Origin of the sequence: Streptomyces griseochromogenes (genome assembly GCF_001542625.1) — a bacterium.
Taxonomy (GTDB): domain Bacteria; phylum Actinomycetota; class Actinomycetes; order Streptomycetales; family Streptomycetaceae; genus Streptomyces; species Streptomyces griseochromogenes.
Window position 1 is genome coordinate 8900052 of the sequence record NZ_CP016279.1, and the last position, 112429, is coordinate 9012480.

At 70.9% G+C, this 112429-nt stretch carries 107 protein-coding genes, 1 tRNA gene, 4 pseudogenes and 1 riboswitch (2 of these 113 only partly in view); of the genes and pseudogenes, 57 read left to right on the forward strand and 55 right to left on the reverse strand.

Going from position 1 to position 112429, the window contains the following annotated elements; all coding sequences use genetic code 11:
* The 5 genes from AVL59_RS38690 to AVL59_RS38710 form a co-directional block, all read right to left on the reverse strand.
* Positions 1 to 1444, reverse strand: the 5' portion of a protein-coding gene (locus AVL59_RS38690) for an FAD-dependent monooxygenase family protein (RefSeq protein ID WP_067313928.1). 41 nt of this gene lie to the left of the window's left edge; 1444 of the gene's 1485 nt are visible here — the first part of the coding sequence; it begins with the start codon at positions 1442 to 1444; the stop codon falls past the left edge of the window.
* Between the two features lie 16 nt (positions 1445 to 1460).
* Positions 1461 to 2642 carry an MAB_1171c family putative transporter gene (locus AVL59_RS38695; RefSeq protein ID WP_067313930.1) on the reverse strand — a complete coding sequence of 394 codons (1182 nt, stop codon included), beginning with the start codon at positions 2640 to 2642 and terminating at the stop codon, positions 1461 to 1463.
* A gap of 55 nt (positions 2643 to 2697) precedes the next feature.
* Positions 2698 to 3876, reverse strand: coding sequence for an MAB_1171c family putative transporter (locus tag AVL59_RS38700; protein ID WP_159400189.1), 1179 nt, complete (start codon positions 3874 to 3876; stop codon positions 2698 to 2700).
* Positions 3873 to 4406 carry a toxin gene (locus AVL59_RS38705; protein WP_237281790.1) on the reverse strand — a complete coding sequence of 178 codons (534 nt, stop codon included), beginning with the start codon at positions 4404 to 4406 and terminating at the stop codon, positions 3873 to 3875. Before AVL59_RS38705 ends, AVL59_RS38700 begins: the two co-directional genes overlap by 4 nt.
* A 279-nt stretch (positions 4407 to 4685) precedes the next feature.
* Positions 4686 to 5288, reverse strand: a complete 603-nt coding sequence (locus AVL59_RS38710; protein WP_067313934.1) for a helix-turn-helix transcriptional regulator — start codon at positions 5286 to 5288, stop codon at positions 4686 to 4688.
* 359 nt (positions 5289 to 5647) lie between these two features.
* Between AVL59_RS38710 and AVL59_RS38715 the strand changes: the two genes are divergently transcribed.
* Positions 5648 to 6679, forward strand: a complete 1032-nt coding sequence (locus AVL59_RS38715) for an ornithine cyclodeaminase family protein (RefSeq protein WP_067313935.1) — start codon at positions 5648 to 5650, stop codon at positions 6677 to 6679.
* 51 nt (positions 6680 to 6730) lie between these two features.
* Here AVL59_RS38715 and AVL59_RS38720 read toward each other — a convergent pair whose 3' ends face one another.
* Positions 6731 to 7342 carry a helix-turn-helix domain-containing protein gene (locus AVL59_RS38720; RefSeq protein ID WP_067313937.1) on the reverse strand — a complete coding sequence of 204 codons (612 nt, stop codon included), beginning with the start codon at positions 7340 to 7342 and terminating at the stop codon, positions 6731 to 6733.
* A gap of 250 nt (positions 7343 to 7592) precedes the next feature.
* Here AVL59_RS38720 and AVL59_RS51050 point away from each other — a divergent pair, with 250 nt between their 5' ends.
* Positions 7593 to 8636 carry an ATP-grasp domain-containing protein gene (locus AVL59_RS51050; RefSeq protein WP_067313939.1) on the forward strand — a complete coding sequence of 348 codons (1044 nt, stop codon included), beginning with the start codon at positions 7593 to 7595 and terminating at the stop codon, positions 8634 to 8636.
* Between the two features lies 1 nt (position 8637).
* On the opposite strand, the gene AVL59_RS38730 is transcribed toward AVL59_RS51050, so the two are convergent.
* A complete protein-coding gene (locus AVL59_RS38730) occupies positions 8638 to 9309 on the reverse strand; it encodes a phosphotransferase (protein WP_067313940.1) in 672 nt (223 codons plus the stop codon).
* Between the two features lie 52 nt (positions 9310 to 9361).
* A riboswitch (cobalamin riboswitch) is annotated at positions 9362 to 9497 on the forward strand.
* 113 nt (positions 9498 to 9610) lie between these two features.
* Between AVL59_RS38730 and AVL59_RS38735 the strand changes: the two genes are divergently transcribed.
* From AVL59_RS38735 to AVL59_RS38760, 6 genes are all read left to right on the forward strand, one after another.
* Positions 9611 to 10834, forward strand: coding sequence for a prenyltransferase/squalene oxidase repeat-containing protein (locus AVL59_RS38735; protein WP_067313942.1), 1224 nt, complete (start codon positions 9611 to 9613; stop codon positions 10832 to 10834).
* The gene (locus AVL59_RS38740) at positions 10831 to 11466 is read left to right on the forward strand and encodes an SCO2322 family protein (RefSeq protein ID WP_067313951.1); all 636 of its coding nucleotides are present in this window, start codon (positions 10831 to 10833) and stop codon (positions 11464 to 11466) included. Before AVL59_RS38735 ends, AVL59_RS38740 begins: the two co-directional genes overlap by 4 nt.
* A 157-nt stretch (positions 11467 to 11623) precedes the next feature.
* Entirely contained in the window at positions 11624 to 12736 is a 1113-nt protein-coding gene (locus tag AVL59_RS38745; RefSeq protein WP_067313953.1) for an energy-coupling factor transporter transmembrane component T, read from the forward strand.
* On the forward strand, positions 12733 to 14433 hold the full coding sequence (locus tag AVL59_RS38750) for an ABC transporter ATP-binding protein (protein WP_067313955.1): 1701 nt from the start codon (positions 12733 to 12735) through the stop codon (positions 14431 to 14433). The genes AVL59_RS38745 and AVL59_RS38750 overlap by 4 nt, the downstream gene beginning before the upstream one ends.
* A complete protein-coding gene (locus tag AVL59_RS38755; RefSeq protein WP_067313957.1) occupies positions 14430 to 15257 on the forward strand; it encodes an ECF transporter S component in 828 nt (275 codons plus the stop codon). Before AVL59_RS38750 ends, AVL59_RS38755 begins: the two co-directional genes overlap by 4 nt.
* A 336-nt stretch (positions 15258 to 15593) precedes the next feature.
* Positions 15594 to 16007 carry an aggregation-promoting factor C-terminal-like domain-containing protein gene (locus AVL59_RS38760; RefSeq protein ID WP_067318261.1) on the forward strand — a complete coding sequence of 138 codons (414 nt, stop codon included), beginning with the start codon at positions 15594 to 15596 and terminating at the stop codon, positions 16005 to 16007.
* Here the strand turns inward: AVL59_RS38760 and AVL59_RS38765 are convergent.
* Positions 16004 to 17266, reverse strand: coding sequence for an alpha/beta hydrolase family protein (locus AVL59_RS38765; protein WP_067313959.1), 1263 nt, complete (start codon positions 17264 to 17266; stop codon positions 16004 to 16006). The genes AVL59_RS38760 and AVL59_RS38765 overlap by 4 nt on opposite strands.
* A 115-nt stretch (positions 17267 to 17381) precedes the next feature.
* Here AVL59_RS38765 and AVL59_RS38770 point away from each other — a divergent pair, with 115 nt between their 5' ends.
* Positions 17382 to 18059, forward strand: coding sequence for a YoaK family protein (locus AVL59_RS38770; RefSeq protein WP_067313961.1), 678 nt, complete (start codon positions 17382 to 17384; stop codon positions 18057 to 18059).
* Between the two features lie 108 nt (positions 18060 to 18167).
* Here AVL59_RS38770 and AVL59_RS38775 read toward each other — a convergent pair whose 3' ends face one another.
* A complete protein-coding gene (locus AVL59_RS38775) occupies positions 18168 to 19403 on the reverse strand; it encodes a cytochrome P450 (protein WP_067313962.1) in 1236 nt (411 codons plus the stop codon).
* A gap of 230 nt (positions 19404 to 19633) precedes the next feature.
* On the opposite strand from AVL59_RS38775, the gene AVL59_RS38780 reads away from it, so the two are divergent.
* Complete coding sequence (locus AVL59_RS38780; RefSeq protein ID WP_067313964.1) at positions 19634 to 20803, forward strand: steroid 3-ketoacyl-CoA thiolase; 1170 nt, start codon at positions 19634 to 19636, stop codon at positions 20801 to 20803.
* Here AVL59_RS38780 and AVL59_RS49905 read toward each other — a convergent pair.
* Positions 20787 to 20912 carry a DUF397 domain-containing protein gene (locus tag AVL59_RS49905; RefSeq protein WP_079147491.1) on the reverse strand — a complete coding sequence of 42 codons (126 nt, stop codon included), beginning with the start codon at positions 20910 to 20912 and terminating at the stop codon, positions 20787 to 20789. The genes AVL59_RS38780 and AVL59_RS49905 overlap by 17 nt on opposite strands.
* A 135-nt stretch (positions 20913 to 21047) precedes the next feature.
* Here AVL59_RS49905 and AVL59_RS38785 point away from each other — a divergent pair, with 135 nt between their 5' ends.
* The gene (locus AVL59_RS38785) at positions 21048 to 21626 is read left to right on the forward strand and encodes a DUF4352 domain-containing protein (protein WP_079147204.1); all 579 of its coding nucleotides are present in this window, start codon (positions 21048 to 21050) and stop codon (positions 21624 to 21626) included.
* A gap of 130 nt (positions 21627 to 21756) precedes the next feature.
* Here the strand turns inward: AVL59_RS38785 and AVL59_RS38790 are convergent, their stop codons facing one another.
* Positions 21757 to 22338, reverse strand: coding sequence for an HD domain-containing protein (locus AVL59_RS38790; RefSeq protein ID WP_067313966.1), 582 nt, complete (start codon positions 22336 to 22338; stop codon positions 21757 to 21759).
* A gap of 12 nt (positions 22339 to 22350) precedes the next feature.
* Positions 22351 to 22713 (reverse strand): hypothetical protein, encoded by a 363-nt coding sequence (locus AVL59_RS38795; protein WP_237281791.1) that lies wholly within the window; start codon positions 22711 to 22713, stop codon positions 22351 to 22353.
* Positions 22714 to 22732: 19 nt separating this feature from the next.
* On the opposite strand from AVL59_RS38795, the gene AVL59_RS49910 reads away from it, so the two are divergent.
* Positions 22733 to 23263, forward strand: a complete 531-nt coding sequence (locus tag AVL59_RS49910) for a hypothetical protein (RefSeq protein WP_162494768.1) — start codon at positions 22733 to 22735, stop codon at positions 23261 to 23263.
* Here the strand turns inward: AVL59_RS49910 and AVL59_RS38805 are convergent, their stop codons facing one another.
* On the reverse strand, positions 23264 to 25300 hold the full coding sequence (locus AVL59_RS38805; protein WP_067313972.1) for a bifunctional glycosyltransferase 87/phosphatase PAP2 family protein: 2037 nt from the start codon (positions 25298 to 25300) through the stop codon (positions 23264 to 23266). It lies immediately after the preceding gene.
* A gap of 370 nt (positions 25301 to 25670) precedes the next feature.
* Here AVL59_RS38805 and AVL59_RS38810 point away from each other — a divergent pair, with 370 nt between their 5' ends.
* The 3 genes from AVL59_RS38810 (at position 25671) to AVL59_RS38820 (ending at position 29043) form a co-directional block, all read left to right on the forward strand.
* The gene (locus tag AVL59_RS38810; RefSeq protein WP_067313974.1) at positions 25671 to 27047 is read left to right on the forward strand and encodes an MFS transporter; all 1377 of its coding nucleotides are present in this window, start codon (positions 25671 to 25673) and stop codon (positions 27045 to 27047) included.
* A gap of 132 nt (positions 27048 to 27179) precedes the next feature.
* Positions 27180 to 28298: a DUF2330 domain-containing protein gene (locus AVL59_RS38815; protein WP_237281792.1), complete on the forward strand. Its 1119-nt coding sequence runs from the start codon at positions 27180 to 27182 to the stop codon at positions 28296 to 28298.
* A 73-nt stretch (positions 28299 to 28371) separates the two neighbouring features.
* The gene (locus AVL59_RS38820; protein WP_067313976.1) at positions 28372 to 29043 is read left to right on the forward strand and encodes an O-methyltransferase; all 672 of its coding nucleotides are present in this window, start codon (positions 28372 to 28374) and stop codon (positions 29041 to 29043) included.
* 18 nt (positions 29044 to 29061) lie between these two features.
* Here AVL59_RS38820 and AVL59_RS38825 read toward each other — a convergent pair whose 3' ends face one another.
* Positions 29062 to 29454, reverse strand: a complete 393-nt coding sequence (locus AVL59_RS38825; RefSeq protein WP_067313981.1) for a hypothetical protein — start codon at positions 29452 to 29454, stop codon at positions 29062 to 29064.
* A 134-nt stretch (positions 29455 to 29588) separates the two neighbouring features.
* Here AVL59_RS38825 and AVL59_RS38830 point away from each other — a divergent pair, with 134 nt between their 5' ends.
* The gene (locus AVL59_RS38830; RefSeq protein ID WP_067313982.1) at positions 29589 to 30020 is read left to right on the forward strand and encodes a DnaJ family domain-containing protein; all 432 of its coding nucleotides are present in this window, start codon (positions 29589 to 29591) and stop codon (positions 30018 to 30020) included.
* Here AVL59_RS38830 and AVL59_RS56205 read toward each other — a convergent pair.
* The 3 genes from AVL59_RS56205 to AVL59_RS38845 all read right to left on the reverse strand — a co-directional run bounded on the left by AVL59_RS56205 (position 30009) and on the right by AVL59_RS38845 (position 31773).
* Positions 30009 to 30461 (reverse strand): hypothetical protein, encoded by a 453-nt coding sequence (locus tag AVL59_RS56205; RefSeq protein WP_308281806.1) that lies wholly within the window; start codon positions 30459 to 30461, stop codon positions 30009 to 30011. The two genes, AVL59_RS38830 and AVL59_RS56205, sit on opposite strands and share 12 nt — an antisense overlap.
* A gap of 72 nt (positions 30462 to 30533) precedes the next feature.
* Positions 30534 to 30944: a nuclear transport factor 2 family protein gene (locus tag AVL59_RS38840; protein WP_067313983.1), complete on the reverse strand. Its 411-nt coding sequence runs from the start codon at positions 30942 to 30944 to the stop codon at positions 30534 to 30536.
* 109 nt (positions 30945 to 31053) lie between these two features.
* Positions 31054 to 31773, reverse strand: a complete 720-nt coding sequence (locus tag AVL59_RS38845) for a helix-turn-helix transcriptional regulator (protein WP_067313984.1) — start codon at positions 31771 to 31773, stop codon at positions 31054 to 31056.
* Between the two features lie 96 nt (positions 31774 to 31869).
* Here AVL59_RS38845 and AVL59_RS38850 point away from each other — a divergent pair, with 96 nt between their 5' ends.
* Positions 31870 to 32382, forward strand: a complete 513-nt coding sequence (locus AVL59_RS38850; RefSeq protein ID WP_208870523.1) for a GNAT family N-acetyltransferase — start codon at positions 31870 to 31872, stop codon at positions 32380 to 32382.
* On the opposite strand, the gene AVL59_RS38855 is transcribed toward AVL59_RS38850, so the two are convergent.
* Positions 32366 to 34405, reverse strand: a complete 2040-nt coding sequence (locus AVL59_RS38855; RefSeq protein ID WP_067313986.1) for an MFS transporter — start codon at positions 34403 to 34405, stop codon at positions 32366 to 32368. The two genes, AVL59_RS38850 and AVL59_RS38855, sit on opposite strands and share 17 nt — an antisense overlap.
* 161 nt (positions 34406 to 34566) lie before the next feature.
* Here AVL59_RS38855 and AVL59_RS38860 point away from each other — a divergent pair, with 161 nt between their 5' ends.
* Positions 34567 to 35532, forward strand: a complete 966-nt coding sequence (locus AVL59_RS38860; RefSeq protein ID WP_067313988.1) for a peptidoglycan-binding domain-containing protein — start codon at positions 34567 to 34569, stop codon at positions 35530 to 35532.
* 45 nt (positions 35533 to 35577) lie between these two features.
* On the opposite strand, the gene AVL59_RS38865 is transcribed toward AVL59_RS38860, so the two are convergent.
* Together AVL59_RS38865 and AVL59_RS38870 are read right to left on the reverse strand one after the other, a co-directional pair.
* Positions 35578 to 36234 carry an HAD family hydrolase gene (locus AVL59_RS38865; protein ID WP_067313990.1) on the reverse strand — a complete coding sequence of 219 codons (657 nt, stop codon included), beginning with the start codon at positions 36232 to 36234 and terminating at the stop codon, positions 35578 to 35580.
* 146 nt (positions 36235 to 36380) lie between these two features.
* Positions 36381 to 36962, reverse strand: a complete 582-nt coding sequence (locus tag AVL59_RS38870; RefSeq protein ID WP_067313992.1) for a TMEM165/GDT1 family protein — start codon at positions 36960 to 36962, stop codon at positions 36381 to 36383.
* Between the two features lie 374 nt (positions 36963 to 37336).
* On the opposite strand from AVL59_RS38870, the gene AVL59_RS38875 reads away from it, so the two are divergent.
* Positions 37337 to 37981 carry an HNH endonuclease family protein gene (locus AVL59_RS38875; protein WP_067313993.1) on the forward strand — a complete coding sequence of 215 codons (645 nt, stop codon included), beginning with the start codon at positions 37337 to 37339 and terminating at the stop codon, positions 37979 to 37981.
* A gap of 638 nt (positions 37982 to 38619) precedes the next feature.
* Here AVL59_RS38875 and AVL59_RS38880 read toward each other — a convergent pair.
* The 4 genes and pseudogenes from AVL59_RS38880 to AVL59_RS38895 form a co-directional block, all read right to left on the reverse strand.
* Positions 38620 to 39231, reverse strand: a complete 612-nt coding sequence (locus tag AVL59_RS38880) for a DedA family protein (protein ID WP_067313995.1) — start codon at positions 39229 to 39231, stop codon at positions 38620 to 38622.
* Between the two features lie 219 nt (positions 39232 to 39450).
* Complete coding sequence (locus AVL59_RS38885) at positions 39451 to 39906, reverse strand: DoxX family protein (RefSeq protein ID WP_067313997.1); 456 nt, start codon at positions 39904 to 39906, stop codon at positions 39451 to 39453.
* A 119-nt stretch (positions 39907 to 40025) separates the two neighbouring features.
* Positions 40026 to 40516 (reverse strand): annotated as a pseudogene (locus AVL59_RS49915) (FAD/NAD(P)-binding protein); the annotation flags it as partial.
* A gap of 190 nt (positions 40517 to 40706) precedes the next feature.
* Positions 40707 to 40946, reverse strand: coding sequence for a DUF2277 domain-containing protein (locus AVL59_RS38895; protein ID WP_067318269.1), 240 nt, complete (start codon positions 40944 to 40946; stop codon positions 40707 to 40709).
* Between the two features lie 93 nt (positions 40947 to 41039).
* Here AVL59_RS38895 and AVL59_RS38900 point away from each other — a divergent pair, with 93 nt between their 5' ends.
* Positions 41040 to 41939, forward strand: coding sequence for a ketopantoate reductase family protein (locus AVL59_RS38900; RefSeq protein WP_067314000.1), 900 nt, complete (start codon positions 41040 to 41042; stop codon positions 41937 to 41939).
* 13 nt (positions 41940 to 41952) lie between these two features.
* On the opposite strand, the gene AVL59_RS38905 is transcribed toward AVL59_RS38900, so the two are convergent.
* Positions 41953 to 42324 carry a hypothetical protein gene (locus tag AVL59_RS38905; RefSeq protein ID WP_159400190.1) on the reverse strand — a complete coding sequence of 124 codons (372 nt, stop codon included), beginning with the start codon at positions 42322 to 42324 and terminating at the stop codon, positions 41953 to 41955.
* A gap of 86 nt (positions 42325 to 42410) precedes the next feature.
* Between AVL59_RS38905 and AVL59_RS38910 the strand changes: the two genes are divergently transcribed.
* Both AVL59_RS38910 and AVL59_RS38915 read left to right on the forward strand, forming a co-directional pair.
* Positions 42411 to 42863 (forward strand): MarR family winged helix-turn-helix transcriptional regulator, encoded by a 453-nt coding sequence (locus AVL59_RS38910; RefSeq protein WP_067314004.1) that lies wholly within the window; start codon positions 42411 to 42413, stop codon positions 42861 to 42863.
* A gap of 115 nt (positions 42864 to 42978) precedes the next feature.
* Complete coding sequence (locus AVL59_RS38915; RefSeq protein ID WP_067314005.1) at positions 42979 to 43323, forward strand: hypothetical protein; 345 nt, start codon at positions 42979 to 42981, stop codon at positions 43321 to 43323.
* Between the two features lie 44 nt (positions 43324 to 43367).
* On the opposite strand, the gene AVL59_RS38920 is transcribed toward AVL59_RS38915, so the two are convergent.
* Positions 43368 to 43442 (reverse strand) — tRNA-Val (locus AVL59_RS38920).
* 192 nt (positions 43443 to 43634) lie between these two features.
* On the opposite strand from AVL59_RS38920, the gene AVL59_RS38925 reads away from it, so the two are divergent.
* From AVL59_RS38925 to AVL59_RS38935, 3 genes and pseudogenes are all read left to right on the forward strand, one after another.
* Entirely contained in the window at positions 43635 to 44405 is a 771-nt protein-coding gene (locus tag AVL59_RS38925) for a DUF4097 family beta strand repeat-containing protein (RefSeq protein ID WP_067314007.1), read from the forward strand.
* A 128-nt stretch (positions 44406 to 44533) separates the two neighbouring features.
* The gene (locus AVL59_RS38930; RefSeq protein ID WP_237281950.1) at positions 44534 to 45826 is read left to right on the forward strand and encodes a coiled-coil domain-containing protein; all 1293 of its coding nucleotides are present in this window, start codon (positions 44534 to 44536) and stop codon (positions 45824 to 45826) included.
* Positions 45827 to 45904: 78 nt separating this feature from the next.
* A pseudogene (locus AVL59_RS38935) lies at positions 45905 to 46408 on the forward strand (DUF4383 domain-containing protein); the annotation flags it as partial.
* Positions 46409 to 46431: 23 nt separating this feature from the next.
* Here the strand turns inward: AVL59_RS38935 and AVL59_RS38940 are convergent.
* The 3 genes from AVL59_RS38940 to AVL59_RS38950 form a co-directional block, all read right to left on the reverse strand.
* Positions 46432 to 47556, reverse strand: a complete 1125-nt coding sequence (locus AVL59_RS38940) for an amidase domain-containing protein (protein ID WP_067314015.1) — start codon at positions 47554 to 47556, stop codon at positions 46432 to 46434.
* A 159-nt stretch (positions 47557 to 47715) separates the two neighbouring features.
* Positions 47716 to 49002, reverse strand: coding sequence for a polysaccharide deacetylase family protein (locus AVL59_RS38945; RefSeq protein ID WP_067314017.1), 1287 nt, complete (start codon positions 49000 to 49002; stop codon positions 47716 to 47718).
* A gap of 57 nt (positions 49003 to 49059) precedes the next feature.
* On the reverse strand, positions 49060 to 51288 hold the full coding sequence (locus AVL59_RS38950) for a transglycosylase domain-containing protein (protein ID WP_418361211.1): 2229 nt from the start codon (positions 51286 to 51288) through the stop codon (positions 49060 to 49062).
* Positions 51289 to 51526: 238 nt separating this feature from the next.
* On the opposite strand from AVL59_RS38950, the gene AVL59_RS49920 reads away from it, so the two are divergent.
* The gene (locus AVL59_RS49920) at positions 51527 to 51733 is read left to right on the forward strand and encodes an FmdB family zinc ribbon protein (protein ID WP_079147208.1); all 207 of its coding nucleotides are present in this window, start codon (positions 51527 to 51529) and stop codon (positions 51731 to 51733) included.
* A gap of 14 nt (positions 51734 to 51747) precedes the next feature.
* Here AVL59_RS49920 and AVL59_RS38955 read toward each other — a convergent pair whose 3' ends face one another.
* Genes AVL59_RS38955 through AVL59_RS38965 form a run of 3 tightly spaced genes read right to left on the reverse strand, consistent with a single transcriptional unit; the run spans position 51748 to position 56277 of the window.
* Complete coding sequence (locus AVL59_RS38955; RefSeq protein ID WP_067314019.1) at positions 51748 to 52560, reverse strand: HAD family hydrolase; 813 nt, start codon at positions 52558 to 52560, stop codon at positions 51748 to 51750.
* A complete protein-coding gene (locus tag AVL59_RS38960) occupies positions 52560 to 55088 on the reverse strand; it encodes a phosphoribosyltransferase (protein ID WP_067314021.1) in 2529 nt (842 codons plus the stop codon). The genes AVL59_RS38955 and AVL59_RS38960 overlap by 1 nt, the downstream gene beginning before the upstream one ends.
* Positions 55089 to 55110: 22 nt before the next feature.
* On the reverse strand, positions 55111 to 56277 hold the full coding sequence (locus AVL59_RS38965; protein WP_067314023.1) for an HpcH/HpaI aldolase/citrate lyase family protein: 1167 nt from the start codon (positions 56275 to 56277) through the stop codon (positions 55111 to 55113).
* Between the two features lie 174 nt (positions 56278 to 56451).
* Between AVL59_RS38965 and AVL59_RS38970 the strand changes: the two genes are divergently transcribed.
* Positions 56452 to 57261, forward strand: a complete 810-nt coding sequence (locus AVL59_RS38970; protein ID WP_067314025.1) for a TerD family protein — start codon at positions 56452 to 56454, stop codon at positions 57259 to 57261.
* A 117-nt stretch (positions 57262 to 57378) separates the two neighbouring features.
* Here AVL59_RS38970 and AVL59_RS38975 read toward each other — a convergent pair whose 3' ends face one another.
* The 6 genes from AVL59_RS38975 to AVL59_RS39000 all read right to left on the reverse strand — a co-directional run bounded on the left by AVL59_RS38975 (position 57379) and on the right by AVL59_RS39000 (position 62013).
* Positions 57379 to 58113, reverse strand: a complete 735-nt coding sequence (locus tag AVL59_RS38975) for a TerD family protein (RefSeq protein WP_067314027.1) — start codon at positions 58111 to 58113, stop codon at positions 57379 to 57381.
* Positions 58114 to 58257: 144 nt separating this feature from the next.
* On the reverse strand, positions 58258 to 59403 hold the full coding sequence (locus AVL59_RS38980; protein ID WP_067314029.1) for a DUF475 domain-containing protein: 1146 nt from the start codon (positions 59401 to 59403) through the stop codon (positions 58258 to 58260).
* A 161-nt stretch (positions 59404 to 59564) separates the two neighbouring features.
* Complete coding sequence (locus tag AVL59_RS38985) at positions 59565 to 60143, reverse strand: TerD family protein (protein ID WP_067314030.1); 579 nt, start codon at positions 60141 to 60143, stop codon at positions 59565 to 59567.
* 99 nt (positions 60144 to 60242) lie between these two features.
* Positions 60243 to 60818 carry a calcium homeostasis/redox stress adaptation protein gene (locus AVL59_RS38990; RefSeq protein WP_067314032.1) on the reverse strand — a complete coding sequence of 192 codons (576 nt, stop codon included), beginning with the start codon at positions 60816 to 60818 and terminating at the stop codon, positions 60243 to 60245.
* A 139-nt stretch (positions 60819 to 60957) separates the two neighbouring features.
* Entirely contained in the window at positions 60958 to 61416 is a 459-nt protein-coding gene (locus tag AVL59_RS38995; protein ID WP_067314034.1) for a peroxiredoxin, read from the reverse strand.
* A gap of 156 nt (positions 61417 to 61572) precedes the next feature.
* Entirely contained in the window at positions 61573 to 62013 is a 441-nt protein-coding gene (locus AVL59_RS39000) for a DUF3052 domain-containing protein (RefSeq protein ID WP_067314036.1), read from the reverse strand.
* A gap of 415 nt (positions 62014 to 62428) precedes the next feature.
* Between AVL59_RS39000 and aceE the strand changes: the two genes are divergently transcribed.
* The 5 genes from aceE (at position 62429) to AVL59_RS39025 (ending at position 68766) form a co-directional block, all read left to right on the forward strand.
* The gene (gene aceE, locus AVL59_RS39005) at positions 62429 to 65176 is read left to right on the forward strand and encodes a pyruvate dehydrogenase (acetyl-transferring), homodimeric type (RefSeq protein WP_067314038.1); all 2748 of its coding nucleotides are present in this window, start codon (positions 62429 to 62431) and stop codon (positions 65174 to 65176) included.
* Between the two features lie 74 nt (positions 65177 to 65250).
* Positions 65251 to 66003, forward strand: a complete 753-nt coding sequence (locus AVL59_RS39010) for a potassium channel family protein (RefSeq protein ID WP_372450348.1) — start codon at positions 65251 to 65253, stop codon at positions 66001 to 66003.
* Positions 66004 to 66334: 331 nt separating this feature from the next.
* A complete protein-coding gene (locus AVL59_RS39015) occupies positions 66335 to 66535 on the forward strand; it encodes a hypothetical protein (protein WP_067314042.1) in 201 nt (66 codons plus the stop codon).
* 92 nt (positions 66536 to 66627) lie between these two features.
* Positions 66628 to 67845: an alpha/beta hydrolase gene (locus AVL59_RS39020; RefSeq protein WP_067314044.1), complete on the forward strand. Its 1218-nt coding sequence runs from the start codon at positions 66628 to 66630 to the stop codon at positions 67843 to 67845.
* Between the two features lie 66 nt (positions 67846 to 67911).
* On the forward strand, positions 67912 to 68766 hold the full coding sequence (locus tag AVL59_RS39025; protein WP_067314046.1) for a DUF4429 domain-containing protein: 855 nt from the start codon (positions 67912 to 67914) through the stop codon (positions 68764 to 68766).
* Positions 68767 to 68782: 16 nt separating this feature from the next.
* Here the strand turns inward: AVL59_RS39025 and AVL59_RS39030 are convergent, their stop codons facing one another.
* Entirely contained in the window at positions 68783 to 69238 is a 456-nt protein-coding gene (locus AVL59_RS39030) for a MerR family transcriptional regulator (protein WP_067314048.1), read from the reverse strand.
* A gap of 97 nt (positions 69239 to 69335) precedes the next feature.
* On the opposite strand from AVL59_RS39030, the gene AVL59_RS39035 reads away from it, so the two are divergent.
* Together AVL59_RS39035 and AVL59_RS39040 are read left to right on the forward strand one after the other, a co-directional pair.
* Complete coding sequence (locus tag AVL59_RS39035; protein WP_067314050.1) at positions 69336 to 69812, forward strand: GNAT family N-acetyltransferase; 477 nt, start codon at positions 69336 to 69338, stop codon at positions 69810 to 69812.
* Between the two features lie 19 nt (positions 69813 to 69831).
* Positions 69832 to 70653, forward strand: coding sequence for a serine hydrolase domain-containing protein (locus AVL59_RS39040; protein ID WP_067314051.1), 822 nt, complete (start codon positions 69832 to 69834; stop codon positions 70651 to 70653).
* A 46-nt stretch (positions 70654 to 70699) separates the two neighbouring features.
* Here the strand turns inward: AVL59_RS39040 and AVL59_RS39045 are convergent, their stop codons facing one another.
* Positions 70700 to 71353 (reverse strand): pirin family protein, encoded by a 654-nt coding sequence (locus AVL59_RS39045; RefSeq protein WP_067318273.1) that lies wholly within the window; start codon positions 71351 to 71353, stop codon positions 70700 to 70702.
* Between the two features lie 74 nt (positions 71354 to 71427).
* On the opposite strand from AVL59_RS39045, the gene fasR reads away from it, so the two are divergent.
* From fasR to fabF, 5 genes are all read left to right on the forward strand, one after another.
* Positions 71428 to 72633, forward strand: coding sequence for a fatty acid biosynthesis transcriptional regulator FasR (fasR, locus tag AVL59_RS39050; RefSeq protein WP_067314053.1), 1206 nt, complete (start codon positions 71428 to 71430; stop codon positions 72631 to 72633).
* A gap of 89 nt (positions 72634 to 72722) precedes the next feature.
* Positions 72723 to 73694 (forward strand): ACP S-malonyltransferase, encoded by a 972-nt coding sequence (locus AVL59_RS39055; RefSeq protein ID WP_067314054.1) that lies wholly within the window; start codon positions 72723 to 72725, stop codon positions 73692 to 73694.
* A 17-nt stretch (positions 73695 to 73711) separates the two neighbouring features.
* Positions 73712 to 74743 (forward strand): ketoacyl-ACP synthase III, encoded by a 1032-nt coding sequence (locus tag AVL59_RS39060; RefSeq protein ID WP_067314056.1) that lies wholly within the window; start codon positions 73712 to 73714, stop codon positions 74741 to 74743.
* 104 nt (positions 74744 to 74847) lie between these two features.
* Complete coding sequence (locus tag AVL59_RS39065) at positions 74848 to 75096, forward strand: acyl carrier protein (protein WP_067314058.1); 249 nt, start codon at positions 74848 to 74850, stop codon at positions 75094 to 75096.
* Between the two features lie 86 nt (positions 75097 to 75182).
* On the forward strand, positions 75183 to 76445 hold the full coding sequence (gene fabF, locus AVL59_RS39070) for a beta-ketoacyl-ACP synthase II (protein ID WP_067314059.1): 1263 nt from the start codon (positions 75183 to 75185) through the stop codon (positions 76443 to 76445).
* 173 nt (positions 76446 to 76618) lie between these two features.
* Here fabF and AVL59_RS39075 read toward each other — a convergent pair whose 3' ends face one another.
* The gene (locus tag AVL59_RS39075) at positions 76619 to 77113 is read right to left on the reverse strand and encodes a DUF3145 domain-containing protein (protein ID WP_067314061.1); all 495 of its coding nucleotides are present in this window, start codon (positions 77111 to 77113) and stop codon (positions 76619 to 76621) included.
* 256 nt (positions 77114 to 77369) lie between these two features.
* Here AVL59_RS39075 and AVL59_RS39080 point away from each other — a divergent pair, with 256 nt between their 5' ends.
* Both AVL59_RS39080 and AVL59_RS39085 read left to right on the forward strand, forming a co-directional pair.
* Positions 77370 to 78269, forward strand: coding sequence for an SGNH/GDSL hydrolase family protein (locus tag AVL59_RS39080; protein WP_067314063.1), 900 nt, complete (start codon positions 77370 to 77372; stop codon positions 78267 to 78269).
* Between the two features lie 15 nt (positions 78270 to 78284).
* Positions 78285 to 79256, forward strand: a complete 972-nt coding sequence (locus AVL59_RS39085) for an aldose epimerase family protein (RefSeq protein WP_067314065.1) — start codon at positions 78285 to 78287, stop codon at positions 79254 to 79256.
* 100 nt (positions 79257 to 79356) lie between these two features.
* Here the strand turns inward: AVL59_RS39085 and AVL59_RS52825 are convergent, their stop codons facing one another.
* Both AVL59_RS52825 and AVL59_RS39095 read right to left on the reverse strand, forming a co-directional pair.
* On the reverse strand, positions 79357 to 80280 hold the full coding sequence (locus AVL59_RS52825; protein WP_067314067.1) for a hypothetical protein: 924 nt from the start codon (positions 80278 to 80280) through the stop codon (positions 79357 to 79359).
* Positions 80281 to 80413: 133 nt separating this feature from the next.
* Positions 80414 to 82903 (reverse strand): glycoside hydrolase family 3 protein, encoded by a 2490-nt coding sequence (locus AVL59_RS39095; RefSeq protein WP_079147209.1) that lies wholly within the window; start codon positions 82901 to 82903, stop codon positions 80414 to 80416.
* 57 nt (positions 82904 to 82960) lie between these two features.
* On the opposite strand from AVL59_RS39095, the gene AVL59_RS39100 reads away from it, so the two are divergent.
* Entirely contained in the window at positions 82961 to 83542 is a 582-nt protein-coding gene (locus tag AVL59_RS39100; RefSeq protein ID WP_067314069.1) for a TetR/AcrR family transcriptional regulator, read from the forward strand.
* Positions 83543 to 83545: 3 nt separating this feature from the next.
* Here AVL59_RS39100 and AVL59_RS39105 read toward each other — a convergent pair whose 3' ends face one another.
* On the reverse strand, positions 83546 to 83878 hold the full coding sequence (locus AVL59_RS39105) for a YrdB family protein (RefSeq protein ID WP_237281794.1): 333 nt from the start codon (positions 83876 to 83878) through the stop codon (positions 83546 to 83548).
* Between the two features lie 11 nt (positions 83879 to 83889).
* Entirely contained in the window at positions 83890 to 84069 is a 180-nt protein-coding gene (locus AVL59_RS39110; protein WP_067314073.1) for a RidA family protein, read from the reverse strand.
* Here AVL59_RS39110 and AVL59_RS55280 point away from each other — a divergent pair.
* From AVL59_RS55280 to AVL59_RS39115, 3 genes and pseudogenes are all read left to right on the forward strand, one after another.
* Positions 84038 to 84142: pseudogene (locus AVL59_RS55280) on the forward strand (helix-turn-helix domain-containing protein); the annotation flags it as partial. The gene AVL59_RS39110 and the pseudogene AVL59_RS55280 overlap by 32 nt on opposite strands.
* A 136-nt stretch (positions 84143 to 84278) precedes the next feature.
* A pseudogene (locus AVL59_RS55285) lies at positions 84279 to 84788 on the forward strand (LysR substrate-binding domain-containing protein); the annotation flags it as partial.
* Between the two features lie 202 nt (positions 84789 to 84990).
* Positions 84991 to 86295, forward strand: a complete 1305-nt coding sequence (locus AVL59_RS39115; RefSeq protein ID WP_208870524.1) for a pyroglutamyl-peptidase I — start codon at positions 84991 to 84993, stop codon at positions 86293 to 86295.
* Here the strand turns inward: AVL59_RS39115 and AVL59_RS39120 are convergent.
* The gene (locus AVL59_RS39120; RefSeq protein ID WP_067314077.1) at positions 86285 to 87076 is read right to left on the reverse strand and encodes an EI24 domain-containing protein; all 792 of its coding nucleotides are present in this window, start codon (positions 87074 to 87076) and stop codon (positions 86285 to 86287) included. The two genes, AVL59_RS39115 and AVL59_RS39120, sit on opposite strands and share 11 nt — an antisense overlap.
* 28 nt (positions 87077 to 87104) lie before the next feature.
* Positions 87105 to 87542, reverse strand: a complete 438-nt coding sequence (locus tag AVL59_RS39125) for a MarR family winged helix-turn-helix transcriptional regulator (protein WP_067314079.1) — start codon at positions 87540 to 87542, stop codon at positions 87105 to 87107.
* A 91-nt stretch (positions 87543 to 87633) separates the two neighbouring features.
* On the opposite strand from AVL59_RS39125, the gene AVL59_RS39130 reads away from it, so the two are divergent.
* Together AVL59_RS39130 and AVL59_RS39135 are read left to right on the forward strand one after the other, a co-directional pair.
* Positions 87634 to 88662, forward strand: coding sequence for an NADP-dependent oxidoreductase (locus AVL59_RS39130; RefSeq protein ID WP_067314081.1), 1029 nt, complete (start codon positions 87634 to 87636; stop codon positions 88660 to 88662).
* 106 nt (positions 88663 to 88768) lie between these two features.
* Positions 88769 to 89188, forward strand: a complete 420-nt coding sequence (locus AVL59_RS39135) for an organic hydroperoxide resistance protein (RefSeq protein WP_067314083.1) — start codon at positions 88769 to 88771, stop codon at positions 89186 to 89188.
* 182 nt (positions 89189 to 89370) lie between these two features.
* On the opposite strand, the gene AVL59_RS39140 is transcribed toward AVL59_RS39135, so the two are convergent.
* Both AVL59_RS39140 and AVL59_RS39145 read right to left on the reverse strand, forming a co-directional pair.
* Entirely contained in the window at positions 89371 to 90531 is a 1161-nt protein-coding gene (locus AVL59_RS39140) for a serine hydrolase domain-containing protein (RefSeq protein ID WP_067314085.1), read from the reverse strand.
* A 260-nt stretch (positions 90532 to 90791) separates the two neighbouring features.
* Positions 90792 to 91802, reverse strand: coding sequence for an SCO2400 family protein (locus tag AVL59_RS39145; protein WP_067314087.1), 1011 nt, complete (start codon positions 91800 to 91802; stop codon positions 90792 to 90794).
* A 201-nt stretch (positions 91803 to 92003) separates the two neighbouring features.
* Between AVL59_RS39145 and AVL59_RS39150 the strand changes: the two genes are divergently transcribed.
* From AVL59_RS39150 to AVL59_RS39185, 8 genes are all read left to right on the forward strand, one after another.
* Positions 92004 to 93161, forward strand: a complete 1158-nt coding sequence (locus AVL59_RS39150) for a mandelate racemase/muconate lactonizing enzyme family protein (protein ID WP_067314089.1) — start codon at positions 92004 to 92006, stop codon at positions 93159 to 93161.
* Positions 93158 to 94162, forward strand: a complete 1005-nt coding sequence (locus AVL59_RS39155; RefSeq protein ID WP_067314091.1) for a zinc-dependent alcohol dehydrogenase — start codon at positions 93158 to 93160, stop codon at positions 94160 to 94162. The genes AVL59_RS39150 and AVL59_RS39155 overlap by 4 nt, the downstream gene beginning before the upstream one ends.
* A gap of 137 nt (positions 94163 to 94299) precedes the next feature.
* Complete coding sequence (locus tag AVL59_RS39160; protein ID WP_067314093.1) at positions 94300 to 95265, forward strand: hypothetical protein; 966 nt, start codon at positions 94300 to 94302, stop codon at positions 95263 to 95265.
* 42 nt (positions 95266 to 95307) lie between these two features.
* A complete protein-coding gene (chvE, locus tag AVL59_RS39165) occupies positions 95308 to 96417 on the forward strand; it encodes a multiple monosaccharide ABC transporter substrate-binding protein (protein WP_067314094.1) in 1110 nt (369 codons plus the stop codon).
* A 50-nt stretch (positions 96418 to 96467) separates the two neighbouring features.
* A complete protein-coding gene (gene mmsA, locus AVL59_RS39170; RefSeq protein WP_067314096.1) occupies positions 96468 to 98030 on the forward strand; it encodes a multiple monosaccharide ABC transporter ATP-binding protein in 1563 nt (520 codons plus the stop codon).
* Positions 98027 to 99271, forward strand: coding sequence for a multiple monosaccharide ABC transporter permease (mmsB, locus tag AVL59_RS39175; protein ID WP_067314098.1), 1245 nt, complete (start codon positions 98027 to 98029; stop codon positions 99269 to 99271). Before mmsA ends, mmsB begins: the two co-directional genes overlap by 4 nt.
* A 58-nt stretch (positions 99272 to 99329) precedes the next feature.
* On the forward strand, positions 99330 to 100490 hold the full coding sequence (locus AVL59_RS39180) for an aldose epimerase family protein (RefSeq protein WP_067314099.1): 1161 nt from the start codon (positions 99330 to 99332) through the stop codon (positions 100488 to 100490).
* Between the two features lie 120 nt (positions 100491 to 100610).
* Positions 100611 to 102335 (forward strand): pyridoxal phosphate-dependent aminotransferase, encoded by a 1725-nt coding sequence (locus AVL59_RS39185; protein ID WP_099053199.1) that lies wholly within the window; start codon positions 100611 to 100613, stop codon positions 102333 to 102335.
* Between the two features lie 3 nt (positions 102336 to 102338).
* Here the strand turns inward: AVL59_RS39185 and AVL59_RS39190 are convergent, their stop codons facing one another.
* The 6 genes from AVL59_RS39190 to AVL59_RS39215 form a co-directional block, all read right to left on the reverse strand.
* Positions 102339 to 103685, reverse strand: coding sequence for an FAD-dependent oxidoreductase (locus AVL59_RS39190; protein ID WP_079147210.1), 1347 nt, complete (start codon positions 103683 to 103685; stop codon positions 102339 to 102341).
* 120 nt (positions 103686 to 103805) lie between these two features.
* On the reverse strand, positions 103806 to 104681 hold the full coding sequence (locus AVL59_RS39195; protein WP_237281795.1) for a geranyl diphosphate 2-C-methyltransferase: 876 nt from the start codon (positions 104679 to 104681) through the stop codon (positions 103806 to 103808).
* A 41-nt stretch (positions 104682 to 104722) separates the two neighbouring features.
* Positions 104723 to 106084: a family 2 encapsulin nanocompartment cargo protein terpene cyclase gene (locus tag AVL59_RS39200; protein WP_067314103.1), complete on the reverse strand. Its 1362-nt coding sequence runs from the start codon at positions 106082 to 106084 to the stop codon at positions 104723 to 104725.
* A 5-nt stretch (positions 106085 to 106089) separates the two neighbouring features.
* The gene (locus AVL59_RS39205) at positions 106090 to 107523 is read right to left on the reverse strand and encodes a family 2B encapsulin nanocompartment shell protein (RefSeq protein ID WP_067314105.1); all 1434 of its coding nucleotides are present in this window, start codon (positions 107521 to 107523) and stop codon (positions 106090 to 106092) included.
* Between the two features lie 341 nt (positions 107524 to 107864).
* On the reverse strand, positions 107865 to 108518 hold the full coding sequence (locus AVL59_RS39210; protein ID WP_067314108.1) for a DUF4360 domain-containing protein: 654 nt from the start codon (positions 108516 to 108518) through the stop codon (positions 107865 to 107867).
* 177 nt (positions 108519 to 108695) lie between these two features.
* A complete protein-coding gene (locus AVL59_RS39215) occupies positions 108696 to 109154 on the reverse strand; it encodes an RrF2 family transcriptional regulator (protein WP_067314109.1) in 459 nt (152 codons plus the stop codon).
* Between the two features lie 75 nt (positions 109155 to 109229).
* Here AVL59_RS39215 and AVL59_RS39220 point away from each other — a divergent pair, with 75 nt between their 5' ends.
* Together AVL59_RS39220 and AVL59_RS39225 are read left to right on the forward strand one after the other, a co-directional pair.
* On the forward strand, positions 109230 to 112199 hold the full coding sequence (locus tag AVL59_RS39220; RefSeq protein WP_067314111.1) for a beta-galactosidase: 2970 nt from the start codon (positions 109230 to 109232) through the stop codon (positions 112197 to 112199).
* A gap of 222 nt (positions 112200 to 112421) precedes the next feature.
* A protein-coding gene (locus AVL59_RS39225) for a toxin-antitoxin system, toxin component family protein (protein WP_208870525.1) crosses the window boundary here: on the forward strand, positions 112422 to 112429 show its 5' end (the start). It continues 598 nt past the right edge of the window; 8 of the gene's 606 nt are visible here — the first part of the coding sequence; its start codon is at positions 112422 to 112424; its stop codon lies beyond the right edge, outside the window.

The following is a 112429-nucleotide window of genomic DNA, read 5'->3' on the forward strand; positions in this document are numbered from 1 at the left end:
TCAGGGTCGCGAGGAAGGCCCGCTCGTCCGCCGTCAGGGGCGGTCCCGACAGCGCGGGCAGCGGCGGGCCGATCAGCGCGGACAGGAGGGCGTCCGGTCGCATCAGCCGGGTCGGGCCCGTGCGCATGCAGGTGATGTCCCACACGGCGGACGCGGCCCGGTAGGAGCCGGTCGCGGCCGTCGTCAGCCGCTTCGAGTACCCGGCGGTGAGACGGTGTGCGAGGGTCGGCCTGCCGCCTTCCACGCCGGGATACAGGACGTCCGTGCTGACGGCCACGGACCACGCCGCCTCGACGTACCGGGCCGCCTCCCGCTGAACGCGGCGGGCCAGCCCGGGTACGCCGACGTCCGTCTGCCGCACGGCCTCGGCCAGCGACTGGGCGCCCAGCGCGGCAACCGATATGCCCTGGCCGTAGAGGGGGTTGAAGGTGGCCGCGGCGTCGCCGAGCGCGACGAAGCGGTCGGGCCAGAGACGGGTCTTCTCCAGATACCGGCGGGAGTTGCTGGTGCTGTGACTGGTGAAGACCGGTGTGAGCGGGGTGGCTTCGGCGATCAGCCGGCCCACCAGGGGGCTCGGCAGGTCGAGGGCGTACGCCAGGAACGCGTCGGGGTCCTTCGGGGGTTCGCTGCCGCGGGTGCCGCCCAGACTGACCATCCACTGGTCGTTCTCGATGGGGACGATCATGCCGCTGCGCCCGGGCCTGCCGCTGTAGGGGTCGGCCTGGATCAGGGTCAGCGGCCAGTTCCGCGCGCCCTCGGGAACGCGGTGGACGCGGGTGGCGTTGACCAGTCCGGAGTCGAGGTTCTCCTCGCGGACGTCATGGATGCCGAGCGCTTCGAGCCAGCGCACGATGCGGGTCCCGCGGCCGCTGGCGTCCACGACGAAGTCGGCGTCCAGTTCACCTTCCCGTCCGTCGCCGGACAGGCGCAGCCCGTGGCCGGCGAGCAGGCCGGGGTCGAACGCGCCGTCCGCCACGGGCGCCAGGCGGACCCCGAGGACCTTTCGGGCGCTGCCGAGCAGCCCGGTCGCCTGGGCCCGGTGAACGGTGACGTTGGCGTCGCGCAGCACGGCGGTGCGCACGACCCAGTCCAGCAGGGCCCTGCTGCAGGTGATCGTGAGGTAGGCGTCGTGGTGCCGCCAGCGCCTGAACCAGCCCGCCGGGGTGAGGGCGAGCATGCCGGAGCTCAGCGGGATCTGCCTGGCCCCGGCCGCCAGCAGGGCCTCGCGCATGCCCGCCCGGGGAAGCAGCTTCTCCATCGCCTCCAGGCCACCGTGCATCAGCAGATGGGCATGGCGCCCCTGGGGCACACCGGTGCGGTGCTCGGGCCCGTCGGGCAGCTCGTCGCGGTCCAGCACCACCACGTGGTCCACGACCGGCGACAGCGCCGCGGCGGCGAGCATGCCGGCTGCGCCGGCACCGATGACGACAGCTCTACGCGACATCACACTCCTATGTCCTTCAGCTTCGAGTGGCCCGCTTCGCGCCTTCGCGCGCGGCTCTGACGACGGGTGAGTTCGCCAGCGCCTCTGACAGCCGGACCAGTTCGCTTGTCTCCGAGAAGACTGCCGTGTGCAGGCGGGACGCGCCGCCCGAGTCGGGAAAGTCGGGTGGCGGCAACTGCCCGGCCTGGTGTGCGGCGTCGACCACCATGGCGGCGGCCGCGACGAAGTCCGCCTCGCCGGGCGTACTTCCCTGGGCCTTCGCCTGCCGGTACGCCGACTCCCGGATCCGGCCGTCGCAGCGGGACTGCAGGGCGAGCAGGGCATCGAGAATCCTCAGCTCACGGTAGTACAGCCTGCCCCGGGGCAGTTGCCAGCGCGGTGGCGCGGGCTTGGGGGCGGTCGGGACGTTCTGGAGTTCGGCCCAGAGCGGGGCCAGCGCCCGGTAGTCGGACAGGCTGCTCCACTGGACCTGGGCCGCGGGCAGCAGCCGGGGCAGGACGAAGCCCGCACTGCAGATCAGGGCGCCCAGCGAGGTCACCTGCGGTGCTACGTCGGTGGACAGCACGTCCAGGTCGTGTCCCGTCCAACGGGCGACGACCGCCGTGAACTTCGCGCACTCGAAGCCGACCACGTCGGCCGCCAGCCCCACCATGATCAGCTGCAGACCCGTCCGTAGAATTCCGGTCACTTCGCGCGACCAGCGCAGACACACGTAGCACATGGTGATCATGCAGGCGCCATGTCCGACAAGGTAGAGAACGATCATCTCCCGCATGTACGGGGTGTTCGCGTAGTACGTGTCGAGGTCCCGAAGCCGCTCGACGGGCGCGTCCGCGAGCGAGAACAGCGTGATGATGGCGGCGATCAGCAGGCTGTACACGGCCGCGATCCGCACGCTCCAGAGCCTGATCCCGTCGGCGGGACCGCCGCGCCAGTTGAGGAGAAGAATCAGCAGCGAGGCGCTGTACGCCGAAATGACGCTGTAGGTCATGGGGGCGCCGAAATTCGGAATCCCGGTGAAGTCGTTGACCGCTTCCAGGGTGACGGGCGCCGAACAGAAGAAGCACAGTCCGCCGAGAACGATCGCGGCACAGGTGGAGGCGGTCAGCGGATCTCTCAGCGCGACATGCGGCTTCTGGCAGAGCAGCAGGGCGGCCATGCCGAACAAACACGACGCTGCGTACACGACAAGGCTCATGGGTCGAGAGCTCCGTTCAGCATGGGCGAAGGTGTACCGGGGGTGAGCGTCGGTCTCATACCGATTCGGCCGGGGCGGCGCCCTCGTGGAGACTCAGGGCCACCATGCCCTCGCAGTCGGCCAGCGCGTCGGCGATGCAAAGGAGCACCGGAAGGTCGGGTCGATCCGGCAGCGGACCGGTTTCACCGGCGGCCGTGAACCCGTTTTCCCTTTCGCTCGCCGCCTGTGTCGCGGCGGTGATGGCGGCTGCCCACGCGACGGCCTCCGCCCGCTGCGCGTCGCCCGCCGTGTGCAGCTGGTCGAAATACGTTTCCCGGTAGAGCCCTTGGTCGAAATAGCGCTCCAGGTAGTACAGGCCGTTGTAGATGGCGGTCTGACGCCAGGTCAGCCATCGGGTGCCCGAGGGCCAGAAGGGCCGCGGAGCACGCAGGCTCTCACGGGTCAGCACTTCCGTCAGTTCCCGGTCCAGCGGGCCGAGCCGCGCGTAGGCGCGCCAGCACCCGGCACGGTCCGCCAGATAGGGGCCGGCCAGCGGGATCACGGTGCCCGCGACGGTCAGCGTCGCGCCGAGGCCGGCGCAGGCCGGCGAGATCGTCGTACCGAGCCGGGACCAGTCGTGTCCGTACCAGCGGGCGACCACGGCCACGATCTTGGACGCGCTGTAACCGGCGCCGAGGACGGTGCCCATCCCCATCATCAGCAGCCCGGCGCGCAGGTGGCCCTTCACGTGCCGGGCCCAGCCCAGGGACCGGTACGCGGCGACCACGACGGCCGTGAGGTGGGCGACGAGATACAGGACGATCATCTCGGCGGTGTACGGCGTGGTGGCGTAGTAGGTGTCGAAGTCCGTCCGGCGTTCCACCGACGCGTGCCCCAGGGCGAACATGACGCCGATGGCGCCGAGGACACCCGCGTACCCGAGGATCCAGCGCCGGGCGGTCCGGGCCGTTTCCGGGCCGCCGCGCCAGTACACGATGAGGACCAGGGAGGCGGCGCTGTAGGCCGTGATGGCCGCGTAGGTCAGGGGGGCCGCCAGGTTCGGCACGCCGCTGACGGAGTTGATGAATCCGACCGTGCTGGGTGCGCCGAACAGGAAACACAGCGAGGCAAAGGCCAGAACGCTGCTGATGGCGAGCAGAAACGGATCGCGTCGTTGCCGTACGAGGTCGGGTATTTTGGCGAGCAGGCCCAGCCACAGAATTCCGCAACTCATATAGTTGATCAAGTCGCTCATCTGTTGGTCCCGCGGTAATTGAGAGCCGCCCCGATGCGTCCGGCGAGGTCATTCGTGGTGGCGGTCTGCGCCGCGTAGACGGAATCGGGAGAGGCTTTCAGCCAGGGCCGCAGTCTGTCGCCGATCAGCATTCCGAACAGGTCGGCCCGCTGCTCGGCGATTTCCAGGAACCGGGTGCGTGCGGCGGTCGGCTGGGATCCTTCGCCGTCCGCCAGGGGAAAGGGATTCTCGGAGTGCGCGACGAGCGACGACGAGTCGTTGTCGGCCATGTGCCACAACTCGTGGCCCAGGATCACCAGTTTCATCCAGGGCGGGGCGCCCGCCTCGATGATGATGTCGTCGCGCGTGTCGCGTTCGATCCACAGCCCCGTGGTGGCGGTGTGCGGCGCCGGGAAATTGGCCATGTGCACCACGATCGGACGCCCTCGCCACTGCGATGCCGATTCGACCAGAGCTTGGAGCAGCTCACCCGGATCCGCGGGAATCGGAACCCTGAGAGGTTCGATGAGCGCGTCGGCAAGCCGACGCATCTTCCTGGTCGTACGCACCATTCTCCCCGTTGGCCCTCGACTGAAGTGGAAGGAGCCGCGGTCGGGCCGGTCCGCAGCTCAACGTGGCGTGGCGGTCACGTGTCGTCGCAAATATGCCAAGCCCCTGACGCTTCAGCCACCCTCAGTGTTTAACCGAGCACGGGAGGAATGGGATGTAACACGGAAACAGGGTGATCCAAGGCTTGACGAATGGCCAAAACGGCACACTCGCACGCCACTTGGGCCCGACCTCCCGTAGAGCGCTCTCAGATTGCGCCGCTACGCCACTTCATTGGCTTCGTCCTGTGGGCGGGTGATTCTCTCCGCCCAGTACAGGAGACCCTCCAGCGCCCCGTCCGGCATGCTCGGGGCCCGCCGCGCCAGGCGGTACATCGCCTGGGTCCGCAGTGGTCCGAGCGGGTCCGACTTGCGCTCCAGCTCCAGCAGCACCGGGGCGAGAGCGAGGTTGAGGGCGGTCGGCTCGTCCGTGGTGAAGAACCCCGGGGTGAGATTGAAGAACTGACGCAGCCGTTCGGCCGCCTCCAGTCCGGGCAGGCCCCTCTTGTACCACTCGCTGAGCGTTTGCCGGGTGACGCCCGCGATGGCGGCGAGCTCCTGCTGGGAGTACGGCTTGCCGTCCTTGCGCAGATAGTGCGCACGGAGGAAATCCAGCCGCCCGCGCACCCGCTCGGGCACCGAGGTCTCCTCCGCGCGGCCGCCCTCCAGGAGGGCGGTGACGACCTGCGGTTCGATGCCCGTCTGCTGGGACAACGCGGCGACATCCACGGCCTCGACCGCCGTGAGTCGTTCCGGCTGCCCGGCCACGAAGGCCAGGGCCCTCAGGGTTTCGGCCAGTCTGGCATATGCGTCGTCGTGAGCCACCGAGTGTTCTCCGGGGGGCGTCGTCCGTTGTGATGCTGAAGCAGACGTGAGGGTATCCGGTCATCTTCCAGACAACCAGAGCGTGGGCTCTATCTGCATACCAATGCAGAAGATCTTGACAATCGAAGAGCGGCGGTAGCAGGATCACCGAACACCTGCGATGGCGGTTCGCCCGTGCCGATGGGACTTCAGGCCCTCAACGCCGCTTACGGCCCGTGCCCATCGCCTGCCGCCCTCCGCCTCCGCCTTCCCCACGGTCTCGGATCAGCCGGCGTACAGGTGCTCTGCAAGGCTGACCGATTCCCCGCTCGCCCCACTCAGGGCTGTGGGCTGCGCGCCCGAGCTCCGGAAGGAAGAACATGGACGCCCTGGTTCTGACGCAACGTCACGTCGGGAAGATAGTCGAGCTCTGCGGCCGTGACCTCTTCGCCGATCTGGTCATCGACCGACTGCACCGGGCCCTGGCCGAAAAGGGCAAGGGCGCCGCACCCGCCCGGGCCGGCTTCAGCCGCTGCCCCGGGGACACCGGAGCGATCGAGTGGATGCCGTACCACATACCCGGCGACTGCATGACCCTCAAGACGGTCTCCTACACGCCCACCCGCACGACGAAGCGTCAGTACTTACCCGTCATCAACGGAACACTCACCCGCTTCGACGACGAGACGGGGCGGCTGACCGCGGTCTGCGACGCGCGGCTGCTCACCGCGGTGCGCACGGGCGCGGCCTCCGCCGTGGCCAGCCGGATGCTGGCGCTGCCGGAGAGCCGGGTGCTGGGGCTGGTGGGGGCGGGCGCCCAGGCGGTGACCCAGGCCCACGCCCTGAGCAGGGTCTTCCCTCTGGAGAAGATCCTCGTCCACGACATCGAGCCGGGCCACGCGGCCTCCTTCGCGGACCGCGTGCGCTTCCTGGACCTGGAGGTGCGCCCGGCCGATCCCGCGGAGCTGGTCGCCTCGGCCGACATCATCTGCACCGCTACCACCGTCGCGGTCGGGGCGGGCCCCGTGCTGTCCGCCGACGGAATCCAGCCCCATGTGCACATCAACGCGATCGGGGCCGACTTCGTCGGCAAGACCGAGCTGCCCCTCCCACTGCTGCGCGAGGCACTCGTCGTACCCGACCATCTGGACCAGGCACGGCACGAAGGCGAGTGCCAGCAGCTGTCCGAGCCCGAGATCGGGCCCCGGCTGTCGGCCGTGTGCTCGCACCCCGAACGCTGGGCGCCGTACCGGCACCGGATGACGGTCTTCGACTCCACCGGTTACGCGCTGGAGGACCATGTGGCCCTGGACGTCCTGATCCAGCTGGCGGCGGAGACGGGCGTCGGCGAACGCATGCTCATGGAGCACCTCCCGGTCGACGCCCTGGACCCCTACACCTTCGCCGACTGAACGGCTGGACGACTCAGCGGCTCCACACCGGGCGCGCCCACGGGTACCGGGTCAGGCGCGCCGGACGCTCTGCCGCCCCGCGTGGCTGTCGACCTGCTCCGACGTGATGATCATCTCCACCAGGTCGGCGAGGGTGGCCAGCTGACGGGCGTTCATCTGCGGGGCGCGCGCGGCCAGCCGGACCAGTCCGCACTCGCGCAGCCGCAGCAGCGGGTCCGCCTCCGCCTCCAGGCCCTGCAGGACGGGCTGCAACGCCTCGTGGAGCGCCTCCGGTTCGTCCGCGGCGAAGAAGCCCGCCGACAGACCGAAGAACCTGCGCAGCCGGTCGGCGTGTTCGAGGCTCGGCATGCCGCTCTTGCGCCACTCGCTCAGCCACTGCCGGCTGGTTCCGGCGATCCTGGCCAGCTCGTCCAGCGAGTACCGCTTGCCGTCGGGGCGGCGCCGGGTCTCCCTGATGAAGTCCAGCCGCTGCCGCACCCGTTCGGCGAGGCACGCCTCAGGTGCCCGGCCGCCCGAGAGCAGCTCGACGACGACACCTACGGGAATGCCGGTGCGATGGGAGAGGTCCGCCACATCCAGGACCTCCGGCAGCCGGCCGGGTCGGCCGGTCAACTCCCCCAACCGCTCCAGCGCAGCGGCCAGCGGGGCATAGACGTCACTCACCGCGGTCCCCCCCCTGGGCGTGTCGTCCGTTCGGTGCTGAGCTGACGCGAGGCTACCCGGTCACTCGTGCCCCGACCAGATGTGACAAGGACGCCTGCTGAATTAGGCAGTAATCGTTGACAGTTGAGGGCGCGGTGGGTGAGGATCTAGGCACAGAGAGCAAGATCGACCCGCCTCGGGTGCTGCCTATGGGGGAGCAGCATCCGGGGCGTTCCTCTGTCCGCCTTATCCCCACGGAGGTGAGGCGACCATGCCGCATCCCGTTCTTCTTCTCGGGGTCGGCCGGTGCGCCGCGTACGGCGAGTTCGCACTGGCGCGGATCGCGGCGGCCCACCCGGTGGTACTGGCGGGCACCGCCCCGCCCGGCTGGGCGCTTCCCTACCTGGCGGGCCATATCGCGGCCGACCCCGGGCAGGAGCCGGACGCGGCGGAGGCGGTGGCGCGGCAGGCGGCCCGGCTCGGGGTGGTCGGCGTGCTGACCTGGACCAGGGCGCGACTGCCCGCCGCCGCACGGATCGCCGCACGGCTGGGGCTGCCCGGCATCCCTCGGGAGACGGCCGCCGCCTGCGCCGATCCGGCGGCGTCACAGTCGCTGCTGGCGCGGCACGGGGTCGCGCCTGCGGGCCGGGACGACACCGAGGGACCGCTCGTCTCCGCCGAGGCCGTCGTCCTCGACGACGAGGTCCGCATCGCCGCGCTCACCCGTACGACCCCGGGTCCGCCGCCCGCCCGGCAGCCGCTGCGGCATGCCGTGCACGCCCACGACGGGCTGCTGCACAACCCGTTCCTGCGGCAGACGGTGGAGCGGACCGTCACGGCGCTGGGTCTCGCGCACACCGTCGCGCACATCGGCCTGCGGCTCACCGCCCGCGGCCCCCGCGTCACCGACGTCGTCCCGCACCTGCCCGGCGATCTGATCCCGCTGCTGGTCGAGCGGGCCACCGGTGTCGATCTGGCGCGGGCCGCCGCGGCCCTGGCCACCGGCCGGCTTCCGGACGTGGCCCCGACCCGGCAGCGGGCGGCCGCGATCCAGTTCGCCTACCCGGCCACGACCGGCCGTCTGACCCGGCTGGACCTCGACCCCGCCGTCGCGTACGAACCGTCCGCCGAGCGCATGGTCCTCACCCGGCAGACCGGCGACCAGGTCACCGCGGCCTGGCACGCGGGCCCCGCAGACCGGCTCGCGCACTGGGTGACCGAGGGCGAGGACCCACCCGAGTGCGCCCGCGCACTGCACCGGATGGCGGACTACCTGGACGTCACCGTCACCTCACAGGAAACCCGGGCCGCCTGACTCAAGAAAGCCGGCCCACCGTCCGGATCAGCCGCTCCGCGTCGCCCAGGGCGTCGATCTCGCGGCGGCTCATCGTCGGATTGGCCGCCCGGCGGCGCAGGGCCTCGGTCAGTCCGTCGTCGGTGAGGCCGCAGGAGTCGGCGAGCAGGGCCGTCAGCATGGCGAGGGCCCCGTCGGCGAGCGGTTCGCCGACGACGGCCACCTGGGCGAGGATCACCGCGGACATGCCCCAGTCGAGGGCCGGTTCCCCGTCCTCGGTGTTCGACCAGTCGATGACCCGGGGCCCGTCCGAGGTCAGCATCACGTTGTCCGGATGCAGGTCGAGGTGGAGCACTCGCGCGTCCGGCGCGGCCGCGTCCCGGCCCGGTACGGCATGCAGCCGCCGCAGCAGCCCGGCCAGCAGCGTGCCCCCTTCCGCCGCGCCGATCCGGCCCTCGGCCAGCGCGCCCAGCATCGTCGGCCCCTCCAGCCGCTCCATCACCAGGTCGGTGCGCGAGCCTGAGGGCCGCACCCGGGGCACCGGATACCCGTGCCGCCGTACGTGCTCCATCACGGCCCCCTCGGCGGCCGCGTCCCCCCAGCCGTCGCGGTCCCGGCGCAGCACCCAGCCTTCGTCGATCTCGTACACATCGGCCGAACGGCCCGATCCCAGCAGTCTCCCCGTCACCGTCATGACCGTGACCCTAGTCACCGCTCCCGTGTGCCCACAGCCACCCCTCGGCCCGCGCACGGCTGCCGGTAAAGTGAGCGGGTCGTCATCACACCCGTACAGGGGGAAGCCGGTGCAATTCCGGCGCTGACCCGCAGCCGTGAACCGTCCCCCGGGCGGTGAGCCGGACCGCCCCGTACGGACGTTGACCGGCTCGCGTGCGCGGCGGCCCGTCGCGCACGGCACCGTCGAGGTTTACGGAGCCGAGCCGCCCGGGGGTTCCCGTGCGCTGCCGGTTCCCCACAGGGAGAGGCAGTCGCCGACCATGAACGTCCGCCGCAGTGCCGCGGCTCTCGCCGCCATAGGCGTGCTGGCCGCCGCCGCACCCGCCACGGCCGCAGGCCCGTCCCCCTCCCCGAAGGTGGCCGTCCCGTCCGGACTGTTCGGCAAGGGCGACCCGACGTACGACGGGGTGTGGCGCCAGTCGTTCGCCCTGCTCGCGCAGCACACGCTCGGCGAGCGTCCCTCCGCCTCGGCCATCAACTGGCTGGTCGGGCAGCAGTGCGACGACGGATTCTTCCCGGCCTTCCGCGCGGACCCGTCCAAGCCCTGCCTGGGCAAGGACGGCGCCCAGGCCGACATCGACGCCACGGCCGCCGCCATCCAGGCACTGCAGGCGCTCGGCGAGCACGACGGCGAGGTCCACAGGGCGGTGGGCTGGCTGAAGGGGATGCAGAACAAGGACGGCGGCTTCGGCTTCTCCATCGAACAGCCCAGCGACACCAACCACACCGCCGACGTCATCGGCGCGCTCTCCGTAGCCGGTGAGAACGTCACCGCGCTGCGTTCCGAGGGCAAGACCCCGCTCGAAGCGCTGTCCGAGTTGTCCATCCCCTGCTCGGCGGACGGCGGCGGCGCGTTCGCCTACCAGCCGGACAAGAAGGGCAAGTTGGCCGCCAACGCGGACGCGACGGCGGCCGGGGTGCTGGGCGCGCTCGGCAAGGGTTTCGTGATCGAGCCCGGCAAGGCCCGCGACAAGGCGCCCGCCTGTACGGCCTCCGGCAAGCCCACCCCGGCGCAGCTGGCGGACAACGCCTCCGCGTACCTCGCCCGCACCCTCGCCAAGACCGGCCACCTCACGTCCTCCCTGGCGGGCGCCAAGGACCAGCCCGACTACGGCAACACCGCGGACGCGGTCGTCGCACTCGCCGCGACCGGTTCGACTGCGCAGGCGAAGAAGTCGTACGCATGGCTGGAGAAGAACGCGGGGAACTGGGCCGAGCAGAGCGGTCCGGCCGCCTACGCCGAGCTGATCTTCGCCGCGCACGCGATCGGCGCGGACCCGCACGACTTCGGCGGTACGGACCTGGTCCGGGCGCTCGACGCGACGGGACCGGCGACGCAGACGGCGAAGGCGACGCATTCCGAGGCGAAGCAGGGCAAGCACGACTCGGGGACGAAGGTCTGGTGGATCGTCGGCGTGGGCCTGGTCGCCGGCATCGGCATCGGCTTCCTGCTCAGCGGCCGCCGGAAGCGGCAGCAGCCGTGAGCGCCGTCCGCCGTGCCGCTGCCCTGCTCGTCGCCGCGTTCGTCCTCGTGGCCGGTGCCGCGCAGGCGCAGGCCGCCGCTTACCGCTACTGGTCGTTCTGGGAGCGGGACGGCGGCCGCTGGACGTACGCCACCGAGGGCCCCTCGACCGCCCGGCCCGACGACGGTGCCGTCCAGGGCTTCCGCTTCGCGGTGAGCGAGGACTCCGCGGACGCGAGCCGGCCGCGCGGCACGGCGGACTTCGCCACGATCTGTGCGGGGACGCCCGCGAAGCCGGGTACGAAGCGGGTGGCTCTCGTCATCGACCCCGGCACGGAAGCGGACGCGCCGTCCGGCGAGACACCGCCCACCCGCCGCACGGCCTGTGCCCGCGTCGCCCCCGACGCGACGACGGCCGAGGCGCTGGCGAAGGTGGCGGATCCCCTGCGCTACGACACGAACGCCCTGCTGTGTGCGATCTCCGGGTATCCGCGCAAGGGGTGCGGAGAGTCTGCCGACGGCACGGCGAAGAAGGGGGCGCAGAAGAAGGAGTCTGACGGTGGTCCTTCGCTGGGGCTGCCGATCGGTGTGGGCGTGGTCGTACTCCTGGCGGTCGCGGCGGTGTGGCAGTCGCGGCGGCGCGGGAATGCGTAGCGGTGGTGAGCCGGAGCGCCGTTGGCCCTCGGACCGTCGTCCGACTGCGGGTCCGCGGTGGCTGGTCGCGCAGTTCCCCGCGCTCCTGGGGAGTCGCAGTCGCCGCGGCCGTACAGCGCACCCCATGGGGGAGGCACCCCGCCGGCGCGGGCGAGCGATGCCGACCCCCGGCCGGCGCCAACGCCGCGAGCCGCTCCACCCCGGTGCCTGGTGGCTCTGGTCCCTCGGCCTCGGCACAGCGGCCACCCGGACCACCAACCCCCTCCTCCTCACCCTCCTCATAGCCGCCGCCGGCTACGTCGTGGCCACCCACCGCTCCGCCGCCCCCTGGTCCCGCTCCTACACCGCCTTCGCCAGACTCGCCGCCGCCGTCCTCCTCATCCGCCTCGCCTTCACGGTCGTCCTCGGCTCCCCCATCCCCGGCACCCACACCCTGTTCACCCTCCCCGAAGTCCCCCTCCCCCACTGGGCACAGGGCATCCGCCTGGGCGGCGAGGTCACCGCGGAAGCGCTCCTCTTCTCCGGGTACAACGGCCTGCGGCTGGCCGCCCTGCTCATCTGCGTCGGCGCCGCGAACGCCCTCGCCAGCCCGGCCCGACTCCTGAAGTCCCTGCCCGGCGCCCTGTACGAGGCGGGCGTGGCCGTCGTCGTCGCGCTCACCTTCGCGCCCCATCTCATCGCCGACGTCCAGCGGTTGCGCGCCGCCCGCCGGCTGCGCGGCCGCCCGGACCGGGGGGTGCGGGGCCTGCTGCAGGTGGGACTGCCGGTGCTGGAGGGCGCGCTGGAGCGTTCGGTCGCCCTCGCCGCCGCGATGGACGCACGGGGGTACGGCCGGACCGCCGAGGTCCCCGCCTCCGTGCGCCGTACGACGAGCGCGCTCACGCTGGGCGGTCTGCTCGGCGTGTGCGCGGGGACGTACGGGCTGCTCACCGCGGAGGGCGGCACCTACGGGCTGCCGGTGCTGTGCGCCGGGGTAGCCGCCGCGCTCGCGGGCCTGCGCCTGGGCGGCCGCCGCGCCTCGCGCACCCGGTACCGCCCGGAGCCCTGGGGCGTGCGCGCCTGGCTCGTCGCGGGCTCGGGCGCCGCCGTCGCCGCGCTGCTCACGCTCGCCTCCGTGCGCGATCCGGGCGCGCTGAACCCGGGAGTGGTCCCCCTGGTGGCCCCTTCCCTGCCCCTCTGGCCGGCCGCGGCCGTGCTGCTCGCGCTGCTGCCCTCCTTCGTCGTACCCAAAGACCCCAAGGCCCCCCGAGACCCCAAGGAGCCGTCGTGATCCGCTTCGAGGAGGTCGGCGTCACCTATGAGGGCGCGGCCGAACCGGCCGTCCAGGGCGTGGACTTCGAGGTCCCCGAGGGCGAACTCGTGCTGCTCGTGGGCCCGTCCGGGGTCGGCAAGTCGACCGTGCTGGGCGCGGTCAGCGGGCTGGTCCCGCACTTCACCGGCGGCACCTTGCGCGGCCGGGTCACGGTGGCCGGCCGGGACACCCGTACCCACAAGCCGCGCGAACTCGCCGACGTGGTCGGCACGGTGGGCCAGGACCCGCTCGCGCACTTCGTGACGGACACGGTGGAGGACGAACTCGCCTACGGCATGGAGTCGTTGGGGCTCGCCCCGGAGGTGATGCGGCGCCGGGTGGAGGAGACCCTGGACCTGTTGGGCCTCGCCGACCTGAGGGACCGCCCCATCGCCACGCTCTCCGGCGGGCAGCGGCAGCGGGTCGCGATCGGTTCGGTCCTCACCCCGCACCCTCGGGTGCTGGTGCTGGACGAGCCGACCTCGGCGCTCGACCCGGCCGCGGCGGAGGAGGTCCTGGCCGTGCTGCAGCGCCTGGTCCACGACCTCGGCACGACGGTGCTGCTGGCCGAGCACCGCCTGGAACGCGTGATCCAGTACGCCGACCGGGTCGTCCTGCTGCCCGCTCCCGGCGCCGCTCCGCTGTTCGGCGACCCGGCCGAGGTGATGGCCGTCTCGCCGGTGTACCCACCGGTGGTGGACCTGGGCCGCCTGGCGGGCTGGTCCCCACTGCCCCTGACCGTCCGCGACGCCCGCCGCCGCGCAACCGAACTACGCGAACGCCTGGCCGACGCGGCTGCGGGCAATCGTGGCCGGCGCGGGCAAGCGACCCCACCCGCGCCCAGCACCAGCACCCCGATACCTTCACCCCGGCGCCGCCTGTTCCGGCGTTCCGCACCCTCCGCCCCCACCCCCACCGCACCCCCGCACATCGCCGAGATCCACGCCCTGGCCGTCCGCCGAAGCCGGATCACCGCCCTCCGCCACGTCGACCTGACCGTGACCCCCGGCGAGACCATCGCACTGATGGGCCGCAACGGCGCCGGAAAGTCCACACTGCTCGGGTCGCTGGTCGGGCTGGTGGAGCCGACCGCCGGCACGGTCCGCGTCGGCGGCGCCGTCCCGCACCGCACCCCGCCCCGGGACCTCGTGCGCCGGGTCGGTCTCGTCCCGCAGGAGCCGCGCGACCTGCTGTACGCGGACACGGTGGCCGCCGAGTGCGCGGCCGCCGACCGGGACGCGGGAGCCGAGCCCGGCACCTGCCGGGCCCTGGTGTCCGAGCTGCTGCCGGGCATCACGGACGACACACACCCGCGTGACCTCTCCGAGGGCCAGCGTCTGACGCTCGCCCTGGCGGTCGTCCTGACCGCCCGCCCGCCGCTGCTCCTGCTCGACGAGCCGACCCGCGGCCTGGACTACGCGGCCAAGGCCCGTCTGGTCACGGTGCTGCGCGCGCTGGCCGCCGAGGGCCATGCGATCGTGCTGGCCACGCATGACGTGGAGCTGGCCGCCGAGATCGCGCACCGGGTGGTGCTGCTCGCCGACGGCGAGGTGATCGCCGACGGTCCGACGGCCGAGATCGTGGTCTCCTCGCCGTCCTTCGCCCCGCAGGTCACCAAGATCCTGGCCCCGCAGCAGTGGCTGACGGTGAGCGCGGTCCGGGAGGCCCTGGCATGACCGCCGCGCAGGCCCGGGTCCGGGCCATCCGCCTCGGTCCCCGTTCCATTGCCGCGCTGGTGCTGGTCAGCGCGGTGGGTGTGGTCGCCTTCTGCTGGCCCTTCCTCGCCCCGCCCGCCTCCGAGATCAGCGCGCACGCCGAGGACGCGCCGTGGCTGTTCGCGGCCCTGCTGGTGCTGCTGGTCGCGGTCGTGGCGGCGACGATCTCCGAGTCCGGTCTGGGCCCGAAGGCCGTCGCCATGCTGGGCGTGCTGGCCGCGACCGGGGCGGCCCTGCGCCCGATCGGCGCGGGCACGGCCGGGATCGAGCCGATGTTCTTCCTGCTGGTGCTCAGCGGACGGGTGCTCGGCCCCGGCTTCGGCTTCGTCCTCGGCTCGGTGACGATGTTCGCGTCCGCGCTGCTCACGGGCGGGGTCGGCCCCTGGATGCCGTTCCAGATGCTGGCGATGGGCTGGTTCACGATGGGCGCCGGGCTGCTCCCTGGCCAGGCCCGGCTGCGCGGCCGGGGCGAGCTTCTGCTGCTCGCCGTCTACGGCTTTCTCGCGGCCTTCGCCTACGGCACGGTCATGAACCTGGCCGGCTGGCCCTTCATGGGCGCCCTGACCTCGAACATCGCCTTCGACCCGCACGCGACGGTCCCCGCGAACCTGGGCCGCTTCGCCACCTACTGCCTGGCCACCTCCATGGGCTGGGACCTGGGCCGGGCGGTCTGCACGGTCGTGCTGACCCTGGCCCTCGGCCCGGCGCTGCTCCGCGCGCTCCGCCGGGCCACCCGGCGCGCCGCTTTCGAGACCGCGGTCACATTCGACGCACCCGCTGCGTGAGGGGCCGTAAGCGTGTCGTGAGGGAAGCGGTGAAGCACCCCACATGACCCAGCTCACCTACGATCCGGGATCGTTGCACTGAATGCCCGATATGCCCCTTCATGCACCCCGCCTGACCTGCACATTGAGACGCACGCCACACAAACGGCCTTTGCGGCTGATCCGGTCACAACTAGTAAAAGGGGTCATTGCGGACCCGCCCCGAGCCTGGTTCTGTTGAGGACGTCGCCAGGCGCCACGAGCCCGAACGGGTCGCGGCGCCGACGTATGGGGCCACGCATCGAGCGCGGCCCGGACATACGGGCGATCCCCTGTCCCCGACGCAAGAGGTACTCCGTGTCCGTCTCTTTCATCCGCCGCATCGCTTCCCCGAAGAAGGCCCTCACCGCCGTCGCCGTGGCCGCCGCCACCGCCGGTATGGCAATGGCCGCGGCGCCCGCCCAGGCCGCCACGACCCAGGCCTCCTCCGCTCAGGCGGTCGCGCACAAGATGATTCCGGACGCCGCGCAGTTCAACGCGTTCAGCAAGATCGTCGAGCATGAGAGCGGCTGGAACGCCAGCGCCACCAACAGCTCCTCCGGCGCCTACGGCCTGGTCCAGGCCCTGCCCGGCTCGAAGATGGCCACGGCCGGCTCCGACTGGAAGACCAACCCGGCCACCCAGATCAAGTGGGGTCTGGACTACATGAACTCCCGCTACGGCAGCCCGGTGAAGGCCTGGAGCTTCTGGCAGGCCAACGGCTGGTACTAAGCCGCTTCGCCGCCGAACCACCGAGCGATCTTCGGCAGGGCCGCGATGTACGACCCCACGTGGTCGACGTCCCCCTGATCGAGCACGCGCACCCTCGCACCCTGACGGGCGAGGGTGCGCGCGCATGTCCGGGCATTGCCGATCGGCACGTCCGTGTCCTTGTCGCCCGCGTACAGCCGCACCGGCACATCCGGCTTCCAGTCGCAGGTGTGGTCGCCCTGGCGCAGCGCCTGAAGGAAGGCGCCCGTCGGGTGGGTGAGCTTCCGGTAGAAATCGTCCGTCAGCAGCTTCCGCACAGTGGGCGCGAGCTGCCTGCTGATGTCCTCCTCCTCGTGCAGCCCGTCGAAGAGGCCCTCGACACGGTCCGCGTAGGGCGCCCGGAACACCTCCGCCGGGTCTTTGTAGATGGGGTGCAGCCGGTTCTGCGCGGTGAGGAAGTACGAGATGTACAGCACACCGCTGGTGTCGTTGACCCGGCCGTCGGTGAGTGCGGGCACCTCCGTGCCCTCCAGGTCGTACGGTCCGGCCACCGGTGCCAGCGCCTTCAGCCGGAAGCCGGGCGCGTCACCCTCCTGCACCGCCCGCCCCAGGGCCATGGCGACCTGCCCGCCCTGTGAGAAGCCGGTCGCGTAGAGGTTCCCGTCGAGCGTCCGGCCGAGCCGGTGCGCCGCCGACCGGGCCGCGCGCAGCATGTCGACGGAGGCGGTCACGGACGACCGCGTGTCCATGTAGGGGTGCCTGCCCGGCCCCTGCCCCAGCCCCAGATAGTCGGGCGCGGCGACGGCGTGTCCGGCCGAGGCGAAGAGATACGACTGCGCCCGCGCGTCCTCCGAGACCGAGGGTGCGTAGGCGCGGGTGGCCATGGTCCCGTGGCTGTCGGAGACGAGGCCGAGGGTGCGGCCGCCGCCGGCGGGCAGGGTGAGCAGGCCGGTCGCGGTGGTGGGCCGCCCCTGCGGGTCCACCGTCCGGTACGTCACCCGGTAGGCCCGGACGCCGTAGCGCAGCGAGCCGGTGCCCACGCCCAGCTTCTCCAGTCCCCGGGCGACCTCGGCGCGGCTGTGCCGGGCGACCGGAACGACGGACACCACCTCTCCCCTGTGCCCGCCCCGCTGTCCGCCCCCGGCGACGGCGGCCGGTGCCGCGGCGACGGCGGCGACGGCGGCGAGCAGTGCGACGGCCGCCACGACACCCGCCTTCCGGATACGCCGACCGGGCTGCATGTCCTCGGGTGTGCGCGTGATTTCACCTGATGTGCGCATGTCTTCTGCCATGTCCCGAACGCTACGGACGCAGGATGCGCCGGGACATCCGAGAGTCCCCCGTCCCCGCGGTGGACCTGGCACCACCCTGTCCGTCCGGCCGACCGGAGGAACGATGACGACACCGACGGCGGACCCGGAGGCACGCGGAGTGCGGCTGGTGGTCGTGCTCCTGGCGCTGACGGTGGTCAGCGGACTGATCGACGCGGTGAGCTATCTGGGCCTCGGCCGGGTCTTCACGGCCAACATGACCGGCAACGTGGTGATCCTCGGCTTCGCCGCCGCCGGCGCCCCCGGCTTCTCGGTCCCGCACACGGCGACCTCACTGGGCTGCTTCCTGCTGGGCGCGGTGGCCGGCGGCCGCGTGGCGACCCGCTTCGGCGACGGATCCCACCGCGACTGGACCCGGCTGACCCTGGTGGCGGAGGCGCTCCTCGTCGGCGTCGCGGCCGCGGTCGCCTTCGTCTGGCCGGAGACGAACGGCACCCGGTACGCCCTCATCGCCCTCACCGCCATCGCGCTGGGCCTGCGCAACGCGACGGTCCGCAAGCTGCGCATCGCCGACCTGACCACCACGGTCCTGACGATGACCCTGACGGCCCTCGCCTCCGAATCCCGTCTCGGCGACGGGACAGGCCACCGCTCCCCGCGCCGCACGGCAGCGGTGATCTCCATGTTCACGGGCGCCGTCCTCGGCGCCTGGCTGGTCCTCCACCACGGCCTGGCCCTCCCCCTGCTGCTCGCCGCGGCGGCGTCGGGGGTACTGGCGATGGTGGCCTCGGGGCGGGAGTGAGGGGCGGGGACCTCGGGGGAGGCAGGAACCGGGCATAGGGACAGGGGTGTTCCTGCCTCCCTCGGGGTGGGCCGGCGGTGCCGGGCATCGTCGGCCCCCGATCGTGGGTCAGGCCGTGGTGACCTGGAGTTCCTTGACGCCGTTGATCCAGGCCGAGCGCAGCCGACGCGGGTCGCCGACCAGACGCAGGGACGGCATGGCGTCGGCGATCGCGTTGAAGATCAGGTCGATCTCCAGGATCGCGAGGGACTTGCCCAGGCAGTAGTGCGGTCCCCCGCCGCCGAAGCCCAGGTGGGGGTTGGGGTCGCGGGTGATGTCGAAGGCGTCGGGGGACGCGAAGACCTCGGGGTCGTGGTTGGCGGAGGCGTAGAAGAGGCCAACGCGGTCGCCCTTCCTGATCCGCGCGCCGCCCAGTTCCGTGTCCTGGGTGGCCGTGCGCTGGAAGGCGTTGACCGGGGTCGCCCAGCGCACGATCTCCTCGGCGGTCGTCTGTGGCCGCTCCCGTTTGAACAGCTCCCACTGCTCGGGGTGGGTGAGGAACGCGTGCATCCCGTGCGTGATGGCATTGCGCGTCGTCTCGTTCCCGGCCACCGCCAGCATCAGCACGAAGAAGCCGAACTCGTCGGAGTTCAGGTTGCCTTCGTCCTCGGCCGCCACCAGGGTCGTCACGATGTCACGGGCCGGGCACCGCTTCCGCTCGGCGGCCATGTTCATGGCGTAGGCGATGATCTCGGCGGCCGACTGCGCGCCGACCTCCTCGGTGATCGCGTACTCGGGATCGTCGTAGGCGATCATCCTGTTGGACCAGTCGAAGATCTTGGACCGGTCCTCCTGCGGTACGCCGATCAGCTCGGCGATGGCCTGCAGGGGCAGTTCGCAGGCGACCTCGGTGACGAAGTCGAAGGGGCCCGAGCGGGCGCGGGCGGCGGTGACGATCGCCTCCGCGCGGGCCCGGAGCCGCTCCTCCAGGGCGCGTATCGACCGTGGCGTGAAGCCCCGCTGCACGATCTGGCGCACCCGCGTGTGTTCCGGCGGATCCATGTTCAGCAGGATGAACCGCTGGGCGTCGATCGCGTCCCGCTGGACGTGCTCGTTGAAGCGGATGATCGCGGTGTTGAGGTACGAGGAGAAGAGTTCCGGGTGTGTGGAGGCGTACTTGACGTCCGCGTGCCGGGTCAGGGCCCAGTAGCCGTCGTCGGCGAAGCCCGCGAGCCCGTGCGGCTGCGCGATCCAGCGGACCGGCTCGGCGCGGCGCAGCTCGGCGAACTCCGGGAGGGGCACACGGTGGTGCAGCAGGTCGGGGTCGGTGAAGTCGAACCCGTCGGGCAGCGCGGGGCAGTGCATCGGCGACTCCCAGCCATCTGACGGTCTATCAGCAAGTCCCGTGAACGTAGTAACGGGTTCTAAAACTGGCAAGAGGTACGGCACCGCCGATCCGTGCGGAGTTTGTACAGATCACGGGTTCGGCACCTGCAAGACCCTTGCGGTGATGGACATCACGTCAGCAGACTGCACTAAGAACTAGAACGCGTACCAGTTCTGGAGGAGAGCCCTCTCGGAGAGGACCCGCACCCATGGCCGCCGAACCCGTGATCGTCGAAGCCGTACGCACCCCCATCGGCAAGCGCGGCGGCGCGCTCGCCAATCTGCACCCCGCCTACCTGCTGGGCGAGACCTACCGTGAACTCCTCGGCCGCACAGGCATCCCCGCCGACGCGGTAGAGCAGATCGTCGGCGGCACGGTGACCCACGCCGGCGAGCAGTCCATGAACCCGGCGCGCACGGCCTGGCTGACCATGGGTCTGCCCTACGAGACGGCCGCCACGACCGTCGACTGCCAGTGCGGCTCCTCGCAGCAGGCTTCGCACATGGTGGCCAACATGGTCGCGGCCGGTGTCATCGACGTGGGCATAAGCTGCGGGGTCGAGGCGATGTCGCGGGTGCCGCTGGGGTCCGGTTCGAAGCACGGGCCCGGCAAGCCGTTCCCCGACGAGTGGAACGTCGACCTTCCCAATCAGTTCGAGGCGGCCGAGCGGATCGCCCGGCACCGGGGCCTGACGAGGGAGAACGTGGACTCGCTGGGACTGATCTCGCAGGAGCGGGCGGCCCACGCGTGGGCGGAGGAACGATTCAAGCGGGAGACCTTCGCCGTACAGGTCCCGACCACGGAGGAGGAGCAGCACGCCGGGCAGGGCATGTGGCGCCTTGTCGACAAGGACGAGGGGCTGCGGGACACGTCGATGGAGGCACTGGCGAGGCTGAAGCCGGTGATGCCGACGGCGGTTCACACGGCGGGCAACTCGTCGCAGATCTCGGACGGCGCTGCGGCCATCATGTGGGCCTCGAAACGGATGGCTCGCGCCCTGAAGCTGAAGCCTCGGGCACGTATCGTCGCCCAGGCGCTGGTGGGCGCCGACCCGCACTTCCATCTCGACGGACCGATCGACGCGACCAAGGCGGTGCTGGGCAAGGCCGGAATGTCCCTGAAGGACATCGACCTGGTCGAGATCAACGAGGCTTTCGCTTCGGTGGTGTTGAGCTGGGCCCGGGTCTTCGAACAGGACCTGGACAAGGTCAACGTGAACGGCGGTGCGATTGCCCTGGGGCATCCGGTGGGAGCGACAGGCGCCCGCCTGATCACCACCGCTCTGCACGAACTGGAGCGCGCGGACAAGGAGTTCGCGTTGATCACCATGTGCGCGGGCGGCGGGCTGGCTACCGGGACGATCATCCAGCGGCTGTAGACGCCCAGTTCACGAAGGTGGTGAAGGTGGCGGGGTCGATGGTGAGGATCGGTCCCGCCGGGGTCTTGGAGTCGCGGATGGCGAGGGTACGGAGTGAAGTCTTCGTAATGGCGGCACGGTTGACGGTTGGAGTCCGCTGCCGCCGCCGATCACTCCACTCACATCACGACCCGAGCACAGCGCCCACACACCGCCCTCACGACGTGCATGATGCCCCTTCAGTACCAGTTCGTCAGGGGGAACCATGCACACCCGGACAGCCGCGCTCACCGGCGCCCTGCTCGTCGTCGCCACTGCCACCGCATGCAGCGGCGGCAGCGCCAAGCCATCGCCCACCGTCACCGTCACGAAGACCGTGACCGCCGCCCCGGGCACCGAGGATGCGAAGACCAGCAGCGGCGTCCTGAAGATGGGCATGAAGAAGTCCGTCAACGACGACGCGAACGACGTGCACATCACCGTCCGGGCCGTCGAGTACCAGCAGCCGTACAAAGGCCCGCAGCCACAGAAGCCAGAGGACTTCCAGGGCGGCGACATCTGGGCCACAGCCAGCGTCAAGGTGTGCAACATCAGGGGCGCCAGCATCAGCGTCAGCCCCACGCCGTGGTCCCTGGCGTATCCGGATGGTACGAGCATCGAGTCGACCGGCCTGTCCGGCGGCGATATGCCGAAGCCGGAGTTCCCCATGGACAAACCCGTCAAGGCCGGCCGATGCGCAGCCGGGATGATCGCCTACCCGGTACCGAGTGGCAAGAAGCCCGAGCGCATCGTGTACGCGCCCGACGGCGCTGACCCGATCGAGTGGGCGGTTATCCAGCCCTGAGGGCCGACGCACGCCTGCGAGCCCCTGGCCGGCCTGGACGGCATCCGGAAGAGCTTGGACGACACGCCCACCCGTGATCGCGGCCCCGCCTCTCCTTCGAGAGAACGGCGCCGCTCGCATGGTGACTGGGTCAGCTCTTCTCATGCATGACCGCGTGCAGCCAGTCGAGGGGCTCTTGGGCCAGCAGCTCATCAGCCAGCCTGCGCCCGGACTCGGTGACGATTCGGGCCCGGCTGTTGTCGATCCATCGCTGAGCCGAGCTGTACCCCTGCGCCTTGTACTCAAGGCCCTGCAACATGCACTGCAGCTTGTCCGCGTCGCGCGCGCAGATGGCCTCGGGCGTCTCCTTGGCCTCGTACTCGGCAACGACGGCGCGCACGGCGGTGCGTAGCACCTCGGGCATCCCGGCCGTCTGGTCTTCGGTCACGGCTTCGGGGTCGCCGGGGGCGGCGTACTTCTTCCCCAGATGGTTCACGTCGCCGGTGCGGGTCTCCTGCGAGTCATGCCATACCGCCAAGTGCGCGGCCCGTGCGGCATCGGCACCCTCAAGGGTTGCGATGACCGAGGCGATGACCGACGTACGCCACGCATGCTCGGCGACGCTCTCGGGATCCCGCACGCCTGCCATCCACCAGCCCGTCCTGCGTGCCGACTTCAGCGTGCCCGCCTCCCACAGGAAGTGGGCCACGTCCGCCAGGTCCTGGTCACCCACTGGTGTCCCCTTTCACGCCTCAGCGAGGTGGATTGCGTACCGGATGCCCTCCAGCTCCCGCCGAGCCTGCGGCGACAACTGGGCATCATCCAACATCACCGGCAGCCGTTCGCGTAGAGCCCGCCCGGCCGCGGACGATGCACGCAGCAGGCTCGGACGCGCGGCGAGCAGCGTCCATAAGGTGTGCACGTTGAGGTCGAAGAAGCCATGCCGGGGGGGTAAGCCCTTCGACGAGATGGCCCAGCAGACGGTCACCGTGCCAGAGCCCAGGGGTGGGTTCGGCAGTACCGGCCGCCGGGACATCCTTTCCCGGGCATCGCTCGCGGCGGGTGTGGCGGGCTGGCTGGTGACCGGGCCGATGTTCTGGCTTGCCATGTGGCTCGTGGGGCCGCCCGTGCCTCTGTGGCTGTGCTTCGCGAGTGCGCTCCCGGTCGGGTTCGGCTGGGCCATGGCTGCCGGGCGCGGGCACCGGCTCACCGCGGGCACCCCTTTCCACTTCGGCCACGGTCCCCGGTTCGTCCGAATGCGCCAGGCCGCGCGTCCGGTGGCGGACAGCAAGCCGATCGGCCCGCGTGAGACATGGCGGCACCACCTGTGGTTCCGCATGCCCCTCGGGCTCGGGGTCGGGTTGGCCATGGCCCTGCTTCTGGCACCCGTCGCGGCCTGGGACGTGGGATTCGGCTTGGCCGCCCGCATCGCTCTCGTCGCCACTCTGTGGACTGGCCTGTTGTCCGGACCGGTGAGCAACGTCGCCGTGGCCACGGCCCTCACCGCGCTGCACCTGCACGTAACAGAGGGCACTCCCGTCCGGCTCCTCCCCTTCCTGGAGGACGCCCGGCGCCGCAACCTGCTGCGTGTCATCGGCCCGGTCTACCAATTCCGGCACGCCCGACTGCAAGAGCGGCTGGCCCGGCAGCCGGAGTGATCAGCTGGGGGCCGCGTCCTTCACCGGCACCGGGGCGCCGCTCACGGCCGCCGCCCTGACCACCCGCGCCCGCGGCCCCTGCAGCAGATACGACAGCCCGAAGCCCGCGCCCACCACCACCGCGCCGCCGACCGCGTCCAGCACCCAGTGGTTGCCGGTCGCGACGATGGCCGAGACGGTGAAGAAGGGGTGCAGCAGGCCGAGGGCCTTCATCCACCACTTCGGGGCGATGACCGCGATCACGATGCCGCACCACAGCGCCCAGCCGAAGTGCAGGGACGGCATCGCCGCGTACTGGTTGGTGAGCGCGGTCAGGGTGCCGTAGTCCGGCTTGGAGAAGTCCTGGACGCCGTGGACGGTGTCGATCATGCCGAGGGTCGGCATCAGGCGCGGCGGGGCCAGCGGGAAGAGCCAGAAGCCGATCAGGGCGAGGAAGGTGGCGAAGCCGAGGGAGGCGCGGGCCCAGCGGTAGTCGACCGGGCGGCGCCAGTAGAGGACGCCCATGATCGTCAGCGGGACCACGAAGTGGAAGGACTCGTAGTAGAAGTCGAAGAAGTTCCGCAGCCAGTCGATCTTCACCACGGCGTGGTTGACCGCGTGCTCGATGTCGATGTGCAGGAAGCGTTCGAGGTCGAGGACGAGGTGGCCGTGGTGTTCGGCGGTGGCGCGGCCCTTGGAGTTGCTGCCTCCGGTCGCCGCCAGCCGCACCTGCTGGTAGGCGGCGTACACGACGCGTATGAGCAGCAGTTCCAGCAGCAGGTTCGGGCGGGTGAGCACCCGGCGCAGGAACGGCAGCAGCGGAATGTTCCGGAAGCGGGCCGGGACCGGCGGCGCGTACTCGGTGGGGATGGGCTTCTGGTAGTACGGCGAGGTGCGGGACAGGAACGGTACGGCCGTGGCGGCGACGATGGCCGCGAGCAGCACGATGTTGTCCCGCAGGGGGTACAGCGCCGCCATGTTCGGCAGCATCATCTTCGCCGGGAGGGTGGTGACGAGGACCACCGCGACCGGCCAGACGTAGCGGTCCGAGGCCCGCTTGCCGACCCGGCCGACCACCGCGAGCAGCACCCACAGCAGCTGGTGCTGCCAGGTGGTCGGGGAGACGGCGACGGCGGCACAGCCGGTGAGGGCGACGGCGAGCAGCAGCTGGCCGTCGTGGGCGTAGCGGACGGCGCGGCGCAGGGCGAGGGCCGCGACGGCCGCGCCCAGCAGCAGGAAGAGGGCTATCTCCACCGGACCGGACACGCCGAGGCGGAGCAGGGCGCCGTGCAGGGACTGGTTGGCGAGGTCGTCGGCCTTGCCGCCGAGACCGGCGCCGGCCATGTGGTGCACCCAGTAGGTGTACGAGTCGTGCGGCATCGCGGCCCAGGCGAGGGCGGTGCACCCGGCGAAGGCGGCGGCCGTGCTGAGGGCGGCCCGGCGGCGGCCGGTGAACCACAGGAGCGGGACGAAGAGCAGCACGGTCGGCTGGAGCGCGGCGGCCAGGCCCACGCACAGGCCGCTGGTCCGCTCGCCCCGTACGGCGAAGCAGCCGAGCAGCACCAGCAGGACCGGGATGATGCTGGTCTGGCCGAGCCACAGGGTGTTGCGGACCGGCAGCGAGAGCATGAGCAGGCTGATGGCGACCGGAGCGGCCAGCAGCGAGGTGCGGCGGCTGACCGGCTGGGGCAGCGCGCGGGCGACGACCAGGCCGAGGGCGACGACCAGGAGCAGGGTGCCGAAGGTCCAGCCCCAGCCGAGCGCCTGCTCGGCGGACCTGGTGAGCGGCTTGAGCACGAGCCCGCCGAACGGCGTGCCGGTGAACTTCGTGGAGTCGTACAGGGAGCCCTTGACGTGCAGGACTCCGTGGGGGCCGACCCAGGTCTCCAGGGCGGTGAGGCGTTCGCCGCTCGGGGTGGTGAGGACGACGGTCATCTGCCGTACCGCGAGGATCGCGGCCACCGCCCACAGCGCGAGCCGGGCCGCTCTCAGACGGGCTCCGGCCGCGGCCGCCCCGAAGGCTTCCGTCGGTCCCCCGCCGTGTTCCACGTTCGCCACGCCTCGTCGGCCTCCCGCCCCGTTCGTTCGTGCTGAGAACCCTAAGAGGCTCCCACCCCCTCCGGACAGAGACGCAGGCAACCCCCTCTTCACCTGACGTCCGTCCGTCTTTTGTCCGGAAGACGATAGTGCGTGGGGGGTCCGGTTGCGCCGGCCGGGGGCGACAAGGATCACAATGCGCTCTCCGCCCGCGGAGTCGGGAGCGGAGGCATGTGCCTGCGTACAGCGCATTTAGCTGCAGCATGCATCGATACGCGTACGCGGCGTAGTGGGGCGAAGTACCCCTATGGTCGTTTTTCTGCCCGTCGCACGTCACCGCCGCCGTCCGGGCCGTTTCCCCGTCCCCGTCGAAAGGTAGGCGAGCCCCGTTTTGGCGACCGCCACAGCCGTCACCCCGCTTCCGAAGACCCCGCGGGCCGCCGAGGCCCCGGCCGGTGTCACCGTCACCGATCCCGCGCTCGTCCGGCGCGCCGTGAAGGCGGCCGCGCTGGGCAACGCCATGGAGTGGTTCGACTTCGGTGTCTACAGCTACATCGCCGTCACCCTGGGCAAGGTCTTCTTCCCCTCCGGCAACCCGACCGCGCAGCTGCTGTCCACGTTCGGCGCCTTCGCCGCGGCCTTCCTGGTGCGCCCCCTCGGCGGCACGGTCTTCGGCCCGCTGGGCGACCGCGTGGGCCGGCAGAAGATCCTCGCCCTCACCATGATCATGATGGCGGCGGGCACCTTCGCGATCGGTCTGATCCCGTCCTACGCGTCGATCGGCGTCGGAGCGCCGCTGCTGCTCCTGGCCGCCCGCCTGGTGCAGGGCTTCTCCACCGGCGGCGAGTACGCGGGCGCCTCGACGTTCATCGCCGAGTACGCGCCGGACAAGCGGCGCGGCTTCTTCGGAAGCTGGCTGGAGTTCGGCACGCTGGCCGGCTACATCGGCGGCGCGGGCCTCGTGACGGTGATGACGGCCGTGCTGTCGTCCGACGACCTGCTCTCCTGGGGCTGGCGGATCCCGTTCCTGATCGCCGGCCCGATGGGCATCATCGGCCTCTACCTGCGGATGCGTCTGGAGGAGACCCCGGCGTTCGCGGCCGAGGCGGAAAAGGCGGAGGCGGCCCGGGCGAAGGTGCCGCTGCGCGAGATGGTGGCGGGGCAGTGGAAGGCCCTGCTCCTCTGCATGGGCCTGGTGCTGGTCTTCAACGTCACCGACTACATGCTGCTGTCGTACATGCCGAGCTATCTGACGAGTGAGCTGAAGTACGACGAGACGCACGGGCTGCTGGTCGTGCTCGGTGTGATGGCGCTGATGATGATCGTGCAGCCGTTCGCGGGTGCGCTGACCGACCGGGTCGGGCGCCGTCCGGTGATCGCCGCGGGCTGCGCGGGGTTCCTGTTCCTGTCCGTACCGGCGCTGCTGCTGATCCGGAACGGCAGTCTGGTGGCGGTGGCGCTCGGCATGGGGGCGCTGGGGCTGCTCCTGGTCTGCTTCACGGCGGCCATGCCGGCCGCGCTGCCCGCTCTCTTCCCGACCCGGGTCCGCTACGGCTCCCTGTCGATCGGGTTCAACGTGTCGGTGTCGCTGTTCGGCGGGACGACTCCGCTGGTGGTGACGGCGCTGATCGGGGTGACCGGGAACATGATGATGCCCGCCTATTACATGATGGCCGCGGCTGTCGTGGGTGGGTTCGCGGTGTGGCGGATGAGTGAGTCGGCGGGACGGCCGTTGCCGGGTTCGGCGCCGGCGGTGGAGAAGCGGTAGCGGTACGGCGCCGTGGGTCTGCGGGCCGTCCCCGGACCGCCTGCGCCGTGGCCGGTCGCGCAGTTCCCCGCGCCCCTTCGGGGCGCTTGGCCCCACCGGAACCGTTCCCGCATCCGTGCCGTCTGTAGCCCCGTGAAACGCGCCCGCATACTCGCAGTCGTCCTCGCCCTGTTCGGCATTCAGCTCGGCTGGCTGATCGCGCCGGCCTACGCCTGCGGCTGCGGCGCCATGATCCCGGACGCCGCGCAGCAGATCTCCGTGGCGAGCGAGCAGTCCGTGCTGCGCTGGGACGGCCGCCAGGAACAGATCGTGATGCGGCTGACGGTCGACGGAGACGCCCGGCACGCGGCCTGGATCATGCCGGTGCCGCACCGGGCCACCGTCCGCCTCGGCGACCCGGCCCTGTTCGACCAGCTCGGTAAGGCCATCGCCCCGGTGTTCCGCACCCGGTACCACTTCTGGCCGCAGAACGGGGACTGGCCCTTCGAAAGGCACGACGAGGTCGGCGACGCCGCACCCCCGGCGGCCGGCGGCGTCGGCGTGGTCGGCCGGCAGCGGCTCGGCCCGTTCGACGTGGCCCGGCTGACCGCGACCGATCCGGGCGCACTGGACACCTGGCTGCACGGCCACGGCTTCGCCCTCCCGGCCAGGCTGAAGACCGCCCTGCAGCCGTACGTCGACCGCCGCTGGGAGTACGTGGCCGTCCGGCTGGCTCCCGAGAACGCGCAGACCACACTGCACGGCGCCCTCGACCCGATCCACCTCACCTTCGCCAATGACCGGCCGGTCTACCCGATGCGGCTGTCCCGTCTGGCCCGCACACCCCAGTCCCTCGGTCTGTACGTGCTCGCCGCGCACCGTATGCGGACGCGCACGACGATCGGCGGAACGGATCCCCAGGTGGTGTTCGCCGGGCGGCTCGGCAAGCAGGCCGGCGCGCTCGGCAGGCTCGCCACGGGCACGCCGTATCTCACGGCCCTGACCCAGCAGTTCCCGGAACCGGCCCGGATCTCCGGCGACCACGAGCTGCTGCGCGCCGCCGCCGACACACCGGTCCAGCACGTGATCTACGACGACCTGCTGCGCGAGGTGGCCGGGATCCCGGCCTGGCTGCTGACCGTCGGTGGCGGCCTGCTGCTGGTCGTCACGGCCGGGGCGCTGGTCGCCGTACGACACTCCCGGCGGCCGGTGATCCCGCCGCCGCCCGTACAGGCCCCGCCGCCGCTGCCCCCGTCCACGCCGATCGGCTGAGACCATTCAAGGGGCAGCCTCAAAGAGCCTCGGGAAGAGACTTGAGCGGACACTCGGGAAAGGCAGCAGGCGCATGAGCGGGTCGCAGGTCTGGGACGACGTCGACTTCTACTTCAGCAGCCACCTCACTCCGGACGACGAAGTGCTTCAGGCGGCCCTGCGCGACAGTGAGGCCGCCGGGCTGCCGCACATCGCCGTCACGGCCACCCAGGGCAAGTTCCTGCAGATGCTCGCCGAGATCCAGGGGGCCAGGCACATCCTGGAGATCGGCACACTCGGCGGGTACAGCACGATCTGGCTGGGCCGCGCCCTGCCCGCCGACGGCAGACTGATCTCGCTGGAGTACGACGCCAAGCACGCCGACGTGGCCACCCGCAACATCGCCCGGGCGGGCCTGGAGACGATCGTGGAGGTGCGGGTGGGCCCGGCCCTGGAGTCGCTGCCCAAGCTCGCCGACGAGAACCCGGCCCCCTTCGACCTGGTCTTCATCGACGCCGACAAGGCCAACAACCCGCACTATGTGGAGTGGGCGCTCAGGCTCACCCGGGCGGGCAGCCTCATCGTCCTGGACAACGTGGTGCGCGGCGGCCGGGTCGTCGACGCCGAAAGCGCCGACCCCGACATCGTCGGCATCCGCTCCGCCATCGAACTGATCGCCGCTCATCCGAGGCTGAGCGGCACGGCACTCCAGACGGTGGGCAGCAAGGGGTACGACGGCCTCGCGCTGGCCCGCGTGCTGGGCTGAGCGCCCTGCCCGGGGGGCTCAAACCTCGTGGAAGAAGCCCACGTTGACGCTGCGCGGGGCGCTGCGGTCCTGGACGACGACCTCGCCCGAGCCGCCGCGCGGCAGCGCCACCGAGCCGCCGTAGGTCACGGTCTGCGCGTACTCGCCGACGATCAGCCGCACTTCGGCGGACGGCTCGGCCTGCGAGCCGCGCAGCCAGGTCAGCTGCCAGCCGCCCTCGGGGCCGCACAGGAACTCCAGGTGCACCCGGGAGACGAACAGCCAGTCCTCGGGTGTGACCAGCCGGCACACGGCCGCGTCCCGGCCCACGCGCAGCACGGCGCCCGGCTCGCTGGGCGCGTCGGCCATCGTCATGCCGGCCGTGGCGCCCGCGTCGGCCCCGGAGACGGTGGCCATGGTCAGTTCGAGCACGTACGTTTCCCCCTGCAGCGTCTACGACGTCCGGGACGTCCTCGAGCGGAACGTCCTTGTGCGGCACGCCGGTTTGCCGCACCGCCGCCGAATGATAAAACGCCCGGCCGGGCCGCGTCCGGCACAATGGGTTCATGACCGAGCGAAAGCCACCGGGCCTCCCGTTCGAGTCCTGGGTCGACCATCAGATCCGTGACGCGCAGCGGCGAGGTGAGTTCGACCGGCTGCCGGGCGCGGGCGAGCCGCTGCCCGAGGGGATCGACTCCACCTATGACGAACTGTGGTGGATCAAGCGGAAGATGGCCCGCGAGGGACTGTCGGTGCTGCCGCCGGCACTGGCGCTGCGCAAGGAGGCCGAGGACGCGCTCGCGGCGGCTCGTACGGCGCCCTCGGAGCGGATCGTCCGGAAGATCATCACCGAGATCAACGTGAAGATCCGCGACATGATGTTCAAGCCGCCGCCCGGCCCGCCGCTGGGCAAGAAGCCGTACGACGTCGAGGAGGTCGTACGGGAGTGGCGGGAGCGCAGGGCTGCCGCCGGGGATGCGCCCGAGTCAGAGGTGTAGCAGGCGTCCGGCCAGTTCCCGGTAGTCGCGCAGGGCCAGACGCAGGTGTTCGGTGTCGGTGTCGTCACCCTTCTGCCAGGACATGCGCAGGGTGCGGCGGCGCCGTGTCACGGCCTCGCCGAAGCGCGCGGCGATCTCCTCCAGGGCCCGGTCGGCCTCCTCGACGGCGGCCCGCGGCGCGTCCTGGAACCCGGCGGCCGTCCGTCCCAGCCGCGCCTCCCACCGCCGAGCCTCCTCGGGCGGGAGCAGCGGGGCACGCGGAATGCCGCCGGCCTCTCCGGTGGGCCCGGGCGGGGCCCAGCCGGGCGCGGAAGGCCAGGCGTCCGCCGCCGGGCCTTCCGTCGTCCGCGCCTCCCGCCCGGAGACCTCGCCCGGGGAGGGCACCCCGAGCCCGTCCTCCGGCATCGAGTCGTCCGCCTCGACGTCCCTGTCCTGTGGCATGCTCAGGCCTCCTTCGGGCACCGGTTCTCCCTTCGCTCAGGGTGACCCGGAAGGCGAGCCGCAAAACGGATGTCAGTGGGTGAAACGGCGCAGTCCGGTCACCGACCAGACGGTCGCGATGCGTCCGTCCGCCACCTCGATCAGGTCGATGCCACTCAGTTCGCCGCCGTCCGGCCGCGTCACGTACCAGCGGCACGCGGCCTGCCCCAGCCCGCCGTCCACCAGCGGGGTCCCGTCGACGACGAACCGGTACCCGGGCTTTCGCACACGGAAGTCGGAGATGTAGGCGACGATGCCGGCCGGGCCGTGGATCTCGTCGGTGGCCGCACCCTCGGGGTCGTTGCCGAAGCGGATACGGAAACCGGGAGCGAGGAAGGCCTCCGGATCATGGAAGTCGCCGTTCCACAGGGCGGTCCAGCGGTCGAAGAGGGCGCTGCCGGTGGCGGGGATGAGGGCGCCGGTCGTCAGGGGTGTCGTGGTCATGGCTGGTGCCTCCGTTGGAGATCGTCTGAAGGTCGTCCGAAGTCGTCACCGATCGGAACGGGCACCAGCCTCCGCCCCGTCCGCGACACCCCTCTGTCGGTGATTGCCGTCACATCCCCAGCTCGGCGAGGGGCACCACGTCCGAGCCCAGCGTGTCGAGCGCGGCCAGGTCGACGGGGCGGTGCGGGGCCCGCTCGTCCAGGGCCGTGACGGCGCGGACGCGGTCGAGGCGGAAGCCGCGGGGTGCCTGGCGCAGCCGGCACCAGGCGGCCAGGTACCAGTGCTCCGCACCGCCCAGGAACGCGAGCGGCTCGACCTCCCGGGCGGTGACGGCGCCCGCCGCGTCGACGTACTCCAGGCGCAGCACCCTCCCCGCCGACAGCGCCTCGCGCAGCGCGGCGGGCACCACCGGCCCGGCCGGCCGCGCGGGGCGCGCGGCCGGTACGAGCAGCCCGACCCGCCCGGCCAGCTCCAAAGCCGCCCGCCGCTCCCGGCCGGGCATCACGGCCAGCACCTTGTGCAGGGCGCTGCGCGCGTCGGCCGCGAACGGCGTCCCGGCGAGCGCGTGCAGCCCGACGGCCAGGGCGGTCGCCTCGGCCGGGGTGATGGCCAGCGGCGGCAGGGTGCGCTCCTTGTCCAGGACGTACCCGCCGCTGCGGCCCGGCTCGGCGTGGATCGGCACCCCGGACTGCTGCAACGCCGCCAGGTCCCGCTCGACGGTACGGACGCTGACCTCGAAGCGCCGGGCCAGCGCGCGGGCGCTGCGGGGCCGGGGCGCGGCGGCGCGCAGCTCCTCGACCAGGGCGTAGAGACGGTCGGTTCGGTTCACGGCAGACAGTCTCGTGCGGACACCGGTGCCGGGCTCCCCGGAGGTCGCCCGAATTCGCTTGCGGAGAGCCCGCGGCCGCGCCCGAGAATGGCCGGCATGACCTGGACGATCGCCCCGGAAGCGTACGACTCCCCGGCCGCCGCCACGCTCTGGCGGGCGTACTACACGGAGGTCAGCGACCGCTGGTACCTGCTGCACGAGGGACACCGCACCGATCCGGACGAGCTGGAGCGGGAGATCGCGGCCCAGACCGGTGCGGAACTCGCGCCGCCTGCGGGACAGTTGCTGATCGCCCGGTACGACGGCGAGCCGGCCGGCTCGGCGGGTGTACGGCTGCTCGGCCCGGACACGGCCGAGCTCACCCGGGTGTTCGTGCACGAGTCGATGCGCGGCCGGGGCGGGGCGGCGTTCCTGGTCGCCGCCGCCGAGGAGGCCGCCCTCGCTCTGGGAGCCCGGTGGCTGATCCTCGACACCCGCGGCGACCTGGTGGAGGCCCGCGCCCTGTACGCCCGCCTGGGCTACCTGGAGACGGGGCCCCACAACGACGACAGGTACGCCGAACACTGGTTCCGCAAGGAGCTGTCGGCGGCCGTCACCCGACCTTCGTGACCGTCCCGCCGTCCGGCCGCTCGCTCTCCGAACCGCACAGCTCGCCCGTGAGTTCCCGCACCAGCTTGACCAGGTCGGTGCTGCGGCGCGGCTGCCACCAGTCGCCGAGCAGCTCGGAGAGGGAGTCCTCGCGGGCCCTGGCGAGCCGTTCGGCGGCCTCACGGCCGGACTCGGTGAGCGTCAGGTCCAGGCCGCAGCGCTCGACCAGGTGCCGCTCCTCGATCTGGCGTTCGGCGGCGAGGATGTTCTGCAACGGGACGTCGGTGCGCTCGGCGAGCTGCCCCGGTTCCACCGAGCCGTACTTGCGGATGCGCAGCAGCATCCAGCCGGCGGCGGGCAGCAGGTCGTACCCGGCCCGTCGGGTGAGGTCCCGGTAGACCTCGCGGCGCCCCTCGCGGGTGCCGAGCACGGACAGCGCGCGGCACACCTCGTCGTAGGAGGAGCGTTGCACCGGGTTCGGCGGGATCGTCTCGGACACGTCGGGTGCGGTGACCGAGCCGCGCAGCCGGTCCTCCTTCAGGAACCAGGCGAGGACGAAGCCGAGGGCGGCGACCGGGGCGGCGTACAGGAACACGTCGGTGATGGCGGAGGCGTACGCGTGCAGGGCCGCCGGGCGCAGGGCGGCCGGCAGGGCGGCGATGCCGCGCGGGTCCGACTTGAGGGCGTCGGCCGTGACGCCGGGCGGCAGACGCCCTCCGCGGAAGGCATCGGCGAGCTTGTCGCCGAGGCGACTCGCGAAGACGGTGCCGAAGATGGCGACGCCGAAGGACGCGCCGATGGAGCGGAAGAAGGTGGCGCCGGAGGTGGCGACGCCCAGATCCTCGTAGGACACCGCGTTCTGCACGATGAGGACGAGGACCTGCATGACCAGGCCGAGGCCCAGGCCGAAGACGAAGAAGTAGACGCTCATCACGGCTGTGGAGCTGTGCTCGTCCAGCCGGTGCAGCAGGAGAAGTCCGACGGCGGTGACGGCGGTGCCCGTGACCGGGAAGACCTTCCAGCGGCCGGTGCGGCTGACGATCTGCCCGGAGACGGTCGAGGACAGCAGCAGGCCGATCACCATCGGCAGCATGTGCACCCCGGACAGGGTCGGCGAGATGCCGTGCACGACCTGGAGGAAGGTCGGCAGATAGGTCATCGCGCCGAACATGGCGAAGCCGACGATGAAGCTGATGACGGCGGCGAGGCTGAAGGTGCGGATGCCGAACAGCTTGAGCGGCAGGACCGGTTCGGCGGCCCGGCGCTCCACGGCGACGAACAGGACGGCGAGGACGACGCCCAGTACGGCGAGCCCGATGATCTGCGGCGAGCCCCACGCCCAGGTCGTCCCGCCGAGCGAGGCGAGAAGCACCAGGCAGGTGGCGACCGCGGCGATCAGGAAGGTGCCGAGGTAGTCGATGACATGGTGGGCGGCCCGGCGCGGAATGCGCAGGGCGGTGGCGATCACGGCGAGCGCGACGACACCGACGGGCAGATTGACGTAGAACACCCAGCGCCAGCTCAGATGCTCGGTGAGCAGCCCGCCGAGCAGCGGCCCGAGCACACTGGTCGCGCCGAACACGGCACCGAACAGCCCCTGGTAGCGGCCGCGTTCGCGCGGCGGCACGATGTCGCCGACGATCGCCATCGACAGCACCATCAGCCCGCCGCCGCCCAGGCCCTGCAGCGCCCGGTAGCCGATGAGCTGCGGCATGTTCTGCGCCATCCCGCACAGCGCGGAGCCGATCAGGAAGATGACGATCGCGGTCTGGAACAGCTTCTTGCGTCCGTACTGGTCGCCGAGCTTGCCCCACAGCGGGGTCGCGGCGGTGGAGGCCAGCAGATAGGCGGTGACGACCCAGGACAGGTGCTCCAGGCCGCCGAGGTCGCTGACGATGGTCGGCAGCGCGGTCGACACGATGGTCTGGTCGAGCGCCGCCAGCAGCAGACCCAGCAGCAGGGCGCCGATCGAGACGAGCACATTGCCGGAGACCTGCTCGTCGACCTTCCGACCGCTCGCCGTGCCGTGCGTGTCCAGGGCCATGAAGACCTCCCGGGGCTCAGATGCGCCCTTCCATCCTGGGTGGTGTTGCCGTTTATGGCCTGTTGAGGCCCCTGTGTGGCCGGTTTGCGGCGTGTTCCGGTTCGGTGGATGTGGAGGGAGTCTGCATAAACTCGGGAGTTCCCGAGGGGAGGGGCGAACGCGTGACGGAACCGAGGGGCCACACCTGCCCGGAGTGCGGGGCGCCGAGGGCGGCGGACAACACCCCGTCCTGCGACTGCACCCGGCGCGCGGCGGATGCCCTGCGCGAGGCGCGTACGACTCAGGCGGCCGCCGCGGAGGACTTCGACCCGCTGCGCATACGGCCGTACGTCGAGGTCGCCGGAGCCCCGGACGAACCCGTCGGAGCCCCGGACGGACCCGCCGCGCAGGAGACCCGTCCGATTCCGGCCGTCGAGGCCACCCTGCCGCTGCGCCCGCTGCCCGGCCCGAACACCACCGACCTGCGCCTCTTCGACGAGGAGCCACCGCACGAGCCCGGGCCCGGCGGGGCACCGCCGCGGGGGCCCCGGCGCCGCTCGCGCCGTACGGTCCTGCTGTCCGTCGCCGGCGCGGGGGTCGCCGTCGTGGCGGCGGCCGGGCTGGCGAGCGGTCTGTTCTCGTACCGGACGCCCTCGCGGGACCGGGCCGCGGCGTCCCAGGAGGTACGGGAGAGCGTCCCGGAGGTGACGTCACCGGGCACCTCGTCGGCGCCCGCACCGCCCCCGGCGGCCGCCTCACCGCGCCCGGCCACTCCGTCCCTGTCCCCGTCGTCGCGCCCGAGCCCGTCCCGCACCGCCCCGGCCTCACCCCCGGCCCCCACGGCGTCCCGCAGCGCCTCCGCCCCGGCCTCAGCGACCCCGACGGCGCCCGTCACCCGCACCCCGAACGCGGTCCCCACCGCGCCTCCCGTGCTGCGGCGCGGCGACCACGGCCCGCAGGTCGCCGAACTCCAGCTCCGTCTGCAGCAGGTGGACCTCTACGACGACTCGGCCAACGGCGTCTACACCGGCTCCGTGGAGGACGCGGTCCGCAGCTACCAGTGGTCCCGTGACATCACCGAGGACGACCCGGGTGTGTACGGCCCGGCCACCCGGGCGAGCCTGGAGTCGGAGACGTCGGATCCGTGAGCGGCGGGTGCGGCCGTGTGAAGCCGCCCGGCGCGGGAACCGGCCTCAGCCCAGGTGCAGCCGTACCGACCCGTCCGCCAGGGCCTCGACCCTCACCTGCGTGAGGTCTCGCACTACGGCGTCCGGCCCGTGCGCCCCGGCCCGCGGCCCGACGCCCACGACCGTCATCCCCGCGGCGCGGCCGGCCGCGATGCCCACGCCGGAGTCCTCGAGGACGACACAGTCCGCCGGATCGACCCCCAGCTCGGCGGCACCCTTCAGAAACCCCTCGGGGTCGGGCTTGCTCGCGCCGACCGACTCGGCCGTGATCCGCACCTCGGGGAGCGCCAGCCCGGCGGCGGTCATCCGCGCGGTGGACAGTGCGACGTCCGCGGAGGTCACCAGGGCGTGCGGAACGCCCTTCAGAGAGTCGAGGAAGGCCGCGGCGCCGGGCACCTCGACCACGCCGTCCATGTCGGCGGTCTCATCGGCGAGCATGCGGGCGTTGTCGGCGAGGTTCTGCTCCAGGGGCCGGTCGGGCAGCAGCACCGCCATCGAGGCGTGTCCCTGCCGCCCGTGGACGACCTTCATCACCTCGTCGCCGTCCAGCGCGTGCCGTCCGGCCCAGCGCCGCCAGACGCGCTCGACCACGGCATCCGAGTTGACGAGGGTGCCGTCCATGTCGAGCAGGAGGGCGCGGGCGGTGAGGACGGTGGCCGGCATCGGCAGCTCCAGTAAGCGAGGAACGGGACAAGGCGGCCCCGCCCGCCGGTCAGGGAAAACGGGCGGGAGCCACTTTGTTCCTCCACGGTACAAAACCTGTCCCGATCCCGCCACCACCCGTCGCGAGGATTCACCGTCCGTTCAGCTCAGGCCGCCGCCGCCTCATACAGGCTCCACACCCCGAGCCCCAGCATCAGCAGGGCCGCGATCTGCGTGATCAGCCGCAGCGGCACCCGCTTCATCAGCGCCTTTCCGCCGACGATGCCGAGTCCGGCCACCGCCCACAGAGCGAGGACCGCGCCGAGACCGACGGAGACCGGGTCGTCGTAACGGGCGGCGAGGTTGGCGGTCATGATCTGGGTGAGGTCACCGAACTCGGCGACGAGGATGAGCATGAAGCCCGTACCCGCGACCTTCCAGAAGGACTGGTCGGCGGGCTTCCTGATCTCCTCTTCGCCGTCGTCCCTCTTCATCAGCAGCACGGCGGCGCCGCCGAGGAAGAGGACACCGGTGATCGCGTGCACGATCCGCTGCGGCAGCAGGGTCAGCACGCTGCCGGCCGCGACGGCGAGCACGACATGCAGCAGGAAGGCGGCGGCGACGCCCGCGAAGACGTACGAGGCGCGGTAGCGGGTGCCGAGGACGAGGCCGGCGAGCGCGGTCTTGTCCGGCACTTCGGCGAGGAAGACGACGCCGAAGACGAGCGCCGTCACGGTGATGCTGATCAAGGGTCCTCAATCGGTCGGGCTGCCCCGCCGAGAGTGCTGCACCTCACATGAGACACCTCGGCACGGCAGCACACTCGTCACCCGCGCCTTGGGGCACGGGCGTGCACTGCTTGCCGAAGGTCTCGCTGGGCGGTCCTCGCGGAATCCGCCTCCGGGCGCCGGCTCAGGCTGGCTGAGCAGTATGTCGACGGTCCGGCGAAGAGCTACTCCCCTTCTGCGCGCTCCAGTGTACGGGACGTGAAGGTTCCGCTGCGGAGCTTGTCGTGTCATGAGCACGTCACTAAGTTCTTACCGAACGCTCACTTCACCGCAATACCGCGCCGCGAGCATTCCCTGGCTCGCGCCCAACACCCCCACCCCACAAGGGAGTTAGCATGCCGAAGTTCTACGCGCGTCGACACCTGAGCGTACTCGCCGGCGCCACTGCCCTGATAGCCTCCGCCGCCCTGTTCAACTCCCCGAGCGCCTCCGCCGCCCTGCCCACCCCGGTCAGCGGCGCCACCGCCCGCGGCTACCTCGCCCAGCTCACCGTGGCCACCGAGAACCGCACCGGCTACAGCCGCGACAAGTTCCCGACCTGGATCACCATCTCGGGCACCTGCAACACCCGCGAGTGGATCCTCAAGCGGGACGGCTCGAACGTCGTCACCAACTCCGCCTGCACCGCCACCAGCGGCAGCTGGTACTCCCCGTACGACGGCGCCACCTGGACCTCGCCCTCCGACGTCGACATCGACCACCTCGTGCCGCTCGCCGAGGCCTGGGACTCCGGGGCGAGCAAGTGGACCACCGCCCAGCGCCAGGCCTTCGCCAACGACGTCACCCGCCCCCAGCTCCTCGCGGTCACCGACAACGTGAACCAGGCCAAGGGCGACCAGGACCCGGCCACCTGGGTCCCGTCCCGCTCCGCGTACCTCTGCACGTACGTCCGCGCCTGGGTCCAGGTGAAGTACTACTACAACCTCTCGGTCGACTCCGCGGAGAAGACCGCGCTGACGAACGACCTGGCGCACTGCTGACGACGCCGCCGGGCCGTCCCTGAGCGGCCCGCCGTCGGTGCCCCCGGGGCACGGCGCCGGCCGGACCCGGCCGCGGCGGCCTCCTCGGCGTGGCGGGACCGGCCGTTCACCCCCGGGAGCGGGCTGCCGCCGGGCCGCCGGCAGCACCGCGTCCGCCGCGACCTTCGCGCCGCGGGCATGACGGCCGCCAGGCGCGGCCCGCCGCGTGAGATGCGCGGCGGGACCGCCCAGGCGACTCGAAGAACACCCGGCCGAGCACACACCCCGGCCCGCCCCGCATCAGGAACCCACCGCGAGCCCGACGACCGTCCCCGGACGCCCCGACCAGACAGCGACCCGGCACCACCCGCCGCCTGAAATGCACGACGGGGCCCCGGAGGCAACTTGAACCGCTTCCGGCCGAACACGCACGCCGGTTCGCGTCCGAGCCACGGCCCACCCGGCTCCGCCGCGCAGCGACTACACCAGCCCGCACCGCATCAGAAACCCCACCGCGAGCACGACCCCTCCGGACGCCCCGACCAGACAGTGCCCCCACACCACCCGCCGCCTGAAATGCACGACGGGGCCCCGGAGGCAGCTTGGACAACTTCCGGCCGAGCGCACACCCCGGCCCGGTCGGCCCCGCCGCGCGGCCGCTACGCCGGCCTGCGGCGCATCAGGAAGCCCGCCGCGGCACCCGCCCCGAACAGTGCCGCCACCGACACGGCCGTGGCCAGCCAGGTGGCGCCCAGCCAGCGGGCGCCGAAGTAGCCGAGGGCGACGCTGTAGGCGGCCCAGGCCAGGCCCGCCAGGGCGGACCAGGGCACGAAGTCGCGGGCGCGGCGGTGTGCGGCGCCCGCGCACAGGGAGACGACCGAGCGGCCGGCCGGGGCGAAGCGCGCCAGGACGACCAGGGCGCCGCCGCCTCGGGACAGCGCCTCGCTGAGACGTTCCTGCGCGGTGGTCAGGCGGCGGGACCGGGCGATCGCGCGGTCCAGTCGCTCCCCGCCCCGCCAGGCCAGGCGATAGGCCACCAGGTCACCGAGGACCGAGGCGGTCGCGGCCGAGAGGGTCAGGACGAGGATGTCCGGCACACCGTGCGGGAACCGCCCGCTCGCCGCACCGGAACCCGCCGCCGCGGCCGTGGCCGCCGTGATGACGAGCACTCCGCTCGGCAGCACCGGCACGAACACATCGAGCAGCACCGACAGGGCCACCACGGCGTAGATCCATGGACCACCCGCCAGTGACCCCACGCTCTCCAACACGACATCTCCCCCGTGATTCCCCCGTTGTTCCCCCGATGACAGCCATACAGCGTACGCCGGGGGTGTGACAGAAGGTTCGTGGGGGGCACCTGTGTTCCACCGAGAGTGATCACATCGTTGCCTGTCCGGGCGGTGTCCGTGACCTTGGCGCGAGGGGCCCTGCACGACGGCGCCCCTCCCCGCACAGCAGGGGAGGGGCGCCGTCGCGTGGCGGATCGGTCAGGCCGCTATCGGGGCCCGGTCCGCGGCCGACTGCGGCGTCGCCGCCGTGCGCCGGGCGAAGAGGCGGTCCACGCCGAAGGCGCCGGAACCGGTGAAGACCAGCAGCAGGAACGCCCAGCTGAAGAGCGCCGACAGCTCGCCACCGTTCTGGATGGGCCACAGGGCGGCCTTCTGGTGGACGTCGAAGTACGCGTAGGCCATCGAGCCCGAGGCGACCAGCGCGGCAGCGCGGGTGCCGAGGCCGAGCAGGACGAGGCCGCCGGCGACCAGCTGGATCACGGCCGCGTACCAGCCGGGCCAGGTGCCGGACGGGATCGTGCCGCCGTTGGTGCCCATGGCGCCGCCGAGGACACCGAAGAGCGAGGCGGCGCCGTGCACGGCGAAGAGCAGGCCGATGACGATGCGGAAGAGTCCGATGGCGTACGGCTGAGCGGAGTTGAGACGAGCGGTCATGGGGGGATTTCTCCTCTTCGGTGTCGGCCCGGCCGGGCCGTCCGGCAGGGCCGGACACAGCGGTGCCGGGCCGGTCGTGGGGGCGGCGGTACCGAATGAGAGACCCAGGTTAGGCGCACCTAATCAGTGCTTGCAAGTTCAACATCTGGCCATGCTTCCGCCTGCGCGTGCGATTCCGCTTCGGCCGCGGCCGCACGTAGAACGGCTCGCGCCACCGCGTCGACGTCCGAAAGCGTGACCGAATCCCCGCCTGGACGGGCGCCCGCGGCGGTCACCCATCGCACACCTTCCGTCGGCACGCCGAACGCGAACCGCCGTGTGTGCGGCCTGTCTTGACGGTCGATCAGGCGATAGGGGCGCGGCGTCACATCCAGCCCTCCGGTCTCGTAACCGCCCACGGTGTGCGGCCGGCAGCCGCCGCCGCTCAGCAGTCCGGCGAGCAGGTCGTCAGTCCCGCGAGCAGGTCGTCCGCGGTCCGCCGCAGATCGGGTTCCGGAGGGCATGCCTCTATGAGAGTCGTCACACGGACCGCCGAGCCCAGCGCGTCCGGCGAGCGCGCCGCCCACGCCCCGCGCTCGGCGCGCACATCGAGGCGCGGGCCGAGCACCTCCCGTTGCGCAGGTCGCGCAGCACGTCCAGGGCCGCCTTCAGCGGGCCGCGCACAGGAAGCGGACGGTCCGCCTCATCATGCCCGCCGGGCAGTGACCGGGAGGCGACACCCCGAACCCGGCCCGGACCAACCCCGGCCCGGCAGGCCCGAGTTGTCCGCCATGCCGGTCTCGGGTGCGTTCAGGGGACGTTCACGCGTCCAGCTCCGCCGCGCGCCCGGAGCGGCCCCGTACCTCCAGGTCCGCGAGCAGCTCGGCCGTGGCCTGGGCGACGGCCTCCACGGCCCGGTCGAACACCTCGCGGTTGTGGGCGGCGGGCGCCCGGAACCCCGAGACCTTCCGCACGTACTGCAGCGCGGCGGCACGGATGTCGTCGTCGGTGGCCTCACCGGGCAGCACGGGCGGACGCAGCGTCTTGATACTCCGGCACATGCCCCCAGTCTCACGCACACCGCCCGCCCCTGCGATGATCGCGCCGAAGGCGGCCACCGATTCCCGGGGCCGACCGACGAGAGGAACATCCTCATGACCACCCGGCACACCGTCGCCGTTCTGGGCCCCGGCGGCACCGGCGGCCTCCTCGCCGCCCTCCTGTCCCGCTCCGGCCACCGCGTCATCTGCCTGGCCCGGGAAGCCACGGCCGACACCCTGCGCGGCACCGGCATCCAGGTCCGCAGCGGTCAGTTCGGCGAGTTCACGGCCCCCGTCGAGGCGGACACCGAGCTGCGCGAGCCCGTGGACGCCTGCCTGATCGCCGTCAAGCACACCGCCCTGGACGCCGCCCTCACCCGCGTTCCGCCCGCCGCCCTCGGCGACGCCCTCGTCGTACCGCTCCTGAACGGCGTCGAACACCCCGCGGCCCTGCGCGCCCGCTACGGCCGCGACCGCGTGGCCCCCGCCGTGATCCGCGTGGAGTCCACCCGTCTCGCCCCGGGCGTGATCGAACACGGCAGCCCCTTCACGGAGATGGACCTGACGGGCGACCCGGTCCCCCGCACCCGCCTCGAAGACCTGGCCGCCGTCCTCTCCGGCGCCGGCGTGACCACCCGGGTCCTCGGCGACGAGACGGCGGCCCTGTGGGCGAAGATGGCCTTCCTCGCTCCCTTCGCCCTGCTCACCACCCGCTACGGCCTCCCCCTCGGCGAAGCCCGCACCCGGCACCGCGAGGAACTGGAATCCCTGGTCGCCGAGACCGCCGCGGTCAGCCGTGCCTGCGGCGCCCCCGCGGACCCGGCCCAGGCCCTGTCCCGGTACGACGCCTTCCCGCCCTCCGCCAAGTCCTCCATGCAGCGCGACGCCGAGGCGGGCCGTCCGCTCGAACTCGACGCCATCGGCGGCGCGTTGCTGCGCGCGGCGGACCGGCACGGCGTGCCGGTGCCGGTGACGGCCCGCCTGGTGGGCGAACTGCGGGCCGCCGGCCACTGAGCCCCCCGTCGGCTCAGTGGGCCAGCAGCCACTGGGCCGACACCAGGTGCACCGCGGCGAGAGCGCCCGCGGTGATCAGCGTGCCGGTGTTGCGGCGGGCGGCGCCGATCGCGGCGTCGCCCAGCTGCGCCAGGCCCGCGACGATCAGTACGGGACCGAGGGAGCCCCAGGAACCCGCGGCGAGCAGCACCAGCACGACCAGGCTGAGCGGGACGGCCCGGACGGCGTAGGCGCGGGCGAAGAAGACGACCCCCGAGTTGACGGACTCGCCCGCCGCGAGCCCCAAGGCGGGCCGGGCGAGTCCGACGACGCCGGAAACCCCCGAGACGAGCGCGACGAGCGCGTTGAGCAGGCCGATCACGATGTGCGCGGTCGAGACGGACATGTCCACCACCAGCCCTTCCGGAACATTCAGTCACTTCCAGAATCATTCTGATGCTGAATGATTACTCGGAAGGTACCATCCCCGGCATGAATGAAGTCAAGGGCTCCGCGGGACTGCCGGGCACGCTGACGTTCCGACTCGGCACACTGGGCTCGGCCGTCGGCGACCGCTTCGCCGAGCGCATCGAGCGCCACGGCCTCAAGCCCAAGCACGTGGGCCTGCTGACCGCCCTCGGCCAGGGGGCGTTCGCCTCGCAGCAGGACCTCGCGGGCCGCCTCGGGGTGGCCCCCAGCCTGGTGGTGTCCCTCGCCGACCACCTGGAGTCCCTCGACGCGGTGCGGCGGGTGCGCGACCCACGGGACCGCCGCCGCCAGGTGCTCACCCTCACCGACCGGGGTCACGAACTTCTGGCCACCTGCACGACCGAGGCCAGGGCCCTGGACGCCGAACTGACCGCCCACCTCGGCGAGCCCGAACGACAGGCGCTGTTCACGACCCTGGGCGGCCTGGCGGCCCGGGCGGGCCTGCCGACCGACTGAGGGGCCGGACCGGCGGAGCAGGCCTTCCCGTCAGCACCGAAGCCCGGCCCACCCGTTCGCGTGAACCCCACAGCCGAACTCGCCACTCAAAATCGAACAGGCGTAGCATTGCCGCGTGGCTACGACCTATGAATTCCCCAGTGACCTCCTCGCCGGTCAGGAGGAGCTGCATCAGGTCCGGGCCGAGCTGTCGGCCCTGCTCAAGCGACTGCCCTGGTCGGTCGAGCCGATGGACGGTTTCCACGACGACAACGGCTGGCGCAAGGTGGAGCGGCCCGCCTCCCCCGGCTGGACGGCGGACGAGCAGGCCGAGGTGGAGAAGCTGCGGCGGCGGGAACACGAGCTGGCGGTGTTCGTCAGCGGCCACCGCTTCTGGGCCGAGGTCGCGTCGGCGGAGCGGGTCGGGGCCCGCATGAAGCTGAAGCAGGCCCACGAGGAGACGGCCGAGAAGAAGACGTGACACGAAAGCCCCCGACCGGCACCGGTCGGGGGCTTCGCTTCTCCTGGTGGGCGCGGACGGTTTCGAACCGCCGACATCCTGCTTGTAAGGCAGGCGCTCTACCCCTGAGCTACGCACCCGTTGCCCGGACCATGCACCCAGGACGAGTCGACAGCCTACCTTGCCGGGGGCACTGCACCGCAAACCCGAACAGGCGGCCCCGCCCCCATGCGGGGGTTATCCCCACCCCCGGTCCGGGAGCAGGCCGGATCACGTCCGCGGGCGTAGATCATTTACGGTCTCCACAGACCGATCTCAGGGGGATTTCCCGCATGACCCTTCCCGTTCCCGTCCGCCCGGTCGCCGCCGGGCTGCTCGTCGGCGCACTCGTCGCCGGCGTCAGTGGCTGTGGCGCCTCCGCGGGCGACGACAAGCACCCGGACCACCGGTCCTTCGCGCTGCACGGCCGTACCCTCACGGTCGACTCGGACAACTCGGAGCTGGAGGTGGTCGCCGCCAAGGGGAACAAGGCCGGCACCGTCGAGGTGACCCGGTGGTTCCAGGGGTCCGTGATGGTCGGCAGCGGTCCCAAGGTGAGCTGGTCCTTCAACGACGACCGGCTGGTGCTGCGGGTGCACTGCTCGGGGTTCGTCGCCGACTGCTCGGCCCGGCACCGGATCGAGGTGCCGCGCGGGATCTCCGTCAAGGTCGACAACGCGAACGGCGACGTACGGGCGCACGGCTTCACGGATCCGCTGGCCGTCACCACGAGCGAAGGAGATGTGCACGTCACCGACTCCGACGGGCCGCTGAACCTGGACTCCGACGACGGGTCGGTGCGCGCCGAGGCCTCCTCGCGACGGGTGCGGACCACCAGCAGCGAAGGGTCGGTGCACCTCGAACTGAGCGCCGTGCCCGACCGGGTGGACGCCGACAGTGACGACGGGGACGTGACCGTCGCGCTGCCCCGGGCCGCCTATCACCTCAGGACGGGGGCCGACGACGGGGCGGTGTCCGTGTCGGTGCCCCGCGACGGCAGGAGCGCGCACGCCGTGTCCGCCCACTCCTCGGAAGGGAATGTGACGGTGCGCACGGCGAACTGACCGGCTCGTGTGTTCGTCCTGTACAGGTGGGAGAATGACTGCACGCAGGGCGAACCACAGCACGGGAGAGGGATGTGACGGCGACACCCCGAGGGGCCTCCGGTCCGGTCCGTGACACCCTCACCCTGATGATCCTGCCGGTGCTGGCCGCGCTGGCGCTGCCCGCCGCGTTCGCCGGCGGTGGCACCCGGCGCTGGTTCGGCGGACGGTCGGAGGGCCTGCGGGCCGAGGCGCAGGCCGCGAAGGACGCGGCGGCCGCCGCGTTCTACGAACTCGACACCGCTCAGCGCGACCTCAGGATCTCCGTCGAGACCATCACGGCGGTCGACGACTCCCCCGCCGCCCGGCGCGCGGTCGCCGACTTCGAGGCGCTGGGCCGGCGGATCGACGAGGTCAGCCGGCAGTACATCCAGGCCGTCGACGCCCATGACCTCGACCGGGACGATCTGGAGGCCGGGGCTGCCGCCCGCGCGCGCGGCGAGTTGACCGCGGCCAAGGACGAACTGGTCCGGGTCAGGCAGGAGCTGGACCGTTTCGGCAGCTCGCTGGCGCCGCTGCTCGGCAAGGCCGAGACGCAGCTCGCCCGGGTCGCCCCCGCCGTGGAGCGGGCCCGGCAGGCGCTGCTGGGCGCGAGCAACGCCCTGGACGCGGCGCGGCAGACGGGCCTCGCGGCCGAGGATCTCGCCGCGCGCCTCGCCGCCCTCTCCCCCGAGCTGACGAAGCTGAACCAGGGCGCCGGCCGGCACGGCGTGGCGCAGACGCTGGAGCGGGCCGAGCGGGTGCAGCGGGAGGCCGCGGCGATCCGGGCGGAGGCCGAGCGGCTGCCTCAGAAGGCGGCCGAGATCGATCACCGGCTGGTGAGCCTGCGTACCCGCGCGCAGGCGCTGACGACCCGGGCGGGCCAGGTCGACCCGGTGCTGAGCGAGCTGCGGCGGCGGTTCGCGGCCGCCTGCTGGCAGGATCTGCAGCAGGTGCCCGCGCAGGCCACGGAGAACGTACGGCAGGCCGAGCTGAAGCTGCGCGAGGCCCGGACCGCCCGGGACGCCCAGCGCTGGGCGGACGCCACTTCACTGCTGTCGACCGTGCGGGCCCTGCTGAACAGCACCGACGAGGCGGTGTCGGCCGCCGGTGACCGGCTGAACCGGCTGAACACGGTGCAGAAGGACCCGCAGCAGGAGATCGAGCGGACCCGGTTCGCGATCCGGGACGCCCAGCGGCTGGCCATGACCGGGCGTACGGCCCCGGATCCGCGGCATGCGCGGCCGCTGGACGACGCGGTGGCCCGGCTGGAGCGGGCGGCCGGCACGCTGGAGGGCCGGCACCCCGACTACTGGCACTTTCTGACCGAGACCGAGGCCGTGCGGCGGACGGCGGCCCGGGTGGTGGCACAGATCCGCGAGGAGCGCGGCGGCGTCCACTGAGCCGTTTGCCGCCGGTGCGTCCCGGGCGGATATTGGGACATACGTATGGCCTCCGCTGGCACACGTAAGGAGGCGGATATGGCCACACATTCAGTGCACCAGGAGACGCGGCGGCGGATCCGGCTCGACGATCATCTGCCCGTCGACCACCGCCTGAACACGGTCTACCGGATCGGGGCGGGCGTGATGGGCGCGTTCCTGGTCGTCTTCGGCATCTTCGGCGTCGTCGACCACATCGGCTTCTTCGACACCGGTGGGAACACCGTCGTCGGCCTGAACACGAACGGAACGCTCAGCGTCCTGTCGATCTGCGTGGGGCTGCTGCTGCTCGTCGGCATGGTGATCGGCGGGAACTTCGCCTCGACGCTGAACATGACCCTGGGGATCCTGTTCCTGCTCAGCGGATTCCTGAACCTGTCGCTGCTCGACTCGAAGTACAACTTCCTGGCCTTCAAGATCCAGAACGTTCTGTTCAGCTTCGTGGTCGGCCTGCTGCTGATGGTCTTCGGGATGTACGGAAGGGTCGGCTCGACCCTCCCGCACGACAACCCGTACTGGCGGGCCCGCCACCCCGACGCGTCATAGGGGCGGCGGGACCGGCGGCATCAGGTGCGGTAGGCGTAGAAGGCCGCGCCGGGGTACGACGCGACGAGGCTCGCCACCGACCGGTTGTAGGTGTTGGTGGAGTGGTACGTCACGTACGGCACGCCCTGCGGGCTGCGGTAGGTGACGATCATGGAGTGGTCCTTGGACCCGTCCCTGTTGAAGTCCATCTGGAGCACGTCACCGATGTCCAGCTGGTAGACGTTGGCGAGGCCGGTGACGCGCTTGGAGGACAGGGCGAACCAGGAGAACTCGTTGACGCCGACGAACGAGTCCGACTGGATGTCGGCGTTGCCGAACCACTTGTGGAAGTCGTTCGTGTAGCCGGGTACGTGCTTCCAGCCGCCCGCCTTCAGGGTCTGGCTGACGAAGTTGGTGCAGTCGCCGCCGGCTCCCTGCCCGTTGTAGTCGGGGTAGTCGGGGTTGTAGTTGTTCCAGTACCTGGTCGCGTACGCCACCATGGCCTTGTAGTCGTAGGCGCCGGTGGTGGTGTTCTTCGGGCTCGCCGGCGCGGGCCACCTGGTGGCGGCGCGGAGCGCCTCGGGCGGGGCGTCGTCGGCGGGGCTGGCCTTCACGGAGACGGGCGGCTGCTTGGCCACCTGGTTCACCGCGATGTAGCCGTTGTCGGTGTCCCGGACGTCGGTCAGCTGCCAGTTGCCCTGCTGGTCGGCCCTGAAGGTCAGCTCGTGGTGGGCCTGGAAGCCGGTGGTCTTCGGCTCCTTGCCCCTGACCTTCTTGTAGGTCAGCGTCGTGGTCTCGGTGACGTCCGCCTTGGCGGTGCGGCCGGTCACCCGCGTCGCGTCCAGCGTGACCTTGGTGCTGCCGGCGCTGTACTTCTCGCCCAGCTTGGCGAGGCGGGACTTACGGCCGTGCAGTTCGGTCAGCGCCGAGCTCTCCTGGCGGGACTGCGACGCGGACAGCTTGACGTCGCCGGAGAAACCGGACGTGGCCCGCTTCCCGCCGCCCCCGTCCACCAGGGCGTCGGTGCGGTCGGTGAAGACCGCGTCGGCCAGCTTCTGGAAGGTCGCCTTGGTCGCGGCGTCCACCGTCGGGTCGTCGACGACCGCCGCGCCCGCGCTCCAGTTGGGCACCAGGGCGACTCCGGCGACGACAGAGGCGGCGGCCACCGTGACTATGCCGGCGCGACGCCTCTTACGGCTCAGTTTTCTAGATTTCAATGATGTTCCCCTCTACACCGGTACACCTACCGGGGGAGGGCATCTTCGCATGACATGTGTGGCTGTTGTGAAGGGGGTTGCACAAGTGGAACCGACGCCCCGCCGACGTCACTTGACGACTGCGGACCAATCGGGCGACTGGGCCGGATCGAGGGCGCGCAGCCGCTCCAGGGTCGCGGGCTTCTGTACATCGAGCCAGTCGGTCAGTTCCTTGAAGGAGACGCACTTGACGCCCTTCTTCGTGCACACGTTCTTGACGACCTGGTCGATGGACTTCATGTAGATGCCGCCGTTCCAGTCCTCGAAGTGGTTGCCGATGAACAGCGGCGCCCGGCTGCCGTAGTACACCCGGTTGAAGCCGGCCATGTACGAGTCGACGGTCTGCTGCTCCCACTCGGGGTACTTGGCCGGATCGCCCTTGGTCTCGCCGTCGGACTGGTTGTAGAGGAAGTTGAAGTCCATGGACAGGCCCTGGTACTTGCCGTTCTCGTACGGCAGCATCTGCAGCGGAAAGTCCCAGATGCCGTTCTTCTTCGCCGGCCATATCTGGAAGTCGCCCGGTGAACTGGCGTCGTAGCGCCAGCCGTAGCCCTTGATGGCCTTCAGCAGGTTCGGCTGGCCCTCCAGGCAGGGCGCGCGGCCGCCGGTGACCTCTTTCTTGAAGTCGAAGGGCAGCGCCGGAATGTCCTTGAATCCGGTGTTGGTCTTCCAGTGCTCCACGAAGTCGTAGAACTGGTCGATCTCGCTCTTCCACTCCTCGACGCTCCAGTCGCCGCCGCCCTTCTTGCCGCAGAAGTGGCCGTTGAAGTGGGTGCCGATCTCGTTGCCGTCGTTGTAGGCCTCGCGCAGCTGCCCCAGCGTGGTGCGTATGTGGTCGTCGGTGGCGTAGTCGATCGCGGCGTCGCCCGGGGAGTGCATCGGGCCGTGGTACTGGGCCTTCTTGCTCTTGGGCAGCAGATAGATGCCGGTGAGGAAGAAGGTCATGTGGGCCTTGTACTCCTTGGCCATCTCCCGGTAGTGCGAGAAGAGATGGTCACTGCCCTCCAGCCCGCCGTCCCAGGAGAAGACGACGAACTGGGGCGGCTTCTCACCGGGTTTGAGCGGCTCGGGCTTCAGCTCCCCCTTCTGGGGCCCGGTGTAGGAGGTGGAGCCGTCACCGAGGATCTTCGTCTTGCCGTCCCACTTGGGTTCCTTGGCGGGCTTCGTCGCAGAGGTCTTGGGGCTGTCCTTGGCGGACGCGGCGGGTGTGGTGTCGTCCTGGTGGTTCAGCACCAGGAAGCCCGCGACCGCCGAGGCGACGGCGAGCAGAGCGGCCAGGGTCTGCAGCCCGAGGCGGCCGGGCCGACGGCGGTCTTTGACCCGGCGTCGACGGCCGGTACTCGGCTTGTTGTTCATGCGGGGCTCATTCTGCGAGGGGGGCGGGAAGTCGGTGCGGGGCATGGGCCTCGGGGGTCAGCCGAGGCCCATGGCATGAGCCCAGATGCCGTACGGGACGTCGTCGGCGGACGTGCCGGCGAGGCCCTTGAGCGGCAGCGGTTCGAGGCTCTTGGCCAGGTCCATGCGGTAGACGACGACGGCGGTCGACACCGAGGCGGACGTGCCGGCGTACCAGGCGGCGGTGTCGTCCTCGGTGGTGCCCGCCTTGCCGGCCGCGGCCGGGCCGGACGCGGCCGCCGGGTGGGTGGTGCGCAGGGAGTCCGCGAGTGCCTGGGAGACGTCCTCGGCCACCTGGGCGCCGACCGCCCGCCGCGGGGCGGGGGTGCTCAGATGGACCGCCGCGCCGTTGCGGGTGATGCGGCGCACCGAGTACGGCTCGGTGTGCATGCCGGCGGCGGCGAACGTGGCGTACCCACTCGCCATCCGGATCGCGCTGGGCGTGGAGTTGCCCAGGGTCAGGGCGGGAACCTGCGGACCCATGCTGGAGTCGAGCAGGCCCGCCGCCACCGCGGTCTCGCGCACCTTGTCCAGGCCCGTGTCCATGCCGAGCTGCATGAACGGCGTGTTCACCGACTGTGCGAGGGCCTTGCCCAGCGTGATCTGCCCGTAGGACTTGTTGCCGTCGTTGTGGGCGGTCACCTTCCGGCCGCTGCGGTCCCAGTAGGGGCCCTCGGGCGTGGTGACGGCGACGCCGTCGTCGCCGTCGTACACCGTCTCGGGCGTGACGGGCGTCGGAGGTCCGCCGCGGGTCTTGCGGACTCCGTGTTCCAGTCCGGCGGCGTAGTCGAACGGCAGGAACGCCGAGCCGGCCTGGACGGTGGCCGCGTTGGACTCGTTGTAGCCCTGCTTGCGGTGGTCGGGGCCACCGTAGACGGCGAGGATCCGGCCGTCGGCGGCGACCGAGGCGGCACCGTAGTGGGCGGTCTTCGCCGCGCCGGCGTGGCCCCGCTCCGCCTGCTTGCGGGCCTTGGTCACGGCGTCGGTCAGCGCCGTCTCCCGCTTGCGGTCGAAGGTCGTGTAGATCTGGTAGCCGCCGAGGTCGAAGTCCCGGTCGGAGATGTGGCCGGCCTTCTTGGCGTACTGCTGGGCCAGCTCCACCAGGTAGTCGCTCTGCTTACCGGTGTCGTAGACGCGCCCCGCCCTGAGCGGCTCGGGGAACGTCTTGTACCGGGCGCGCTGGGCCGGAGTCAGTTTGCCGATGTCGACCATCCGGTCCAGGATCCAGGACCAGCGCGCGACGGCCCGCTTGTGATTGGCCGCACTGAGGGTGGGGTCGTAGAGCGCGGCGCCCTTGAGCATGGAGGCGAGCACTGCCGCCTCGCCGGCGTTGAGCTGACTGACGTCCTTGCCGTAGTAGGCCTGGGAGGCGCGCTGGATGCCGTAGGTGCCGCGGCCGAACCAGCTGGTGTTGAGGTAGCCCTCCAGGATGTCGTCCTTGCTCATCTTGTTGTCGAGCTTGAGGGAGATCATCGCCTCGGTGAACTTGCGGCCGAGGGTCTGGTTCTGGTTCAGGTAGACGTTCTTGACGTACTGCTGGGTGATGGTGGAACCGCCCTCGGTGTCCCCCTCCCCGATGGTCCGCCACACGGCGCGGCTGATGCCTTTGACGGAAATGCCGGGATCGGAGTAGAAGCTCGCGTTCTCCGCCGCGAGCACCGCCCAGCGGACCTGCTCGGGTATGTCCTTGAGGGGCATGTCCTGGCGCCGCACCCAGCCGGTACGGGCCATCGGCGTCCCGTCCGACCAGAAGTAGACGTTGTCCTGCTGGGTGGCGAAGGTGTTGAGGTTCTTCGGTATGTCCGTCATCTCGTAGGCGACGACGAGGAACAGACCGAGCAGGACGAAGCCCGACAGCGTGGAGCCGAGCCACTGGCGCCAGGAGGGTATCCAGCGGCGCCAGCCGGTGCGGCCGGGGCGCGGGTACAGCGGCTTGAGCCGCCGGGCGTACGGGGCGAGCGGAGCCAGCCGCGGACCCGCGGTGGCCCGCAGGCGGTCGAGTGCCGCCGTGGCGGCGCCGGTGGCACGGCTGTGCACCGGCAGGCGGGCGCTGCGCCGCCGCTCGGCACGTCCGCCGGCGGCGGGTGGCTCCGGTGACGGGGGCACACGCAATTGCATGGTGGCATCCGCACGGAGGGCGTCGACCCTCAGATGCAGGGTCTCGTCCGCCTTCGGTGGCTGCCGCTCCTCGGACCGGGCGCTGTCGTCGTCCTCGCGGCCGTCTGACCGCTGCCCTGACTCGGCCAAGGCTGCGTCTCCCCTCGCAGTGGTGCTTGCGCGCGCGGTCAGACTCAGCAGAAGGACACGGCCGCGCTGGTGGGCGCGGCGCGATGGACCCCCCTCATCCCCCGGTCTTACGGCTCCTCGCGGTTCAGCCAAGCTATCAGCGATCTTTTCAAAATCTCCGCACAAGTATCGGGCAGATCCGAACACTCATGAAACTTTGAACCGCTGTGAGCAGCGCCACTCCGGTTAACCTGTGCCTATGCCTCGCTACGAGTACCGCTGCCGCACCTGCGGCGACACATTCGAACTCAGCCGTCCCATGGCGGAGTCCGCCGCCCCCGCGAGCTGCCCCGCGGGGCATGACGACACGGTGAAGCTGTTGTCGACGGTGGCCGTGGGGGGCTCGTCCACGGCCCCGGCCCCCGCCGGTGGGGGCGGGTGCTGTGGTGGAGGGTGCTGCGGCTGATCAGAGCGGTGCGTTCAGGCGGGCTGCCGTGCCGCTCGTAGAAACTCCCGTAGGATCCGCTCCCCCGCCAGGACCCCACGCTCCGGCAGCGCGCTGATCTGCGGTGCGCTCCAGCCGGCGTCGGCCAGCTCGCCGTGTCCCGGGCGCCAGCCCTGGTCGGCGGCGAGCAGCAGGTCGGCGTCGAGCAGGGAGTCCCCGGCGGCCAGGATGAGCTCGGCGCCGGTGCGGCGGGCGACCTCGCGCACGGCCGCGCTCTTGGTGAGCGGCTTCGGGACGGCGTAGATCTTGCGGCCCTGGAGCGAGACCGTCCAGCCCCGGTTCTCCGCCCAGACCGCCAGCTCCTTCACCCAGTCCTCGGGCAGCAGCTCGCGTTCGACGACCAGATAGGCGAACAGGTCCTCGGCGACCCGGTGCTTGCGCACCCAGGCGGGGTCGGCGGAGCTCGACAGGTGCTCGCGGATCTCCTCCAGCGGCGCGCACTCGTCGGCGAGCCGCGCCAGCACCGAGGCGTGCCAGTCCTGGTCCGTGACGCCGTCGACCAGCAGATGCCCGCCGTTGGCGCAGATCGCGTACGCCGGCTGGGGTCCTGGCAGGTTGATGCGCTGGTACTGCTTGCGGGTGCGGGTCGTGGTCGGCGCGAAGACGGCCGCGTCGCCGACGTCGGTCAGCAGCTGGGCCGCGGTCTCCGTCAGGTAGGACAGCGGCTTGCTCTCGTGGACCTCGACACAGAGCAGCCGGGGCGCCCGCGCGTCCGGCATGGTCAGCGCCAGGGCCGCCGAGGAGTAGATCAGCGTGCGGTCGAGGTCGCTCGCCACCAGCACCGGCATCAGACGTTCACCGCCTTGCCGTCGGCGCCCGTGGCGCCCCGGGTGTACTTGGGGTGGATCAGCCCCACGCAGGTGTACGGCAACTCGCCGACCTCCTCCACCGGAACCCCTCTCTGCTCGGCCAGCAGCCGTACGTGGTCGAGGTCGGCGCCCGCGCCGGCCTTGGCCAAGATCTTCCACGGCACCCGGCGCAGCAGCACCCGGGTGGTCTCGCCGACGCCGGGCTTGACGAGGTTCACGTCGTGGATGCCGTACTCCTCGCTGATCCGCTCGACCGCCCGCCAGCCCGCCCAGGTCGGGGATCGGTCCTCGGCCATCAGCTCCTTGACCGCCGTGCCGACCGTACCGGCCACCTCCGGGAAACGGGCGGAGACGGCGTCGAGGAAGGCCACGGAGACATCGGCGCCGGCGAGTTCGCGGTAGAACTTGGCGCCGTGGAAGTCATGCGGGCCGACCAGGTCCGCGCGCAGGACCGTACGCGAAATCAGGCCGGAAACCGTCGAGTTGAGGCAGGCGGACGGGATGAGGAAGTCCTCGCGGGTGCCGTAGGTGCGCACGCAGGAGCCCGGGTCGGCGAGTACGGCGATCTCCGGGTCGAAGCCCGTGATGCCCTCCTTCGCCTCGAACTCCTCGACGGCCTGGGCGAGTTCGCGGGATATCGCGCCCTTTCCGGTCCAGCCGTCGACGAAGACGACGTCCCTCGGGTCGTGGTGGGCGGCGAGCCAGCGCAGCGCGTTGGCGTCGATGCCGCGGCCGCGGACGATCGAGACGGCGTAGTGCGGGAGGTCGAGGCCGTGCCGGAACTGGGCCCAGCGGCGCATGAGCACACCGACCGGGGTGCCCGCGCGGGCCAGGGAGACCAGCACCGGGCGCGGCGACCGCTCGGCGATCACCGTCTCCGTCACCACGCCGACCGCCTGCGCGAGCCGGGCGGCCGAAGCGTCCAGGGCCGTGTGGAACAGATCCTGGTACTGCTCGCTCGGCTGGTACTCCACCGGCAGCGACTCGGCGTAGTGCGCCCCGCCGCTCTGGATGGCCTCCTCCCGTTCCTCGGTCGGCGCCTCCAGGGTCACGTCCGAGAGGTCCTGCAGCAGCCAGCCGACCTCCTCGGGCGCGTACGAGGAGAAGGCGGGGCCGCGGAGGGGCTCGGGCAGCATGGCCGGCCTTTCGGAGAAGGAGCGGGGCTCGGGGACGTACGAGGGGACGACCACGAGCAGGACGTGCGGGGTGTGGGCCGCGAGACGGGCCGCCAGCCCGTCCGGGGCGTGCAGCAGGGGGGTGTCGGCGACCGAGTCGACCACGGCGACGACGGCGTCGAAGCCGGCGCCCGCGACGTTGTAGGCGTAGCGCTCGCCGGGGCCGTCGGCCGGGTCGTCGTGGGCGGGGAAGGCCAGGCGGGTGCGTATCGCATAGCCCGGGTCGTCGACCGCGAGGACGGGCGAGCGCGTGGTGGTGGAGTAGCGCACCTCGGCGGGTATGAGCTGCTCCAGCTCGCGGGCCAGGCGCAGCGGGGCGTACATCAGCTCCTCGAAGCCGAGGACGAGGACGCGGCGGGCGCCGGTGGGCAGCGCGTCCGCTGTTCGAGCGGCCATCTGGGGCAGCGCGGCCTCCAGGCGGGCTCGGTGGGCGGGCGTGAAGCCGTGCCGGCCGCCGTCGGGGAGGCCTGGGGGCCAGTGGAGGTCGACCTTCACGACTCTGCCCGACCGGTGCGCCCCCTCAGGGGCGCGGGGCGAGACGTCATGCGGCTCCGCCGCGCGGCCGGGACCAGCCACCACGGACCCGCAACCGGCCACCGGCGTATCGTCGGCGGACGCGTACCGCGCGACCAGCTCCTGCCCCTTCTCCAAGACGCCTTCCGGCAACCGCACAGTCCCGGACGCGGCGGCGATGAGATCCACCCGCGCCCCGATCTCATCCGCGAACCGCTCCATCCGCGCGACGTCATCGGCGGAACGCATATCGACCAGGGCCACCACCACATACCGCCGCCGCGGATACCGTTCGTGCAGGTCACGGATGGTGTTGAGGACCGTGCTGCCCGTGGAGAACTCGTCGTCGACCAGGACCAGCGGACCGTCACCGGCCAGCAGAGCCGGGTCTTCCGGCAGCAAGAGGTGCGACGTGGCGTGGGAGTGCGACTCCTCGAAGCCGCCCGCCCGGGCGACCCCGGCCACCGGACGGCGCGTGGAGTGCAGGTACGGGGCGGGGCCCAGGCCGTCGGCCACCGAATGGCCCAGCCCCGTGGCGGTCTCCGCATAGCCGAGGACGACGGCCCGGGCGGCCTCCGCCTCGCCGAGCAGCGCGGCGACCCGGCGGCCCAGGCGGATTCCATGGCCGTAGACCACGGACGGCGACTGCGGCACGTGCTTGCCGAGCACGTTCGAGACCAGCAGATGGGCCCGCTTGGGGTTGCGGCGCAGCGCGAGCCCCAGCAGGGCCCTGAGCCCGTCGTCGCCCTCCAGTTCGACCCCGAGTCGCTCGGCGACCCAGCTGCCGGACCAGACCCCGTCGTTCACTGCGTGATTCATGCGTTCCTTGGGTTGGGAAGGGTCAGCCGGGTATTCCGGCGGCGAGCAGCTCCACGAAGCCGACGTCCTCGCGCGCCACGCCGAACACCTCGGCGCGCAGCAGGGTCCGCTCGGCCCACGCTCGGTGCGGCTTCACTTCGTTCATCTTGTTCGTGTAGGCCGACCGGAGTACACCCCCGCCGCCGCGTTCCGGTCTCAGGATGTCCTGGGCGTCGCTGAACTCCTCGTGGCTGACCACGGACAGCGCGTGCACGGGCAGGACATGGGAGGGGTGGATGCAGGTCTTGCCGAGCAGGCCGTTGGCCTGGTCAAGGGAGATCTCCCGCAGCAGCCCGTCCATCGCGTGCTCGATGAGCTTCTCGCGCAGCGCCACGGCCTGTACCTCGAGGAACGGGCTCTGCCGCAGCTGCGGTTTGAACATGCGCTCCGGGACCCGGAAGTACTCCCACACCGGCCCGGTCACGGTGAACCCGGTGCCGTCGGCCCGGCCCAGCATGTTGACCACGTCGGCGATCACGGAAGCGACTATCTGCACGTCGTACGCGGTCATGTCGGGGGCCCGGCGCAGGCCGTAGGAGGAGCAGAAGTCGGTGACGCCCAGGCGCAGCGCGAGGACCCGGTCGCGGTACTTGTCGACCGCGCGGAAAATGCCTTCCAGCGTGTCCACCCGGGACTCGCGGTACAGCAGCTCGGGCGACTCCAGGACCGGCATGGCGAAGAGCCTGCGCCCGCTCTGGTTCTCCGCCGCGGTCAGGGCCTCCAGGAAGAAGATCCCCCGCTCCTCGGTGAACTTGGGCATGACGAAGCCGGACAGCAGCCGTACGGAGGCGCCGAGGCGCCGTACGAGGTCGGGGATCTGCTCGGGGGCGCGCACCCGGATGAAGAGCAGCGGCAGCTCCGCCCCCGCTCGGGAGTCGAGGTCGGCGAACTGCCGGACCAGGTTCTCCTCGCCCTCCACGACGTCGGCGTCGTCGATCGAGTCCTCCAGGCACAGCACCATCGAGACCACGCCGTTGCCGGCCTGCTTGACGATGTCGTCGGCGAGCCTCGGCCGGGTCGCCGGGCTGTAGAGCGTGGCGCCCAGGGCCGCGGAGAGCAGCCGGGCCGGGGAGTCGGCGGTGAAGGCGCACGGCTCCTGATGGAAAAGGCGCTGCCGCACCTCGGGGGCGATATGCCCGAAATGACGCATAGGACTCCTCAGTGCGCAAGCCGAGCTGGGGATTCGGTAAAGGGTGGCCGGTAATAGTACGTAGGGGCCCATGTCGGGGGTTCCCCCCGGGCGTGAATTTCCGGTAACTCGCCCGTGTAGGCACCAACACCCCCCGCATTGTCGTGGCCAGGACGGAGAAGGCAGGATGACGGCATGACGCACGCGATGCTGAAGGGGTCCAACGTCCCGCTGGAAGCCACCACGGTGCGCGCCGTGCTGCGCTGGACACCCGGGCAGGGAGTCCCGGACGTGGACGCCTCGGCGCTGCTGCTGGGTCCTGACGGCCGGGTACGCTCCGACGAGGACTTCGTCTTCTACAACCAGCCCCGGCATCCGTCCGGCAAGGTCTGGCGCCTCGGCAAGAAGCGGATCACCGAGGGGCTCACCGACACGATCCAGTCAGATCTCGCGGGGGTCGAGCCGGAGGTGGGCCGCATCCTGCTGGTGGCCTCCGCCGACGGTGTCTCCTTCGACCGCGTCCCGGCGCTGTGCATCTTCCTGTACGACGCGGCCGTCGCCGACTCCGAACCGCTGGCCCACTTCGAGATCAAGCCGGAGACGGGTGCGGAGACCGCGCTGATCTGCGGCGAGCTGTACCGGCGCGGGGAGGGCTGGAAGTTCCGCGCGCTCGGCGAGGGCTACTCCAACGGTCTGAAGGGTCTCGCCACGGACTTCGGCATCTCGGTCGACGAGTCGGAGTCGGAGCCGGAGCAGGAGGAGCCGCACCAGCCCCTGCCCGAGACCACGTCCCAGCCCCTGCCTCCCGAGCAGCCGACGACCGTCCCGCCCCAGGCGGCGTACGGCTATCCCCAGCCGGCCTCGCCCCAGCAGCCGACCTACGGCTACCCGCAGCCGACGAGCCAGCCCGCCTACGGCTATCCCCAGCCCCAGCCGGCCCTGGCGGCGCCCCTGGACCCCGGCTTCCGCCTGCCGCCCCAAGGGCCACAATTCATCGGGCGCTAGGGAAAGCCGACCCGGGGGCGCGGGGCGATACATCATGCGGTTCCGCCGCGCGGGCGCGACGAGCCACGGCGGACCGGCACCCGCACACGCACACGCAAGCTCCGAGCCAGAGAGCGCCTACTTCTCCGCCTTCGACTTGTAACCGCGTCCCCAGGACAGCCCCCACCCGTACAGCCGGTCCAGCTCGCCCTGGAAGCCGTACACGAACTTCACCTCGCGCCGGACCACCAGCTCGCCCCTGACGTTCTCGATCATCACGACCGCGCACGAGCGCGCCTGCGGATGCCGCTCGTCCAGGCCTATCGCGATACGGGGGCCGTTGCTGGGGTAGAGCGTCACGATCGCGTGCGTGCGGTCGAAGGCCGGCGTCTGGTCGTAGATGTACACGAAGACCAGCAGGCGCTTGATCGCGTCCCGGTGGTCCAGGTTGACGTACATCGTCTCGCCGGACGCCGATCCGAACCGGTCGTCCCCGCTGAGCTTGATGTACGGCGGTGCGTTGACGTCGCCCAGATAGCCGCCGAGCGGCTGGACGACCCCCTTCGTGCCGTCGGACAGCTCGTACAGGCAGCCCAGGTCGAGGTCGACGTTGACCATGCTCTGCCCGTGCCCCAGCACTTCCGGCGGCTTGAGCGCCTTGAAGGGGTGCCGGAAGAGACTCGTGCGCTCGTTGGTGTCGAAGTCGGAGGTGCGCATCCGCCAGGTCAGGTTGATGCGCAGATGGCCGGTGGCCGCGTCCTGCTTGGTGAGTGACACCTGCTGGTGCCGCCTGGTCAGCTCGATCGCGTTGGTCGCGGCGCTGCCCGAGTCGAAGTCGGCCCGAGCGCCCAGCAGCCCGTCGAAGAATCCCATTCCCGCCCCCAGGTACTCATATCAACGCCTCGGGGCGGCCGACCACGTCGGCCGCCCCGAACAGAGCGTTCCTCACCGAACGGGGTACCACACCCCGCCGCGTCCCTGATCTTGCCCGTAGGGGGCCGCAGGGGAGGCCGGAGGTCAGACTCCGGACGAGATCTCGGCCTTCTCGTCCGAGCCCGCCTCTCCTTCCGCGGCCGCGAGGACGCGGTTGCGGCGGACGGAGGACCAGAAGGACCAGGCGATCAGGACGACGCCGACGAGACCGGTGATGACCTCGTGGATCTCGTACTGGATGGTGACCATGAGGATCACGGCCAGGGCGCCGATCGCGTAGTGGGCGCCGTGCTCCAGGTAGACGTAGTCGTCGAGGGTGCCCTGGCGGACCAGGTAGACGGTGAGCGAACGGACGTACATCGCGCCGATGCCCAGGCCCAGCGCCATCAGGACGATGTCGTTGGTGATGGCGAAGGCGCCGATCACGCCGTCGAAGGAGAAGGACGCGTCCAGGACCTCCAGGTAGAGGAACATGAAGAACGCGGCCTGACCGGCCAGGAGCACCGCGGAGCGCTGCTTGCCGCTGCGGGCGGCCTCTTCCTCCTCCTCGTGCTCGCGTTCCTCCTCTTCCTCCAGCCGGTCCTCGAAGTAGCCGGAGAGACCGCCGACGATCATGTATGTGATCAGGCCGGCGATGCCGGCGATCAGGACCGTCTGGCCCTTGTCCACATGGGCGCCGCCGTGCTGGTGGGCGTGGGTGGCGAAGGTGAAGGAGGTGATCAGCAGGACGACCAGGGAGATGCAGACCGACAGCATGTCGACCTTGCCGAGCTTGGCCAGGGGCCGCTCGATCCAGCGCAGCCACTGGATGTCCCGGTCCTCGAAAATGAAGTCGAGGAAGATCATCAGCAGGAACATGCCACCGAAGGCGGCGATCGCCGGGTGGGCGTCGGTGACCAGCTGCTGGTAGCGGTCCTTGTTGTTGAGAGCGAGGTCGACGGCCTCGATCGGGCCCATCTTGGCGGTGATCGCGACGATGACGACGGGGAAGACCAGCCGCATGCCGAACACCGCGATGAGCACGCCGACCGTGAGGAAGATCTTCTGCCAGAAGGCATTCATCTTCTTCAGGACTCCGGCGTTGACCACCGCGTTGTCGAACGACAGCGAGATCTCGAGGACGGAGAGGATCGCCACGATGCCGAAGGCCTCCCACCCCCCGTAGAAGACCGCAGCGACCAGACCGACCGCGGTAACCGCGAACGACCAGCCGAAGGTTTTGAGAAGCACTGGCTACCCCATCGTGTTGGTACGGGTCTCCCCCGTGCCGTACTCAGCTTTGCGAAACGTTGACCACGAGTGTAGAGGGGCACCCCGTAAGGGACTGCAGCCAGGGCGACCTGCGGGGAAAAGCCACAGATCGCGCTGGTCAGCGTCCCTTGACCCCGGTTTCAGGAAACGTTGACCCCGAAGTCCAGGGCGATGCCCCGCAGCCCGGAGGCGTAGCCCTGGCCCACCGCCCGGAACTTCCATTCACCCTGGTAGCGGTAGAGCTCGCCGAAGATCATGGCCGTTTCGGTGCTGGCATCCTCGCTGAGGTCGTAGCGGGCGAGCTCCTGGCCGTCGGCCTGGTTGACCACACGGATGAACGCGTTGGAGACCTGGCCGAAAGTCTGGCCGCGCTCGTCGGCCATATGGATGGAGACGGGGAAGATGATCTTCTCGCAGGTGGCCGGCACCTTCAGCAGGTCCACCAGGATCGACTCGTCGTCGCCCTCGCCCTCACCGGTGAGGTTGTCACCGGTGTGCTCCACCGAGCCGTCCGGGCTCTTGAGCTGGTTGTAGAACACGAACCACTCATCACCCATGACCCGGTTCCCCGCGCCGCACAGCAGGGCGCTGGCGTCCAGGTCGAAGGGGGCGCCGGTGGTCGAGCGCGCGTCCCAGCCGAGCCCGATCGTGACGTTGGTGAGGTTCGGTGCGGCTTTGGAGAGGGAGACATTGCCTCCCTTGGCGAGCGTGACGCCCATATCGATGGTCCTCCCCTAGTGGTGCTTCCCTGGTTTCCTGCACGTCCGGCGCCGCCCGTAAACGGTGCGGCGCCGGACGTCGGGTGGAGCTGTCAGGTGTCAGACATTGACGCCGAAGTCCTGCGCGATGCCGCGCAGGCCCGAGGCATAGCCCTGCCCGATGGCACGGAACTTCCACTCCGCGCCGTTCCGGTACAGCTCGCCGAAGACCATCGCGGTCTCGGTGGAGGCGTCCTCGCTCAGGTCGTAGCGGGCGATCTCCTGCTCGCCCGCCTGGTTGACGACGCGGATGAACGCGTTGCGGACCTGACCGAAGGACTGCTGGCGGTTCTCGGCGTCGTAGATCGACACCGGGAACACGATCTTGTCGACGTCGGCCGGGACAGCGGCCAGGTTGACCTTGATCTGCTCGTCGTCGCCCTCGCCCTCACCGGTGATGTTGTCGCCGGTGTGCTCGACCGAGCCGTCGGGGCTCTTGAGGTTGTTGAAGAAGACGAAGTGCTGGTCGCTCGCGACCTTGCCGGAGTTGTTCAGCAGCAGCGCGCTGGCGTCGAGGTCGAAGTCGGTGCCGGTCGTGGTACGCACGTCCCACCCCAGACCGACGATGACCGCGGTCAGGCCCGGGGCCTCCTTCGTCAGCGATACGTTGCCGCCCTTGCTGAGGCTGACTCCCACGGGTCCTCCATGTGGTGTCCAGGGGCGGGGAGCCCCGTCGTGCTTCGGATATGGGATCAACGTGCCGATCCTAGTGACGGGTTCCCGCACCCGCAGACCCTGGACCCGGTGAATCACAGGTGTCGGCCGGCGGGCCCGGTCACAGGGTGTCGAGCGCCTTCACGTAGTCGTTCAGGTCACGGGCGTCCGGCAGGCCGTTGATCACGGTCCACCGCACGACGCCCTCCTTGTCGATGATGAAGGTGCCCCGGACGGCGCAGCCCTTGTCCTCGTCGAAGACGCCGTAGGCGCGCGAGACGTTGCCGTGCGGCCAGAAGTCGCTCAGCAGCGGGTACTCGAGACCCTCCTGCTCGGCGAAGACGCGCAGGGTGTGGATGGAGTCGTTGGAGACGGCGAGCAGCTGGGTGTCGCGGTCCGAGAACTTCGGCAGGTTGTCGCGCAGCTCGCACAGCTCGCCGGTGCACACGCCGGTGAAGGCGAAGGGGTAGAAGAGCAGCACCACGTTCTTCTCGCCGCGGAAGTCGGCGAGCTTCACGGTGCGGCCGTGGTTGTCCTTGAGCTCGAAGTCGGGCGCCTTGTCGCCGACCTGGATCGCCATCGTCGTGCATCCCTTCGGTGGGCTGATCGGGTGAGAGCACACAAACGCTCGGAACCACCCTACGCAGCGATCACCGCGGGTCCACCGCAGGCTTCCGGACGGGCCGGGTACTCCCGGCCCGCCCGCCGCCCCTGGGACGAGGCGGTTTGCCGCTCGTTACTTCTTGCCGGACTTCGCGGCCTTCGGCGTCGCCAGACGCGAGCCACTCCAGTCCTTGCCGACGCTGACGCTCTTGGACGCGGTGAGGCCGGCGGTCGTCGCGGCTTCCGAGATGTCGCTCGGCTCCACGTACCCCGTACGGCCGGTCTTCGGCGTGAGGAGCAGGATGGCGCCGCCCTCTTCGATGTAGGTGGTGGCATCCACCAGTACATCGGTCAGGTCGCCGTCCTCGTCACGGAACCACAGCACGACGGCGTCGGCCACATCGTCGTAGTCCTCGTCCATGAGGTCGCTCTCGATGGCTTCCTCGATGGCCTCGCGAAGCTCCTGATCGACGTCGTCGTCGTAGCCGATCTCCTGGACCACCTGCCCGGGCTGGAACCCCAGCCTGGCGGCAGGGTTCGTCCGCTCCTCCGCGTGGTCCGCGGTCGCGCTCACGGGTTGCCTCCTGATCATGTCTTGATGAGTATCTCAGCCACGCGCGTGCGCGAAGCATTGGCCGTAGTCCACACGGGCGGGACGGATCGCGCAAGTACCCGGCCGTCCAGACCGCCGAAACGGTGACGATCCCGGCCGTGTCGTCGCAACTCCTGGCACCGTATCCCGATTCATCGTGACCCACATCACACCGATGTGCCCGCTTTGCGTGATTTGGAATCATCAGCGAATACGGCCGTCGAACAACTTTGCCATGCCCGTCACACCCCGGGCGTATCGTTGCGTTTTGACCGGACCCGGCTTTCGGTTACCCCACGGTAGAGATGACGTGGGCCCTCCCTAGGTACACGATGGGGAACGGTGTAGGCACGAGCGAAAAGTCAAAAAAGCGCCCCTCTGACAGGTAAGGAACAGCGTGGCTTCCGGATCCGATCGCAATCCGATCATCATTGGCGGCCTTCCGAGTCAGGTTCCTGACTTCGATCCCGAAGAAACCCAGGAGTGGCTCGACTCCCTCGACGCCGCCGTGGACGAGCGCGGCCGGGAGCGGGCCCGCTATCTCATGCTGCGCCTGATCGAGCGGGCCCGCGAGAAGCGTGTGGCCGTGCCCGAGATGCGTAGCACGGACTACGTCAACACGATCCCCACCAAGAGCGAGCCGTTCTTCCCCGGCAACGAGGAGATCGAGCGCAGGATCCTCAACGCGACCCGCTGGAACGCGGCCGTGATGGTCTCGCGCGCCCAGCGCCCCGGCATCGGAGTCGGCGGCCACATCGCCACCTTCGCCTCCTCCGCCTCCCTCTACGACGTGGGCTTCAACCACTTCTTCCGCGGCAAGGACGAGGGCGACGGCGGCGACCAGGTCTTCTTCCAGGGCCACGCCTCCCCGGGCATCTACGCCCGCGCGTACCTGCTCGACCGGCTCACCGAGCAGCAGCTCGACGGCTTCCGCCAGGAGAAGTCGAAGTACCCGAACGGGCTGTCCAGCTACCCGCACCCGCGCTCGATGCCGGACTTCTGGGAGTTCCCGACGGTCTCCATGGGTCTCGGCCCGCTCGGCGCGATCTACCAGGCGCGGATGAACCGCTACATGCAGGCGCGCGGCATCGCCGACACCTCGAAATCGCATGTGTGGGCGTTCCTCGGCGACGGCGAGATGGACGAGCCGGAGTCGCTCGGCCAGTTGTCCATCGCCGCCCGCGAGGGTCTGGACAACCTGACCTTCGTCGTCAACTGCAACCTCCAGCGGCTCGACGGCCCGGTGCGCGGCAACGGCAAGATCATCCAGGAGCTGGAGTCGGTCTTCCGGGGCGCCGGCTGGAACGTGATCAAGCTGATCTGGGACCGCACCTGGGACCCGCTGCTCGCCCAGGACCGCGACGGCGTCCTGGTCAACAAGATGAACACGACCCCGGACGGCCAGTTCCAGACGTACGCCACCGAGTCCGGCGCCTACATCCGCGACCACTTCTTCGGCGACGACCTCAGGCTGCGCGCGATGGTCGAGAACATGACCGACGACCAGATCCTGCACCTGGGCCGCGGCGGCCATGACCACCGCAAGATCTACGCGGCGTTCAAGGCGGCCAAGGAGCACAGGGGCCAGCCGACGGTCATCCTGGCCAAGACCATCAAGGGCTGGACCCTGGGCCCGAACTTCGAGGGCCGCAACGCCACGCACCAGATGAAGAAGCTGACGGTCGACGACCTCAAGCGCTTCCGGGACCGTCTGCACCTGCCGATCTCCGACAAGGACCTGGAGTCCGGCCTGCCGCCGTACTACCACCCGGGCCGCGACACGGAGGAGATCCAGTACATGCACGACATGCGCAAGGCGTGCGGCGGGTACGTCCCGACCCGCGTCGTGCGCTCCCAGCCGCTCGCGCTGCCGGACGACAAGACCTACGCGACCGTGAAGAAGGGCACGGGCCAGCAGTCCATCGCCACGACGATGGCCTTTGTGCGCCTCCTCAAGGACCTCATGCGGGACAAGGAGATCGGCAGGCGGTTCGTGCTGATCGCGCCGGACGAGTACCGCACGTTCGGCATGGACTCCTTCTTCCCGAGCGCGAAGATCTACAACCCGCTCGGCCAGCAGTACGAGGCGGTCGACCGCGATCTGCTGCTCGCGTACAAGGAGTCGCCGACCGGCCAGATGCTGCACGACGGCATCTCGGAGGCGGGCTGCACGGCCTCGCTGATCGCGGCCGGATCCGCCTACGCCACGCACGGCGAGCCGCTGATCCCGGTCTACGTCTTCTACTCGATGTTCGGTTTCCAGCGCACGGGTGACCAGTTCTGGCAGATGGCCGACCAGCTGTCGCGCGGCTTCGTCCTGGGCGCGACCGCGGGCCGTACCACCCTGACCGGTGAGGGACTGCAGCACGCGGACGGCCACTCGCAGCTGCTCGCCTCGACCAACCCGGCGTGCGTGGCCTACGACCCGGCGTACGCCTACGAGATCGCGCACATCGTGCAGGACGGCCTGCGCCGGATGTACGGCGGCGACGCCGAGCACCCGCACGGCGAGGACGTCTTCTACTACCTGACCGTCTACAACGAGCCCATCCAGCACCCGGCCGAGCCGGCCGGCGTGGACGTCGAGGGCATCCTCAAGGGCATCCACCGCATCAGCGCGGGCACGGGCGGCGCGGTCCCGGCGCAGATCATGGCGTCCGGTGTCGCGGTGCCGTGGGCACTTCAGGCCCAGCGGCTGCTCGCCGAGGAGTGGAACGTGAAGGCCGACGTGTGGTCGGCGACCTCCTGGAACGAGCTGCGGCGCGAGGCCGTGGCCGTGGAGGAGCACAATCTGCTGCATCCGGAGGAGGAGCAGCGGGTGCCGTACGTGACGCAGAAACTGAGCGGCGCCGAGGGTCCGTTCGTCGCCGTGTCCGACTGGATGCGGTCGGTCCCGGACCAGATCGCGCGGTGGGTGCCGGGCACGTACCAGTCGCTCGGCGCGGACGGCTTCGGCTTCGCCGACACCCGGGGTGCGGCCCGCCGCTTCTTCCACATCGACGCCCAGTCGATCGTGGTGGCGGTGCTGACCGAGCTGGCCCGTGAGGGCAAGCTCGACCGGTCCGTGCTGAAGCAGGCCATCGACCGGTACCAGCTGCTGGACGTCTCGGCGGCGGATCCGGGGGCGGCCGGCGGCGACGCCTAGGAGCCGGCGCAGTCGGCGTAAGGGCGACGGGGCTCAGGCCTCCGTCGCCCTTACGGTTTCTTTACGATGTCGTCATGAAGGGCATGCGGGATCGGTTCACACAGGAACGCTGGGAACGGCTCAGCCAGCGGCCCCTGTTGGCGCTCGCCGTGGCCTTCGCCGTCGCCTACGCGGTGCCGATCGTGGACGGTTCGGCGGGGTATTCCCTGACGTCCGCGTGCACGATCGTGGAATGGGTGGTGTGGGGGGCGTTCGCGGCCGACTACCTCGTACGACTGGCTCTCGCGCCCCGGCGCAGGGAGTTCGTGCGCACGCACTGGCCCGATCTGTGCGCGGTGGTGCTGCCGGTGCTCCAGCCGCTGCGGTTGCTGCGGATGGTGTCCACGCTGCTGCTGGTGGGGCGGCGGGCCCGGATGGCTCCGCAGATCCGGCTGACGACGTATGTCGTGGGGGCGGTGATCGGGCTGCTGATGTTCGGATCGCTCGCGGTGCTGTCGGTGGAACGGCAGTCGCCGAACGGGAACATCCGGACGCTGGGTGATGCCTTGTGGTGGTCGTTCACGACGATGACGACCGTGGGGTACGGGGATCATGCGCCGACGACCGGGCTGGGGCGGATGATCGCGGTGGGGCTGATGCTCGCCGGGATCGCCCTGCTGGGTGTGGTGACGGCGAACATCGCGGCCTGGTTCATCTCCCGGTTCGAGAAGGACGATGTGGAGGAGCGGCGGCAGACGGAGGCGATCGCTTCTCTGACCGAGGAGGTTCGGTTGCTGCGGGCCGAGGTGGCCCGGCTGGCCAGGGAGCGGGAGGAGCAGCGGAGTTGAGGGGCACCGGCGGAAGCACGAGTGCCCGCAGCCGAAAGCGGCCCCTCGTTTCTTCGGCGCCCCCGCGGACGCGGCCACGCTGCCCCCCTCCAGCAGCGCGGGCCGTCATCTCGCGGTCCTCCCATGTCCTGCGGAGGACTTGACCCACTGTGACTCGCGGCGCTCGTCGAGGGCGAGGAATCTTTAGCGGAGTCACCCTGATAGGCGAACTCCGCACGGACGGGCCCTCAGATGTGGCCCCGTCGTGTCGACGGTGGCCTGACCAGCTCGTGCGAGGCTAGTGACAGTCACTGGCAATTGACAGACGAATTCATACGTCAGTGACTGACATATGATGGAAACACTGCGTGACCGCAAGGACGCCGATCCGCGGCCGCGACCGGCCGTGGTCGTCCTCGGCGGGGTGATGAGGGTCCGCGAGCGGCGGTGGACCGCCGGCGACGGCTTCGGCCTGGAGGCGATCCGCGCGCTCACGGCGTCGCGCCTCGATCAGGTGGGTTCGGCGCTCATGGGCAACTGGCGCGCGGAGTGAGATGGTTCACGCGCTGTTCGGTGCCTCACGAAACGTGATACCTGTCACTCAGTTACCGCGAGACCCTCTCGTTCTCCTAGTGTGTCCTCCCAGTGACTTCCTTCGACACCTCCCCGCAACTCAACGTCTGGCGCGCGCTGCTCGCGCTGGGCGTGGTGTTCGTGATGCTCGCGACCACCGGCTGGACCGCCCTGCGCACCCACCGGGAGTCGACCGCCCTGCAGGCCTCGCTGGCCGAGTGGGACCACGGCAGCATCCACGGCCACCACCTGCCGGCCCCCCACAGCTCGCCGGCCCGGCTCGCCGGCTTCTTCGCCTCGCTCACCCCGCACGAGCGCGACCGTCTCACCCACCGCTATCCCCTCGCGGTCGGCAACATGAACGGCGCCCCCGTCTCCCTGCGCTACCGCGCCAACCGCGTCGCGATGGACCAGGCGCGCAAGGTCGAGAAGAAGCGGATGCACGACAGCCGGCTCAGCGCGGCCGGCCAGCAGGACGCGGGCCGCCGGATGCACCGCTACGAGGCGCTGATGCAGCCCGGCAGGCAGATCCTCGCCTTCGACCCCGAGGGCTCGGGCCGGATCGCCGAGGTGTTCGGGAACCTCGGCACGGCCGAACGGATCTCCGTCGTCGTCCCCGGCGTCGACACCGATCTGCTCACCTTCCAGAAGACGAACCGCAAGTACAGCGCCACGGTCGGCATGGCCGAGGCCCTGTACGCGGCCGAGCGGGCGCAGAGCCCCTCGACGCGTACGGCCGTGATCGCCTGGGCCGACTACACCGCGCCCGACGGGCTCGGCGTGGACGCGGCCACGGGGCTGCGCGCCGCCGAGGGCGCCGTACGCCTGAACGCGCTGCTCGACGCCCTGCCCGGGCGGGCACCGGTGTCGATGTTCTGCCACAGCTACGGCTCGGTGGTCTGCGGGGTCGCCGCGCACGACATGCCCCGCCGGGTGGCCGACATAGCGGTGGCCGCGAGCCCTGGCATGCGCGTCCCCAAGGCCTCCCATCTGGGCACGTCGGCCCGGGTGTGGGCGATGCGGGACGCCACCGACTGGGTGCAGGACGTGCCGTACCTGGAGGTCGGCGGGCTCGGACACGGCGCCGACCCGGTGTCCCCGGCGTTCGGCGCACGGGTGCTGTCGGCGCGGGACGCTCAGGGCCACGCCGGCTATTTCCAGCCGGGCACGGACAGCCTGCGCAACCTCGCCGACGTCGGGGTGGGCGCGTACGACGAGGTGACATGCGCCCATGACAACGACGCCTGCCTGGCGGGTCTGCCCGGCATGACGACGGCCGGACGCGCGTAGAAACAGCAGGAAGTGCGGTCTGCGCGGGTGGCGACGGAGGAGCACGTGCCGCATACGATGAGCCGCATGGGTGACGTACTGGCGGGTTTTCATGCCGTCTGGGAGTTCGAGTCCGACTCCGTGCTCATCCGTTACGAACGGGGGATTCGGACACCGAAGCTGTTCCAGGCGCTGGGCGAACGGCGGATCCCGCTGTCCGCGCTGGAGGAGGTGACCCTCACCACGGGCAAGCGCGGGACGGTCGCCCTGCGGCTGCTGCCGCGTCCAGGCGCCGATCCGCTGATGGAGGCGGCGGCCGGTCAGCTGCGCGAGGGCTTCGACCCGTACCGGCTGGTGCTGCCGGCCGAGCGGTCGACGCTCGCCGAGCGCCTCGCCGACGAGCTGAAGGGACTGCTGGCCGAGTCCGAGTCCGGGCCCGCCGACCGGTACCTGGTGGCCGCGCCCGAGGCGCCCCTCCAGTTCAAGGCGTACGACGGGAAGGCTTCCTTCGACGGCACGTCGGTGCAGTTCCGGTGGTCCTGGACGGGGGCGTCCACGACGAAGTGGAAGGCCGGGGACCAGAGTTTCGCGGTCGCCGACCTCAGCGGGGTGGAATGGCGCGCGCCGGAGAGCCCGCAAGGACATCTGCGTCTGCTGCGGCGCTCCGCCGACTCGGCAGAGTCCGCGCAGCCCGACCAGGATCCGGCGGCGGTGGTCTTCGGGCGGGGGTACGGACCGGTGCACGAGTCGTTGCCGTTCGCCGCGGCCGTGCTGGCCGCGGTGCGGACCAGGGGGCCGGTACCGGTGGTACCGGCCCCGGCGCGGCGGGATCCCGCGGACATCGCCGAGCGGATCCGGCATCTCGGGGAGCTTCATCAGGCCGGGTTGGTGACCGATGAGGAATTCTCTTCCAAGAAGGCGGAGTTGCTGGCCGAGCTTTGACGGCTGGGCGGGGGTGTCACCGCTCCTTGGCGTAGAAGCTGATCTTTCTGTCCAGGACGGACAGGGTGTCGTGCAGTTCCGCGATCCTGGCCAGAACATCCCGGCGAGTCGACTCCAGGAGTTCCTGGCGCTCCGCGTACGTGCTCTCGCCCTCCCTCACCAGTTCCGCGTACCGGACCATGTCCGCCACCGGCATGCCGGTCAGTCGGAGCTTGGTCACGAAGTCCAGCCAGTCCAAGTCGCGGTTGCTGTAGCGGCGCTGGCCGGTGTGGGAGCGGTCGACGTGCGGCATCAGGCCGATCCGTTCGTACCAGCGCAGCGTGTGCGCGGTCAGGCCGGTGAAGGCGACGACCTCGCTGATCGTGTATCGGTCCTGACCGTCGGGGCGGGGATGGCGTCGGGGCGGGGCGGAGCAGATGTCGACGCGGGTCGCGTGCGCGGTGTCCGATGGCGTGGTCTGCATGACCGTCATGCCCCCACGCTATGGCCTTCGAGTGCACTCGAAGCAAGCGGAACCCGGTAAGAAATCCGCGCGACGGGACGCGGAGCGGGTGGTTAGCGTGCGGCGCATGAGTCTTGCACGCCGGGCCGTGCCCGAGGATGCCGCCGAAGTGCTGCGGCTGCGCCAGGTCATGATCGATTCTCTGTGGAGTGCGGGGGGTGCGGGCTCGACCGACTGGCACGCCGAGTCCCTGCCGACGCTGCGGGAGCGGCTCTCCGAGGCCGACGGGGACTTCGCGGCCTTCGTCGTCGACGATCCCGGGCGGCCGGGGACGCTCGCCGCGCTCGCGGCGGGGACGGCGGAGTACCGCATCGGGAAGGCCGGCAATCCGCACGGGCGGGTCGGGCACGTCTTCAGCGTCGCGACCGACCCGGACGCCCGGCGGCGGGGGTACGCGCGCGCGTGCATGGAGGAGCTGCTGGGCTGGTTCCGGGAGCGGGGCACGGGACACGTGCTGCTGAACGCCTCGCCGGAGGCCGAGCCGCTGTACGCCGCCCTCGGGTTCACGCGCGACCCCGACCCGTCGATGCGGCTGCTGCTGTGAGCCGCATAGGCTCGGCACCATGTCGTTGAACAGCTTGGCGTCGATCGAGAACTGGCCCGTCCCCACCGCCGCGGCGGGTGTCGTCCGGGCCGACGGGACCGTCCTCGGGACCCGTGGCCCCGTCGGGCACCGTTTTCCGCTGGCCTCGGTGACCAAGCCGCTGGCGGCGTACGCGGCGCTGGTCGCCTACGAGGAGGGTGCCGTCGAGCTGGACGAACCGGCCGGGCCGCCCGGGTCTACCGTGCGGCATCTGCTCGCGCACACCTCCGGGCTGGCCTTCGACGAGCACCGGGTGACGGCGCCCCCCGGGGAGCGGCGGCTGTACTCCAACGCCGGGTTCGAGCAGCTCGGCGATCACATCGCCAAGGCGACGGACATCGAGTTCGCCGAGTATCTGCGGCAGGCCGTGCTGGAGCCGCTGGGGATGACGTCGACGTCGCTGGAGGGCTCGCCGGCGAAGGACGGTGTGTCGACGGTGGAGGATCTGCTGCGGTTCGCGGCGGAGGTGCAGGCGCCGCGGCTGCTGGATCCGCGGACGGTGGCCGAGGCGATGACGGTGCAGTATCCGGGGACGAAGGGTGTGCTGCCCGGGTACGGTCACCAGAATCCGAACGACTGGGGGCTGGGGTTCGAGATCCGGGACTCCAAGTCGCCGCACTGGACAGGGAGTTCTTCGTCACCGCGGACGTTCGGGCACTTCGGGCAGTCCGGTACGTTCGTGTGGATCGATCCGGATACGGGGGTCGCGGGCGTGGCGCTGACGGACCGGGCGTTCGGGCCGTGGGCGGTCGAGGCGTGGCCGGTGTTCACGGATGCGGTGCTCGCGGAGCTGCGGGGCTGAGCTCGGCCGCGCCCCGAAGGGGCCCGCAGCCGGAAGACGGTCGTGGCTACCGGACCATCTCCCACAGCAGCACCTCAGCCGCCGTGACCCCCACCCCCTCCACACCCTCCGCCCCCGTGATCCGTGCCGCATCCCCGGGACCCAGCGTCTCCCCCGCCACACTGATCTCCCCGTGGACCACGTGTGCGTACACGTACGCCGCGTCCGGGATCGCCGTGCGTTCCCCCGCGGCCAGGCGGCGTACGTGGAGCATCGCGCCCGCGCCGGGGACGGCGTACGGGGTGGAGTCGGCGATGCCGTGGACGATCTCGTAGGACGGGTCGCCGCCCGGTTCCAGGGGCGCCAGCCACATCTGGACGAAGGTCAGCGGCACCGGCGCGTCGTTGCGTTCCACATGCCGGACGCCCGCCGCCGCGCTCAGATGCTGGACGTCTCCGGGGCGGACCCGGGTCTCGTGGCCCGTGGAGTCGCGGTGGGTCAGCTCGCCCTCGACGACCCAGGTGACGATCTCGGTGTGGCTGTGCGGATGCTCGTCGAAGCCGGCGCCGGGCGCCAGCCGCTCCTCGTTGCAGGCGATCACCGCGCCGAAACGCAGGTTCTCGGGGTCGTAGTGCGGGCCGAAGGAGAAGGCGTGGCGGGTGTCGATCCCGGCCTCCGGGTCCCCTCCGCGGTAGCGCTCGCCGGCGCGCCGTACGTCCATCACGGGCACCACCGTAGACCTCACCCCCCGACCCGGCGACGCGCGCTCCCGTCCGTATAAGGCAGTCTTGTCCCGTGCCCGAACCCGAATCCCACCCCAGCGAACCCGCAGGACAGCGCGTCCACCCGCACTCCGCGACCCTCAAGCGGCTCGAGAAGTCGTCCGGGAGCCTCGCCGCGCAGGCCATCGCGCGCATGGACGAGACCCTGTCGTGGTACCGGGCCATGCCCCCGGAGAACCGTTCCTGGATCGGGCTCGTGGCCCAGGCGGGCATCGCCGCCTTCACCGAATGGTTCCGGCACCCGGACGCGCCCCAGGCGATCTCCACGGACGTCTTCGGGACGGCGCCCCGCGAGCTGACCCGGGCCATCACACTGCGGCAGACAGTGGAGATGGTGCGGACCACCATCGAGGTCATGGAGAGCGCGATCGACGAGGTCGCGGCTCCCGGGGACGAGAGCGTGCTGCGCGAGGCCCTGCTCGTGTACGCGCGGGAGATCGCCTTCGCCACCGCCCAGGTCTACGCCCAGGCCGCCGAGGCACGCGGTGCCTGGGACGCGCGGCTGGAGTCGCTGGTCGTCAACGCCGTGCTCAGCGGGGAGGCGGACGAGGGGGCGGTGAGCCGGGCCGCCGCGCTCGGGTGGAACTCGCCGGAGCATGTGTGCGTCGTGCTCGGGACCGCGCCCGACGGGGACAGCGAGCTGACCGTCGAGGCCATCCGGCGGGCCTCCCGGCACGCCAAGCTCCAGGTGCTCACGGGGGTGCTCGGGGACCGGCTCGTCGTCATCGCCGGCGGCAGCGCGAATCCGCTCGCCGTCGCCAAGTCGCTGATCGGGCCGTTCGCGGCCGGACCGGTCGTCGCCGGTCCCGTCGTACCCGATCTGCTGGCCGCGACCCGGTCCGCGCAGGCCGCCGCCGCGGGGCTCAAGGCGTGTTCCGCCTGGCAGGACGCGCCGCGGCCGGTGCTGGCGGACGATCTGCTGCCGGAGCGGGCCATCGCGGGCGATCCGAGCGCCCGCGAGCAGTTGGTGGAGGAGATCTACAGACCGCTGGAGGAGGCGGGCTCGGCGCTCCTGGAGACCCTGAGTGTGTACCTGGAGCAGGCGAGCAGCCTCGAAGGCGCGGCCCGGATGCTCTTCGTTCACCCGAACACCGTGCGCTACCGGCTCCGACGTGTGACAGACGTCACCGGCTGGTCGCCGTCGGATGTACGATCCGCGTTCACACTGCGAATCGCGCTGATCCTGGGGCGTCTGGCCGATGGAGACCCCCAACTCTAGGCTTTTGTTGGGTGCCCACAAAAGGCCCCCGCGTTCTTCGTCCCTGTCCTCACGGGCGGCCGTGGCCGTCCCCAAGAGAGAGTGTGAGAGTGCTCGTACTCGTCGCTCCCGGCCAGGGCGCCCAGACGCCCGGCTTCCTGACCCCCTGGCTCGACCTCCCCGGTGCCGCCGACCGCGTCGCCGCGTGGTCGGACGCCATCGGACTGGACCTGATCCACTACGGCACCCAGGCCGACGCGGACGCCATCCGGGACACCGCGGTGGCCCAGCCGCTGCTGGTCGCCGCCGGGATTCTGTCCACCGCGGCACTCGGTGCCTACTCATTTGCCGCTGACGCGACGGGCACCGAGATCACTCCGGGCGCCGTCGCCGGTCACAGCGTCGGCGAGTTCACCGCCGCCGCGGTCTCGGGCGTGCTGGACGACACCGCCGCGCTCGGTCTGGTCCGCAAGCGGGGACTGGCCATGGCCGACGCCGCCGCGATCACCGAGACCGGTATGGCGGCGCTGCTCGGCGGCGACCCCGAGGTCTCCGTCGCGCACCTGGAGAAGCTGGGCCTGACCCCGGCGAACATCAACGGCGCCGGCCAGATCGTCGCCGCGGGAACGCTGGAGCAGCTCGCCGCGCTGGCCGAGGACAAGCCCGAGGGCGTCCGCAAGGTCGTCCCGCTGAAGGTCGCCGGGGCCTTCCACACCCAGCACATGGCCCCCGCCGTCGAGGCCCTGGCCAAGGCCGCCGTGGAGCTCACGCCGGCCGACCCGCGGTTCACCTACGTCTCCAACAAGGACGGCAGGACCGTCGCCACCGGCGCCGAGGTCCTCGACCGGCTGGTCGGCCAGGTCGCCAACCCCGTGCGCTGGGACCTGTGCATGGAGACCTTCCAGGAGCTGGGTGTCACCACGCTCATCGAGGTGTGCCCGGGCGGCACGCTGACCGGCCTGGCCAAGCGCGCCATGCCCGGCGTCAAGTGGCTGGCGCTGAAGACCCCTGACGACCTCGACGCTGCCCGCGAGCTCATCGCCGAGGCGTCGACTCCTGCCGCTGACGCGGCGGGCGCCTGACGAAGGAGCCCCAGAGCATGTCGAAGATCAGGCCCGGCAAGGGCGCGCCGTACGCGCGCATCCTCGGCGTCGGCGGCTACCGGCCGACCCGCGTCGTGCCCAACGAGGTGATCCTCGAGAAGATCGACTCGTCCGACGAGTGGATCCGTTCGCGTTCCGGCATCGAGACCCGGCACTGGGCGGGCCCCGAGGAGACGGTCGCCGCGATGGCCATCGAGGCCTCCGGCAAGGCGATCGCCGACGCGGGCATCGACGCCGAGCAGATCGGCGCCGTGGTCGTCTCGACCGTCTCGCACTTCAGCCAGACCCCGGCCGTCGCCACCGAGATCGCCGACAAGCTCGGCACGAACAAGGCCGCCGCCTTCGACATCTCGGCGGGCTGCGCGGGCTTCGGCTACGGCCTGACCCTCGCCAAGGGCATGGTGGTGGAAGGTTCCGCCGAGTACGTGCTCGTGATCGGCGTGGAGCGGCTGAGCGACCTGACCGACCTGGAGGACCGGGCGACGGCCTTCCTGTTCGGCGACGGCGCCGGCGCGGTCGTGGTCGGCCCCTCGAAGGAGCCCGCGATCGGCCCGACCGTGTGGGGCTCCGAGGGCGACAAGTCCGAGACCATCAAGCAGACCGTGTCGTGGGACCGGTTCCGGATCGGTGACCTGTCCGGGCTGCCCGTCGACAGCGAGGGCAACGTCAAGTTCCCCGCGATCACGCAGGAGGGCCAGGCGGTCTTCCGCTGGGCCGTGTTCGAGATGGCGAAGGTCGCACAGCAGGCGCTGGACGCGGCCGGGATCACCCCGGACGACCTGGACGTCTTCATTCCGCACCAGGCCAATGTGCGGATCATCGACTCGATGGTGAAGACGCTGAAGCTGCCGGAGCATGTCACGGTCGCCCGGGACATCCGCACCACCGGCAACACCTCGGCCGCCTCGATTCCGCTCGCGATGGAGCGGCTTCTGGCGACCGGTGAGGCGAAGAGCGGCGACACCGCACTCGTCATCGGATTCGGGGCGGGTCTCGTCTACGCCGCCACGGTCGTTACCCTCCCCTAGGCACTCCGTGCCGGGTCATGTGATCCGGTGCGGACGCCGCACCGCCTGCCGCGCTCGCGGTGGGCGCCGTTAAACCGTCTGGAATCTAAGAAGGAGCGCCTGACATGGCCGCCACTCAGGAAGAGATTGTCGCCGGTCTCGCCGAGATCGTGAACGAGATCGCCGGGATCCCCGTTGAGGACGTCCAGCTGGACAAGTCCTTCACCGACGACCTGGACGTCGACTCGCTGTCCATGGTCGAGGTCGTCGTCGCCGCCGAGGAGCGCTTCGACGTGAAGATCCCGGACGAGGACGTCAAGAACCTGAAGTCCGTCGGCGACGCCACCGACTACATCCTCAAGCACCAGGCCTGAGCCACCCCTTAGGCCTTCAGGCTGCAAGGCCCCGCCACCCGGCGGTGGCGCCGTAGATTCCCGCATCCGTTGGAGAAAGAATTCCCGTGAGCCCGACCAATCGCACCGTGGTCGTCACCGGTATCGGCGCAACCACACCGCTGGGTGGCGACGCAGCTTCGTTCTGGGAGGCCCTCGTCGCCGGCAAGTCCGGTGTCAGCCTTCTCGAGCAGGAATGGGCGGCGGACCTGCCGGTCCGCATCGCCGCACAGATCGCCGTCGAGCCGGGCGAGATCATCCCCCGGCCGCAGGCCCGCAAGCTGGACCGGTCCGCGCAGTTCGCGCTGCTCGCCGCTCAGGAAGCCTGGAAGGACGCCGGTTTCACCGCCAAGGCCGGTGAGGACGCGTCCGTGAACCCCGACCGTCTGGGTGCGGTCATCGCCTCCGGCATCGGTGGCGTGACCACGCTCCTGGACCAGTACGACATCCTCAAGGAGAAGGGCGTACGCCGCGTCTCCCCGCACACCGTGCCGATGCTGATGCCCAACTCCCCGGCGGCCAACGTCGGTATCGAGCTGGGTGCCCGCGCCGGTGTGCACACCCCGGTCTCGGCCTGCGCCTCGGGCGCGGAGGCCATCGGGTACGCGATCGAGATGATCCGCACCGGGCGTGCGGACGTGGTCGTGGCCGGTGGTACCGAGGCCGCCATCCACCCGCTGCCGATCGCCGCGTTCGGCAACATGATGGCGATGTCCAAGAACAACGACGATCCCCAGGGCGCCTCGCGTCCCTATGACGCCGGCCGTGACGGCTTCGTGCTCGGCGAGGGCGCCGGTGTGATCGTCCTGGAGTCCGAGGAGCACGCGAAGGCTCGCGGTGCCCGGATCTACGTGGAGGCGGTCGGCCAGGGCATCTCCGCCGACAGCCACCACATCACGCAGCCGGAGCCGTCGGGCAACGGCATCGCGCACGCGCTGCAGAACCTGCTGGACAACACCGATCTGAAGCCGGCCGAGATCGTGCACGTGAACGCTCACGCCACGTCGACGCCGCAGGGTGACGTCGCTGAGATCAAGGCGCTGCGCAAGGTGTTCGGCGATGATGTCGATCACATGGCGATCTCCGCGACGAAGTCGATGACCGGTCACCTGCTCGGTGGTGCCGGTGGTATCGAGACCGTCGCGTCGATCCTGGCGCTCGTGAACCGTACGGCGCCGCCGACGATCAACGTGTCCGACCTCGATCCTGAGGTCAACGCGGACGTGGTCGTCGGTGAGGCCCGTCAGCTGCCCGAGGGGCGCATCGCCGTGCTGAACGATTCGTTCGGGTTCGGTGGGCACAACGTGGTGCTGGCGTTCCGGACGATCTGAGTCCTGAGACTCTGAACGGCCCCCTCTCCTGTGGTGGAGAGGGGGCCGTTCGCCGTCGGGGGTTCCGCTTCGTTGCCGGGAATGCGTCCGTTCGGGCTGGTCGCGCCCACGCGGCGGAGCCGCATATCGATGGAGCCTCGCGCCCCTTGAGGTCGGCTGCCCTTGAGCGTGCCTCAGACCACCTGGTGGAGCCAGCGCACCGGGGCGCCCTCGCCCGCGTAGCGGAAAGGCTCCAGTTCGTCGTCCCACGGCTTGCCGAGGAGCTTGGACAGTTCGGCTTCCAGGTCGGTCTCGCCGCGCTGGCTGCGCTGCAGGGCGGCGCGCAGGCGGTCCTCGGGGATGAGGATGTCGCCGTGGATGCCGGTGACGGCGTGGAAGATGCCCAGGTCGGGGGTGCAGCTGTAGCGCTCGCCCTCGGCGGTGGGGACGGGCTCCGCGGTGACTTCGAAGCGGAGCAGGTGCCAGCCGCGCAGGGCGGAGGCGAGCTTGGAGGCCGTGCCGACCTCGCCCTGCCAGGAGAACTCCGAGCGCCAGGTGCCGGGGGCCGCGGGCTGCCGGATCCAGTCCAGGCTGACGCGCGTGCCGAGCACCCCGGCGACGGCCCACTCGACGTGCGGGCACAGCGCGCGCGGCGCGGAGTGCACGTACAGAACTCCACGTGTCGTCACCGGAACCTCCGGGCAGAGCGGGACACCTTGCGGACTGGCTGGGCGGCAGTGGCACGACGGCCGCGTTGATGGCGAGGCTACCCTGCGGCGGCGCAAGGAGTGTGACGTACCGTCTGTCCCAGTGCCAGGAAACCCCCGCCATTCACCCAGGGGGACGCTTGTACGGGTGTGAGCCGTTCCATCGAGCCGGGCCGGGAACTCTCGCGCGTTGTTATGGGAGGGAGCAGTGCACCGTCGAGCGAGGGGATCAGCAGGGATGCGGAAGCGAAGGCACCGTGCGCGAGCAGCCCTTGCCGTGGTGGTGACGGCCGTGCTGGCGACCGCGGGCTGTGACGCCTTCGGCGGGGGTGGCGGCGACGGGCCGGACTCCGGGGCGAACGCGTCGCGTTCCGCGGCGAAGCCCGCGCCGGTGTGGAACCGCAGCCCGGACTCGATCGCCGCGGTCGGTGACTCCATCACGCGCGGCTTCGACGCCTGCACGGTGCTCTCCGACTGTCCCGAGGTGTCGTGGGCCACGGGCAGCGACGCCAAGGTGGACAGCCTGGCGGTGCGGCTGCTCGGGGTGACGGGGGCGGCGCAGCGCAGCTGGAACTACGCGGTGACCGGGGCCCGGATGTCCGACCTGCCGGAGCAGATGGCGCAGGCGACCACGCGCAGCCCGGAGTTGGTCACGGTGATGGCCGGGGCGAACGACGCGTGCCGTTCGTCGGCGCGGGCGATGACCTCGGTGGCCTCCTTCCGCTCGGACTTCGAGGAGGCGATGAGCACGCTGCGCTCGGCGCTGCCGAAGACGCAGGTGTACGTGGCGAGCGTGCCGAATCTGAGACGGCTGTGGTCCGCGGGCCGGGAGAATCCGCTGGGCAAGCAGGTGTGGAAGCTGGGGATCTGCCCGTCGATGCTGCGTGACGCGGACGACCTCACCCGTGCGGCCACCCAGCGCCGGGACAAGGTGCAGCAGCGGGTGGAGGCCTACAACGCGGTACTGAAGGAGGTGTGCGCCAAGGACCGCCGCTGCCGCTTCGACGGGAACGCCGTCTTCGACTACAGCTTCGACACGGAGCAGCTCAGCCACTGGGACTGGTTCCACCCGAGCCGGAAGGGCCAGGCCAGGCTCGCCGAGATCGCCTACCGTACGGTCACCGCGCAGAAGCCGTGACCTAGGGTTTCCCACATGAGCGAACTTTTCGGGACGCTTCCCGACGGCACCCCGGTGCACCGCTGGACCCTGAAGCGGGCCGGAGTGCGGGTGCGCGTGCTGTCGTACGGCGGGATCGTGCAGTCGGTCGAGGTCCCGGACCGGGAGGGGCGCACGGCGGACGTGGTGCTGGGGTTTCCCGGGCTCGACGGCTATCTGGAGCATCCGGAGCCGTATCTGGGCGCTCTGGTCGGCCGGTACGCCAACCGCATCGCGGGCGGCCGCTTCCCGCTGGACGGCCGGACGTACGCGCTGACGCGCAACAGCGAGCCCAACTCGCTGCACGGCGGTGAGCGGGGCTTCGACAAGCGGGTGTGGGAGGTCGAGCCGGTCGAGCACGGCGTACGCCTGACCCGGGTCAGCCCGCACGGCGAGGAGGGCTTCCCGGGCCGGCTGGAGGTGACGGCCGTCTACACGCTGGAGGAGTCCGGCGCGCTGCGGATCTCCTACGAGGCGGTCACGGACGCGCCGACCGTGGTCAACCTCACCCACCACGCGTACTGGAATCTGCGCGGTGCCGGTCACGCCGACGGGCACGAGCTGCGACTCGCCGCCTCCCGGTACACCCCGGTGGACGCGGACCTGATCCCCACCGGAGCCCTGGCGGACGTGACCGGCTCCCGCTTCGACTTCCGTACGGCCGACGAGGTCGGCTCCGGCTACGACCACAACTTCGTCCTGGACAAGGGCGTGACCGCCGCTCCGCAGGAGGTCGCCGAACTCCACGACCCGGCCTCCGGGCGTACGCTGACGGTGTCGACGACCGAGCCGGGCCTCCAGCTCTACACCGCCGACCACCTCAGCGCCCCCTTCGCCCCGGGCGACGGCATCGCCCTGGAGACCCAGCACTTCCCTGACTCCCCGAACCGTCCGGAGTTCCCGAGCACGGTGCTACGGCCGGGCGAGGTCTTCGGCTCGGAGACCCTGTACGCCTTCTCGACACGCTGAGCCGCAACCCCCTGAAGGGGCGCGGGGCTGTGTCTGATGTGCGGCTACCGCCGCGTGGGCGCGACCAGCCACCACGATCCGGCGGACGGCCGACGCCCCCTCACGCCTCCCCCCTCATCCGCTTCGCCGCCTTTCCCAGCATGGCCATCGCACCGCCGCAGATCAGCAGCGTGCCGCCGCCCGCCGCGATCCCGGTCAGATCGCCGCCCTTGATACCCTCGCCGGTCACCGTGGTGGCCAGCGCGAAGATGATCGAGTACAGGCTGCGGCCCACCTTCGCGCCGGCCGGGATCACCTGGAGCAGCTGGGGGATGGTGGTCGCGGCGGCCAGAGCCATGCCGAAGGGCAGGGCCGCGGCGAGCGTCAGGGCGCCGAAGCCCAGGGAGTTGCCGTACGCGCCCCAGCCGGCGCCCTTGTAGAGCAGATAGCCGGTCGCGGCGAGGGACAGCAGGACGAGCAGGCCGTTCAGGTAGGCGGCCTGTGTGGCCGCCTTGCGGGCGCCGGGCAGATGCGCGGCCGGAGAGCGCCAGGCGTCCGCGGTGATCAGCCGCAGCTGCCGCTTGAGGGCCTGCATCCGCAGCAGGGAGAAGACGCCGAAGGCGAGCAGGGCCAGTCCGGCGAGCGCGCCGGCGAAGCCGACGGGGCTGTGGGTGATGCCGTAGTGGACGCCGCCGAAGGTGAGCGGGATGCCGAGCACGAGGCCGTACGCCATGGGCTTGGACCTCTGCTGGATCTTCAGCACCAGGTCGCGCTGGTCCGGGGTGAGGTTCGGGTCCAGCCGCATCCGGCCCTCGCCGAGGTGTTGGGCGGGAGGCGGGGGCTGGTGGGGGGCCGGCTGCTGATGGGGGTTGTACGGGTGGGGCGGGTACGGCTGCTGGGCCTGGTGGGGCGGGTACGGCTGGTAGCCCTGCTGCGGCGGGTACGGCTGCTGGTACGGGGCCTGCTGGTACGGCGGCTGCTGCCCGTAGGGACCCGGCTGCTGCCCGTACGGTCCTTGCTGCTGTGGCTGCTGCCCTGGATACATGGTGTCTCTCCCCCGTGCCCGAAATTTCCGGTGTTCGCGGCCCGGGAGTCTGCCACATCCGGCGGGACGCGATGAGCCCCGGCCCAGGGGTCAGGTCCCGGACCGGGGCTGTTCGTGGGGGACTTGTCCCGGATCAGACGTTAATCGGCACGGCCAGCCTGCGGTCGGCGATCGAGCGTCCCGCCGTGATCTCGTACGAACCCTTCACAAACGCCCACGACTTCGCCGTCTCGTCCCAGACCTCGAAGGTGCGCCGGGGCAGTTCGACGGTCACCTCGACGCTCTCGCCCGGCCCGGCCTGCGCGCCCGCGAAGCCGGCCAGCCAGCGGGCCGGTCGGTGGGTGCCGGGCTCGGCCGGAGCGACGTAGACCTGGACGACCTCGCGGCCGGCCCGCTCGCCGGTGTTGCGGAGGCGGACGCGCGCGGTGGTGCCGTCCAGTTGCAGGGACTCATAGGTCCAGTCGGTGTAGCCGAGGCCGTGTCCGAAGGGGTACGACGGGGTGCGGCCGGCCCGATCCCAGGCGCGGTAGCCGATGAAGACGCCCTCGGTGTAGGACAGTTCGCCCTCGGCGGGCGTGACCTGGGAGACCGGGGCATCGGCGAGGGAGCCCCAGGTGGTGGGGAGCCGGCCGCCGGGCTCGTGGGCGCCGGTCAGGACGTCGGCGAGGGCGGCCCCGCCCTCCTGGCCGGGGAACCAGCTGAGCAGAACGGCGGCGACCTGGTCCCGCCAGGGCAGTTCGACCGGGGAGCCGGAGTTGACGACCACGACGGTGTTCGGGTTGGCGGCGGCGACGGCCCGGACCAGGTCGTCCTGGCGGCCGGGCAGGCGCAGGTCCGTGCGGTCGAAGCCCTCGGACTCGACGCGGTCGGTGGTGGCGACCACGACGACGGCCGTGTCGGCGTTCCGGGCCGCCTCGACGGCCTCGGAGATCAGCTCGTCGGGGTCGCGCCGCGGGGCGGAGTGGGCGAGGGCGAAGGCGATGACCTTCATGGGGATGTCGTCCGGGAGCTGGACGACATGGGTGAGGGAGACGTCGACCGGCCGGCCGGCGGTGAGTTCGACCTCTGCGCGGGGGACGGGGGCACCGAAGAAGGCCTCGAAGGGATCCTCCTTGCCGGGGCGCTGGGCCTCGTCGAAGTACGGGGTGCCGTCGACGGTCAGCGTGAAGGCACCCATGCCCTTGATGCCGAAGGTGTGCGGGCCGGACTCACGGGGAGTGAAGGTGCCGGTCAGTTCGACGGTGTGGAGCGTGTCGTGGGTGACGCCGTCGGGGAGGTCCGAACCCATCCACTGGATCAGGCCGCCCGGGGCGGACCGGGTGCCGATGACGGTTCCCTCGGCGTCGCGGCAGACCGCTTCGAGTGCGAATCCCCGGGCGGCGACGGCGAGTTCGGTGGCCGGGTCGGCGCCGACGGTGTAGGTGAGGGTGCCCTCGGGGAGCGCGGCGGTGAGGCCGTCCAGCGGGGAGACGATCCGGGCCGGGAAGACGGTGGCCGAGCCGCCGCCGAGGACGCGGGCGTCGCGGGCCGCGGCGCCGATCAGGGCCACGGTGCCGTTCGGTTTCAGGGGCAGGGCGGCGTTCTCGTTGCGGACGAGGACGAGGGAGCGGCGGGCGATCTCGCGGGCGAGGGCCTCGCCGTCTACGGGCGCGGGTGGTTCGGCCACGACGGGTTCGGCACCGTCGAGGATCCCGACGCGGGCGGCGAGCCGCAGCACGCGCCGTACGGCCGCGTCGACGGCGGTCTCGGCGACCTCGCCGTCCCGGACGGCCTGGGCGAGGGCCGCGCCGTAGACGGTCCTCGGCCCGGGCATGGCCACGTCCAGACCGCCGCCGATGGCACCGACCGTGTCCCGGGCGGCCATCCAGTCGGAGACGTTGATGCCGTCGAAGCCCCACTCGCCCCGCAGGACTTCGTCGACCAGATGGTGGTGCTCGGTCATCGTCGTGCCGTTGACCTTGTTGTAGGCGGTCATGATGCCCCAGGGGCGGGCCTTTTCGACGATCGCCTCGAACGGGGCCAGGTACAGCTCGCGCAGGGCGCGTTCGCAGACCAGGTTGTCCACGGTGAAGCGGTCGGTCTCGGCGTCGTTGGCGACGAAGTGCTTGACGGTGGTGCCGACGCCGCCGGACTGGACGCCGATGACATAACCGGCGCCGATCGCGCCCGTCAGACACGGGTCCTCGCTGTAGGCCTCGAAGTGGCGGCCGCCCAGCGGGGAGCGGTGCAGGTTGACGGTGGGGGCGAGCAGGACGTGCACGCCCTTGCGGCGGGCCTCCTGGGCGAGCAGTCCGCCTGCGCGGCGGGCGAGTTCCGGGTCCCAGGCGGCGGCGAGCGCGGTCGGCGAGGGCAGGGCGACGGACGGATCGTCGGCGGTCCAGCGCACGCCCCGCACGCCGATCGGGCCGTCCGACATGACGAGGGACTTCAGGCCGATCTCGGGCAGGGCGGGCAGGGTCCACATGTCCTGTCCGGCCAGCAGCCGCGCCTTGGCGTCGAGACCGAGCCGCCCGAGGGCCGCTTCCACGACCGCCTCGCGGGCCTCGTCCGCACGCGCCTTGTCCGTCACCGCCACGGCGGTACCTCCTCGTCGAAGTCCCTTGGGTGCCTCCTCATCCTGCATCCACTACCTGTAGATCGGTAGGTTTTGTTATCCTGCCGTTATATTCGGCCGAGAGGGATGTCGTACGGTGACGTCATGAACGCGAGGGTCAGGAGCGAGGAGCGGCGCGCGGAGATCGTCGGGGCGGCCCTGGAGGTGATCGCCGAGCGGGGCTACCGGGGGGCGAGCCTGGCCGCCGTGGCCGAGCGGGTCGGGCTGACCCAGCAGGGGCTGCTGCACCACTTCCCCACCAAGGAGGCCCTGCTGGTGGCGGTGCTGCGGGAGCGGGACCGGTGGGACGCGGTGCCGGACACGCGGTGGCGGGTCGATCTGCTGGCCTCGCTGGTCGAGTACAACGCGATGCGCCCGGCCATCATCCAGACCTTCTCGGCGCTGCTCGGCGAGAGCGTGACGGAGGGGCACCCGGCCCGCGCCTACTTCACCGAGCGTTATGCCCAGGTCCGCGAGACGATGACGGACGCCCTGCGCGCGGAGTACGGCGACGTGCTGCCGGGCGGGCTCACGCCCGAGCGCACCGCACCGCTGCTGATCGCCGTGATGGACGGACTGCAGTACCAGTGGCTCCTCGACCCGGCGTCGGTCGACATGCCGGGCGCGTTCCGCGACTTCCTGCGGCTGCTGGGCGAGCCGGTGGACTGAGGGTCACTGGTCCCAGGCGTGGGCGAGGGCCTTGCTGATCACGCCGACGGTGGCGAAGACGGCCGCGCAGGCGTGTGCCCCGGCCGCGTACAGCGCCAGGGCGCCCGCGCCGAACCAGAGCGCTTCGAAGGCGAAACGGGCCGCGCCCCGCACCTTGAACCTGGCTCGCGGGGACCCGAACAGCCCCCACAGCCGGCCGAGGGCGCCCGCCCCGAGGAAGCCGATCAGGAGGCCGACCGTGCCGCCCCGGGCGAACCCCAGGTAGCAGACGGATCCGAGCACGCCGAGTTCCAGCAGGAACACGACGCCGAGGTTCACGGCCTTCGCTGTCTTCACGCGCGGCAGTATCACCTGCCCGCCGCCACCGCCGCCACGATTTCCACCTCCACCAGAGCCTCCGGACGAAACAGCCGCGGCACCTCGAAGGTCATGCTCGTCGGCGGGGTGCCGGTCAGGAACTGCCGTCCGACGGAGCCGTATTCCCCGAGCCGGGTGATGTCGGAGGTCGCCCGCGCCGGCTCGTTCACGGTGGCCGCGCGGGCACTGGGCTGGACCCAGTCGGCGGTGTCCCGGCAGGTCGCCTCGCTGGAGTCGGCACTCGGCGGCGGGCCGCTGTTCGACCGGCTGCCGCGCGGGGTGCGGCTGACGGAGGCAGGCCGGGCACTGGTGCCGTACGCGGAGGCCGTCGCGGAGTCGCTGCACGGTGCCGTCCCGCGACCTCGCGGCGCTGCGGGAAGTGGCGGGCGGGCGGCTGCGGTTCGGGGCGTTCGCCACGGCCGACGCGGCCCTCGTCCCGCACGCCCTGGCCGCGTTCCGCACCCGGCACCCCGCCGTCCGGGTCGAGCGCGAGGAGGGGCTCACGCCCGGCCTGCTGGACCGGCCGGCCGCCGGACATCTGGACCTGGCGGTGGTCTCCACGACGGGCCGCGCCCCACTGGAGGCCCACGACCTGCACCACCTGCTGGACGAGCCGCTGTACGTCGTCGCCGCCGCCCACCCGCTGGCCGGCGCGCGCGGGGTACGGCTCTCCCAGTTCGCCGACGCCGACTGGATCTCCGGCGACTCACGGCCCGAGGGCACCCTGCTGGACGCCGCCCTGCGGGAGGGGTTCCGGCCGCGTGTGGCGCATGTGGTCGCCGAATGGACCGCCAAGCAGGGCTATGTGGCCGCGGGGCTCGGCGTGACCCAGGTGCCGGGGCTGGCCGCCGCGTCGGTACGCCCGGACGTCGTCCTGCTTCGGCTGCACGACGAGGAGGCCCCGGCGCGGGCGGTGTACGCGGCGACCGTGCGGGGCGGTCGCCGTCGGCGGCGACCGGGGCGTTCCTCGCGGTGCTGCGCGAGGAGGCGGTACGGCTCATTCGCACCATGGCGTAGACCACACTCCTCACGCGATACTTCCGGCGCCCCCGCACCACGCGCCCCAACGCGACGAAAGGACCCGAACCGCCTTGACCTGTCTCCGTTTACGGACCGCCCTGCTCGGCATGGCCCTGCTGACCGGCCTGTCGGCACCGGCGACGCCGGCCTCCGCCGCTCCGGCGGCCCTCTCCCCCACCGCCGAGGAACAACGGCTCGACCGGGCCGTACCGCAGGAGATCCTCGCCCGATCCGGATTCGCCGATGTGGCACCGGAGTTCACCCGCGAGCTGGCGGGCGCCCGCTCGTACGCGCAGGCCCGCCGCATCGTCGTACGCGAGGGGTCCGCGCTGTGGCGACGGGCCGTGGACCGGGCACAGGGGCGGGGTCCGGCGGAATCAAGACCGCGCGGAGCGCTTCCTCGGAAGGGTGGTGGTGAGCGACGGGCGGACCTCAGCCGGGACGACGACCGGCCCCTGTACTGGGCGCGGCTCGGGATGACCCGGGAAGTGCGCGTCTGGGAGCCGGAGTTCGCCCTCACCGACACCCAGCGCTCGGCCCTGCTGGACCAGCTGGAGCGCGCCTCGCGCGGCCAGACCGACATCCGCTACCCCCGCAAGGGGCACCTCAGGCGCGTCCTGCTCACCGGGTTCGACCCCTTCACCCTGGACCGGGACATCCGTATCTCCAACCCGTCCGGGGCGAGCGCGCTCGCGCTCGACGGCACGGTGATCGAGACGGCCGGGGGTCCTGCCCGCGTGGAGACGGTGGTGTTCCCCGTGCGCTGGCAGGACTTCGCCGAAGGCACCGTCGAGCGGACGCTGCGGCCGTATCTGCCCCAGGTCGATCTGTTCACCACCGTGAGCCAGGGCCGGATCGGGCGCTTCGACGTCGAGCGCACCAACGGGGCCTGGCGGGGCGGCTTCCCCGACAACGACAACGTCTCCCGCACCGAGACCGTCCCCGTCACGGATCCGGCCACACAGCCCCAGTGGACGACGACGACCCTGCCGTACGCCGCCATCACGGCCGCGGACACGGGCCGCTTCCCCGTGTACGACCACACGGAGGTGACCGAGATCCCCGCGGGCGGCACCGACCCTGTCGTACGGCCGGACGGCCCGACCCCCGGCTCGACGGCCCGGGCCGGGGGCGGCGGGGACTACCTCTCCAACGAGATCGCCTACCGCGCGACCCTGCTGCGGGACCGGCTCGGTCTGCACGACACCCTGCCGGGCGGCCATGTGCACACACCCGTCCTGCAGTTCGGCGCGGGCAACACCGACCCGGCCACGGGGACGGTGAGCGACCCCGAGTTCGTCCGCAACCGGCTGGACATCATCGACCAGGTGCGGGCGATCGTGAGGGTGGCGGCCGAGGCCGCCTTCAGGAAGTGACCCGCTGCTCGTCCTCGGCGTCCTCCTCCGCCGCGCTCTCCTCGCCCAGCAGGTCACGGGCGAGGAGCGTGGCGCCCGCGACCGCGCCCGGCATCAGGAACACGGCGACGAACGGGACCAGGAAGGCCAGCCCGAGGGGTGTGCCGAACCCCCAGACCAGACTCTTGCGGGAGCGGAGCAGCGCGAGGCGGGCACGGAGGTCGACGCCGCGGCGCTGGAGGGCGACGGCGGTCAGCTCCTCGGTGAGGAAGAACCCGGTGACGAAGAAGCCGATCACCGGGACGGCCGTCTGGCCGACGAAGGGCAGGAACCCGAGGGCGAAGAGCAGCACACCCCACAGGGCGGCCCGGACCAGGACGCGCAGGCTGTCGCGGGCGGAGATCCACAGCTCGCGCCAGAGCGGCAGGCCCGACCGGGGCGCCGTGTCGTCGGGTGAGACGTCCTCGTCGACCTTCTCCGACAGGTTCTCGTAGAAGGGCTGGCCGATCAGCAGGGTGACGGCCGTGAAGGTGAGCACGGCCAGCAGCAGGCCGAGTGCGAAGAGGACGGCCGTGAGGAAGCCGCGGAACAGGCCCCGCCAGGGGCTCGTCCAGTGGTCCGCGAACGGAGTCGCCCAGGAGACGGCGTCCTCGCCCCACACCGCGAGCGCGACCAGCGCCGCCGCGTACAGGACCAGCGCGATCAGGCCGGGCAGCAGGCCGAAGCCGTACACACGGCCGTGGCGGCCCACCCACCGCTGGCCCTTCAGGAGATAACCGAAGCCCACCCCGAGATCGCGCATGGCGAAAACTTTACCCGGCGACCGGACCTCAGGATTCGACCATCCGGCGCAGCAGGTCCCGCAGGGAGCCGCGCTCCTCGGCGGTGAGACCGGCGAGGGGTTCGCGGGCGAAGCGCAGACCCTCGCGGAGATCGCGGGCGACCCCGAGGCCCTCGTCGGTGGCGACGGCCAGCTTCACCCGGCGGTCGGCGGGGTCGGGACGGCGCTCGACCAGGCCGCGGGTCTCCAGGCGGTCCACGATCCCGGTCACGTTCGACGGCTCGCACTTCAGCTTCTGCGCCAGCTTGCGCATCGGCAGCGGTTCCAGCGACAGCATGCTGAGCAGGCGCGCCTGCGGGCCGGTCAGCGCGTGCTCGCCCGCCGCGAGCTCGTAGTCCGCGTAGAAGCGGGCCACGACGTCACCGATCAGTTCGAGGACCTCCATGGTCACGGGGTCCGGGCGGCGGGACTTCTCTGGGGTGGACATGCGCTCCAGGATAACGCGTTACTTGACATTCTGAAATATTCAGGGGCATGGTTGTTTCAGGTACTGAAGTAAATCTCGGAAAGGCACCGTCATGATCAACCGCGAATGGCACCTGCTCAGCCGCCCGGTCGGCTGGCCCAAGCCCGAGGACTTCGCCCTGGTCGAGGCGCCCGTCCCGGCCGTCGGCGAGGGCCAGGTGCTGGTGCGGAACAAGTACCTCTCCGTGGACCCGTACATGCGCGGCCGAATGAGTGCCGCGAAGTCGTACGCCGCCCCGTTCGAGCTGGGCAAGGTCATGCAGGGCGGGGCGGTCGGCGAGGTCATCGAGTCCCGCGCCGAGGGCTTCGCGGTGGGCGACCACGTCCTGCACTTCCTCGGCTGGCGCGAGTACGCGGCCCTGGACGCGAAGAACGCCGTCAAGGTGGGCCCGACGGCCGTACCGTCCGTGAAGGTCGACCCGGAGGCCGTGCCACTCTCGACATACCTCGGCGTCCTCGGCATGACCGGCCTGACCGCCTACGCCGGCCTGCTGCGCACCGCCTCCTTCAAGGAGGGCGACGTGGTGTTCGTCTCCGGCGCCGCTGGCGCCGTGGGCAGCCAGGTCGGGCAGATCGCCAAGCTCAAGGGCGCCTCGCGGGTCATCGGCTCGGCCGGGTCGGACGAGAAGGTCAAGCTGCTCGTGGAGGAGTACGGCTTCGACGCCGCGTTCAACTACAAGAGCGGCCCGGTGGACGAGCAGCTGCGGGAGGCCGCTCCCGACGGCATCGACGTGTACTTCGACAACGTCGGCGGCGACCACCTGGAGGCGGCCATCGGCTCGCTCAACCTGAACGGCCGGATCGCGATCTGCGGCATGATCTCGGTCTACAACAACACCGAGCCCGCCCCCGGCCCGAAGAACCTCGCCCGCCTGATCCAGACCCGCGGCCGCATGGAGGGCTTCCTGGTCGGCGACCACTACGACCTGCAGCCCCAGTTCGTCCAGGAGGTCGGCCCCTGGGTCGCCTCGGGCGCGCTGAAGTACCGCGAGACGGTCGTCGAGGGCGTCGAGAACACCCTGGACGCGTTCCTCGGGGTCCTGCGGGGCGACAACACCGGGAAGATGATCGTCAAGCTCTGACCGGCCCGGGACTTCTGCCGGCTTTCCGGTATGCGGTAACTTCTTTCCGAAATCCGCCGTCGATCGTGGGCGCGAGTCACGGCGGACCTAGGAGGAAGACAACCGCATGCCGATCCAGCAGTCCGAGGTCCTCTACACCGCCGTCGCCACCGCCGAGAACGGCCGCGACGGGCGCGTCGCCACCGATGACGGGAAGCTCGACGTCGTCGTGAACCCGCCCAAGGAGATGGGCGGCAGCGGCGCCGGCACCAACCCCGAGCAGCTGTTCGCCGCCGGGTACAGCGCCTGCTTCCAGGGCGCGCTCGGCGTCGTCGCCCGCCAGGAGGGCGCCGATGTCTCCGGCTCGACCGTCACCGCGAAGGTCGGGATCGGTAAGAACGAGGAGGGGTTCGGGATCATCGTGGAGATCTCCGCGCGGATCCCGAACGTCGATGAGGCCGCCGCGCGGGACCTTGTCGAGAAGGCGCACCAGGTGTGCCCCTACTCGAAGGCGACTCGGGGCAACATCACCGTGACGCTGGTCTGAGGACCGTCGTTGCGCAGGGCGGCAGCCGCATCCTTGGACGTGGGGTGCGGCTGTCGTCTTTCCGGATCGGTCGCGTCCGCCGGGTGCGGTTCGGTTCGTGGTGCGGGTGGTCGCGGGTCGCTCGCGCCCACGCGGCGGAGCCGCATGTCGGCACAGCCCCGCGCCCCTTGGGGCGTTGGCGCTCAGGGCGTCGACAGGGCTGCCCTGTGTACCGCTCTCGCCAGCCGGTTGTTCTCCGGTGCCGCTCCTCCCGGGAACGCGAAGCGGCGGCGGGTGTAGCCGTACGCGAGGCCGCTGTGGGGGTCCGCGAAGGCCTGGGAGCCGGCTGCGCCGCTGTGGCCGATGGCGGTGGCGCCCAGGAAGGGATGCCAGGCGTCGGACGTGGCCTGGAAGCCGAGGCCGTAGGCTCTGTGGGCACGGGCCACCAGGTCGTACCCGACGGAGTGCAGCTGGCCGAACTCGGCGACCGTGTCCTCCTTCAGCAGCGGGGCCTTGCCGTCGACCTCGCTGATCACCGCCGCGTACATCCCGGCCAGCCCGCGCGCCGAGGCGACGCCGCCCACCGAGGCCGGGCCCTTGGCGCGGACCGCGCGCTCGTTCGGCAGCGAATCCAGCAGTGTCGGCTCGGCCGCGTGCCGGTTGAAGGCGATGGACGCGAGCGTGTGCGGTCCGGACGGCTGCGCGGCCAGCAGCTCGGACTGCTCGGGCGTCGGCAGCATCGGCTGCGTAGTGCGAAAGCGCGGCTCCCGGGAGGCCGGCAGGCCCAGGTAGAACTCCAGGCCGTACGGGGCGCGGACCCGCTCCTCGTACAGCTCCTGGATCGTACGGCCCGTCGCGCGCCGGACGATCTCACCGGTGAGCGCGCCGATCACCAGGGCGTGGTAGCCGAAGGCGATACCGGGGCGCCAGAACGGCCGCTGGTCGGCGAGGCGTTCGGCGAGGGCCCGGTCGTCGGCCATCTCCGCCGGGCTGAACCCGGTGTCGGTGCCGACCAGGCCCGCGCGGTGCGCGAGCAGGTCGCGCAGGGTCAGCGAACCCTTGCCCTCGGCGCCGAACTCCGGCCAGTAGTAGGTGACTTTGCGGTCCAGCTCCAGCGTGCCGTCCTGCACCAGCAGGGCCACGACGAGGTGGGCGGCGCCCTTCGTGGACGAGAACACGCCGTACAGCGACTCCCCGTCGACACCCTCGCCCGCCCACAGGTCCACGACCCGGCGGCCGTGGACGTAGGCGCACAACTGTCCCTCGTAGTCGTCCCGTTCCTCCGCGAGGAACGCGGCGAACTCCTCGCGCACCGCTTCGAAACCCTCGCCGACCGTGCCGTGGACGGTGATCCCCTGCGTCATCCGTACTCCTCAACCGAGCCGCTGTTCGCCGCTCCCTCTGTACACAACGCCCTTTCCGCCGCCGGGCGTTCCCGAGATCGGTACGGCGAGGTGTGCCCGTTCGACTCAACCGTCTCTCCGGCCGGTCGGTGTCAGCGATACCCCGGATGGCGGAGGGCATGGGGTGGTACGGGGGCATGCGGGGGGCTCAGGCGCGAGCGAGCGGCGCCCTCGGGCCGCTCAACCGGCCCGGAACGCTCCACGGCGACCCGGCAGCGCCCTTACGTGCACCACCACAGGAACTGCTTGCACGTCTTCGTCGGCGACGGCTGCGGCGCCGGGTTCGAGGTCGTCGGCTTCGAGGTCGGGGTGGGCGTCGGCCGGGAGGTCGCCGGGGCGGTGGGGGCCGAGGTGCCCGCGCCCGAGCCCGTCGTGGCGGACTGCCCGGCCTTGTCGGTGGCCTTGGCGGACGGGGACTCGGACGCCTTGTCCTTCGGGGACTCGGAGGCGGAGGCCGACGCGTCCGGGGAGGCGGAGGCCGCCGGTCCGGCCCCGGTGCCCGAGGTGTCGTCGAGGGGGGCCGCCGCCGGGTCCGGGGAGGCGGACGAGGTGCCGCCGTCCACCGACTCGCCGCCGGACGCGGCCGGCTTGCCGCCGGAGAAGGGGGCATCCATGCCGAGTTCGGCGAAACTGAGCCCGCCGGCCGCCAGGACGAAGCCCGCGGCGATCAGCACGGTACGGCGCCGGCGGCGCCGGTGCGCGGCCGCCTTGCGGTCACGACGGCTGGCGTCGGCCGTCTCGGGCCCTTCGGCCGTCTCGCCCCTGCCGGATGCGCCGCCGCGGCCGCGCGACTGGCGCCGGGAGGCCCGGCCGCCGGGCTCGGCCGCGGCCGCGCGGTCGTGCCGGTCGGCGACCTCGCCCTCGCCCTCGCCCTCGTCCTCACCCTCGCCCGCGTACGCGTCGTACTCGTCGCGATCGGGGTGGTCGTCGTAGCCGTCCGGGTCGGGGTGAGGCTGCGGGTCCGTGCCGAGGCCCGTGAACTCGCCCGAGTGCTCGGGGGCCGCGTAGTAGGCGGGCTGGGCGGGCTGGGCGGGCAGGCCCGCGAGGCCGGCGTACGGGTCGCCGGACGGACCGGTGAAGGCTTCCTGTACGTACGGACCCGCCATCGCGCCCGCGTATCCGTGCGCGGCGGGCGCGTCGGCGCGCGCGGCGACAGACTGGGCCGGCGCGCCGCACCCCGGGCAGGCCAGGGCGCCGTTGAGGTGCCGTTGGCACGGGTGGCAGAAGTCCATGACGCCGGAAGACTAGATTCCCCTCCGGTCACGTTCCTAGGCGCCCCTGTGAAGGTTTCGTGCGGGAGCGAAAAGGTTCTCGAAAGTCTTGCCGAAACCGTTACCCGTTCGACCCATTGACACCCCCACCGCCCCCTCCTTACTGTCACGCCAGCATTTCGAACGTGTGACGAAATTTCGAACAGCTGAGGGGCAACTGCCGTGCGCATCACCGGAATCAGCACCCACGTGGTCGGGACGCCGTGGCGCAACCTGACCTACGTCCAGGTGCACACCGACGAGGGGATCACGGGAGTCGGCGAGACCCGGATGCTCGGTCACACCGACGCGCTGATCGGCTATCTGCGAGAGGCCGAGGCCAATCACATTCTGGGATCCGACCCGTTCGCCGTCGAGGATCTCGTACGCCGTATGAAGTACGGCGACTACGGGCGGGCCGGCGAGATCGTCATGTCCGGCATCGCGGTCGTCGAGATGGCCTGCTGGGACATCAAGGGCAAGGCCCTCGGCGTGCCCGTCTGGCAGTTGCTGGGCGGAAAGGTGACGGACAGGGTCAAGGCGTACGCCAACGGGTGGTACACGACCGAGCGAACGCCCGAGGCCTACCACAAGGCCGCGCAGGCGGTCGTCGCGCGCGGCTACCGGGCCCTGAAGATCGATCCCTTCGGCACCGGGCACTTCGAGCTGGACCACGAGCGGACGCTGTACGCCGTCTCCCTCATCGAGGCCGTGCGCGACGCCATCGGCCCCGAGGCCGAGCTGATGCTGGAGATGCACGGCCGCTTCTCCCCCGCCACCGCCGTCCGGCTGGCCAAGGAGATGGCTCCCTTCGAGCCCGCCTGGCTGGAGGAGCCGGTGCCACCGGAGAACCTGAAGGCACTGGAGAAGGTCGCCGCCAAGGTGAACATCCCGGTCGCCACGGGCGAGCGGATCCACGACCGGATCGAGTTCCGCGAGCTGTTCGAGAGCCAGGCCGCCGACATCCTGCAGCCCGACGTGGGCCACCTCGGCGGCATCTGGGAGACCCGGAAGCTCGCCGCCACCGCCGAGACCCACTACATGCTTCTCGCCCCGCACAACGTGGGCGGGTCCGTGCTCACCGCGGCCTCGCTCCAGGTCGGCTTCACCTCCCCGAACTTCAAGATCCTTGAGCACTTCAACGATTTCGCGGACGCGGAGATCAAGAAGGTGGTCAAGGGCGCCCCCGAGGTCGTCGACGGGTACTTCCACCTCTCCGACGCACCCGGCCTCGGCGTCGAGCTGGACACCGACGCGGCCGCCGAATTCCCGCAGCAGCAGGCCCGGTTCGACCTGTGGGCCGAGGGCTGGGAGCAGCGCAAGCCGAAGGACACGAAGTGAGTTCCCAGGTTCTCGTCGAAGCGCCGGGCGTGCACCGGGTCGAGGACCACACGCCCCGGGAACCCGGCCCCGGCGAGGCGCTGGTCGCCGTGCACGCGGTGGGCATCTGCGGCAGCGACCGCGAGGTGTACCGGGGCAACCGGCCCGAGGGGTACGTCCGTTACCCGCTCACGCCCGGCCACGAGTGGTCGGGGACCGTGCGGGCCGTGGGTGCCGGAGTGCCTTCGAGGCTCGTCGGCCGCAAGGTGGTCGGCGAGGGCTTCCGCAACTGCCAGGTGTGCGACCGCTGCCACGCGGGCGAGACCACGCTGTGCACGGCCGGGTACGAGGAAACAGGATTCACCCAGCCGGGCGCCATGGCCGCCACCCTCACCCTGCCCGCCCGGCTGCTGCACCCGCTGCCGGACGACGCCGACCTCACCGCCGCCGCCCTGCTGGAGCCGGCCGCCTGTGTCGCGGCCGCCGCCCTGAAGGCGAAGGCACAGCCGGGCGAGCGGGTCGCGGTGGTCGGCACGGGCACGCTCGGCATGTTCGCCGTGCAGTTCCTGAAGGCCGTCTCACCGGCGGAGCTGCTGGTGGTGGGCACCCGCGACGACCGGGAGGCGCTCTCCCGGCGCTTCGGGGCCACCGACTTCCGGCTGAGGGACCAGGACCTCCCGGACGATGTCGACGTCGTGATCGAGACCGCCGGGTCCGCGTCCGCCGCGCGCACCGCCGCCGCCCTGCTCAGGCGCGGCGGACGCCTGGTCCTCACCGGAATCCCGGCGCCGGGCGCGGACGGGCTCGACCCGACCGGTCTGGTCGTACGGCAGCTGGAGGTGCACACGGTCTTCGGGGCACCGCCGGACGCCTGGGCGCACACCGTGCGGGTGTTCGGCGCCGGGCTGCTGGACCCGCTGCCCCTGGTCACACACGAGCTGCCGCTGACCGAGTTCCCGCGCGCCATCGAGCTGGTGGGGGCGGGCGATCCGAGGGTGGGCAAGGTGCTGCTCCGTCCCTAGCCGTACGCCGGCCGGGGCGTGACCTGACGGCGCCCCGGCCGGCGTACCACCCGGGCCTCTTTCGCACCCGGAGCCGGGCCTTTCCCGTACCCAGAGCCCCGAACCTTGTACGAAATACCGAACACGAAGGACAGCTTGTGACCGACGCTTCCGCCTCGGCAGCCCGCAGGCCCGGCGAGCAGGTGCTCGCCGCACTCGGCCTGGGCGCGCCCGCTCTCGACCCCGCCGACGCCTCCGCCCACCGCTTCCCGGGCGGCGGCCGCTGGCGCACCGAGATCCCCTCGTGCGAGGGTCCCGAGGCGCTGGCGGTCGTACTGAAGGAAGCCTCGCGCCTCGACGTGCCGATCCACCGCGTCAGCCAGGGCAGCGGCGTGTGGATGCTCACCGACGCCGAGATCACCGAGATGGTCGAGGCGACCGCGGCACGGGACATCGAGCTGTGCCTGTTCACCGGCCCGCGCGGCACCTGGGACATCGGCGGCTCGGTGCGCTCCGACTCGCGGGGGGCCGGACTGCGCGCGCGGGGCCACGACGCCGTCGCCGGCTGTGTCGAGGACGCCGTCCGGGCCACCGAGCTGGGCGTCAAGTGCCTGCTGGTGGCCGACGAGGGCGTGCTGTGGACCCTGCACCGGGCTCGGCAGCGGGGGATCGTCCCGGCCGACACCACCCTGAAGGTCTCGGCGCTGATAGGGCCGGTCAACCCCGCCTCGTACGCGGTGTACGAGCACCTGGGCGCCGACTCCGTCAATGTGCCCAGCGATCTGACGCTCGATCACCTCACCGAGATCCGCCGGGTGTCCGGCGCCCCCATGGACATGTACATCGAGGCCCCCGACGACCTCGGCGGCTATGTGCGGATGTACGAGGTCTCCGAGCTGATCCGGCGCGGCGCACCGCTCTATCTGAAGTTCGGCCTGTCCAAGGCTCCCGGCATCTACCCGTGGGGCACCCATCTGCGGGACGTGACCCTGGACACCGCCCGGGAGCGGGTGCGGCGCGGCCGGCTCGCCCTGGACCTGCTGGCCCGGCACGGCGCGGACGGCGACATGGCACCGCTCGGCTCCCGGCTGCCCGGCCCGCTCAACCGATTTCCCACGGACTAGCCGATCCCTTCTCCACGACGAGACCGACAAGGACTGATCACCATGCGCAACCGCAGAGCCGCACTCGCCGCGATAGCCGCGGCCGCCTCGCTCGCCCTCACGCTGACCGCCTGCGGCCAGAGCGGCGAGGGCGGCAGCAAGGAGAAGACGGGCGACGCCAAGGGCGGCACCATCGGCATCGCGATGCCGACCAAGTCCTCCGAGCGGTGGATCGCGGACGGCAAGAACGTCGTCGACGAGCTTCGGGCCAAGGGCTACAAGACCAAGCTGGTCTACGGCGAGGACGACCCGGAGACCCAGGTCTCGCAGATCGAGAACCTGATCACGCAGGGCGTCAAGGGCCTGGTCATCGCGGCCATCGACAACAAGTCCCTGAACAGCGTGCTGCAGGAGGCCGCGGACGCCGACATCCCGGTCATCTCCTACGACCGCCTGATCCTCGGCACCAAGAACGTCGACTACTACGCCTCCTTCGACAACGAGAAGGTCGGCAGGCTGCAGGGCACGTACATCGTCCACAAGCTGGGCCTGGACAGCGGCAAGAAAGGCCCGTTCAACATCGAGCTGTTCGCCGGCTCCAACGACGACAACAACACCCGGTACTTCTTCAACGGCGCGATGAGCGTCCTGAAGCCGTACATGGACAAGAAGCAGCTGGTGGTCCGCTCCGGCCAGACCGCGCTGAACCAGGTCACCACCCTGCGCTGGGACGGCGCGACCGCGCAGAAGCGCATGGACGACGTCCTCACCTCGTCCTACAAGTCGCAGCGGGTCGACGCGGTCCTGTCCCCCTACGACGGCATCTCCATCGGCATCCTGTCCTCCCTCAAGTCGGACGGCTACGGCTCGGGCAGCAAGCCGCTGCCGGTCGTCACCGGCCAGGACGCCGAGCTGGCCTCGGTGAAGTCGATCATCGCCGGTGAGCAGACGCAGACCGTCTTCAAGGACATCCGCAAGCTGGCCAAGGTCGCCGCGACCATGGTCGACGACGTACTCAAGGGCAAGAAGCCGCAGGTCAACGACACCAGGTCGTACGACAACAAGGCCAAGGTCGTGCCCGCGTACCTGCTCCAGCCGGTGAGCGTCGACAAGTCCAACTACGAGGACGCGCTGGTCAAGACGGGCTACTACACCGAATCCCAGCTCAAGTAGCCCCCGCCGACCGACCCACTGTTCGGATCCACTGACTGGAAGGCACGACCATGGCGGGACCCGTCCTGGAAATGCGCTCGATCGTCAAGACCTTTCCCGGTGTCAAGGCGCTGTCGGACGTCACTCTGACCGTCCGGCAGGGCGAGGTCCACGCCATCTGCGGGGAGAACGGCGCCGGCAAGTCCACCTTGATGAAGGTGCTCTCCGGCGTCCACCCGTACGGCGGCTACGAGGGAGACGTCCTCTTCGAAGGGGAGGTCTGCCGGTTCAAGGACATCCGGGCGAGCGAGCAGCACGGCATCGTCATCATCCACCAGGAGCTGGCGCTGGTGCCGTATCTCTCCGTCGCGGAGAACATCTTCCTCGGCAACGAGCACGCCCGGCGCGGGCTCATCAACTGGAACGACGCCCTCAGGCACGCCACCGAACTGCTGCGCCGGGTCGGTCTGGACGAGCATCCGGAGACCCGCGTCGCCGACATCGGCGTGGGCAAGCAGCAGCTCGTGGAGATCGCCAAGGCGCTGTCCAAGCAGGTGCGGCTGCTGATCCTGGACGAGCCGACGGCGGCCCTGAACGACGAGGACAGCGGCAAACTGCTCGACCTGATCCTGGAGCTGAAGAACCAGGGCATCACCTCGATCATCATCTCCCACAAGCTGAACGAGATCCGCAAGGTCGCCGACTCGGTGACGATCATCCGGGACGGCCGGTCGATCGAGACCCTCGATGTGAAGGCGCCGGGGACGACCGAGGAGCGGATCATCGCCGGGATGGTCGGCCGCGACCTCGAGAACCGCTTCCCCGAACGCACCCCGCACGAGCCCGAGGAGGGCACGGCGCCGGCGCTGGAGATCCGGGGCTGGACCGTGCACCACCCGATCGACCAGCAGCGCAAGGTCGTCGACGATGTGTCGCTCCAGGTGCGGCGCGGGGAGATCGTCGGCATCGCGGGCCTGATGGGCGCCGGCCGCACCGAACTGGCGATGAGCGTCTTCGGCCGCTCCTACGGCCGGTACGCGGGCGGCACGGTCCTCAAGGACGGCAAGGAGATCCGCACGAAGACCGTCGCCGAGGCGGTCCGGCACGGCATCGCCTACGTCACCGAGGATCGCAAGCACTACGGCCTCAACCTCATCGACACCATCAACCGCAACATCTCGCTGACCGCGCTGACCAAGGTGGCCCGGCGGGGCGTGGTGGACGAGCACGAGGAGCGGCAGGTCGCCGAGGGCTTCCGCAGGTCCATGAACATCAAGGCGCCGACCGTCTTCGAGCCGGTGGGCAGGCTGTCGGGCGGCAACCAGCAGAAGGTCGTCCTCAGCAAGTGGATCTTCGCGGGCCCCGACGTACTGATCCTGGACGAGCCCACGCGCGGCATCGACGTGGGCGCCAAGTACGAGATCTACACGGTCGTCGACCAGCTCGCCGCCCAGGGCAAGGCGGTCGTCTTCATCTCCTCCGAGCTGCCCGAACTGCTCGGCATGTGCGACCGCATCTACACCATGGCCGCGGGACGGCTGACCGGTGAGGTGTCACGGGCCGAGGCCACGCAGGAAGTGCTGATGCGCCATATGACGAAAGACAAGGCGAAGGACGAAGAGGTAACGCGATGAGCACGGATGTGACCGCCAAGAGCCCGGCCCCCGCGCCGCCGGGCAGGAGCGGCGCGGGAGCCGGCTCCGGTCTCCTCCAGCTGATGCTGGACGGCCTGCGCCGCAACATGCGCCAGTACGGCATGCTGATCGCGCTCGGCCTGATCGTGGTCCTCTTCGCGGTCTGGACCGACGGGGACCTGCTGCTGCCGCGCAACGTCTCCAACCTGGTGCTGCAGAACAGCTACATCCTGATCCTCGCGATCGGCATGATGCTGGTCATCATCGCCGGGCACATCGACCTCTCGGTCGGCTCGCTCACCGCGTTCGTCGGCGCGTTCGCGGCCGTACTGACCGTGCAGCACCACCTGGCCTGGCCGATCGCGCTGGTGCTGTGCCTGCTGGTGGGCGCCGTGGCCGGCGCCGTGCAGGGCTTCCTGATCGCCTATCTGGGCATTCCGTCCTTCATCGTCACCCTCGCCGGAATGCTTCTCTTCCGCGGTCTGACGGAGATCCTGCTCAAGGGCCAGACCCTCGGCCCGTTCCCGGACGGCCTGCAGAAGATGGGCAACGGCTTCCTGCCCGAGGCCGGCCCGGACACCAACTACCACAACCTCACCCTGCTGCTCGGGCTGGTGCTGATCGCGGCCGTGGTGTGGCAGGAGGTCCGCGACCGCCGCCGCCAGCAGGAGTTCGCCCTGGACGTCCTGCCCGCCCGCCTCTTCCTGCTCAAGCTGACCGCGCTCATCTCCGCGATCCTCGTACTGACCCTGCTGCTCGCCAGCTACAAGGGCGCCCCGATCGTGCTGATCATCCTCGGCGCGCTGGTCGTCGGCTACGGCTACGTGATGCGCAACGCGGTGTTCGGCCGCCACATCTACGCGATCGGCGGCAACCTGCCGGCGGCCAAGCTGTCCGGTGTGAAGGACAAGAAGGTCACCTTCTACGTCTTCCTGAACATGGGCGTGCTCGCGGCCCTGGCGGGTCTGGTGGTCGCCGCCCGTCTGAACGCGGCCTCCCCCAAGGCGGGCGTCAACTTCGAACTGGAGGCGATCGCCTCCTCGTTCATCGGTGGCGCGTCCATGAGCGGCGGTGTCGGCACCGTCCTCGGCGCGATCATCGGCGGTCTCGTCCTCGGCGTGCTGAACAACGGCATGAACCTCCTCAGTGTCGGCACCGACTGGCAGCAGGTCATCAAGGGGATCGCCCTGCTGGTGGCGGTCGGCTTCGATGTATGGAACAAGCGCAAGTCCGGTTCGTAAGTCAGCTCGGGCCCCACCGGAGAACCGGTGGGGCCCCTCCTTTGCGCAGGAGCCGCACATGGAACTGAACAGACGTACGGTCATCGCAGGTGCCGCGGCGGCGGGCATCGCCGCCACCGCCCTCGGCACGGGCGGCGCCCAGGCCGCCACCGGTCCGGGAGGCCGGGTGCCGGTGAAGGAACCCTTCGGCACACTCGCCGACGGCACGAAGATCTACCGCTGGTCGCTGGAGAACGGCGGCACCCGCATGAAGGTGCTGTCCTACGGCGGCATCGTCCAGACCCTGGAGGTCCCCGACCGGCACGGCCACCACGCCAACGTCGTCGCGGGCTTCGACGACATCGCCGACTACGTGGCCAAGAGCCCCTATTTCGGCGCCCTGATCGGCCGCTACGGCAACCGCATCGGCAAGGGGAGGTTCACCCTCGACGGCACGAGCTACCAGCTGTCCGTCAACGACGGCGTGAACAGCCTGCACGGCGGTACCAAGGGCTTCGACAAGCACGTGTGGGACGTCGAGCCGTTCACCCGGGGCTCCGAGGTCGGACTCCACCTGTACTACACCAGCGCCGACGGCGAGATGGGCTATCCGGGCACGCTCCGGGCGAAGGTGACGTACACCCTCACCCGGCACGGCGAATGGCGCATCGACTACGAGGCCACCACCGACAAGGCGACCGTCGTCAATCTCACCAGCCACGTCTACTGGAACCTGGCCGGTGAGAGCAGCGGCACGATCGAGGACCACGAGCTGCGGATCGCCGCGTCCCGCTACACCCCGACCGACTCGGGCCTGATCCCGACGGGCGAGCTGGCGAAGGTGGCCGGGACCCCCTTCGACTTCCGCCGCGCCAAGCCGATCGGCCGGGACATCCGGGCCGGCCACGAGCAGCAGGTGCAGGCCAAGGGGTACGACCACAACTGGGTCCTGGACAAGGGCATCACCGCGAGGCCCGAGCACATGGCGACCCTGCGCGACCCGCGCTCCGGCCGCACCCTGAAGATCGCCACCGACCAGCCGGGCCTGCAGTTCTACTCCGGCAACTTCCTCGACGGCACCCTCACCGGCACCGGCGGCCGCACCTACCGCCAGGGCGACGCCCTGTGCCTGGAGACCCAGCACTTCCCGGACTCGCCGAACCACGCGGACTTCCCGTCGACCGTGCTGCGGCCCGGGCAGACGTACCGTACGACGACGATCCACACGTTCGGCGCCTGAGGGACGCCATGGACGTGAAGTGGCTCACGTACCCCGCGAGTTGAACGCCACCCCGTCCGCCTCCGTATCCAAGGGCGGCCCGTGCTCCCCCGCACGGGCCACCCTTCGACGGAGGTTCCCTTGCCTGACAACGTCACCTCGTTGTTCCGCAACACCGCCGCGCACAGCCCTTCGATGGCGGCGCTGACGCGGGAGAGCGACGGGTCGGGCCCGGTGGACTTCTGCATCCCGTGCAACCCCTACTTCCCCACCCCCGCCATGTTCGAGGAGATGGCGGCCCGGTTGCGCGAGATCGTCACCTACTACCCCAGCGGCGCCGACACCGTCACGGCCGAGCTGTGCAGCCTGCTCCAGCTGCCGCCGCAGTGCGTGGCGATGGGCAACGGCTCGACGGAACTGATCACCTGGATCGACCACCTGCTGGTCCGCGAATCCCTGGCCGTCCCCGTCCCCACCTTCGGCCGCTGGACCGACCAGCCGATGGAGACCGGCAAGCGGGTCGACATGTTCCCGCTCCAGGAGGCGAACGGCTTCGCGCTGGATCTCGCCCAGTACGCGGAGTTCATCCGGGCCCGGCGCACCCGCGTGGCGGTCATCTGCAACCCGAACAACCCCGACGGCGGCTATGTGCGCAAGCAGTCGGTGGTGCAGTTCATGGACGCCATGGCGGACCTGGACCTGGTGGTCGTGGACGAGTCGTTCCTGGAGTTCGCCGACGCGGAGGCCGATCCCAGCGTCGTCCAGGAGGCGATGCTGAGGCCCAATGTCGTCGTGCTGCGCAGCCTCGGCAAGAACTTCGGTCTGCACGGCATACGCTTCGGCTACCTGGTGGCGAACCCGGCCCTGGCCGGCCGGGTCCGCTCGATGCTGCCGAAGTGGAACCTCAACTCCTTCGCCGAGCACGTGGTGTTCATGCTGAAGGAGCACGGCGCGGAGTACGCGCAGAGCCTGATGCAGGTGCGCCGCGACCGCCTGGAGATGGCCAGCCATCTCTCCGCCCTGCCCGGCCTGACGGTCTACCCCTCGCAGGGCAACTTCCTCTTCGTGCGCCTTCCCGTAGGCGCGGAAGGCACCGTGGTCCGTGACCGGATGCTCACCGAGCACCGGATCCTGGTCCGCGAGTGCGGCAACAAGATCGGTTCATCCAGCCGCTTCCTGAGACTCGTGGTGCGCCCCCAGGTCGACGTGCGTCGCCTGGTGTCCGGCCTGGAGCAAGTGCTCTACGGGTCCAGGAGGGGAGCCGCCGTACCCGAGCTGAGTACCGGGACCAGCTACAGCTCGGGTACGGCGGCCGTGGACCGGCTGATGAGCGAGACCAACGGGTCCGGCCTGAGCCTCACCGCGGCCGCTCCCGCCCCGGCCGCCGGCACCGGCATGCCGCTCCCCGCCGCCGTACCCCCACCCGGCGGCGGGATGCCGATGCCGGCGGCAGCCCAAGCGATACCGGTACAACAGCCGATGCCCCCGGTACCGGCTCCGCCGCCGGCCCCGGTACAGGCCCCGGTACCGGCGGCTCCCGTACCGGTACCCGCGCCCATGCCCGCCCCGGTTCCAGCAGCCCCCGCACCCGCACCGGCCCCCGTCCCAGTCCCAGTCCCAGTCCCTGTCCCCGCCTCTTTCCCCGCCCCCGCCCCGGCCCCTGCTCCGGCTCCCGTTCCCGCTCCGGCCGCCGGGGTCGGCCTCACCCCGCCGGGCGTGCCCGCCCGAGGGGGCCTCACCGCCGCCCAGGTACGCGGCATGACGGCACCGGGAGCCCCGGTCCCCGGCCTGACCCCGGCCCCGGCGACCGGCTGGCCCAACGCCCAGAGCTGGCCGAACGCGGCGGGGATGGGGCAGACGGGGTAGCGGTCACCTACGCCGGGACGTGACCGTCAGGACCTTCAGCGCCACCAGGGGATGGAACAGCAGGGCCGGAGAGCCCACCATGTTCACCACTCGTACGAACCTCGCCCACACGGCCGCGTCCTTCACCGCCACATGGAAGAGACGTGTGTTGTACCAGTGGGCGAAGCGCGCGGCGAGGGGCTGGCCCTTCGGGTTCCACATCAGGTCCGAGTTGGTGGACAGCGTCCACGGGCCCAGCAGCAGACGGCCCACCTTCTTCTGGAATCCACGGCCGAGGCCGTCCAGTCGCCCGGTCGTGGTGTGCCGCTTCAGCATGCCCTGCAGCAGCTCCGCCTCCATCGCGGCCACCGTCATGCCCTGGCCGTAGACGGGGTTGAAGACGCAGACGGCGTCGCCGACGGCGATCAGGCCGTCCGGCCAGTCCTTGACGGTGTGGTAGAGCCGCCACTGGTTCTCTGCGTTGGTGTAGCGACGGGTGGGCTCCTGGACGGTGCGCCGGGCGATGTGCTCGGCCAGGCGCGGGTTGTCCAGGCTCTCCGCGAACGCCAGGTAGCCCTTGTCGTCGGTCGGAGGCTGGTCCTCGAAGCCGAACAGCGAGCAGGTCCACCGGTCGCGTTCCACGGCCAGCAGGACCCCGGCCCGGGGCACGCTGGGAGCGAACGGCATCTGGTAGGCGACGTAGTAGTCGGGGTGGCCGGGCCGGCTCTCCGCCGGCCGGTCGAAGTTCATCGACGTGTAGGTGACCTTCGCCTTCACGGTTCGCTTGGGCGGCACGCCGATCCCCATCCCGTCCAGCCAGTCCGCCAGGGAACTGGACCGTCCGGAGGCGTCGATGACCAGATCGGCGGCCAGCTCGAAGGGCTCCTCGCTCTGCGACCGGCACGTCACACCGTTCACGCGGCCCGAGGAGTCCCGGGTCAGTCCCGTGCACCGGGTGGACGGCACCAGTGTGATCTGGGGCAGTGCGAGCACCTTGCGGCGCAGGCGGCGTTCCAGTTCGTCGCGGGTGAAGCTCTGGATCCGGACGCCCGTACGCTGCCGTGGCGCGAGTCCGACGGGCAGCAGGAAGTCGATCCCCTCTCCGTAGTCGTATACCGGCGCACCTTCTTCTCTCAGCTCCTCGCGCAGTCCCGGGAAGAGCCGCTCCAGGATCTCCCCGCCCCTGGCCAGCATCGCGTGTGCGTGGTAGCCCTGCGGGGCGCCCGGATGAGCGCCGGTGTCCTCGTCGACCGCGTCCCGTTCCACGAGGACGACCTCGCTGAAGAAGTCGGCCAGTACGCGTGCGGTCACGAGTCCCGCATAGCTGCCGCCGATGACAACGGCCTTGCCCCAAGGGCGATCTGCTCTCATGTCGTCTCCCACTTGTGACTCGGTACCCACGCAAGCGCGCGGCAGGCCTGCCGTCCGGCTCCCGTGCCGGGCGTGGTGTCGCACGTCCCGCGCGTACGACCCCACGAATGCGCCCTGGTCTCAGATCCGGTCGGCCGCGATGAGGAGGTAGTGGAAGCTGCCCTCCTTGTAGGCGGTCAGGAACGGGTCCTCGATGCCCGTGGCCACGGAGGACTTGGCGCGCAGTTCCCAGTACGGGATCGTGTCGGGGGTCAGGTCGACGACCTGGATCGGGACCAGGTCGTTGGCGGCGAGCGCCTTGAAGTACTCGCTGCGCGGGTGGATGTTGCAGGTGTAGTGCTCGTCGATCCTGCTGACCGCCTTGGAGCGCATGCCGGTGACGTCGTTGGAGCAGCCGGTGACGCAGACGTAGCGGCCGCCGTACTCCAGCAGGCGCGAGAACTCCGTGAAGAGTTCGAAGAGATCGACGTACATGGTCGTCTCGTTGGTCCAGATCGCGCGGCACGAGCCGGTGTCCAGGCGGGTGTCGAGCATGTTGCGGAAGTGGAAGCGGACCCGGTCGGTGACGCCGCGCTGCTTCGCCTGGTCGCCGGCGAAGGCGACCTGCTGCTCGGAGATGCTCACGCCGTCGACGTGGCAGCCGAAGCGGGCGTTGGCCATGAAGCTGCTGCCGCCACGTCCGGAACCGGCGTCGAGGAGGCGGTCGTCCGGGGTGATGTCTCCCAGGTGGTCGAGGAGCACTTCGGCCTGGGCGGTCTCCAGGCGGTGCAGTTCCTCGATGATGCGCTGGTCACGGGTGTGCGGCGGTCCGGCCAGGACCGAGGGGTCCCAGTCGCCGAGGCCGTAGTGGTGGTGGTACAGGCCGTCGACCTCGCCGAGTTTGATGTTGACCGGGTCCTTCTCCTTGTTCCAGTACTCCGCGACCGACCTCTGGTAATCGGTGCGCAGGACGTCGCGCATGGCGATGCTTTCCATCTGGGTGGAGATCTTGGACATGGCAGGTGGTTCCTTACTCGGGTGGGGGAGGCGGGGCGCGGTCAGGCGGCGTTCGCGTCGCCGTGGTAGCGGGCGCTGCCCGCGTGCCACTCGCGGTTGCCGCCGAGCCAGGCCCAGGTGCTTGCCAGGAAGCGGCGCAGCTCGGGGGAGCCGGTCAGACAGAGCGCGGCCGCTTCCGCCTCGAAGGTGTGCATCAGCTCGTTGTGGATCCCGACGGTGCGGTCGACGGCCTCCTCGAGCGAGCAGCCGTCCTCGGTGGCGATCAGCCCGGGCAGGCTGTAGTCCGTCGGGTCCTCCTTGCCCATGGAGTAGAGGTCGTTGACGATCACGCTGGCGGTGCCCGCCATCGTGAACGCGCGCCGGACCCGGGGGTCGGCGAACTCGCCGTAGGGGATCTCGTAACCGGCGACCGCGTCGACGAGCACCATGCACGGCACGAAGCTGTTCTCGTGACGGTGCATCAGGAACTCCCACACCGGCGGGCGATGGCCCGCGGTGTGCCAGTAGCCCTCCTGGTTGTAGGCGACGAACATGATGCCCAGCTCGTGGCGGAGCCTGCGCACCTGTGACGTCGTCGCGTACGTGTGGAGGTTGCGCAGGCTGTCGCGCAGCGCCCGCATCACCGGGTCCGCCCCCACGACCTCTTCGAGCTGAGGGGCGTAGGCGAGCGGCAGGTGCGCCTGGTCGATCACCGAGTGGGCGATCGCCAGCCGTTGACCGAGCAGGTCGTGCCGGGCCTCCTCCACCTCGCCGTCCACCCAGTGGTCGTCCACGGCCCATTCCGACAGCGCGCACTGGGCTGCCACGAGCAGCCGGTCGGGGTCGTCGGACTCCGGGTGCGCCAGCATGATCAGCCGGCCGAAGTCGGCCGTGCGGATCTTGTCGAGCCGGCCCGGGTAGATGCCCATCTCCTCGGCCCAGCCGACCAGGCGCTCGGTGACGGTCTCGCCCAGGGCGCGGTCGTCCCGCACGGCGGGCGGACAGTGCAGCCCGGGGGCGGGATCGGGCGCCGGTGCCGCGTGCCCACGGGGTTCGGGAGTGGTACGCAGGACCGCCGCCGACGTACCGAGGCCGGTGGGGCCGAAGGACTGCGCGGGCGCGGAGGGCCGGGGGGTCGCGAGAGGCGGCAGCGGCAGGCGCCGCGGGAGGGGTGGTGCGGTGGTGCGAGCCGGTGCGGCGCGGCCGTTCGGGGAGCGCTGCGGCGCGGCCGCCGCGCCGACGGGGATCCGCGCCCCGGAGGTGCCGAGCCCGGTCGGACCGAGGACCGGCACCGGTCCGCGTGCCGCCGGCCCCCCGGACGGCACTCGGGCCGGGGTCGACGGACGCGCCGACAGCAGGGATCGCACCAGCCCCGCCACCTCATGAGCCGCGGCGGGTGCCGTGACCCGGGAGATCAACGACACCGCCGTCAGCTCCCGTTCGTGCGGGCGATCTCGACGTTCTCCAGGACGCCGAGGGCGTCGGGCACCAGCACGGCGGCCGAGTAGTAGGTGCTGACCAGGTACGAGATGATCGCCTTCTCGTCGATGCTCATGAACCGCACGTTCAGGCCCGGCTCCACCTCGTCCGGGATCCCGGTCTGGTACAGGCCGATGACGCCCTGGTCCTCCTCGCCGGTGCGCATGGCGATGATCGACGACGTGCCCTGCTCGCTGATCGGGATCTTGCTGCACGGCAGCAGCGGCACCCCGCGCCAGGCGGGCAGGTGGTTGCCGTGCAGTTCGATGCCGCCGAAGTAGATGCCCCGCTTGTTGCACTGGCGTCCGAACGCGGCGATCGCCTTGGGGTGGGCGAGGAAACAGCGGGTCTTGCGCCGCATGCTCAAGAGCTCGTCCAGGTCGTCCGGGGTCGGCGGGCCCGAGTAGGTGGAGATCCGCTGGTCGAAGTCGGCGTTGTGGAGCAGTCCGAACTCCTCGTTGTTGATCAGCTCGTGCTCCTGCCGCTCGCGCAGCGCCTCGATGGTCAGCCGCAGCTGCTGCTGTGTCTGGTTCATCGGCTCGTTGAAGAGGTCGGCGACCCGGCTGTGCACCCGCAGTACCGTCTGCGCCACGCTCAACTCGTATTCGCGCGGGGCGAGTTCGTAGTCGGCGAAGGTCTGCGGCAGGGTCTCCTCGCCCATGTGCCCCGAGCTGAGCACGATGGCGGCCTCGCCCGACCGGTTCAGCTTGCGGTGCCCGTTGGCGCTGATCTGCTGCACATGCGCGCGCAGCGCCTCGTGGCGGTCGGCGACCGTCCTGTACGCGGTCAGCGGCAGCGCGAGAACCGTGGTGGCGGTCGCCGCGCGGGCCGTGAAGTCCCACTTCTTGGCCTGCCCGGCCAGCACCCGGCCGCCGAAGGTGTCCCCGTCGGCGAGCAGTCCGATCACGGCCTCGTCGCCGTAGGGACCCTCGCCGATCTTCTCGACCTTGCCGTGCGCGATCAGGTACACATGGTCGGCCTTGCGGCCCTCCTGCACGATGACCTGGCCCGGCGCGAACTCCTTCTGTACGAACTTGTCGGCCAGCGCGCCGAGCACGTCCGCGTCCGAGAAACCGCGCAGCAGCGGCAGTTCGCCCAGTTCGGCGGGGACGACCTGGACCTTCGAGCCGGTCTTCACAAAGGTCACCCGGCCGTCGCCCACGGTGTACGACAGGCGACGGTTGACGCGGTAGGTGGCACCCGGCACGTTCACCCAGGGCAGCATGCGGGTGGCCCAGCGGGAGCTGATCCCCTGCATCTGGGGTTCGGACTTGGTGGTGGTGGCGAGATTGCGCGCCGCCGCGGTGCTGAGGCTCTGCTGGTGCGGCTGGGCCGCACCCGCGTCCGGGCCCGCCGCCGGTGCTGTCGCCGTGTCGAGTGGCATGACTCTCCCTCGTCTCCCGTGGCACAAGAAGTCGCGACGACCGGCCGCCGTCACGCTGCGTGCACAGGACTATCAGAGCCACCGTCACTTTGAGTGATCACGACAGGCAGCGCGCGAAGGGAGTCCGGCCCATGACCTGCGCTCCCGTGCGCCCCGTTCAGCAAAGATTGCTGATCAGCTCGGTCGCGAGTCAATCAGCGAGCCGCCGACCATCTTTCGAGCGCCAAACACTCACAGTAATCGACTCTGAGGACGTACATACCGCGACGATTCGAACGACGACCACGCCGCCCGGCACCGAGCACCACCGGCCGGACGACGCGGTCACACCTCTCGGCCGGCTACTTGGCCGGGCACTCCTTCCACGCCAGGTGGTACACCGTGCTGATGTCCCCGTCGGTCGAGTCCATCGTCATGAAGCTGACCTTGCCCGGCGACGTACTGCCCGCGGCCACCCGCAGCTCGGTGTTGATGTTGAAGTTGCGGAGGACTCCGCAGGGGGCCCACACCAGCTGGGCCCAGTCGGTGCTGTCGGTGGCCTGCCAGTCGTCGTTGTAGGGGCCGTTGAACGGGTGGGTCCTGGCCGCCGTGTTCGAGGAGCCCTGGAAGTAGTACGAGGCCTTCTGCGTGCTGGTCGCGCCCGGCTGGAGCGAGAGGAAGCCCCGGTAGTCCGCGCTGGCGACCGCGTAGGTGAAGCCCTGCGGGACGTGCACGACCAGGTTGAGCTGGCAGTTTCTACGGAAGGCGGTGGGGTCGGAGTTGCCGCCCGCCTGGGCGAGGTAGTTGCTGTAGGTGACCGTGAAGGCCGTGTTGTCCGGGGAGACGGCGACAGCGGCCGTACCCGCGGGGCAGCCCGAGCCGTTCACGGTGGCGACGTCGATGACGATCTTGTCCGGGGGCGGGTTGTCGAAGACGGGGGACGAGGAGGTCGAAGCGGGTATCGCGGTGGTGAGCAGAGCGGCCAAGGCGCCGCTCAGCAAGAGTCCACCAGCCATGGGTCTCTCCCGATTGTCGAGTGGGGGGTTCGGCCTCCGGGCCATCCGTTCAACTCGGCAGAAGCTGTGCGGAAACTGTGAAGGAGGGGGAGGCGAGGGAATCGTAGGAAGCCCCGTCCCGACCCGCGAGGGTGAACTCCGGCCATTCACATCGGGCTGTTCACACATCCCGGGGGTCTAGGGGTTCTCCCACGCCGCCGGCTCCGCCGCCAGCGCCCGGACCGGCTCCGGCAGTGCGTCCGCCGCCAGGTCGGCGACGGTCACGCCCTCCAGGACGCGGCGCACATTGGCACGCAGGGCGATCCAGAGGGGGAGGAGGGGTTGCGCGGTTCCGGTGTAGGAGAGGTCCGTCGGGCGCTCTCCGCGTACCGACACGATCGGGCCGTCCACGCCCCGGATGACGTCGGCCACCGTGATCCCGGCCGCGGGCCGGGCCAGCCGGTAGCCGCCGCCCCCGCCGCGCCGGCTGTCGACGATTCCGGCACGTCGGAGGTCGCCCAGGATGCCCTCCAGGAACTTGTGCGGAATGTCCTGTACGGCAGCGATTTCCTCGGCCTTCACCGGGCCGCCACCCTGCCGTACGGCCAGCTCCAGTACCGCCCGTACCGCGTAATCCGCCCGTGCCGAGATCCTCATGGGTCCATTGTGGGGCGTACCTCCATGGAGAATGGCCGGACCGCGCCCCCGTAAGATCGCCCGGGAGGATCCACCTTGGCGCTCAGCAGACGTACCTTCAGTGCCCTGGCCGGCTCGGCCGCGCTCGGCTTCGCCCTGGGCGGCAGCGGCGGCCCCGGCGCGTCTTCGGCGTACGCCGCGCACAGTGTGCCGACGGGCCCGGCACCCGCCCCGCCGCGCGTCGACGGGAAGCGGCACACCATCGGGTACGACCAGTACTCGCTGCTGGTCGACGACCGACGGCTGGTCGTGTGGTCCGGCGAGATGCATCCCTTCCGGCTGCCGAGCCCGTCCCTGTGGCGGGACGTGCTGCAGAAGATGCGGGCGCACGGGTACAACGCCGTGAGCATCTACGTGTCGTGGAACTACCACTCCCCCGCGCCCGGCCACTACGACTTCTCCGGCGTCCGGGACCTCGATCTGTTTCTGCGCATGGCCGCCGAGACCGGGCTGTACGTCATCCTGCGGCCCGGTCCGTACATCAACGCCGAGATCGACGGCGGCGGCTTCCCGGGCTGGCTGACGGCGACGAGGGGGACGGCCCGCACCGCCGATCCGACGTATCTGTCGCACGTCGACGAGTGGCTGACACAGGTGAACCGGATCGCCCGGCGGCATCTGTTCACCCAGGGCAAGGGCACGATCCTGCTCTACCAGATCGAGAACGAGTACGACGCCCACGTCCACGAGGCGACCGGCAGGGACTACATGTCCCACCTGTACAAGAAGGTCAGGGCGGACGGGATCGACGTACCCCTGTTCCACAACGACAAGGGCAGGAACGGCCACTGGGTCCCGGGGTCGTTCGACACCGGCGGGGAGAAGGGCGGCTGGCTGTACGGCTTCGACGGGTATCCGTCGCCGTCCCAGACACCGCCGGACTGGGGGCTCTTCGGGCACGGCGGGCCCACCGGCGGGGCCACCGCCTCGCCGCGCACGCCCGGGTTCGTGCCCGAGTTCGGGGGCGGCTGGTTCGACCCGTGGGGCGGGGCCTGGTTCGACGGCAAGGGGTACGCCGAGTCCCGGCGCACCCGGGACGCGGCCTACGAGCGCCGCTTCTACCTGACCAACCTCGCCAACGGGCTCACCCTGCACAACGTGTACATGACCTTCGGCGGGACGTCGTGGGGGTGGCTGCCCGCTCCCGTGGTCTACACGTCGTACGACTACGGTGCCGCCATCGACGAGGGCCGGAACGTCACGGCGAAGATCGCGCCGATGCACCAGCTCGGGCATCTGCTGCAGCGCGTGCCCGACTTCGCCCGCCTCGACCGGGCGGCGGAGGTGAGGGCGGAGGGCCTGAAGGTCTACCACCTGACCAACCCGGACACCGGCACCCATGTGTACGTCGCCCGCAACGACGGCACGGCCCCGGTCACCACCGACCTGCCGACGGACGCCGGGGACCTGCGGATCACCGTGCCCGCGCACGACGCCCGCATGCTGACCACCGGGCTCAGGCTCGGCAAGCGGACGCTGAAGCACTCCACCGCGCAGCCCATGCTCTGCCTGACGGCCGGGCGGCAGGACGTCGCCGTGTTCACGGGGCGCTGGGGCGAGATGGCGGAGCTGGTCCTCAAGTGCCCGCAGGAGCCCACCGTCATCCGCCTCGACCCGGAGGCCGCCTGGGCGTACGACAGCAACGAGCTGCACGTCAACGCGCCCCTCGGACCGGGCGGTCTCACCCGTGTGCTGGTCGACAAGGGCGAGAGCGACACCCCACTGCTGCTGCTCTTCGCCGACGACGCCACCGCCGTGCGGATCTTCCCGTACGACACCCCCTCCGGAACCCTGGTGGTGTACGGCCCGGCCCTGCTGCGCCACGCCGAGCTGCGCGGTTCCGAGGTGCATCTGACCGGTGACATCACCGGGACGACCAGCGTGGAGGTGTGGGGGCCGCGCGGGATCGAGAGCCTGGTGTGGAACGGCCGGAAGGTGCCGACCCGGGTCACCCTGTCCGGCAGCCTGATGACCACCGGGATGGTGCCCTCCGTGCCCGAGGTGCGGCTGCCCCGGCTGGGCGGCTGGCGGATGCGGACGGAGAACCCCGAGGCCGGGCCGAACTTCGACGACTCGTCCTGGAAGGCCGCCGACAAGACGTCGTCGTACAGCGTCACTCCGGTCCCCGAGGACCAGCCGGTGCTGTTCGCCGACGACTACGGCTTCCACTACGGGGACGTCTGGTACCGGGGGACGTTCACGGACTCCTCCGGCATCGAGGAGGTCTCGCTCGCCTACAGCACCGGCACCCAGGGCCTGTTGATGGCGTGGCTGGACGGAGAACCGCTGGGCACCCACCGGACGCCGGTGCCGGACAAGGACACCACGGCCCGCAAGGGCAGTTGGGACGCCGCCGCCGTCTTCCCGGTCGGGGAACGGCTGCGCTCGCCCGGCCGGCACGTGCTGTCGGTCCTCGTCCGGCGCATGCAGCGCGACATGGACGGCAAGTCGCTGGACACCCACAAGGTGGCCCGCGGTCTGACCGCGGCCCTCTTCAAGGGGGACACGCCCGAGGTGAGGTGGCGCATCCAGGGCGAGGCGGCGCCGGATCCGGTGCGCGGGCCGCTGAACAACGGCGGTCTGTACGGGGAGCGGAAGGGCTGGCATCTGCCCGGCTTCCGTGACCGGGACTGGAAGGCGGTGAGCTTCCCGCGCGCCGAGCGGCGGCAGGGTGTGACCTGGTACCGGACGACGTTCCGGCTGTCGGTGCCTGCCGACATCGACGCCTCGGTCGGTCTGACCCTTCAGGACGACCCGTACCGGGCCTACCGGGCGCAGATCTTCCTCAACGGCTGGAACATGGGCCAGTACATCAACAACGTCGGCCCGCAGCACACCTTCGTCCTGCCGAACGGCATCCTGCGCACCCGAGGCACCAACACCCTCGCCCTGGCGGTCCTCTCGGAGTTCACCACGCTGTCCGGGCCGGGCGAGGTCCAGCTGACCCTGCTGGGCCGGGCGTCCGGGGGAACACCGGTGGCCCCGGTGCCCTCCCCCGGCCACTGAGTCCGCTCGGGCGAGCCGGATCACGGATGACCATCGGGACCTCGAACGGGGCCGTGGATTCGGAGCGTGCGCGCGTCAATGGGCCGCACGCGGGCTTCCGTTCACCTGCCCACGGAGTCGGTCATTCCATGTTGAACAACGGTCGCCGGATTGCATGACGTGAACACAGCCGGGCGCGTACCCTTCGGACGAGCCGCACACCGGCGGTGAGAAGGGGGACCGATGACCAT

Coding starts and splice junctions, on each gene's coding strand:
- AVL59_RS38695 (WP_067313930.1), bottom strand. CDS start 2,642: ATGAGCCTTGTCGTGTACGCAGCGTCGTGTTTGTTCGGCATGGCCGCC.
- AVL59_RS38700 (WP_159400189.1), bottom strand. CDS start 3,876: ATGAGCGACTTGATCAACTATATGAGTTGCGGAATTCTGTGGCTGGGC.
- AVL59_RS38705 (WP_237281790.1), bottom strand. CDS start 4,406: ATGCGTCGGCTTGCCGACGCGCTCATCGAACCTCTCAGGGTTCCGATT.
- AVL59_RS38715 (WP_067313935.1), top strand. CDS start 5,648: ATGGACGCCCTGGTTCTGACGCAACGTCACGTCGGGAAGATAGTCGAG.
- AVL59_RS51050 (WP_067313939.1), top strand. CDS start 7,593: ATGCCGCATCCCGTTCTTCTTCTCGGGGTCGGCCGGTGCGCCGCGTAC.
- AVL59_RS38730 (WP_067313940.1), bottom strand. CDS start 9,309: ATGACGGTGACGGGGAGACTGCTGGGATCGGGCCGTTCGGCCGATGTG.
- AVL59_RS38735 (WP_067313942.1), top strand. CDS start 9,611: ATGAACGTCCGCCGCAGTGCCGCGGCTCTCGCCGCCATAGGCGTGCTG.
- AVL59_RS38745 (WP_067313953.1), top strand. CDS start 11,624: ATGCCGACCCCCGGCCGGCGCCAACGCCGCGAGCCGCTCCACCCCGGT.
- AVL59_RS38755 (WP_067313957.1), top strand. CDS start 14,430: ATGACCGCCGCGCAGGCCCGGGTCCGGGCCATCCGCCTCGGTCCCCGT.
- AVL59_RS38765 (WP_067313959.1), bottom strand. CDS start 17,266: ATGCGCACATCAGGTGAAATCACGCGCACACCCGAGGACATGCAGCCC.
- AVL59_RS38770 (WP_067313961.1), top strand. CDS start 17,382: ATGACGACACCGACGGCGGACCCGGAGGCACGCGGAGTGCGGCTGGTG.
- AVL59_RS38775 (WP_067313962.1), bottom strand. CDS start 19,403: ATGCACTGCCCCGCGCTGCCCGACGGGTTCGACTTCACCGACCCCGAC.
- AVL59_RS38780 (WP_067313964.1), top strand. CDS start 19,634: ATGGCCGCCGAACCCGTGATCGTCGAAGCCGTACGCACCCCCATCGGC.
- AVL59_RS38785 (WP_079147204.1), top strand. CDS start 21,048: ATGCACACCCGGACAGCCGCGCTCACCGGCGCCCTGCTCGTCGTCGCC.
- AVL59_RS38795 (WP_237281791.1), bottom strand. CDS start 22,713: ATGGCAAGCCAGAACATCGGCCCGGTCACCAGCCAGCCCGCCACACCC.
- AVL59_RS38820 (WP_067313976.1), top strand. CDS start 28,372: ATGAGCGGGTCGCAGGTCTGGGACGACGTCGACTTCTACTTCAGCAGC.
- AVL59_RS38830 (WP_067313982.1), top strand. CDS start 29,589: ATGACCGAGCGAAAGCCACCGGGCCTCCCGTTCGAGTCCTGGGTCGAC.
- AVL59_RS56205 (WP_308281806.1), bottom strand. CDS start 30,461: ATGCCACAGGACAGGGACGTCGAGGCGGACGACTCGATGCCGGAGGAC.
- AVL59_RS38840 (WP_067313983.1), bottom strand. CDS start 30,944: ATGACCACGACACCCCTGACGACCGGCGCCCTCATCCCCGCCACCGGC.
- AVL59_RS38850 (WP_208870523.1), top strand. CDS start 31,870: ATGACCTGGACGATCGCCCCGGAAGCGTACGACTCCCCGGCCGCCGCC.
- AVL59_RS38855 (WP_067313986.1), bottom strand. CDS start 34,405: ATGGCCCTGGACACGCACGGCACGGCGAGCGGTCGGAAGGTCGACGAG.
- AVL59_RS38865 (WP_067313990.1), bottom strand. CDS start 36,234: ATGCCGGCCACCGTCCTCACCGCCCGCGCCCTCCTGCTCGACATGGAC.
- AVL59_RS38875 (WP_067313993.1), top strand. CDS start 37,337: ATGCCGAAGTTCTACGCGCGTCGACACCTGAGCGTACTCGCCGGCGCC.
- AVL59_RS38885 (WP_067313997.1), bottom strand. CDS start 39,906: ATGACCGCTCGTCTCAACTCCGCTCAGCCGTACGCCATCGGACTCTTC.
- AVL59_RS38895 (WP_067318269.1), bottom strand. CDS start 40,946: ATGTGCCGGAGTATCAAGACGCTGCGTCCGCCCGTGCTGCCCGGTGAG.
- AVL59_RS38900 (WP_067314000.1), top strand. CDS start 41,040: ATGACCACCCGGCACACCGTCGCCGTTCTGGGCCCCGGCGGCACCGGC.
- AVL59_RS38905 (WP_159400190.1), bottom strand. CDS start 42,324: ATGTCCGTCTCGACCGCGCACATCGTGATCGGCCTGCTCAACGCGCTC.
- AVL59_RS38910 (WP_067314004.1), top strand. CDS start 42,411: ATGAATGAAGTCAAGGGCTCCGCGGGACTGCCGGGCACGCTGACGTTC.
- AVL59_RS38925 (WP_067314007.1), top strand. CDS start 43,635: ATGACCCTTCCCGTTCCCGTCCGCCCGGTCGCCGCCGGGCTGCTCGTC.
- AVL59_RS38930 (WP_237281950.1), top strand. CDS start 44,534: ATGATCCTGCCGGTGCTGGCCGCGCTGGCGCTGCCCGCCGCGTTCGCC.
- AVL59_RS38945 (WP_067314017.1), bottom strand. CDS start 49,002: ATGAACAACAAGCCGAGTACCGGCCGTCGACGCCGGGTCAAAGACCGC.
- AVL59_RS49920 (WP_079147208.1), top strand. CDS start 51,527: ATGCCTCGCTACGAGTACCGCTGCCGCACCTGCGGCGACACATTCGAA.
- AVL59_RS38955 (WP_067314019.1), bottom strand. CDS start 52,560: ATGCCGGTGCTGGTGGCGAGCGACCTCGACCGCACGCTGATCTACTCC.
- AVL59_RS38960 (WP_067314021.1), bottom strand. CDS start 55,088: ATGAATCACGCAGTGAACGACGGGGTCTGGTCCGGCAGCTGGGTCGCC.
- AVL59_RS38965 (WP_067314023.1), bottom strand. CDS start 56,277: ATGCGTCATTTCGGGCATATCGCCCCCGAGGTGCGGCAGCGCCTTTTC.
- AVL59_RS38970 (WP_067314025.1), top strand. CDS start 56,452: ATGACGCACGCGATGCTGAAGGGGTCCAACGTCCCGCTGGAAGCCACC.
- AVL59_RS38975 (WP_067314027.1), bottom strand. CDS start 58,113: ATGGGATTCTTCGACGGGCTGCTGGGCGCTCGGGCCGACTTCGACTCG.
- AVL59_RS38985 (WP_067314030.1), bottom strand. CDS start 60,143: ATGGGCGTCACGCTCGCCAAGGGAGGCAATGTCTCCCTCTCCAAAGCC.
- AVL59_RS38995 (WP_067314034.1), bottom strand. CDS start 61,416: ATGGCGATCCAGGTCGGCGACAAGGCGCCCGACTTCGAGCTCAAGGAC.
- AVL59_RS39010 (WP_372450348.1), top strand. CDS start 65,251: ATGAAGGGCATGCGGGATCGGTTCACACAGGAACGCTGGGAACGGCTC.
- AVL59_RS39015 (WP_067314042.1), top strand. CDS start 66,335: ATGATGGAAACACTGCGTGACCGCAAGGACGCCGATCCGCGGCCGCGA.
- AVL59_RS39025 (WP_067314046.1), top strand. CDS start 67,912: ATGGGTGACGTACTGGCGGGTTTTCATGCCGTCTGGGAGTTCGAGTCC.
- AVL59_RS39030 (WP_067314048.1), bottom strand. CDS start 69,238: ATGACGGTCATGCAGACCACGCCATCGGACACCGCGCACGCGACCCGC.
- AVL59_RS39035 (WP_067314050.1), top strand. CDS start 69,336: ATGAGTCTTGCACGCCGGGCCGTGCCCGAGGATGCCGCCGAAGTGCTG.
- AVL59_RS39040 (WP_067314051.1), top strand. CDS start 69,832: ATGTCGTTGAACAGCTTGGCGTCGATCGAGAACTGGCCCGTCCCCACC.
- AVL59_RS39045 (WP_067318273.1), bottom strand. CDS start 71,353: ATGGACGTACGGCGCGCCGGCGAGCGCTACCGCGGAGGGGACCCGGAG.
- AVL59_RS39060 (WP_067314056.1), top strand. CDS start 73,712: ATGTCGAAGATCAGGCCCGGCAAGGGCGCGCCGTACGCGCGCATCCTC.
- AVL59_RS39065 (WP_067314058.1), top strand. CDS start 74,848: ATGGCCGCCACTCAGGAAGAGATTGTCGCCGGTCTCGCCGAGATCGTG.
- AVL59_RS39080 (WP_067314063.1), top strand. CDS start 77,370: ATGCGGAAGCGAAGGCACCGTGCGCGAGCAGCCCTTGCCGTGGTGGTG.
- AVL59_RS39085 (WP_067314065.1), top strand. CDS start 78,285: ATGAGCGAACTTTTCGGGACGCTTCCCGACGGCACCCCGGTGCACCGC.
- AVL59_RS52825 (WP_067314067.1), bottom strand. CDS start 80,280: ATGTATCCAGGGCAGCAGCCACAGCAGCAAGGACCGTACGGGCAGCAG.
- AVL59_RS39095 (WP_079147209.1), bottom strand. CDS start 82,903: ATGCAGGATGAGGAGGCACCCAAGGGACTTCGACGAGGAGGTACCGCC.
- AVL59_RS39100 (WP_067314069.1), top strand. CDS start 82,961: ATGTCGTACGGTGACGTCATGAACGCGAGGGTCAGGAGCGAGGAGCGG.
- AVL59_RS39120 (WP_067314077.1), bottom strand. CDS start 87,076: ATGCGCGATCTCGGGGTGGGCTTCGGTTATCTCCTGAAGGGCCAGCGG.
- AVL59_RS39125 (WP_067314079.1), bottom strand. CDS start 87,542: ATGTCCACCCCAGAGAAGTCCCGCCGCCCGGACCCCGTGACCATGGAG.
- AVL59_RS39130 (WP_067314081.1), top strand. CDS start 87,634: ATGATCAACCGCGAATGGCACCTGCTCAGCCGCCCGGTCGGCTGGCCC.
- AVL59_RS39135 (WP_067314083.1), top strand. CDS start 88,769: ATGCCGATCCAGCAGTCCGAGGTCCTCTACACCGCCGTCGCCACCGCC.
- AVL59_RS39140 (WP_067314085.1), bottom strand. CDS start 90,531: ATGACGCAGGGGATCACCGTCCACGGCACGGTCGGCGAGGGTTTCGAA.
- AVL59_RS39145 (WP_067314087.1), bottom strand. CDS start 91,802: ATGGACTTCTGCCACCCGTGCCAACGGCACCTCAACGGCGCCCTGGCC.
- chvE (WP_067314094.1), top strand. CDS start 95,308: ATGCGCAACCGCAGAGCCGCACTCGCCGCGATAGCCGCGGCCGCCTCG.
- mmsA (WP_067314096.1), top strand. CDS start 96,468: ATGGCGGGACCCGTCCTGGAAATGCGCTCGATCGTCAAGACCTTTCCC.
- mmsB (WP_067314098.1), top strand. CDS start 98,027: ATGAGCACGGATGTGACCGCCAAGAGCCCGGCCCCCGCGCCGCCGGGC.
- AVL59_RS39180 (WP_067314099.1), top strand. CDS start 99,330: ATGGAACTGAACAGACGTACGGTCATCGCAGGTGCCGCGGCGGCGGGC.
- AVL59_RS39190 (WP_079147210.1), bottom strand. CDS start 103,685: ATGAGAGCAGATCGCCCTTGGGGCAAGGCCGTTGTCATCGGCGGCAGC.
- AVL59_RS39195 (WP_237281795.1), bottom strand. CDS start 104,681: ATGTCCAAGATCTCCACCCAGATGGAAAGCATCGCCATGCGCGACGTC.
- AVL59_RS39205 (WP_067314105.1), bottom strand. CDS start 107,523: ATGCCACTCGACACGGCGACAGCACCGGCGGCGGGCCCGGACGCGGGT.
- AVL59_RS39210 (WP_067314108.1), bottom strand. CDS start 108,518: ATGGCTGGTGGACTCTTGCTGAGCGGCGCCTTGGCCGCTCTGCTCACC.
- AVL59_RS39215 (WP_067314109.1), bottom strand. CDS start 109,154: ATGAGGATCTCGGCACGGGCGGATTACGCGGTACGGGCGGTACTGGAG.